General features: G+C 67.0%; 101 protein-coding genes, 2 tRNA genes, 1 pseudogene and 1 riboswitch (1 of these 105 only partly in view). Of the genes and pseudogenes, 55 read left to right on the top strand and 49 right to left on the bottom strand.

Features of this window, described 5'->3' with window-relative positions; genetic code table 11:
• The 5 genes from AVTE2539_RS24400 to AVTE2539_RS24380 form a co-directional block, all read left to right on the top strand.
• Positions 1-939: the 3' portion of a flagellar basal body P-ring protein FlgI gene (locus AVTE2539_RS24400; protein WP_272565446.1), read on the top strand. The gene continues 207 nt to the left of window position 1, outside the view; the window shows 939 of its 1,146 coding nt (coding positions 208-1,146); its start codon lies off the left edge, out of view; its stop codon occupies positions 937-939.
• 66 nt (positions 940-1,005) lie between these two features.
• The gene (gene flgJ, locus AVTE2539_RS24395) at positions 1,006-1,923 is read left to right on the top strand and encodes a flagellar assembly peptidoglycan hydrolase FlgJ (RefSeq protein WP_284414694.1); all 918 of its coding nucleotides are present in this window, start codon (positions 1,006-1,008) and stop codon (positions 1,921-1,923) included.
• 13 nt (positions 1,924-1,936) lie between these two features.
• On the top strand, positions 1,937-3,868 hold the full coding sequence (gene flgK / locus AVTE2539_RS24390; protein WP_284414692.1) for a flagellar hook-associated protein FlgK: 1,932 nt from the start codon (positions 1,937-1,939) through the stop codon (positions 3,866-3,868).
• Between the two features lie 18 nt (positions 3,869-3,886).
• The gene (gene flgL, locus AVTE2539_RS24385) at positions 3,887-5,173 is read left to right on the top strand and encodes a flagellar hook-associated protein FlgL (RefSeq protein WP_272565449.1); all 1,287 of its coding nucleotides are present in this window, start codon (positions 3,887-3,889) and stop codon (positions 5,171-5,173) included.
• A 31-nt stretch (positions 5,174-5,204) separates the two neighbouring features.
• The gene (locus AVTE2539_RS24380) at positions 5,205-6,464 is read left to right on the top strand and encodes an HDOD domain-containing protein (RefSeq protein WP_284414689.1); all 1,260 of its coding nucleotides are present in this window, start codon (positions 5,205-5,207) and stop codon (positions 6,462-6,464) included.
• 328 nt (positions 6,465-6,792) lie between these two features.
• Here AVTE2539_RS24380 and AVTE2539_RS24375 read toward each other — a convergent pair whose 3' ends face one another.
• The 6 genes from AVTE2539_RS24375 to AVTE2539_RS24350 form a co-directional block, all read right to left on the bottom strand.
• Complete coding sequence (locus AVTE2539_RS24375; RefSeq protein WP_284414687.1) at positions 6,793-7,152, bottom strand: hypothetical protein; 360 nt, start codon at positions 7,150-7,152, stop codon at positions 6,793-6,795.
• Between the two features lie 209 nt (positions 7,153-7,361).
• On the bottom strand, positions 7,362-7,694 hold the full coding sequence (gene imm45 / locus AVTE2539_RS24370) for an Imm45 family immunity protein (protein ID WP_284414685.1): 333 nt from the start codon (positions 7,692-7,694) through the stop codon (positions 7,362-7,364).
• A 12-nt stretch (positions 7,695-7,706) separates the two neighbouring features.
• Positions 7,707-12,377 (bottom strand): RHS repeat-associated core domain-containing protein, encoded by a 4,671-nt coding sequence (locus AVTE2539_RS24365; protein ID WP_284414683.1) that lies wholly within the window; start codon positions 12,375-12,377, stop codon positions 7,707-7,709.
• An 82-nt stretch (positions 12,378-12,459) separates the two neighbouring features.
• Positions 12,460-12,891: a DcrB-related protein gene (locus tag AVTE2539_RS24360; protein ID WP_284407227.1), complete on the bottom strand. Its 432-nt coding sequence runs from the start codon at positions 12,889-12,891 to the stop codon at positions 12,460-12,462.
• A 57-nt stretch (positions 12,892-12,948) separates the two neighbouring features.
• Complete coding sequence (gene tssI, locus AVTE2539_RS24355; RefSeq protein ID WP_284414681.1) at positions 12,949-15,528, bottom strand: type VI secretion system tip protein TssI/VgrG; 2,580 nt, start codon at positions 15,526-15,528, stop codon at positions 12,949-12,951.
• Between the two features lie 228 nt (positions 15,529-15,756).
• On the bottom strand, positions 15,757-17,229 hold the full coding sequence (locus AVTE2539_RS24350) for an aminotransferase-like domain-containing protein (protein WP_272566885.1): 1,473 nt from the start codon (positions 17,227-17,229) through the stop codon (positions 15,757-15,759).
• 127 nt (positions 17,230-17,356) lie between these two features.
• On the opposite strand from AVTE2539_RS24350, the gene AVTE2539_RS24345 reads away from it, so the two are divergent.
• The 13 genes and pseudogenes from AVTE2539_RS24345 (at position 17,357) to AVTE2539_RS24285 (ending at position 29,347) form a co-directional block, all read left to right on the top strand.
• The gene (locus AVTE2539_RS24345; protein WP_284407225.1) at positions 17,357-17,956 is read left to right on the top strand and encodes a LysE family translocator; all 600 of its coding nucleotides are present in this window, start codon (positions 17,357-17,359) and stop codon (positions 17,954-17,956) included.
• Positions 17,957-18,005: 49 nt separating this feature from the next.
• Positions 18,006-18,986, top strand: coding sequence for a DMT family transporter (locus AVTE2539_RS24340; protein ID WP_284414678.1), 981 nt, complete (start codon positions 18,006-18,008; stop codon positions 18,984-18,986).
• A gap of 109 nt (positions 18,987-19,095) precedes the next feature.
• On the top strand, positions 19,096-20,286 hold the full coding sequence (locus AVTE2539_RS24335; protein WP_284414676.1) for an aminotransferase-like domain-containing protein: 1,191 nt from the start codon (positions 19,096-19,098) through the stop codon (positions 20,284-20,286).
• Between the two features lie 3 nt (positions 20,287-20,289).
• Complete coding sequence (locus AVTE2539_RS24330; RefSeq protein ID WP_284414674.1) at positions 20,290-20,910, top strand: glutathione S-transferase family protein; 621 nt, start codon at positions 20,290-20,292, stop codon at positions 20,908-20,910.
• A gap of 14 nt (positions 20,911-20,924) precedes the next feature.
• A complete protein-coding gene (locus tag AVTE2539_RS24325; protein ID WP_284414672.1) occupies positions 20,925-21,791 on the top strand; it encodes a PhzF family phenazine biosynthesis protein in 867 nt (288 codons plus the stop codon).
• A 219-nt stretch (positions 21,792-22,010) separates the two neighbouring features.
• Positions 22,011-22,886 (top strand): PhzF family phenazine biosynthesis protein, encoded by an 876-nt coding sequence (locus AVTE2539_RS24320; RefSeq protein ID WP_284403000.1) that lies wholly within the window; start codon positions 22,011-22,013, stop codon positions 22,884-22,886.
• A complete protein-coding gene (locus tag AVTE2539_RS24315) occupies positions 22,883-23,587 on the top strand; it encodes a VOC family protein (RefSeq protein WP_284407221.1) in 705 nt (234 codons plus the stop codon). The genes AVTE2539_RS24320 and AVTE2539_RS24315 overlap by 4 nt, the downstream gene beginning before the upstream one ends.
• Positions 23,587-23,730 (top strand): annotated as a pseudogene (locus AVTE2539_RS24310) (LysE family translocator); the annotation flags it as partial. The gene AVTE2539_RS24315 and the pseudogene AVTE2539_RS24310, both read left to right, overlap by 1 nt.
• Before the next feature lie 107 nt (positions 23,731-23,837).
• On the top strand, positions 23,838-24,794 hold the full coding sequence (locus AVTE2539_RS24305) for a threonine dehydratase (protein ID WP_284414758.1): 957 nt from the start codon (positions 23,838-23,840) through the stop codon (positions 24,792-24,794).
• A 403-nt stretch (positions 24,795-25,197) separates the two neighbouring features.
• Positions 25,198-26,289, top strand: a complete 1,092-nt coding sequence (locus AVTE2539_RS24300) for a hypothetical protein (RefSeq protein ID WP_284414670.1) — start codon at positions 25,198-25,200, stop codon at positions 26,287-26,289.
• Between the two features lie 3 nt (positions 26,290-26,292).
• The gene (locus AVTE2539_RS24295; protein ID WP_284414668.1) at positions 26,293-27,399 is read left to right on the top strand and encodes a hypothetical protein; all 1,107 of its coding nucleotides are present in this window, start codon (positions 26,293-26,295) and stop codon (positions 27,397-27,399) included.
• Between the two features lie 172 nt (positions 27,400-27,571).
• Positions 27,572-28,534 (top strand): hypothetical protein, encoded by a 963-nt coding sequence (locus tag AVTE2539_RS24290; protein WP_284414666.1) that lies wholly within the window; start codon positions 27,572-27,574, stop codon positions 28,532-28,534.
• A 141-nt stretch (positions 28,535-28,675) separates the two neighbouring features.
• Positions 28,676-29,347, top strand: a complete 672-nt coding sequence (locus tag AVTE2539_RS24285; RefSeq protein WP_284414664.1) for a histidine phosphatase family protein — start codon at positions 28,676-28,678, stop codon at positions 29,345-29,347.
• A gap of 43 nt (positions 29,348-29,390) precedes the next feature.
• On the opposite strand, the gene AVTE2539_RS24280 is transcribed toward AVTE2539_RS24285, so the two are convergent.
• Positions 29,391-30,293, bottom strand: a complete 903-nt coding sequence (locus AVTE2539_RS24280; RefSeq protein WP_284414661.1) for a LysR family transcriptional regulator — start codon at positions 30,291-30,293, stop codon at positions 29,391-29,393.
• Positions 30,294-30,431: 138 nt separating this feature from the next.
• Here AVTE2539_RS24280 and AVTE2539_RS24275 point away from each other — a divergent pair, with 138 nt between their 5' ends.
• The gene (locus AVTE2539_RS24275) at positions 30,432-31,310 is read left to right on the top strand and encodes an aldo/keto reductase family oxidoreductase (RefSeq protein ID WP_284414659.1); all 879 of its coding nucleotides are present in this window, start codon (positions 30,432-30,434) and stop codon (positions 31,308-31,310) included.
• 28 nt (positions 31,311-31,338) lie between these two features.
• On the opposite strand, the gene AVTE2539_RS24270 is transcribed toward AVTE2539_RS24275, so the two are convergent.
• Complete coding sequence (locus AVTE2539_RS24270) at positions 31,339-31,860, bottom strand: HD domain-containing protein (protein WP_284414657.1); 522 nt, start codon at positions 31,858-31,860, stop codon at positions 31,339-31,341.
• A 65-nt stretch (positions 31,861-31,925) separates the two neighbouring features.
• Entirely contained in the window at positions 31,926-32,891 is a 966-nt protein-coding gene (locus AVTE2539_RS24265) for a LysR family transcriptional regulator (RefSeq protein WP_284414655.1), read from the bottom strand.
• A gap of 155 nt (positions 32,892-33,046) precedes the next feature.
• Here AVTE2539_RS24265 and AVTE2539_RS24260 point away from each other — a divergent pair, with 155 nt between their 5' ends.
• Positions 33,047-33,439: a carboxymuconolactone decarboxylase family protein gene (locus AVTE2539_RS24260; RefSeq protein ID WP_284414653.1), complete on the top strand. Its 393-nt coding sequence runs from the start codon at positions 33,047-33,049 to the stop codon at positions 33,437-33,439.
• A 14-nt stretch (positions 33,440-33,453) separates the two neighbouring features.
• Here AVTE2539_RS24260 and AVTE2539_RS24255 read toward each other — a convergent pair whose 3' ends face one another.
• Positions 33,454-34,314, bottom strand: a complete 861-nt coding sequence (locus AVTE2539_RS24255; protein WP_284414650.1) for a creatininase family protein — start codon at positions 34,312-34,314, stop codon at positions 33,454-33,456.
• A 7-nt stretch (positions 34,315-34,321) separates the two neighbouring features.
• Positions 34,322-35,650 carry a sulfatase family protein gene (locus tag AVTE2539_RS24250; RefSeq protein ID WP_284414648.1) on the bottom strand — a complete coding sequence of 443 codons (1,329 nt, stop codon included), beginning with the start codon at positions 35,648-35,650 and terminating at the stop codon, positions 34,322-34,324.
• A gap of 235 nt (positions 35,651-35,885) precedes the next feature.
• Here AVTE2539_RS24250 and AVTE2539_RS24245 point away from each other — a divergent pair, with 235 nt between their 5' ends.
• Positions 35,886-37,679, top strand: coding sequence for a methyl-accepting chemotaxis protein (locus AVTE2539_RS24245; protein WP_284414646.1), 1,794 nt, complete (start codon positions 35,886-35,888; stop codon positions 37,677-37,679).
• A gap of 82 nt (positions 37,680-37,761) precedes the next feature.
• Here AVTE2539_RS24245 and AVTE2539_RS24240 read toward each other — a convergent pair whose 3' ends face one another.
• The 3 genes from AVTE2539_RS24240 to AVTE2539_RS24230 form a co-directional block, all read right to left on the bottom strand.
• Entirely contained in the window at positions 37,762-39,831 is a 2,070-nt protein-coding gene (locus AVTE2539_RS24240; protein WP_284414644.1) for a TonB-dependent receptor, read from the bottom strand.
• Positions 39,832-39,975: 144 nt separating this feature from the next.
• Positions 39,976-40,335, bottom strand: a complete 360-nt coding sequence (locus AVTE2539_RS24235) for a DUF2946 domain-containing protein (protein ID WP_284414642.1) — start codon at positions 40,333-40,335, stop codon at positions 39,976-39,978.
• A 71-nt stretch (positions 40,336-40,406) separates the two neighbouring features.
• Positions 40,407-41,360 carry a LysR family transcriptional regulator gene (locus AVTE2539_RS24230; protein ID WP_284414639.1) on the bottom strand — a complete coding sequence of 318 codons (954 nt, stop codon included), beginning with the start codon at positions 41,358-41,360 and terminating at the stop codon, positions 40,407-40,409.
• Positions 41,361-41,460: 100 nt separating this feature from the next.
• Here AVTE2539_RS24230 and AVTE2539_RS24225 point away from each other — a divergent pair, with 100 nt between their 5' ends.
• From AVTE2539_RS24225 to AVTE2539_RS24205, 5 genes are all read left to right on the top strand, one after another.
• Complete coding sequence (locus tag AVTE2539_RS24225; protein WP_284414637.1) at positions 41,461-42,477, top strand: zinc-binding alcohol dehydrogenase family protein; 1,017 nt, start codon at positions 41,461-41,463, stop codon at positions 42,475-42,477.
• Positions 42,478-42,535: 58 nt separating this feature from the next.
• On the top strand, positions 42,536-44,041 hold the full coding sequence (locus AVTE2539_RS24220) for an MATE family efflux transporter (protein ID WP_284414635.1): 1,506 nt from the start codon (positions 42,536-42,538) through the stop codon (positions 44,039-44,041).
• Positions 44,038-44,841: an alanyl-tRNA editing protein gene (locus AVTE2539_RS24215; RefSeq protein WP_284414633.1), complete on the top strand. Its 804-nt coding sequence runs from the start codon at positions 44,038-44,040 to the stop codon at positions 44,839-44,841. Before AVTE2539_RS24220 ends, AVTE2539_RS24215 begins: the two co-directional genes overlap by 4 nt.
• Positions 44,842-44,888: 47 nt before the next feature.
• Entirely contained in the window at positions 44,889-47,105 is a 2,217-nt protein-coding gene (locus tag AVTE2539_RS24210; protein WP_284414631.1) for a protein-disulfide reductase DsbD family protein, read from the top strand.
• Positions 47,106-47,237: 132 nt separating this feature from the next.
• Entirely contained in the window at positions 47,238-47,846 is a 609-nt protein-coding gene (locus AVTE2539_RS24205) for a thioredoxin family protein (RefSeq protein WP_284407203.1), read from the top strand.
• A gap of 88 nt (positions 47,847-47,934) precedes the next feature.
• Here AVTE2539_RS24205 and AVTE2539_RS24200 read toward each other — a convergent pair whose 3' ends face one another.
• Both AVTE2539_RS24200 and AVTE2539_RS24195 read right to left on the bottom strand, forming a co-directional pair.
• A complete protein-coding gene (locus tag AVTE2539_RS24200) occupies positions 47,935-48,093 on the bottom strand; it encodes a hypothetical protein (RefSeq protein WP_272566856.1) in 159 nt (52 codons plus the stop codon).
• 25 nt (positions 48,094-48,118) lie between these two features.
• Entirely contained in the window at positions 48,119-49,102 is a 984-nt protein-coding gene (locus tag AVTE2539_RS24195) for a TerC family protein (RefSeq protein ID WP_284414629.1), read from the bottom strand.
• Positions 49,103-49,331: 229 nt separating this feature from the next.
• Between AVTE2539_RS24195 and AVTE2539_RS24190 the strand changes: the two genes are divergently transcribed.
• From AVTE2539_RS24190 to priA, 3 genes are all read left to right on the top strand, one after another.
• Positions 49,332-50,246: a LysR family transcriptional regulator gene (locus tag AVTE2539_RS24190; protein WP_272566855.1), complete on the top strand. Its 915-nt coding sequence runs from the start codon at positions 49,332-49,334 to the stop codon at positions 50,244-50,246.
• 79 nt (positions 50,247-50,325) lie between these two features.
• A complete protein-coding gene (hemE, locus tag AVTE2539_RS24185; RefSeq protein WP_284414626.1) occupies positions 50,326-51,438 on the top strand; it encodes a uroporphyrinogen decarboxylase in 1,113 nt (370 codons plus the stop codon).
• 639 nt (positions 51,439-52,077) lie between these two features.
• Positions 52,078-54,219 carry a replication restart helicase PriA gene (gene priA, locus AVTE2539_RS24180; protein ID WP_284414624.1) on the top strand — a complete coding sequence of 714 codons (2,142 nt, stop codon included), beginning with the start codon at positions 52,078-52,080 and terminating at the stop codon, positions 54,217-54,219.
• Positions 54,220-54,291: 72 nt separating this feature from the next.
• On the opposite strand, the gene AVTE2539_RS24175 is transcribed toward priA, so the two are convergent.
• The 5 genes from AVTE2539_RS24175 to AVTE2539_RS24155 all read right to left on the bottom strand — a co-directional run bounded on the left by AVTE2539_RS24175 (position 54,292) and on the right by AVTE2539_RS24155 (position 57,477).
• Complete coding sequence (locus AVTE2539_RS24175) at positions 54,292-55,242, bottom strand: AEC family transporter (RefSeq protein ID WP_284407233.1); 951 nt, start codon at positions 55,240-55,242, stop codon at positions 54,292-54,294.
• A gap of 135 nt (positions 55,243-55,377) precedes the next feature.
• Positions 55,378-55,737 (bottom strand): hypothetical protein, encoded by a 360-nt coding sequence (locus AVTE2539_RS24170; protein ID WP_272566851.1) that lies wholly within the window; start codon positions 55,735-55,737, stop codon positions 55,378-55,380.
• A gap of 85 nt (positions 55,738-55,822) precedes the next feature.
• Positions 55,823-56,224, bottom strand: a complete 402-nt coding sequence (locus AVTE2539_RS24165) for a roadblock/LC7 domain-containing protein (RefSeq protein ID WP_284414622.1) — start codon at positions 56,222-56,224, stop codon at positions 55,823-55,825.
• A gap of 6 nt (positions 56,225-56,230) precedes the next feature.
• Positions 56,231-56,773, bottom strand: a complete 543-nt coding sequence (locus tag AVTE2539_RS24160) for a GTP-binding protein (protein ID WP_284402451.1) — start codon at positions 56,771-56,773, stop codon at positions 56,231-56,233.
• Entirely contained in the window at positions 56,770-57,477 is a 708-nt protein-coding gene (locus AVTE2539_RS24155; RefSeq protein ID WP_284407198.1) for a DprA-like winged helix domain-containing protein, read from the bottom strand. Before AVTE2539_RS24155 ends, AVTE2539_RS24160 begins: the two co-directional genes overlap by 4 nt.
• Before the next feature lie 270 nt (positions 57,478-57,747).
• On the opposite strand from AVTE2539_RS24155, the gene AVTE2539_RS24150 reads away from it, so the two are divergent.
• The 4 genes from AVTE2539_RS24150 (at position 57,748) to AVTE2539_RS24135 (ending at position 61,881) form a co-directional block, all read left to right on the top strand.
• Complete coding sequence (locus AVTE2539_RS24150) at positions 57,748-59,811, top strand: ATP-dependent helicase (protein WP_284414620.1); 2,064 nt, start codon at positions 57,748-57,750, stop codon at positions 59,809-59,811.
• Entirely contained in the window at positions 59,808-60,011 is a 204-nt protein-coding gene (locus AVTE2539_RS24145) for a hypothetical protein (protein ID WP_284414618.1), read from the top strand. The genes AVTE2539_RS24150 and AVTE2539_RS24145 overlap by 4 nt, the downstream gene beginning before the upstream one ends.
• Positions 60,012-60,025: 14 nt before the next feature.
• The gene (locus AVTE2539_RS24140; protein WP_502868976.1) at positions 60,026-61,255 is read left to right on the top strand and encodes a phospholipase A; all 1,230 of its coding nucleotides are present in this window, start codon (positions 60,026-60,028) and stop codon (positions 61,253-61,255) included.
• 239 nt (positions 61,256-61,494) lie between these two features.
• Positions 61,495-61,881: a hypothetical protein gene (locus AVTE2539_RS24135; RefSeq protein WP_272566840.1), complete on the top strand. Its 387-nt coding sequence runs from the start codon at positions 61,495-61,497 to the stop codon at positions 61,879-61,881.
• A 16-nt stretch (positions 61,882-61,897) separates the two neighbouring features.
• On the opposite strand, the gene AVTE2539_RS24130 is transcribed toward AVTE2539_RS24135, so the two are convergent.
• Entirely contained in the window at positions 61,898-62,383 is a 486-nt protein-coding gene (locus tag AVTE2539_RS24130) for a universal stress protein (RefSeq protein ID WP_272566839.1), read from the bottom strand.
• A 131-nt stretch (positions 62,384-62,514) separates the two neighbouring features.
• Between AVTE2539_RS24130 and tgt the strand changes: the two genes are divergently transcribed.
• Both tgt and AVTE2539_RS24120 read left to right on the top strand, forming a co-directional pair.
• On the top strand, positions 62,515-63,687 hold the full coding sequence (tgt, locus tag AVTE2539_RS24125; protein ID WP_284414615.1) for a tRNA guanosine(34) transglycosylase Tgt: 1,173 nt from the start codon (positions 62,515-62,517) through the stop codon (positions 63,685-63,687).
• Positions 63,688-63,778: 91 nt separating this feature from the next.
• Entirely contained in the window at positions 63,779-64,468 is a 690-nt protein-coding gene (locus AVTE2539_RS24120) for a glutathione S-transferase family protein (RefSeq protein WP_284414613.1), read from the top strand.
• Positions 64,469-64,512: 44 nt separating this feature from the next.
• Here AVTE2539_RS24120 and AVTE2539_RS24115 read toward each other — a convergent pair whose 3' ends face one another.
• The 4 genes from AVTE2539_RS24115 to AVTE2539_RS24100 all read right to left on the bottom strand — a co-directional run bounded on the left by AVTE2539_RS24115 (position 64,513) and on the right by AVTE2539_RS24100 (position 67,653).
• Positions 64,513-65,646, bottom strand: a complete 1,134-nt coding sequence (locus AVTE2539_RS24115) for a zinc ribbon domain-containing protein (protein ID WP_284414611.1) — start codon at positions 65,644-65,646, stop codon at positions 64,513-64,515.
• 98 nt (positions 65,647-65,744) lie between these two features.
• Positions 65,745-66,548 carry a DUF2145 domain-containing protein gene (locus AVTE2539_RS24110; protein ID WP_284414609.1) on the bottom strand — a complete coding sequence of 268 codons (804 nt, stop codon included), beginning with the start codon at positions 66,546-66,548 and terminating at the stop codon, positions 65,745-65,747.
• A gap of 11 nt (positions 66,549-66,559) precedes the next feature.
• Positions 66,560-67,030: a hypothetical protein gene (locus AVTE2539_RS24105; protein ID WP_284414608.1), complete on the bottom strand. Its 471-nt coding sequence runs from the start codon at positions 67,028-67,030 to the stop codon at positions 66,560-66,562.
• 95 nt (positions 67,031-67,125) lie between these two features.
• Positions 67,126-67,653: a YiaA/YiaB family inner membrane protein gene (locus AVTE2539_RS24100; protein ID WP_284414606.1), complete on the bottom strand. Its 528-nt coding sequence runs from the start codon at positions 67,651-67,653 to the stop codon at positions 67,126-67,128.
• Between the two features lie 217 nt (positions 67,654-67,870).
• On the opposite strand from AVTE2539_RS24100, the gene AVTE2539_RS24095 reads away from it, so the two are divergent.
• Both AVTE2539_RS24095 and AVTE2539_RS24090 read left to right on the top strand, forming a co-directional pair.
• The gene (locus tag AVTE2539_RS24095) at positions 67,871-69,463 is read left to right on the top strand and encodes a surface layer protein NpdA (protein WP_284414604.1); all 1,593 of its coding nucleotides are present in this window, start codon (positions 67,871-67,873) and stop codon (positions 69,461-69,463) included.
• A 287-nt stretch (positions 69,464-69,750) separates the two neighbouring features.
• Complete coding sequence (locus AVTE2539_RS24090) at positions 69,751-71,364, top strand: surface layer protein NpdA (RefSeq protein ID WP_284414602.1); 1,614 nt, start codon at positions 69,751-69,753, stop codon at positions 71,362-71,364.
• Between the two features lie 158 nt (positions 71,365-71,522).
• On the opposite strand, the gene AVTE2539_RS24085 is transcribed toward AVTE2539_RS24090, so the two are convergent.
• Positions 71,523-72,044: an Lrp/AsnC family transcriptional regulator gene (locus AVTE2539_RS24085; RefSeq protein WP_284414600.1), complete on the bottom strand. Its 522-nt coding sequence runs from the start codon at positions 72,042-72,044 to the stop codon at positions 71,523-71,525.
• Positions 72,045-72,262: 218 nt separating this feature from the next.
• On the opposite strand from AVTE2539_RS24085, the gene AVTE2539_RS24080 reads away from it, so the two are divergent.
• Positions 72,263-73,279 (top strand): 1-aminocyclopropane-1-carboxylate deaminase, encoded by a 1,017-nt coding sequence (locus tag AVTE2539_RS24080; protein WP_284414598.1) that lies wholly within the window; start codon positions 72,263-72,265, stop codon positions 73,277-73,279.
• Between the two features lie 23 nt (positions 73,280-73,302).
• Complete coding sequence (gene mdeB, locus AVTE2539_RS24075) at positions 73,303-75,999, top strand: alpha-ketoglutarate dehydrogenase (protein WP_284414596.1); 2,697 nt, start codon at positions 73,303-73,305, stop codon at positions 75,997-75,999.
• 46 nt (positions 76,000-76,045) lie between these two features.
• Here mdeB and AVTE2539_RS24070 read toward each other — a convergent pair whose 3' ends face one another.
• Both AVTE2539_RS24070 and AVTE2539_RS24065 read right to left on the bottom strand, forming a co-directional pair.
• Positions 76,046-77,989 carry an MFS transporter gene (locus tag AVTE2539_RS24070; protein WP_284414594.1) on the bottom strand — a complete coding sequence of 648 codons (1,944 nt, stop codon included), beginning with the start codon at positions 77,987-77,989 and terminating at the stop codon, positions 76,046-76,048.
• Positions 77,990-78,015: 26 nt separating this feature from the next.
• Positions 78,016-78,987: a hypothetical protein gene (locus AVTE2539_RS24065; RefSeq protein WP_284414592.1), complete on the bottom strand. Its 972-nt coding sequence runs from the start codon at positions 78,985-78,987 to the stop codon at positions 78,016-78,018.
• A gap of 142 nt (positions 78,988-79,129) precedes the next feature.
• Between AVTE2539_RS24065 and AVTE2539_RS24060 the strand changes: the two genes are divergently transcribed.
• Positions 79,130-79,861: a helix-turn-helix domain-containing protein gene (locus AVTE2539_RS24060; RefSeq protein WP_284407183.1), complete on the top strand. Its 732-nt coding sequence runs from the start codon at positions 79,130-79,132 to the stop codon at positions 79,859-79,861.
• Between the two features lie 91 nt (positions 79,862-79,952).
• Here the strand turns inward: AVTE2539_RS24060 and AVTE2539_RS24055 are convergent, their stop codons facing one another.
• Entirely contained in the window at positions 79,953-80,705 is a 753-nt protein-coding gene (locus AVTE2539_RS24055; RefSeq protein ID WP_284414589.1) for a hypothetical protein, read from the bottom strand.
• Positions 80,706-81,092: 387 nt separating this feature from the next.
• Here AVTE2539_RS24055 and AVTE2539_RS24050 point away from each other — a divergent pair, with 387 nt between their 5' ends.
• The 11 genes from AVTE2539_RS24050 (at position 81,093) to AVTE2539_RS24000 (ending at position 87,894) form a co-directional block, all read left to right on the top strand.
• Positions 81,093-81,413 carry an FAD-binding monooxygenase gene (locus tag AVTE2539_RS24050; protein WP_284414587.1) on the top strand — a complete coding sequence of 107 codons (321 nt, stop codon included), beginning with the start codon at positions 81,093-81,095 and terminating at the stop codon, positions 81,411-81,413.
• A 122-nt stretch (positions 81,414-81,535) separates the two neighbouring features.
• Positions 81,536-81,853 (top strand): R body protein, encoded by a 318-nt coding sequence (locus AVTE2539_RS24045; RefSeq protein WP_272566815.1) that lies wholly within the window; start codon positions 81,536-81,538, stop codon positions 81,851-81,853.
• Between the two features lie 35 nt (positions 81,854-81,888).
• A complete protein-coding gene (locus tag AVTE2539_RS24040) occupies positions 81,889-82,392 on the top strand; it encodes a hypothetical protein (protein ID WP_272566814.1) in 504 nt (167 codons plus the stop codon).
• Between the two features lie 72 nt (positions 82,393-82,464).
• Positions 82,465-82,842, top strand: coding sequence for a hypothetical protein (locus AVTE2539_RS24035; RefSeq protein WP_284414585.1), 378 nt, complete (start codon positions 82,465-82,467; stop codon positions 82,840-82,842).
• Positions 82,839-83,180, top strand: a complete 342-nt coding sequence (locus tag AVTE2539_RS24030) for a hypothetical protein (protein ID WP_284414583.1) — start codon at positions 82,839-82,841, stop codon at positions 83,178-83,180. The genes AVTE2539_RS24035 and AVTE2539_RS24030 overlap by 4 nt, the downstream gene beginning before the upstream one ends.
• Positions 83,177-83,380, top strand: a complete 204-nt coding sequence (locus AVTE2539_RS24025; protein WP_284407179.1) for a Ras family protein — start codon at positions 83,177-83,179, stop codon at positions 83,378-83,380. The genes AVTE2539_RS24030 and AVTE2539_RS24025 overlap by 4 nt, the downstream gene beginning before the upstream one ends.
• Position 83,381: 1 nt before the next feature.
• A complete protein-coding gene (locus AVTE2539_RS24020) occupies positions 83,382-83,603 on the top strand; it encodes a hypothetical protein (protein WP_284414581.1) in 222 nt (73 codons plus the stop codon).
• A gap of 10 nt (positions 83,604-83,613) precedes the next feature.
• The gene (locus AVTE2539_RS24015; RefSeq protein WP_284414579.1) at positions 83,614-84,309 is read left to right on the top strand and encodes a hypothetical protein; all 696 of its coding nucleotides are present in this window, start codon (positions 83,614-83,616) and stop codon (positions 84,307-84,309) included.
• Positions 84,310-84,642: 333 nt separating this feature from the next.
• Positions 84,643-85,065 (top strand): YXWGXW repeat-containing protein, encoded by a 423-nt coding sequence (locus AVTE2539_RS24010; RefSeq protein ID WP_284402473.1) that lies wholly within the window; start codon positions 84,643-84,645, stop codon positions 85,063-85,065.
• Between the two features lie 149 nt (positions 85,066-85,214).
• The gene (locus AVTE2539_RS24005; RefSeq protein ID WP_284414577.1) at positions 85,215-86,234 is read left to right on the top strand and encodes a Bug family tripartite tricarboxylate transporter substrate binding protein; all 1,020 of its coding nucleotides are present in this window, start codon (positions 85,215-85,217) and stop codon (positions 86,232-86,234) included.
• A gap of 151 nt (positions 86,235-86,385) precedes the next feature.
• Positions 86,386-86,496, top strand: a riboswitch (glycine riboswitch).
• 93 nt (positions 86,497-86,589) lie between these two features.
• A complete protein-coding gene (locus AVTE2539_RS24000; protein ID WP_284414575.1) occupies positions 86,590-87,894 on the top strand; it encodes a D-amino acid dehydrogenase in 1,305 nt (434 codons plus the stop codon).
• A gap of 146 nt (positions 87,895-88,040) precedes the next feature.
• Here AVTE2539_RS24000 and AVTE2539_RS23995 read toward each other — a convergent pair whose 3' ends face one another.
• Positions 88,041-89,357, bottom strand: coding sequence for an FIST signal transduction protein (locus AVTE2539_RS23995; RefSeq protein ID WP_284402476.1), 1,317 nt, complete (start codon positions 89,355-89,357; stop codon positions 88,041-88,043).
• Between the two features lie 73 nt (positions 89,358-89,430).
• Positions 89,431-90,333: a PhaM family polyhydroxyalkanoate granule multifunctional regulatory protein gene (locus AVTE2539_RS23990; protein WP_284414573.1), complete on the bottom strand. Its 903-nt coding sequence runs from the start codon at positions 90,331-90,333 to the stop codon at positions 89,431-89,433.
• Between the two features lie 277 nt (positions 90,334-90,610).
• On the opposite strand from AVTE2539_RS23990, the gene AVTE2539_RS23985 reads away from it, so the two are divergent.
• Positions 90,611-91,105, top strand: coding sequence for an HU family DNA-binding protein (locus AVTE2539_RS23985; RefSeq protein ID WP_284402479.1), 495 nt, complete (start codon positions 90,611-90,613; stop codon positions 91,103-91,105).
• A gap of 97 nt (positions 91,106-91,202) precedes the next feature.
• Here AVTE2539_RS23985 and AVTE2539_RS23980 read toward each other — a convergent pair whose 3' ends face one another.
• Positions 91,203-91,955, bottom strand: coding sequence for a tyrosine-protein phosphatase (locus AVTE2539_RS23980; protein WP_284414571.1), 753 nt, complete (start codon positions 91,953-91,955; stop codon positions 91,203-91,205).
• Between the two features lie 380 nt (positions 91,956-92,335).
• Between AVTE2539_RS23980 and AVTE2539_RS23975 the strand changes: the two genes are divergently transcribed.
• From AVTE2539_RS23975 to AVTE2539_RS23965, 3 genes are all read left to right on the top strand, one after another.
• Complete coding sequence (locus tag AVTE2539_RS23975) at positions 92,336-93,742, top strand: diguanylate cyclase domain-containing protein (RefSeq protein ID WP_284414569.1); 1,407 nt, start codon at positions 92,336-92,338, stop codon at positions 93,740-93,742.
• 190 nt (positions 93,743-93,932) lie between these two features.
• The gene (locus AVTE2539_RS23970) at positions 93,933-94,766 is read left to right on the top strand and encodes an alpha/beta fold hydrolase (RefSeq protein ID WP_284414567.1); all 834 of its coding nucleotides are present in this window, start codon (positions 93,933-93,935) and stop codon (positions 94,764-94,766) included.
• Positions 94,767-94,769: 3 nt separating this feature from the next.
• Positions 94,770-95,075 carry a cupin domain-containing protein gene (locus AVTE2539_RS23965; protein WP_284414565.1) on the top strand — a complete coding sequence of 102 codons (306 nt, stop codon included), beginning with the start codon at positions 94,770-94,772 and terminating at the stop codon, positions 95,073-95,075.
• Positions 95,076-95,253: 178 nt separating this feature from the next.
• On the opposite strand, the gene AVTE2539_RS23960 is transcribed toward AVTE2539_RS23965, so the two are convergent.
• The 16 genes from AVTE2539_RS23960 to AVTE2539_RS23885 form a co-directional block, all read right to left on the bottom strand.
• Positions 95,254-95,329 (bottom strand) — tRNA-Phe (locus AVTE2539_RS23960).
• Between the two features lie 51 nt (positions 95,330-95,380).
• Positions 95,381-96,085, bottom strand: a complete 705-nt coding sequence (locus AVTE2539_RS23955; RefSeq protein ID WP_284414563.1) for a response regulator — start codon at positions 96,083-96,085, stop codon at positions 95,381-95,383.
• Between the two features lie 38 nt (positions 96,086-96,123).
• Positions 96,124-98,400 (bottom strand): sensor histidine kinase, encoded by a 2,277-nt coding sequence (locus tag AVTE2539_RS23950; protein WP_284414561.1) that lies wholly within the window; start codon positions 98,398-98,400, stop codon positions 96,124-96,126.
• Positions 98,397-99,020, bottom strand: a complete 624-nt coding sequence (locus AVTE2539_RS23945) for a DUF4390 domain-containing protein (protein WP_284414558.1) — start codon at positions 99,018-99,020, stop codon at positions 98,397-98,399. Before AVTE2539_RS23945 ends, AVTE2539_RS23950 begins: the two co-directional genes overlap by 4 nt.
• Positions 99,010-100,344, bottom strand: coding sequence for a 16S rRNA (cytosine(967)-C(5))-methyltransferase RsmB (rsmB, locus tag AVTE2539_RS23940; protein ID WP_284414755.1), 1,335 nt, complete (start codon positions 100,342-100,344; stop codon positions 99,010-99,012). The genes AVTE2539_RS23945 and rsmB overlap by 11 nt, the downstream gene beginning before the upstream one ends.
• A 191-nt stretch (positions 100,345-100,535) precedes the next feature.
• The gene (locus AVTE2539_RS23935) at positions 100,536-101,069 is read right to left on the bottom strand and encodes a LemA family protein (RefSeq protein WP_272566791.1); all 534 of its coding nucleotides are present in this window, start codon (positions 101,067-101,069) and stop codon (positions 100,536-100,538) included.
• 120 nt (positions 101,070-101,189) lie between these two features.
• Positions 101,190-105,425: a DNA-directed RNA polymerase subunit beta' gene (gene rpoC / locus AVTE2539_RS23930; RefSeq protein WP_272566789.1), complete on the bottom strand. Its 4,236-nt coding sequence runs from the start codon at positions 105,423-105,425 to the stop codon at positions 101,190-101,192.
• Between the two features lie 17 nt (positions 105,426-105,442).
• Positions 105,443-109,555 (bottom strand): DNA-directed RNA polymerase subunit beta, encoded by a 4,113-nt coding sequence (gene rpoB / locus AVTE2539_RS23925; protein ID WP_284414555.1) that lies wholly within the window; start codon positions 109,553-109,555, stop codon positions 105,443-105,445.
• Between the two features lie 275 nt (positions 109,556-109,830).
• Positions 109,831-110,208, bottom strand: coding sequence for a 50S ribosomal protein L7/L12 (gene rplL, locus AVTE2539_RS23920; RefSeq protein ID WP_284414553.1), 378 nt, complete (start codon positions 110,206-110,208; stop codon positions 109,831-109,833).
• A gap of 39 nt (positions 110,209-110,247) precedes the next feature.
• Complete coding sequence (gene rplJ / locus AVTE2539_RS23915) at positions 110,248-110,772, bottom strand: 50S ribosomal protein L10 (protein ID WP_272566785.1); 525 nt, start codon at positions 110,770-110,772, stop codon at positions 110,248-110,250.
• 236 nt (positions 110,773-111,008) lie between these two features.
• Positions 111,009-111,704 carry a 50S ribosomal protein L1 gene (rplA, locus tag AVTE2539_RS23910; protein ID WP_272566783.1) on the bottom strand — a complete coding sequence of 232 codons (696 nt, stop codon included), beginning with the start codon at positions 111,702-111,704 and terminating at the stop codon, positions 111,009-111,011.
• Position 111,705: 1 nt separating this feature from the next.
• Entirely contained in the window at positions 111,706-112,137 is a 432-nt protein-coding gene (rplK, locus tag AVTE2539_RS23905; protein ID WP_092941599.1) for a 50S ribosomal protein L11, read from the bottom strand.
• A 106-nt stretch (positions 112,138-112,243) separates the two neighbouring features.
• Positions 112,244-112,837, bottom strand: coding sequence for a transcription termination/antitermination protein NusG (gene nusG / locus AVTE2539_RS23900; protein ID WP_284414551.1), 594 nt, complete (start codon positions 112,835-112,837; stop codon positions 112,244-112,246).
• On the bottom strand, positions 112,837-113,220 hold the full coding sequence (gene secE / locus AVTE2539_RS23895; protein WP_284414549.1) for a preprotein translocase subunit SecE: 384 nt from the start codon (positions 113,218-113,220) through the stop codon (positions 112,837-112,839). The genes nusG and secE overlap by 1 nt, the downstream gene beginning before the upstream one ends.
• 89 nt (positions 113,221-113,309) lie before the next feature.
• Positions 113,310-113,385, bottom strand: a tRNA-Trp gene (locus tag AVTE2539_RS23890).
• Between the two features lie 11 nt (positions 113,386-113,396).
• A partial coding sequence (locus tag AVTE2539_RS23885) for an EF-Tu C-terminal domain-related protein (protein ID WP_456057495.1) occupies positions 113,397-113,523 on the bottom strand: 127 nt, incomplete at its 5' end.

Here is a 113,523-nt window from a genome sequence, read left to right as displayed (position 1 = left end):
CCCTTCACCACGCAGGCCATGACGAATTACCTGCAGCAGATGGGCATCAGCCTGCCGCCCGGCACGGCGGCGCCCCAGCTCAAGAACGTGGCGACGGTGATCGTCACCGCCCAACTGCCCGCCTTCGCCCAGCCCGGCCAGACCATCGACGTGAGCGTGTCCTCCATGGGCAACGCCAAGTCGCTCAAGGGCGGCACGCTGATCGCCACGCCGCTGCGCGGCGCCGACGGCGAGATCTATGCCATGGCGCAGGGCAACATGGTCGTGGGCGGTGCCGGGGCGTCTGCCGGCGGCAGCAAGGTGCAGATCAACCACCTGAGCGCCGGCCGCATTCCCGATGGCGCACAAGTGGAACGCTCGGTGCCCACCCCGCTGAACGACAGCGACACCATCACCCTCGGCCTGAACGCCTCGGACTTCCAGACCGCCCGCAAGGTGGCCCAGGCCATCAACGGCAAGCTGGGCAACGGCGCCGGCATCGCTACGGCGCTGGACGGCCGCACGGTGCAGGTGCGCGCCCCCCTGGACCCCGGCGCCCGGGTGAACTTCATCGCCGACCTGGAAGAACTCGCGGTGGCCGACTCCGTCCCCTCCGCCAAGGTCGTCATCAACGCCCGCACCGGCTCCATCGTGCTGAACCAGGCCGTGACGCTGGGCCCCTGCGCCATCGCGCACGGCAACCTGTCGATCACCATCAGCTCCACGCCCGTCATCAGCCAGCCCAACCCGCTGTCGCAAGGGCAGACCGTGGTGGCGCAAAAGAGCGACATCACCGTCAAGCAGGAGCCGGGCAACATCATCCAGATGCCGCCGTCGCCGCAGCTGGCCGACGTGGTGCGTGCGCTCAACACCCTGGGCGCCACGCCGCAGGACCTGCTGGCCATCCTGCAGGCCATCAAGGCCGCAGGCGCCCTGAACGCCGAGCTGGAGGTCATCTGACCATGGCCGCCACCCCTTCGACCCTGCCGCCGATGCGACGGCGCCCGACCTGACGGGAGACCGCACATGGCCATGACCCTGCCCTCAGCCGCGACCACCACCGCCACCAACGCGCTGGCCGTCGATTCGCGCTCGCTCAACGCGCTCAAGTACGAGGCCGGTCAGAACAGCCCGCAGGCCGCCAAGGAAGCGGCCAAGCAGTTCGAATCGCTCTTCATGCGCGAGATGATCAAGAGCATGCGCGAGGCGACGATGAAGTCCGGCCTCATGGAAGGCGGCCAGGCCGACCTGGGCACCGACATGCTCGACCAGCAGCTGTCCATCCAGATGTCGGGCCGCCAGGGCGGGCTCTCGGAGGCCATCCAGCGCCAGCTGACGCGCCAGATCGGCGGCGGCGATGCCGGCGCCGGCGCCGAGCCCACGTTTTCGGTGCCCTCCACCTTGAGCCTGGGCGCCGCCAGCCAGCGCGCCGCCGCCGTGGCGGCCGACCCGTCCGCCCCCGCGCCCAAGGGCCGCGAGAGCTTCGTGCAGCACCACCGCGATGCGGCCGAGCGCGTGGCCAAGGAAAGCGGCATTCCCGCCAGCTTCATGCTGGGCCAGGCCGGCCACGAGACCGGCTGGGGCAAGAGCGAGATCCGAGCCAAGGACGGCGACAACTCCTTCAACCTGTTCGGCATCAAGGCCGGCAAGGGCTGGACGGGCAAGGTCGCCGAGATCACCACCACCGAGTACATCGGCGGCGTGCCGCGCAAGGTGACGGCGAAATTCCGCGCCTACGACTCCTACGAAGACTCCTTCAAGGACTACGCCAAGCTCATCAACGACAACCCGCGCTACGAGAAGGCGCGCGAGAAGACGCATTCCGCCGTGGCCTACGCCACCGAACTGCAGAAGGCGGGCTACGCCACCGACCCCGAATACGCCAGCAAGCTGAGCCGGGCCATCAACAGCACCTTGCGCGTCTCGCCGCGCACGGCGGCGTGACGGAAAGCGCTCCATGAGCCTGCTCAACGTCGGCGCCCGCGCCCTGCTCGCCAACCAGGTGGCCCTGCAGACCGCGGGCCACAACATCGCCAACGTCAACACCGCCGGCTACTCGCGCCAGACGCTGTCGCTGCAGACCGTGCAGGGCCAGTTCACCGGCGGCGGCTACATCGGCCAGGGCGTGGACGTGCAGACCATCCTGCGCAACCACAACGAGCTGCTCACGCGGCAGGCCGCCGCCGCCAACGCCACCCAGGCGGCCGACCAGACGCGCGGCGAGCGCCTGTCGCAGATGCAGGACGTGTTCAGCGGCGGCACGAGCGGCCTGGGCGCCTCGATCACCGACATGCTGAACGCCCTGTCCGACGTGGTGGCGGCCCCGACCGACATCACTGCGCGCACGGTGGTGCTCACGCGCATGGACGAGACCGCCGGGCGCATGCGCTCCGCGGCCGACCGTCTGTCGGAGATCCAGTACACCGTCACCGAACAGCTCAACAGCAACGTCAACGCGATCAACAGCCTGGCCAGCCGCATGGCCGGCGTGAACGAGCAGATCGCGCGCGCCACCGGCAACGGCCAATCGCCCAACGACCTCCTGGACCAGCGCGACCAGATCATCCGCGAGATCAACCAGTATGTGCAGACCACGCAGGTGCAGGCCGACGACGGCACCGTGGGCCTGTTCGTCGCGGGCAGCCAGCCCCTGGTGCTGGGCTCCACCGCCACGCAGCTGTCCGTGGGCGAAGCCACGTCCTTTCCCGGCAGCGGGCAGACCAAGCTGTTCTTCAACCGCCCCGGCGTCGCGCCCGTGGAGTTGGACGAGAACATGCTCGGCGGCGGCGAGGTCTCAGGCCTGCTGCGCTTCAACAACACCGATCTCGCCGAGGGCGTGAACCTGCTCGGCCGCATGGCGCAGTCCATCGGCATGACGATGAACGCCCAGCACAAGCTGGGCCTCACGCTCGACGGGCAGTCCGGCAAGGACCTGTTCTCGGTGCCTACCAGCATGCCCGGCTACACCAAGGGCACGGCCGTGGGCACCGTGTCGTTCAGCGACGCGACGAAGTTCGCCGCGTCCGACTATGAAGTGCGCTTCACCACGCCGCCGGCCGGCCAGGTGGTGCGCATGTCCGACGGCAAGGCCACCGCCTTCACCGACCTGACCGACCTGGCCAGCAAGCAGATCGACGGGCTGAACTTCAACATGACGGCCGCAGGCGCCACCGGCGAGCGCGTGCTGTTCAAGCCCTTCAGCTCCACGGCCGCGAACATCCAGGCCAAGGTGCTGTCGCCCCGCGACCTGGCCGTGGCCAGCCCCGTCAACGCCGCCATGGGCAAGACCAACGGCGGGTCGATGCAGCTCACCAGCGTGCAGGCGACCTCCACGGGCTTCACCGCCCCCCCCATTCCGGCGGGCGTGAGCCTGAGCTTCGCCGCCGGCCCGCCCACCACCTACACGGTGACGGGCTCGACCAGCCCGCCCTCGGGCACCGCGGGCCTGGCCTACACGCCGGGCCAGCCCATCAAGATCGACGGCTGGGAACTGACGCTCAAGGGCACGCCCAACACCGGCGACACCGTCACGGTGGGCAATGCGCTGGATCCTCAATACGGCGACACCTACACCCGCAACGCCGGCAACGCCTCCGCGATGAACGCGCTGCGCGACGTGAAGATGTTCGACGAATCCACCATGAGCGACGGCTACGCCGGCCTCATGGCGCAGGTGGGCACGCGCACGCAGAGCGCGCTGAACTCCGCCCAGCTGTCCACCACCATCGCGGGCAACCTCGAAAAGGACCGCACGGCCGTCTCGGGCGTGAACCTGGACGAAGAGGCCGCCAAGCTGATCCAATACCAGCAGGCCTACCAGGCCTCCGCGAAGGTCCTGCAGATCGCCCAGAGCATTTTCGACAGCCTGATCCAGACGATGGGCCGATAAACCGCGCCGGAGAAAGACATGGCCAACTTCTATCGCACCTCCACCGCCAACATGTACGACAACGCCCTGCGCAACCTGGGCACGCGGCAGACGGCGTTGTCCAACCTGCAGGAAAACCTCACCTCCGGCAAGCGCGTGGTGCGCGCCAGCGACGACCCGGTGGCCGCCGCGCAGGCCGAGCGCGCGATGACCCGACTGGCACGCGTGCAGACCGACCAGCGCGCGCTGGAGAACCAGCGCAACTCCATCGCCCAGGCCGAATCGACCATGGGCGAGGCCGTGGACCTGGTGCAGGAGGCCCGCCAGCTCATCGTGAGCGCCGGCAACGGATCGCTCACGCCCAACGACCGCAAGACCATCGCCAATCAGCTGCAGGGCCTGCGCGAGCAGCTGTCCTCCATGGTCAACCGCAAGGACAGCAACGGCATGCCGCTGCTGGGCGCCCTGGGCAGCGCGCTCACGCCTTTTCTCGGGCCGCAGTCCGGCAGCCCCGACTACACCTTCTCCGGCCTGCCCGGCCAGGGCTCGGGCACAGACAGCTCGCTGCCCCTGTCGCTGGACGGCGAATCGGCCTTCATGTTCGTGCCGCAGCGCGACGGCGCCTACAACGCCGCCGTCACCACCAGCTCGACCGACCACCTGCTGACCACCGACGGCATCAAGCCCACCGACACCAGCCTCATCACGGGCAACAACTACCAGATCGTCTTCAGCGGCGTGGGCCCGGGCGCCACGGCAGGCACCACGACGGCCACGTACACCATCACCAACACCACCACCGGCGTGTCGTCCGCGCCCGTGACGGTGCCCGACTTTCCGTCCGACAAGCCGGTGAGCATCGGCGTGACCGGCATCCCCGGCATGAGCTTCAACATCACCGGCACGCCCGTCAAGAAGGTCGATGGCACCTACAGCCTCTCGCCCGCCAACGGCGACAGCATTTCGCTGCAGCCCAGCGCCAGCATCTTCAGCACGCTGGACAGCGCCATCCGCGACATCGGCAACGCCACCACCAGCGGCGCGGCCTCGCAGGCCGTGGGCCAGGCCCTGAACAACATCGACATCGGCATGGAGCGCATGCACAACATGCGGGGCTACGCGGGCGAGTTGCTCAACCGCGCCGACCGCATCACGGGCGACCAGGACAAGCGCGCCGTGCAGCTCGAAGCCGACCGTTCGCGCGCGGAGGATCTCGATATGATCAAGGGCATTTCCGACTTCCAGAACAACCAGGTCGGGTATGAAGCGGCCCTGAAGTCCTATGCCCAGGTGCAGAAGCTGTCCCTCTTCAACTACATCGGCTGAGCCCGCGCGGTAACGGCCGCCTTCGCATCCCATGGTCCAATCCGTTCTTGGCAGCCTTCTCCTCGGTTACCGCCCACTGTGGAACCAGGCGCGGCGCCTGGCAGCCGTGCAGCTCTATGTGCAAAGCGACGGCGCCGCTGTCGTGGATGCGCCCCACCTGCTGCGCACCTTGCAGGAACTGTGGAGCGCCAGCTCGCCCCCCCTGCTGCTGTCCCCGCAAACGCCGCAGCTGCTCACCGACCTGCTGACCCAGGCGCCGCGCGGCGCCCCCTGGATCGAAGTGCGCAACGAATGGCTGGGCGATCCGGCCTTGCTCGCCCAGGTGCAGGCCGCCCACCAGCGCGGCCTGAAACTCGTCTGGCGCGGCGAACTGCACCACCTGCCCGAGCCCGCTGTGGCCGGCTGCTTCGACAACAGCCTGCTCACCCTCAGCGCCGCCGACGCCATGGCCGCGCTCAAGGCCACCGCCGCCGTGCCCCGCGCCGGAGCGGGCGCCCCCCACCAGGCCGCCGTAGGCCAGCAGCCGCAGCAGCCCAGCCCCGTGCTGGCCGGACAGATGTACGAGAACGTGGCCAGCCGCGCCCTCATGGAACACTGCCTGGACCGGCACAAGGCCCTGGCCCTGGCCGGCTGGCCCGCGGAAGACGTGCTGTACGAACTGCGCCACCAGCCGCCCCAGCCCGGGCACGACACGGTGCTCAAGCTGATGAAGGCCATCGACGCCGAGCAGTCGCTGGAGGCCTTTGAACAGATCCTGGGCGAAGACCCGTTGCTCGCCTACCGCTTCATGGTCTACACCAACTCGGCAGCGCTCGGCCTGCGCACCGGCGTGGATTCGCTGCGGCGCGGCCTGGTGATGATGGGCTACGGCTCGCTCAAGCGCTGGCTGTCGGACCAGCTGCCGCACGCCAGCACCGACCCCAACCTGCAGCCCATCCGCGAATCCATGGTGCTGCGCGCCCGCCTGACCGAGCGCCTGCTGGACGCCGGCGTGGAAAACGACCTGCGGCGCGAAATCTACCTGTGCGGCCTGCTCTCGCAGATGGACGACCTGCTGGGCGAACCCCTGGGCGCCATCCTGCGCCGACTGCCCCTGTCCGAACGCATCTACGACGCCACCGTGCTGCACACCGGGCCGTACGCGGCCAGCCTGGAGATGGCCTGCGCGCTGGAGACGGACAACGGCGCGGCGATCCGCCAGCTGTGCGAGACGCACGAGATGGATCTGGAAGAGGTGAATCGGGGGTTGCTGCGGGTGTTGGCGGATCTGGATGTGAAGCGCGGGGGTTGACGACCCAAGCGTTGGAGATCGAAGTCGGGGCATGGCGTTGGGCCCAGTGATTCGCAGAAGCGGTAGTGGCAAGCGGAGAAACGTCGCAGAGCACCTTCCGATCGCTCCTCTTTGGCTTGAGCTCGTGCGCAGGCACGCGGGTTCTTTTTTCTGACAGCGAGCTGCCCACGGCGGGGGTAGCTCGCACACGCTGCAGACGTTGGTGTCAGTCGATGGTGGGGCTTTGGCCCAACCGGTCGGTGGCGTGCACGCGGTGGCTCAGGCGGTGATTGTCGAAGTTTGATAAGTCTATCCAGGTTGCGTGCATTACTTGTTTGATTTACAGCCTCTAACTTTCAAAGCAATTTTTATAAACAGTACAGCCTTGGAAAATTAAATACCTTACGAGTAGGCACAAGGAGAAATTCGACCCCTCCTGTTTTATAAAAAATCTGCCACCCTCTGGAATCATAGAGATTTTTGCAAAATCAAAATCAATTTGATTTTTCAGAACTATATCTCCATGTGTCTTGCCCAACAGCTCAGCAACAATTACATTGTAATCAACACCCCACACACCCCATTTTTCAACCTCTATTGCAGGTCTATTTTTAACATGCAAGCTGACCGTCACCCGCCCCCCAACATCAAAACCAAGTTGTCCATAAAAAACTTCTCCAAAATCTCCTTCTGGGAAAAGTTTTTTCAAAAAATCATTCCTATCTTTATATTCAATCATAAGTGCAAGGAGATCTTATACAGCCACAAAATTCAAGCAGAACCTCAATTTATGAATTTTCATTGAATTGTCCTTTGTAAAAAATCTTCTCGCCAGCTGCTTTATTGCATGCTACCTACTGACGACACCTGATTGCCGCTTAAGTCCTCAGGCAGCAAGCCCTCCATGAGCAATAATTTTTAATCGACGCTTTTTGGAGGTTTATTTTCAATAACAAAAACCTCATTTAAGGGGCACTCAAAATACCCCCATTTTTGCCAATTAGCCGTCAACCACCCTAAATCAACAGCGTATCCATCATTTCCAGCAGGCAGAGATTCCGGAGGGAGCACAGCATAAGTGATTCCAGCCTTATACCCGGAAGAGACCATTAAAGAATAGTTGCCATCAGCTTTATTAAAACACTCTACGACCATAAAATCCACAAAATCCTCATAAGGACTCTTCCCGGTGCATCTCAAAATTGTGCCGCGGGACAAATTCCCAGAATAGTCAATTAACTTGATAGCCATACAACTCCATTATTAACATCTTAAATTATGCTTTCCAGAGCTATCAGCGGGCTTTGTTTGTTTCCCATCAATATTAAACTCACCCATATGACGACCTTTACTATCCGTATGCTCTATTCGTCCATGCTGGGTGTCCGCAGCCCTTAGATCTCCTGAGGCGGTTCTATATACATCTCTACCATTGTTTTTACTAAGCTTCGAGTCGGGCTCCCACCCGTTTCTGCTTGCTACTTTTTGAATTTTTCCTCTTACTGCCGCAACTCTTTCGGAAGGTGGCATTTTAGAAATTCTTGCTTCAAAATCCGCCGCACTTTCAGGCTTAGCATTCCACCCCCAAGGATCCACCCAAGCAATCGGATTCGGCGCATATTGATGCAGGTTCATTCCACCCGCTAACCCAATCGGGTCTGGCGTCGTGAACGCTCCCACCTCCGGTTCGTAATACCTAAATGTGTTGTAGTGCAACCCTGTCTCGCGATCCAAGTACTGCCCCTGCATCCGAAGGTTCTGTGGTGCAACCGCTTGCCCGCCAGCAACAGCCTGCCCCATCGGGCGTCCGACATCGTCAAAGGCCTGCCAGCTTTCGCTGACGGCACTTCCCCAGGTTTTGTATTGCGCCCGCCAGACCAGACTGCCCCGGTTATCGCTCAACTCCTCTGGCAGTCCGTTGGGCTGGTTGTGGAAGTAGTACACCTGCGCATTGGGCACGGCTGCGTTGCGGCTGAAACTCGGCTCCGGTATCTGGGAGTGAGATTTGCCGCCCTCATTCGCGTCGTTGGCCGCAACCACGTTGAACCGATCCTCCCAATCTGGATTCGTCGTCGGAACAGACTGCGCCTTCCCTTCTTTCGCATTGGCCCCGAACGCATGCTGCGCCGCAGGGTGGGGTTCGATCGCCCCCAGCCCGTCGATCCGTGCCAACGGGCTGTAGCTGTCAGGCTCGTACAGGTACGTGCTGCAGTGTTCGCCCCGGCGCTCCTGCAGCAGCCGCATACCTTCCCACGTGAACAGCGTGGTACCGAAATCATCCGACTTGGCGATCCGCCGACCAAGCGCGTCGTAGTGGTAGCAGAACACTTGCCGCACAGGCTCACCATTGCCTCCTGCTCGCACCACTGCTGCATGCGTCATCCGGTGCTGCGCGTCGTACCGGAAGTGCTGCTCGGTATGTGAACCGATCCGCTTGCGGATCAGCCGGCCGAAACCGTCGTAGTCGTAGCGCTTGTCCTCCAGAACCTTCACCCGGTTGTCGCGCACCCAGCCACGTCCCTGCGTCGCGAGTGCGCCAGCTTCCAGGGCGTTGATCCGGTTGCCTGCCGGGTCGAAATGGAATGATTCGTTGAGTTGCGGATGTCCAGTGTGCTGCGCACTGGTAACGCGGCCACTCGCGTCATAAAGGTAGCGGGTCTGCCCATTGCGGCTGTGGTGAAGGCTTTGCAGTTCGCCGTTGCGGTCGTAGTCGTAGCGCTTGAGCAGGGTGTCATCCAGGCCCGGCTGCTGCAGCCGCGCGTTCCACTCGGCGCTTTGCGGGCTCCACTGGCCAGTGCCATTGCCGACCCGGAGCATGGCCGGGCGTACCCAGGCCGCGCTTCTACGGCCTGCACCGTCATAAGCGAACCGGCTGGCCAACCGCCCCTGCGTGCGCAGCACTTCGCGGTGCAGATCGTCACGCTCAAAATCCGCCACGACGGCGCCGTCCAGGTTGATCTGGTGCAAATGCCCGCTGCCGTAGTGAAGGTGGTTGATGGTGCGTCCATCGGGCAGCACTGTGGCGATGCGATTGCCCAGCGCGTCGTATTGGTAGCGCACGGTGCTGCTGTGCGGAGCGCCGGGCACCACAGGGTGCACCGCCGTTTCTTGCAGCAATTGGCCCGCCTTGTCGTACTGCCATGCATGGCGAGACAGCAACTGACCCTCTGCGGTTTTCTCTTCCGCCTGCACCAGTTCCCCGGTTGGGCTGTAGGTGTATGCGGTTTGCATCTGCAGCTCTGGCTGTTCGGTTTCAGCACTCAGTGATGCCACCGTCTTTTTCACCAGTTGGCCGCCTGCGTCACGCACCAGACGGGTGCGAACCGGTTGTATCGGAGCATGGCCCGGCACTTCGTCACCCCCGCCGGGCATGGGATATTCCGTCACCCCCACCACCTGACCAGCGGCGTCGCGCTCGAGAACCTGCCGCGTGCCGTCGATGCGGGTTTCGCTGACGAGCCGGTCTGCGGCGTCGTAGGCGAACTGGTAAGCCTGTCGGTTTTCGTTGATTAGAACGGCCAACCGGTGGGCTGCGTCGTAGCCCAGTTGGATGTTGCTGTGCTGCGATCCCACGGTGCGGGTGCGACCGATCAACTGGCCGCGTGCGTTGTAGCTGTAGCTCGTGCCATGCCCCATCGCGTCGGTGGCGATGACGCACTGGCCCGCCGCGTTGTATTGGTATTGGTAGGAGCTGCCATCAGGCAGCGTGATGCGCAGCAGACGGCCTTTTGCATCGTGTTCGGTGCGGGTCGATTGCCCCAGCGCATCCGCTTCCGTCAGCGGATGGCCGCGGCGGTCATGGGTGAAGCGGGTGGTCTTGCCCGAGCAATCGGTGTAGGCCGTCAGCAGGCCTCGGGCGTCCCAAGCCAGCCTTTTGCGCCCTCCGTGTGCGTCGGTGATGACCAGCGGCAGGCCGCGCTCATCGTTGGCATAGGTGGTCTGGTGCCCCAGAGGGTCGGTTTCTCCGAGCAGGTTGCCGTAGTCGTCGTAGCGGTATTTCCAGGCGGCGCCTGCAGCATCGATGCTCGACTGCAGCAGGCAAGCCGGGGCCGGGGTCCACCGCATGCGCTGGATACGGCCCAGAGGGTCGGTCTCAGCGGTGACGTTACCGGCGTCGTCATAGGTCCACGTCGTCGTTCGGCCCAATGGATCGGTGTGCTGCAAGAGCTGCTTGGTGTCGCTCCATGCCTGGGTCCAGACACGGCCCAGGGTGTCGGTGTAAGAGACGATCTCGTGATCGGCATTCCAGGTCCAATGCTGGGTTCGGCCCTGAGCATCGGTCACGCCGGTGGTCTGCTTGGCTAGGTCATACGCGAACTGGTATCGCTCGCCATCGTCGGTCCAGTGCTGCACCACTCGAAGGTGCGGGCCCTTGCGCTCGCCCAGCGCCGCATCGAACCGCTCCCACGCGTAGTGGCAGACCAAACCCGTAGGCAGCCTGTGGCTGATCATGTGGCCCTGGTCGTAGGCAAAGCGCCGGACGACTTCCCCGTTACGGTCGATCACCTGCGCGAGTTGGGAATGGCCGGCATCTTGGTGATGCTGGTAACGCACGAGCACCTCCGGTGTCTCGTCTTCCGAGCCGATACGCAGCACGATCTGCCGCAGACGGCGGCTGGCCTCCGCATATTCAAACTCCAGCAGCCGGCCAGTGCTGTCCGCCACATGGGTAAGCCGGTAGTCCGCGTCGTAGCGCAGGGCATGGAAATTGCCGTTTCGGTCCTCGATACGCCGCAACTGCAGCACGCCCTGGCCTCTTGTCCCGCCCGGTACGGCATCTTCAGGTGCACCGAACCACTGGTATTGACCATCGCCGGTCACCGCAAAGTAATCACCACCCTCGCTACGGAAAACGCCGAAACCTTCCGCCACGCTGAAATGGCCCTCGCCGTGCGCCGGAGCGGCAAAAGTGACATCGCGCCCGTCCATATCGAAATAAGTGACCGTCGGCTCTCCCTGCGCATTGATGCCCAGGTGCAGTTGCACACAGTAAGGGGTGCTCCAGCCTTGGCCGAATGGGCCTTGCGTGCGCAGGTCAAGGCTGTTGTAGGTACGCTGCCAGACAATGGGCAGCACGCCTGGCAACACGAAATCCAGGTCATTGCCACCCGACAGCAGCTTGGCCCCGGTCGCGATGTGCACCGGATTGCCCAAAATGGCGGGCAGCGTCATGGCCGCAGAGCCTGCAGCCTGTGCAGCCTTCAGCAGACAGTTGATGTCCTTCAGGACGGCCCTCGGATTCTTGGCCATCCTCCAGAGACACTTGGCGTTCTTATAGAAACGGCGAGCTTCGAGCACGAAAAGTGCCGCACGCAGGGCGAACGACACTTCGTCATCGTAGTCCCGTACGGTTTCCGGCTCGCCGCCGATGAAGACGTTGGCGGACCCTTCATGGATCGACGCTCCGCAAATTACCTTGTCACCTTTGCGCGCGGCCAGCGCGTCGTTGATGATGGTTTGCTTGGGACCCTGGGCCGCTCCTTGTGCAATCAGATTGACGGGTTTGATGGTGTGCTTGCCACATTCGACCTCATCCAGCGGCACCTCATCGGTCGCCCGAGCGGCTCCCTTGCCGTTGATGATCACGTCCTGAGAGGCCGTCAGGATCTTGCCGGTGACCTCCCAACTCTCGGGAACGATCGCATCTGCAATCTTTTCGCCGATGGCTCCACCCACCATGCTGACTGCCACCGAAGCCAGCGCACCGGTGGCCACCACAGCGCCCACCAGAATGGGCGCAGCCAGCCCACCACTGACCACCGTGCCAACAGCGGCAACACCAGCCGCCACACCCGCCGCAATGGTGCCGGCGCAGACAGCACCCAGAATGGCAGCACCTGCAGCGATGCCCACCACTTTCGCCAGCAGTCGAGAATTGGCATTGCTGTGCGCGATCGGATCGTGGAGACGGGCAGCTTGCGGAAATTGGCTCATGGATGGTTTGGCAAAAGGCGATTTGCACGGTGCGCATTGGCACGGGAATGCAAGGCAACGGATGCCCTGCCCAACAGCAGGCTCAATCGCGTGGCTGGAAGCTGGCGCAGATGGTTTTCCAACGCTGCATTTGCGTGTCGGTGATAGGCGCCACCGATGCGGCCGTCAACACCAGCACCCGGACTTTGTCCGGCAGCAGCCACGAGCGCTGGCGCTGATAAACCCATTGGCCGTTTTGCTTGAACTTCTGCGAAACCTCCAGCCCGATGAGTTCATCCTGAGCTGCAGATTTCTGCTCGTGCCTCTCCGTGACTTCGAAATCTTTCACCTGCAAAGTCACGGACTTGATCTGGCGCTCCATGAACGCGCCATAACTCTCGCCAGCATCGAGGCGGTCGCGCGTCACTATCAAGCTCAGGTCCAGCCCGCTCGTGCCCGTCATCAGCATGTTCATGCTGTTGTCCTGAAGGCCTGCGGGCAATTCGAACGTGCCCTCTTGGATATGAAACTGCATTCGGTGCTTTCGGTTTTATGGGGGAAAAAGCGATCGATCGGCGGGCGGCGTTCCGCCTTACTCACCGGATGAGCAATTGAGTTGAATGGGCGCGCCGTGCACGTCCAATAGTTCAGAAAGATCGATCAGACCGTTCTTGCCCTTGATGACGACCACGCCCTGATCGGTCAGCTTGATCGACGCCTGGCCCTCGCCTTCGCCAATGGTCAGGGTGATGCTTTCCCCGGCCTGCAGACGGATGTGCTTGGCGGCCTTGATAAGCACGGAGTCGCTCGTCGCCTGCACGTTGACGTTCTGGTTCCCGATCACGGTAGCCGTGTCGGCTTTGGAGGCCAAGGTGATGTTGTGCTGCGCGGTGAGGTTCATGTTGCCCGTCTGGGCTTCCGACGCCACATCGCCCTGCGCCACGGTGTTGCGCTGGCCGCCTTCGGACACGTGGATCAGCATGCCGCTCTTGGCCAGTTGCGTGAGCTGTGCACCGCTGGACACCGTGATGTGCTCTTTGGCATGCATGGACGCGCTTTGCCCCGAGCTGATGACAATGGGCTTGGGACTGATCATCGAATGCCCTTCAGGGCTCACGATCGACACGATCGGCTTGGTGATGTCCTTTGACAGTTCACGCAGGGCCTGTGCCTGCGGCATTGCCGGGTCGGTGTTGGAAGGCAGTAGCATTTCAGGACCACCACCACCACCACCGCCGCCGTGGCCGTCGCCACCCGATCCGCCGCTGAACGCGGACAGCGCCGCTGAGGCCTTGGACAGCGTGGCGACTGCCGCTTTGCCCCCGGTCATGGCGGCAATGCCTGCGCTCAGTTCCATCATGTGCGAGGTCTTGAGCCCATTGATGGCGCCAATGGCGCTGTTCATTGCGTTGACCGCTTGGCCGGCTTCCTCCATCAACGCCGCAGTCCCCGCCAGCCCATCTCCCAGCTGATCGAACCCATCGGGGTTGTTGCTCGCCACCTTGGAGGTGAAGTCCTGCGGGTACGTGGTGATCAGCAGCCCCTTGTCCGCCCGGATCGACCCCCACAGGTCCGTGCGCAGCTCGAACCCGTACCCGCGCTGCGAGCCGCTGCCCTGGTGCATCAGGTACCCCATGTTCAGGTACGTGTTGCCGTAGGTGTTGGACAGCTCCAGGTGCTCGATGCCCTTCTTGTCCTCAAAGCGCAGCATGCTCGCCCCGCCCCCGCCCTTGCTCCAGTTCGTGAGCGTGCCCGACTGCGTCTTGTTGTCCGGCAGCTTCCACGGCGGCATCTGGATGCCGTTGTACACCCGCCCGGTGATGATGGGGTAGTCCGGATCGCCGTTCAGAAAGTCCACGATGACTTCCTGCCCGATGCGCGGGATGTGGATGCTGCCGTAGTTCAGCCCCGCCCAGGGGTGCGACACCCGCACCCAGCAGCTGGAGTTCTCGTCCATGGCCCCGATGCGGTCCCAGTGGAACTGCACCTTCACCCGCCCGTACTGGTCGGTCCAGATCTCCTCGCCCGGCGGGCCCACCACCACGGCGGTCTGTGGGCCGGTGGTCTTGGGCTTCGGGGTGGTGCGCGCGGGCGTATACGGCAGGCTGGTGGGCTGGGCCTGCAGGGTGAACTTCTGGAACGAGCCCTCCTCCTGCGGCGTGCCCTTGGTGCCCGGCGCCACGGCGCTGACCTGGGGGTTTTCCTTGAAGTGGTACTCCAGCCCGGTCAGCAGGTATTGCTGGTTCTGGTCCTCGCGCGGGTGGTTCTCTAGGGTGAAGGTGTAGCCGGGCGCCAGCGCCCGGTGGCGCGACTCGCCCCGCACGGTGCTGTGCCCGGTCAGGCTCGATTGCAGCCGCGAGCGCGCGTAGTTCTCGCCGTCGCCGAACTCGGTGTACCCGCCCGGCCATTCGTAGATCTCGTGGCTGTCGTGCGCGTGCCCCGGCGGGGTCTGGCGCATGTTGGACAGGTCGGCCTTGGGTTTCTTGAAGTCGTAGTCGTCGTTGTAGTGCCGCCCGGGCTTGATCTCCTGCGCCAGCTGCCAGGCGTGGATGTTCTCCTTGTCGGCGACGGCGGCCTTCTCCGGCGGATAGAACGGGATGACGGCGGCGCCCGCGAGCGGGCTGTGCGAGGCGACGATGTCGTCGGCCAGGGTGAGCACGTGCTGGCCAGCGCTGTGCTCGTGGAAGTAGTAGATGCCCTCGTGCTCCATGAGGCGCGAGACGAAGGCGCAGTCGGTCTCGTTGTACTGCACGCAGTAGTCCCAGGTGCGGTAGCTCTGGGTGAGCTTGCGCTGCAGCGGGTAGCCGTACTTGCCGAGCACCTCCTCGATGATGTCGGGCACGGTCTTGTTCTGAAAGATCTTGAAGTCGCTTTGCCGCGTGGCCAGCCACAGCCAGGGGCTCAGGCGGGCCTTGTAGGTGTAGAAGCGGTGGTCCTGGCCCTGCAGCCCGAAGCGGGTGACGATGCCGTCCAGGTAGCGCGTGCCGCCCCCTTCGGTCTCCACCACGATGGTGGCGCTCTTGCCCAGCAGGGCCTTGGGGTCGATGGATTTGCTCTCGCTCAGCAGGTCCACGTCCAAGGAGAACAGCTCGCTCAGCGCTTCTTTGCCCTGCAGCTGGCGAAACTGCAACTGCTCGCCCAGGGGCGTCTGGATGGTGACTCGGCGTGTCATGGGTGCAGCGGCCGCGAAGGGCCGGTGGGTCGGATTGGAATGGGCCGAATGATAGTGCGCGGCTGAGCGCATCCCACCCCCCGGAAATCCCCCCGCCAGCGGGAAAATGCCTCTAGATGTAACCAATTGCGGCCGTTTCGGCCGCAACGCACACGAAATCACACAGACGGCCGCCCCATCTCCAGGCCCATGGGGCACCGCCCGGCGGCCACCGGGCCTCCCCCGGAGTCACCCCCGCACGCCCCCGGCCAGGGCCGCCGCCTGCTGCTGGAACACGCGCCAGAACGCCGCGTCCTGCGTGGTGGTGAAGTTGATGCGCATGAGCGTGCACGGCTGGCGGCTGGCGTGGAACAGCGCGCCCGGCGCGAGCAGGTAGCCCTCGTCCAGCATGCGCTGGGCCAGCACGTCGGTGTCCACGCCCGTCTCGACCCAGCCGAACATGCCGGCCGGCTCGGCCGCGAAGGTGCAGCCGGCCTCCAGCGCCAACTGCACGCTGCGCGCACGGGCCTGGGCCAGCCGCTGGCGCATGCGGTCGCTGTGTCGGCGCAGCATGCCCTGCTCGATGCACAGGGCCATGGCTTTTTCCAGCAGCGAGGGCGTGGTCAGCGTGGACAGCAGCTTGGTGTCCAGCAGCGGCTCCACCAGGTCGGGCGGCGCGGCCAGGTAGCCGATGCGCCAGTTGGGCGCGAGGATCTTGGCGAAGCCGCTCACGTAGATGGTGCGCGCCAGGCCGTCCAGCACCGTGAGGCGGGTGGCGTGTTCCGGCGCGATGTGGCTGTAGGTGTCGTCTTCGACGATATGAAAGCCGTGCCGCCCGGCCAGCTGCAGCACCTGGTGTGCGCTGCCCGGCGTGAGGCAGTAGCCGGTGGGGTTGTGGAACACGCTCACGCTCACGAAAAGCTTGGGGGCATGCACCTCGCAGTAGCGCTCCATCACGGCGAGGTCGGGGCCCTGGGCGCCGCGCGGCACCGGCAGGATGCGCATGCCCAGCGCGTCGAGCCGCGCGAACTCCACCGACCAGCCGGGTTCTTCCACCATCACGGTGTCGCCCGCCTTCAGCAAAGTGCGGCTCACGATGTCCAGCGCGTGCGTGGCGCCCATGGTGGTGATGACCTGGCTGGCCTGTGCGGGCACGCCGAAGCCCTGCAGGCGCCGGGCCAGCACCTCGCGCAGGGTGGGCTCGCCCATGGGGTCGCCGTACTGCAGCGAGCTGTCCTGCAGCGCCCGGCCGCTGGCAACCTTGCGCACCGCCGCGCCCATGAAGGTGTTCTCCAGCCAGTCGCGGGGGAACACGCCGGCCCCCGGCTGCGGGTGGCTGGAGGCCTGGTGGAACATGCCGCGGATCAGCGCCGTGGCATTGACGCACGAGCCCGAAGGCAGCGGGGAAAGCACGGGGGACGATTTGCGGTCGTTTGCTATTTTTTCTATAGCGCCATGCCCTAGTGGAATATGTCCTTCAGGCATTTTTTGTGCAATATCGCGCACATAGAAGCCCCGCTGGCTGCGGGCCTCCACCAGGCCCTGCGCGAGGAGCTGGTCGTACGCGGCCACCACCGTGTACGCGCTCACGCCCTGCAGCCGAGCGCATTCGCGCACCGAAGGCAGCCGCGCACCGGCGGGCAGCAACCGGGCCCGGATGCGTTCGGCGAAGCGCTCGGCCAGTTGTTCGGTCAGGGATCGTCGGGCGGTGCGGGTCAGCATGGCGGGTGGGCTCCTTCACTGTGCTGATGCAAACACCAATACAGATCATGAAATTGTCGAAATAACTGTATTGCAACTGTAACGGAATCTGCTCCTACATTGGAAGCCACACCCCCTACAACACCCCATGCCCTTCGTCGAATTCACCGCCCTGCTGGCCCTGGCCACCGCCATGAGCTTCAGCCCCGGTCCCAACACCACGCTGGCCACGGCGATCGCCGCCAACCGCGGCCTGCGCCACGCGATGCGCTTCGTCTGGGCGGTGCCCCTGGGCTGGAGCGCCCTGCTGCTGGTGTGCGCGGGCGGTGTCGGCGCGCTGGTGATGGCGGTGCCGGCGGTGCGCCTGGGCATCAAGGTGCTGGGCATCGGCTACCTGCTGTGGCTGGCCTTCAAGCTGAGCCGCAGCGCCCAACTGGGCCAGGCGCAGGCCGGGCGCATGGACGTGGGCTTCTGGCAAGGCGCGGCGATGCAGTTCGTCAACATCAAGGCCTGGCTGCTGGCGCTGACCATCGTGGCCGGCTGGATCGCCGGGCGCGACGATGCCTTGGCGCGGCTGGGCGTGGTGCTGCCGGTGATGGTGGTGTTCGCCTTCTCCAGCAACCTGGTGTATGCCGCCACGGGCGCGCTGCTGCGCCACTGGCTCGCCCAGGGCTCGCGGCTGCTGTGGTTCAACCGCGCCATGGCGCTGGTGCTCGCGCTCACCGCCGCCTGGATGGTGAACGCATGACCGTCCACCACCGCCGCTTGCGCCCCCTTTGTTTCACTGGACCCTGCCCATGACGCACCCCGCCACCTTGCCGAGCGCCCCCGGCGCCCCCACCACCGGCTGGCAGTCGCCCGAAACGCGCGGCCTGCTGTGGGGCCTGCTGGGCGTCACCATCTTTGCCTTCACCCTGCCCATGACGCGGCTGGCCGTGGGCACGCCCGAGGCGCCGCAGATGTCCGGCGTCTTCATGGCCATGGGCCGGGCGGCGATCGCGGGGGTGCTGTCGGCGCTGTTGCTGTGGGCGCGCCGCGCGCCCTGGCCGCGGCCCGAGGACTGGCGGCCACTGGCCTTCACCGCGCTGGGCGTGGTGTTCGGGTTTCCGCTGCTCACCTCGCTGGCCATGCGCCACGTGGGCGCGGTGCATGCCAGCGTGATCATCGGCATGCTGCCGCTGGCCACGGCCGGCGTGGGCGCGCTGCTGCACCGCCAGCGCCCGTCGCCGCGCTTTTGGCTGTGCGCGCTGCTGGGCACGGCGATGGTGGTGGCGTTCGCGGTGCTGCGCTCGGGCAGCGCAGGCCTGTCGCTGCACCCGGCCGACCTGCTGCTGTTCGCGGCCGTGCTGTGCGCCGCCGTGGGTTACGGCTACGGCGCGCGGCTGTCGCAGCGCATGCCCTCGGGCTCGGTGATCTGCTGGGCGCTGGTCATCTCGCTGCCCGCCACGCTGCCGCTGGGGGCCTGGTCGTGGCCCACGGCGCCCATGCCGGCATCGGCGTGGGGCGCACTGGCCTATGTGTCGGTGTTTTCGATGTGGCTGGGGTTTTTCGCGTGGTACCGGGGCCTGGCGCTCGGCGGCACGGTGCGCGTGAGCCAGGTGCAGCTGGTGCAGCCGTTCCTGGGCATGCTGTTTTCGGTGCCGCTGCTGGGCGAATCGCTCAATGCGGTCAGCCTGGGCTTCGGCATCGCGGTGATGGCCACGGTGGTGGTCGGCCGACGCGCCCCGGTGCGACAAGGCCCCGCCAGGAACCCCCAACCCGCCGCGATGCGCGGTTAAGCTCTTTCCCCGGCGGGCCCACCCGCATGCCCGCCACCCGCCGCACAACGGCTTCCTCAACGACGACCCCGGCGCCCCGGAGAACAAGCGCCCCCTGGAGATGCACTCAATGACGAACTGGACCCTGGCCGCACGCGCCGCGAAGATGAACCCCTCGGTGATCCGCGAGATCCTGAAAGTGACCGAGAAGCCCGGCATCATCAGCCTGGCGGGCGGACTGCCCTCCCCCAAGACCTTCCCCATCGACGACTTCGCCAAGGCCTGCAGCGCCGTGCTGTCGCAGGACGGCCAGTCGGCCCTGCAATACGCCGCGAGCGAGGGCTACCAGCCGCTGCGCCAGGCGGTCGCCGACTTCCTGCCGTGGGACGTGAGCGTCGAGCAGGTGCTGATCACCACCGGCTCGCAGCAGGGCCTGGACCTCGTGGCCAAGGTGCTGATCGACGCCGGCAGCCGCATCCTGGTGGAAACGCCCACCTACCTCGGCGCGATCCAGGCCTTCGCGCCCATGGAGCCCGAAGTGGTGAGCGTGGCCAGCGACGACGAAGGCGTGCAGATCGATGACCTGGCCCTGAAGGCCGGCAGCGGTGCCGACAAGGCGCGCTTCTTGTACGTGCTGCCCAATTTCCAGAACCCCACCGGCCGCACCATGAGCGAGGCGCGCCGCGCTGTGCTGGTGGCCAAGGCCGCCGAGCTGAACCTGCCGCTGATCGAGGACAACCCCTACGGTGACCTGTGGTTCGACCAGCCCCCGCCCGCACCGCTGACCGCGCGCAACCCGGAAGGCTGCATCTATCTGGGCTCGTTCTCCAAGGTGCTCGCCCCCGGCCTGCGCCTGGGCTTCATCGTGGCGCCCAAGGCCGTGTTCCCCAAGCTGCTGCAGGCCAAGCAGGCGGCCGACCTGCACAGCCCGGGGTTCAACCAGCGCATGGTGCACGAGGTCATGAAGGACGGCTTCCTGGGCCGCCACGTGCCCACCATCCGCGCGCTGTACAAGCAGCAGCGCGACGCCATGCTGGAGGCGCTCACGCGCGAGATGGCCGGCCTGGACGTGCACTGGAACAAACCCGACGGCGGCATGTTCCTGTGGGTGCGCCTGCCCGAAGGCATGAGCGCCATCGACCTGCTGCCCGAGGCCGTGGACCGCAACGTGGCCTTCGTGCCGGGCGCGGCCTTCTATGCCGACAACGCCGACCAGCGCACCCTGCGCCTGTCGTTCGTGACGGCCAGCGCCGCGCAGATCAACACCGGCGTGGGCGCGCTGGCAGCGGCCATCCGGGCGCGCGTCGCCCAGAAGGCCTGACGCATGCTGCGGCTCTGGGGACGGCTGTCGTCCATCAACGTGCGCAAGGTCGTGTGGACCGTGCAGGAGCTGGGCCTGGAGCTGCAGCGCACCGACGCGGGCGGGCAGTTCGGCATCGTGTGCGAGCCGCAGTTCCTGCGGCTCAACCCGAACGGCATGGTGCCGCTCATCGAGGACGACGGCTTCACGCTGTGGGAGTCGAACGCCATCGTGCGCTACCTGTGCGCCAAGCACGCCAGCGGCACCCTCTACCCCGAGGACCTGCGCACGCGCTTCGTGGCCGAGCAGTGGATGGACTGGCAGCAGACCACGCTCAACCCCGCGGGGCGCGACGCGTTCCTGCAGTGGGTGCGCACGCCCGAGGCGCAGCGCGACCCGGCCGCCATCGCGCGGTCGGTGGCGGCCACCGAGCCGCTCCTGGACCGGCTGGAGGCGCACCTGGCGCAGCAGCCGTGCCTGGCCGGCGAGCGCTTCACCATGGCCGACATCGTGGTGGGCTGCGAGATCCACCGCTGGTGGGGCCTGCCGCAGGAGCGCGTTGCGCGCACCCACCTCGACGCCTGGTACCAGGGCCTGCTGTCGCGCCCCAGCGCACGCGGCGTGATCGACCAGCCGCTCGCCTGACCCCATCGCCCGCCATGCGCCAGCGCCCCTTCAAGCAGATCGACGTGTTCAGCCACCGCCCCGGCGACGGCAACCCGCTGGCCGTGGTGCTGGACGCGCAGGGCCTGGACGACGCCGACATGCGCCGCTTCGCCGCGTGGACCAACCTGTCGGAAACCAGCTTCCTGCTGCCGCCCACCGAGGCGGGCCGTACGGCGGGGGCCGACTACCGCGTGCGCATCTTCACGCCGCGCGGGGCCGAGCTGCCGTTCGCCGGGCACCCCACGCTCGGCACCTGCCACGCCTGGCTGGAGGCCGGCCAGGTGCCGCGCGATGCCGGCCTGGTGGTGCAGGAGTCGGCCGGTGGGCTGGTGCGCATCCAGCGCAGCGGCGACCGGCTGGCGTTCGCCGCGCCGCCGCTGCGCCGCAGCGATGCCAGCCCCGCGCTGGTGCCGCTGATCGCCGGGGCCCTGGGCATCCGGCCGCAGCAGATCGAGGCCGCCCAGCTGCTGGACAACGGCCCGCGCTGGCTGGGCCTGGTGCTCGACAGCGCCGAGACGGTGCACCGCCTGCGGCCCGACCACGCCCGGCTCAAGGACCTGGGCCAGGATGTCGGCGTGATCCACGTCGGCGCCGACGCCCACGATGCCACGCAGCCCGGCGTGGTGGTGCGCGCCTTCGCCGCGCCCATGGGCAACCCCGAAGACCCGGTCACGGGCAGCCTGAACGCGAGCTTCGCGCAGTGGCTCATCGCCGAAGGCCGCGCGCCGCACAGCTACCTCGTGGCCCAGGGCGAGAGCCTGGGCCGGGCCGGCCGTGTGCACATCCGCCAGGACGCGCAGGGCCAGGTCTGGGTCGGCGGCCGCAGCCTCACCTGCATCGAGGGAACCGCCCGCCTATGAGCTGCGCCCCGCCCGCCACCGCACCGCCGCGCCAGATCCCCACCGGCTGACGCGCCGCCCCCTTTTTTGAATGGTCGATGGGTCCCGGCGCCAGCCGCGCCGCGCTGCCGCATGGGCGCGCGGCCCGAAACGCCGGCCTGCCGACCCGCTTCCACCCCGTTTTCCATCGCCCCCGGCCCAGCGGCCGGCCTTTTTCCTCCCCGCAAAGAAGCCCACACCATGCGCCAACGCCCTTTCAAGCAAGTCGATGTGTTCACCCAGCAGCCCTACCTGGGCAACCCGCTGGCCGTGGTGCTCGACGGCTCGGACCTGTCCACCGAGCAGATGCAGCACTTCACCAACTGGACCAACCTGTCCGAGGCCACGTTCCTGCTGCCGCCCACCGAAGCCGGCCGGGCCGCCGGCGCCGACTACCGTGTGCGCATCTTCTGCCCCGGCCGCGAGCTGCCGTTCGCGGGGCACCCCACGCTGGGCAGTTGCCACGCCTGGCTGGAGGCCGGCGGCCAGCCGCGCACCGAGGGCGAGGTGGTGCAGGAATGCGCGCTGGGTCTGATCACGCTGCGCCGCGACGGCGACCGACTGGCCTTCGCCGCGCCGCCGCTGCTCAAGAGCGGGCCGCTGGCCGAAGAGGACGTGGCCCTGATCGCGCGCGGCCTGCGCATCGAGCGCAGCGACATCGTGGCGCATGCCTGGTGCGACAACGGCCCGAACTGGCGCGGCGTGATGCTCGCCAGTGCCGAGCAGGTGCTGGCCCTGCAGCCCGACAGTGCCGTCCTCGGCCAGCTGGACATCGGCGTGGTGGGGCCGCGCGGCAAGGTGGGCGTGGTCGGTGCGCATGCCGACGAGGGCATCGCCTTCGAGGTGCGGGCGTTCTTTCCGGGCAACAACGGCCTGGCCGAAGACCCGGTGACGGGCAGTCTCAACGCCGCCCTGGCGCAGTGGCTCATCGGCGCGCACCTGGCACCGCCCAGCTACGTCGCCAGCCAGGGCACGGCAATGGGCCGCGCCGGGCGCGTGCACGTGCATCAGGACGGCGAGCGCATCTGGATCGGCGGCGGTTCGGTCACCTGCGTGAACGGCGAGGTGCGGCTGTGAACCTGCCCGACGCCTGCATCGACCATCTCGTGGTGATGGCCGACCGCCTGGACAGCGGCGTGGACTGGTGCCGCCGCACCCTGGGCGTGGTGCCGGCCATGGGGGGCGAGCACCCGCTCATGGGCACGCACAACCGCCTGCTCAACCTCAGCGGCCCGGCGCACCCGCGCACCTATCTGGAAATCATCGCCATGAACCCCGGCGCCCCCGGGCCGGCGGCGGGCACACGGCGCTGGTTCGACATGGACGACCCCGCTCTGCAGGCGCGCGTGGCGCGCGACGGCCCGCAGCTCATCCACTGGGTGGCCTCGGTGCGCGACGTGGCCGCCGCCCATGCGGCGCTGGCCGCGCGCGGGCTGGACCGGGGCGAAGTCGCCACCGCCAGCCGCCCCACGCCGCTGGGGCTGCTGCAGTGGCAGATCACCCTGCGGCCGGACGGCCAGCGCCTGCTGGGCGGCTGCCTGCCCACGCTGATCCAGTGGGGCGAGCGCCATCCCTGCTACAGCCTGCCCGCCGCCAGCGGCGTGCAGCTGCAGTCGCTGCGGCTGGAGCACCCCGAGGCGCCCGCGCTGGCCAGCGCCTGCGCCACCCTCGGCCTGGGCACGCAGGTGACTGTGTCGCCCGGGGCCGCGCCGCGCCTGCAGGCCGTGCTGGCCACGCCCCGCGGCCCCGTCACCCTCGCATCGAAGGAGCCCGTCTGATGTTTCTCTTCACCTTCCAGGACATCCTACTGTTCGCGTTCGCCGCGCTGGTGCTCGTGCTCGTGCTCACGCCCGGGCCCAACAGGGTCTATTGCGTGTCCCGCAGCCTCACGCAGGGGCCGCGCGCGGGCCTGCTTGCGCTTCGCATCCTGTCCGAAAAGAAAGCCACCGCATGAACGCCCCCACCACCGCCATCGACGCCTTCGCTCCCGCATCGGCACCCGCCACGGACAGCGCCGGTTTGCACGCCATGGCCGCACTCCCCACGCTCGCCGACATCGAGGCCGCCGCACAGGTGGTCTACGCGGACTTCGCCCCCACGCCCCAGTACCGCTGGGCGCTGCTGAGCGAGCGGCTGGGCACCGAATGCTGGCTCAAGCACGAGAACCACACGCCCGTGGGCGCGTTCAAGATCCGCGGCGGGCTCACGTACTTCGACCAGCTCGCCCGGCGCGGCGCGCTGCCGCGCGAGGTGGTCAGCGCCACGCGCGGCAACCACGGCCAGAGCATGGGCTGGGCCGCGCGCCGCCACTGCGTGGCCTGCACCATCGTCGTGCCGCGCGGCAACTCGGTGGAAAAGAACGCCGCCATGCGCGCCCTGGGCGTCACCTTGATCGAGCATGGCGACGACTTCCAGGAGGCGCGCGAACACGCCATCCAACTGGCGGCCGACCGCGGCGCGCACATGGTCCCCAGCTTCCATGCCGACCTGCTGCGCGGCGTGGCCACGTACTGGTGGGAATTCCTGCGCGCGGTGCCGCAGCTGGCGGTCGCCTACGTGCCCATCGGCCAGGGGTCGGGGGCGTGCTCGGCCATCGCGGCCAAGCGCGCGCTGGGCCACGGCGTGCGCATCGTCGGCGTGGTCAGCGCCCATGCCACCACGTATGCCGACTCCATCGCCGCCGGCCACGTGGTCGAGGCCCCCGTCACCACGCAACTGGCGGACGGCATGGCCTGCCGCGTGGCCGACCCCGCAGCCCTCGCCATCCTGGCGCCGCACCTGGACCACGTGGTGAAGGTGACCGACGCCGAAGTGGCCGCCGCCATGCGCGCCCTGTTCACCGACACGCACAACGTCGCCGAAGGCGCGGGCGCCGCCGCGTTCGCCGCCGCGATGCAGGAACGCGGCTCGCTCGCCGGCCTGCCCGTCGGGCTGGCGCTCACGGGCGGCAACGTGGATGCAGCGATGTTCGCTGGCGTGCTGTGACGCAGCCGATCCCCCAAGTCACCGGACGACACGAAGGGAGGAGGTATGAATCAGGGGGGATGTCGATAGGAAAGAACCTCCAGCACAATAAAGATGCCGGCGTATCGTTATTAAAAAATTAGCGTTTGGTTTTGAATTGCCCTGCGCCATACGGCTGGAAGCGAATGAAAAATCTGTCGTCACCAAAACGCTCAAAACGGTGTCGCAATTTTTCTTTTTCAACGGCAGTGAAGGGGTTTGCAGAAATTGCTGCATGTTCGATTGCCGGCCTGTTGACAGGGCGCCTGCATCTGGTCGCAAAGAAAAGCCCGGAGAATCTGCGCTCGCGGCTACAGCGTTGCAAATAAGCTGCAGGAATCACTTCCAGTCGTGGTAACTTTCGGGACTTTTCCGAAAATTAACATTGAGCAAAATAATCCATCGACGCGCGCTATCTTTGGTGCTGGTGGCAATGGCGGCTCCCACGGTGCAGGCACAGATCACGGTGCAAGGGTGGACGGTTGGGAGTTGGGGATCGGATGGCAGAAGTTGCTACCCCTCCATCCAGGAAGCCTGCACCATTGGCGGGAATGGCCAATTGAGTCCATCACCGACGGCTGGTACGGGATATACCTGCCGGGAAATGGGCACGGAAGGCCCCTACTGGGCGGCCATCAATAAGTGCTACTACCAGCAATTTCCCACCTTGGTCGCTTTGTCGGGACCATCGGAAACGCGCCCCGCCGCCACGGGCGGTTCTGCCGAAATCACCTTGATTGCCAAGGTCACCAACAGCACCGCCGCCAAGTCCGGCGTGGCGCTCGGCTTTTCGGTCGATGTCACCCCCAATTCTGGCGGGCATGAACACCACGACGTGGCCCGGCCCAAGGGCTTGTTGAACGCAACCCAGGGCGTCACGGATGCCAATGGGGAAGTCAAAATCGTCTTCGAAGCCCCCGAAGTGGCGGGGATTCATACGATCCAAGTCGCTTGCGCCGTTTGCTCCAACAGCCCGGTTTCCAAAGAGATACAGGTCAGGGTGCCAGACCTGCTGCCCATTTCTCCGAATCCGCCCCAGAATGCAGATGGGACTTTCGTTTATGCGTTGACCAGTGTGGATAAAACCCACCAAGGCAATGGGCGGTATCACCACAATCAATACTATTTGACACAACAATCGTTGCAGAATCTGCTCGGGTTGATTGGCTCTTTTGCTGCTGAAGGTTGGGGCACTGTGGCATTGAACGATGCGAGCCTATTTTGGGGTGGCCGCTATGACATCACGTCCAACTGGCGCGGACCACATGCGGGGCATCGAGAAGGTCGTGAAATAGACATTTCATTTGCACGTGCTAACAACCCGATTTCAGCATCTAAGCAAAATGACTTTTATGATAAATTTTGCAAAAACAAAAAAGTAAATTTTCCTTTTTCACTTCTTCATCACTACGTGAATGCCCCACACTTTCATGTTTATCTAGAAAAACAAACGGGCTGCTGGAAGTCGGAACATTAAATCATGAATATCATTAAATACACACTCCTTACCTTGCTGACTCTATCATTAGGCACAGGCCAAGCCAACGCTCAAGACAGTGCGGTTTATGATGCATCACTAAATTCGTGGAAGCTCTACTTTCAAGATCCCGAATCCTCTCAATGGGTTAAAAGAACCTACGAAGCACGCACAGCCATTCGCCCGACTATTCAATCAAGCATTACAAAAAATGGCAAACAGCTCACTTACAAATACATCATCCGCAATCAGCGAGGCGCAAAACAAAATATCAGCATCATTAACATCTGGGGGATTCCTATGGTTTATGACGTTCCGAATTTACCCCTAATAACCTCAAGTGCGCAAACAGAGAATGACAAGTGGACCCAACAGTATTGGGATCAATTGACCGCCAAGAGAATTTTTGAACAAACTATTGTCAAAGCGCCAAAGGGCTGGAGTGCCGGACTGCGGGTTGACGAAGAAGCAGGGCAGACCAGCTTTGTCTGGACTTTGGGGTTGAAAGACACGGACTCCTATGGGATAGAGCCAGGACACTTGCAGAGTGGATTTACGGTATCCAGGGTCGAATTACCCGGCATGGCACGGACCTACCTACAGGGACGCATTGCCGAGCCTTGGGGCCTGGATGGACTGCCAGACACTCCGTTCTGGAAAGCGAAGGTCGATGAAATCGAAGAACTGGATTATCTGTTAGTGCCTGTTCTAGCCCCCATCATTCCCATCCCCAATCCGTACAACGCTGGCGAACTTGCGCGGCGCCTCAAAGCGCATGTACAAACTTGGCCAAAATACGGCCATGCGAGTACAGACACGCTGGCACGACTCAACCGCCAGTTTGACGTCTTGATCCCCGCGCTGGAAATGAACAACAAGCCAACAGCGCGTGCAGCTGTGGCAGCACTGCGCAAGGAATGCACCGATCTCCATCGCGATCTCATGGATGCCAAGGCCGGCGAAGACGATGACACGCAAGCCTCGGTCGCGTTGCCAAGCACACCCGCACAACGCAGCGCCACGCCCGCTCCGGCGCTCGATCGCCTAGCGGCCAGGGTACTGATTTTTGATTTGAGCTATTTGATGGATCGGATGGATTCAGGGCGTTGACTGGCTATATTTTTCTTGAAATATAGCAATGGAGACTATTCAATTCGTTCGGGCAATATCGTTGGCTCCACTACTTCACCTTGGTTTGGTTCATGGGCAGGACAGCGCGATCTTTGACACACGACAAAATGCATGGAAGCTCTACTACCAAGACCCAGAAACTTCGCGGTGGGTGAACAAGACCTACATTCAACAGAATGCGATCAAACCAAGCATCAAGTCTGCCGTACGAGATAGCGGATCAGCGTATATATACCGTTATCGACTAAGCAACAGCCGCGAAGCAAAACAGGCAATCGATCTCTTCCGGATTTGGGGGATCCCACTGGTATATGCAATACCAAATTTACCAGCGGTGACGGCAAACGCAAAAACAGAAAATGACAGATGGACACAGCAATACTGGAATCAATTAATTTCCAAAAGAAATTTTGAGACCAAAATAATCAAGGCGCCCACAGGCTGGAGCGGAAACTTGCGCGTTGACGAGAATGTGGGCCAGACCAGTTTCGTCTGGACTACTGGCTTGAAAGATACTGATCCGGATGGCATTTCTCCAGGAAGAACACAAGACGGCTTTGTCGTGACCCGTGTAGAACTGCCCGGCATGGCACGTGCAAAGCTGACAGGGGCCACCGCAGAGCCTTGGGGATTGGATAACCTGCCTGATACACCCTACTGGAATCAGAAAATCGACGAAATCCAAGATTTGGATTACGTCTTGGTCCCTGTTCTGGCGCCAGTGATTCCCGTGCCGACGCCATATAGCGGCGCGGAACTGGCTCGCAGGCTAAAAACACACGTTCAGTCCTGGGTGAAATACGAGCATATCCATGCCGATGTGCTCACACGACTCAACCGCCAGTTCGACGTTTTGATTCCCGCATTGGAAATGAACAACCAGCCCACCGCGCGCGCGGCCGTCGCGGCGATGCGCAAGGAATGCACCGATCACCATCGCGATCTGGTGGATGCCAAGGCCGGCGAAGACGATGACACGCAAGTTTCGGTGGCGTTGCCGCGCACACCCGCACAACGCAGCGCGACGCCCGCTCCGGCGCTCGACCGCTTGGCGGCCAGAGCGCTGATGTTCGATCTGCGCTACCTCCTGGATCGGATGGATACGGTCCGTTGATGCCCCACTGCGGATTCTGCGCAACACCCGCATCGGAACGGCCGCCAGCACAATGAAAACGCCGGCATATAGCTATCAAAAAAATAGCATTCGTCACCCGCGAGACAAAGGCGCACCCAGGCCCCGCCCAGAATCGCCGGCATGGGAACCCTCTACCTCGTGCGCCACGGCCAGGCCTCGTTTGGCGCGGATGACTACGACCAGCTGAGCCCGCGCGGGCGCGAGCAGGCGGTGCGCCTGGGCGAGTACTGGCGGGCCCGCAACGTGCGCTTCGATGCGGTGATCACCGGCACGCTGCGCCGCCACGTGCAGACGCTGGAGGGCATCGCCGAGGGCCTGCAGATCACGCCGCAGCCACTGGCCCTGCCCGCCCTGAACGAGTACGACAGCGCGGCGCTCATCGCCGCCATCCATCCCCACCCGCTGCCCCGGCCCGACACGCCCGAGCTGTACCGGCACCACTTCCGGCTGCTGTGCGATGCGCTGGCGCAGTGGATGGGCGGCACCATCAGCCCAGCGGGCATGCCCAGCTGGGTGGCGTTTTCCAGCGGCATCCGCGCGGCGCTGGAGCACGTGCGCCGCCATCACGTGGGCCACCACGTGCTGCTGGTGTCCAGCGGCGGGCCGATCTCCACCGCCGTGGGCGAGGTGCTGAGCACGCCGCCCGAGGTGACGATCGCGCTCAACATGCGCATCCGCAACAGCGCGGTGACCGAGTTCAGCATCGCCCCCAAGCGGCTCATGATGCAGACGTTCAACACGCTGCCGCACCTGGACACCGAAGAACACGCGAGCTGGGTGACGCACGCCTGACCCGATGCGGGCGGCGCCCGCGCGCAGCGTGCGCTCGGGGCGTTCAGGGCGCGCCCTGAATGAAGTCCACGAAGGCCCGCAGCGGCGCCGGCACCAGCCGGCGGCCGGGGTAGTACAGGAAGGGGCCGGAAAAGCGCAGCCACCAGGGTTCGAGCACCGGCTCCAGCGCGCCGCTGTCCAGGTGGGGCCGCAGCCATTCCTCGAAGAGGTACACCACGCCGGCGCCGGCGATCGCGGCATCCACCGCCAGGTCGGCCGCCCCGCCGAGCCGCACGATCAGCCGCCCGGTCACATCGACGCGCACCACGGCCTCCTCGCCGCGCTGGAACTCCCACAGCGGCATGGCCCCGCTGGCAAAGCGCCCCCGCAGGCAGTGGTGCGCCAGCAGGTCGCGGGGATGCTCGGGCCGGCCATGGCGATCGAGGTAAGCCGGCGCCGCCGCCGCGGCGAAGCGCTGCACGCGGGGCCCGATGGGCACGGCGATCATGTCCTGCTCCAGCCGCTCGTCGTAGCGGATGCCCGCATCGCAGCCGGCCGCCACCAGGTCGACGAAGCCGTCCTCCGAGAGGATCTCCAGGGAAATGTCCGGATAGGCGGCGAGAAAGCGCGGCACGATGGACGGCAGCACGAGGCGCGAGGCGCTGACGGGCACGTTCAACTTGAGCGTGCCGACGGGCCGGTCGCGAAAGCCGTTCACCACGTCGAGCGCCGACTGCACCTCGGCCAGCGCCGGGCTCAGCCGCTCCAGCAGGCGCTGGCCGGCTTCGGTCGGCACCACGCTGCGCGTCGTGCGGTGCAGCAGCCGCACGCCCATCTGCGCCTCCAGCCGGCGCACCGCCTCGCTCAAGGCGGAGGCGCTCGCGCCGCTCAGGCGGGCGCCTTCGCGAAAGCCCTTGGCCCGCGCCACCGCCACGAAAGCATTCAGATCGCCCAGGTCCACGTTCATTGTTCTGCACCCCGCACAGCCTGTGCCGATTATGGTGGCTTATCAAACAGTGGGGGCCTGCCTAGACTGGGCCTGCAGCCAGCGAAACCCACCGGCACCCTGCAGGTTCCGCCCCCATTTCCTCCACGAAAGCCCCTCATGCCCCATCCCACCCCCGCATCCCACACCCTCCTCGGCGACCGCGCCGTCCACCGGCTCGGCTACGGGGCCATGCAACTGGCGGGCCCCGGTGTCTTTGGCCCCCCCAAAGACCGCGCGGCGGCCGTGGCCGTGTTGCGCACAGCGGTGGAAAGCGGTGTGAACCACATCGACACCAGCGACTTCTACGGCCCGCACATCACCAACCAGATCATTCGCGAGGCGCTCGCGCCGTACCCGGACGATCTGGTCATCGTCACCAAGATCGGCGCCGTGCGCGACGGGCAGGGGGCGTGGCTGCCCGCGCTCTCGCCCGATGCGCTGCGGCAGGCGGTGCACGACAACCTGCGCCACCTCGGCCTGGATGTGCTGGAGGTGGTCAACCTGCGCGCCATGTTCAGCACGCACGGCCCGGCCGAAGGATCGATAGAAGCCCCGCTGAGCGCGCTGGCCGAGCTGCAGCGTCAGGGCCTGGTGCGCCACATCGGCCTGAGCAACGTGACGCCGGCCCAGGTCGCCGAGGGACGGCGCCTCTGCGCGATCGCCTGTGTGCAGAACCACTACAACCTTGTGCACCGGGACGACGACGCGCTGATCGACGACCTGGCGCGCGATGGCATTCCCTACGTGCCGTTCTTCCCGCTGGGCGGCTTCTCGCCGCTGCAATCGGCCGCGCTGTCAGAAGTAGCGCAGCGCCTGGGCGCCACCACCATGCAGGTCGCGCTCGCGTGGCTGCTGCGCCGCTCACCCCACCTGCTGCTGATTCCCGGCACGTCGTCGGTCGCGCACCTGCGCGAGAACCTGGCCGCGGCCACGCTGGTGTTGCCCGACGATGCCATGCAGACCCTGGACCGCATGGCCGATCGCGCCGCGGGTTGACCGCCCGGGCCGCCGCCGCCCGACCACCTCAGGCGCCCTGCGGCAGCGCGCCATCGGCCAAGAGCGCGTCCAGTTCGGTCCACAGCGCATCGCAAAGCCCCGCGCGAAATGCGGCGGCCTTGAACACGGCGTGCTCGCCCTGGTAGACCGTCCAGAGCGCGCGGTGGCCGTCCGCCACGCATGCCCGCACGTTGCAGAGCCGGTCCGCTACCTTCACCAACAACGCCAGTTCCAAGGGCCCGGTCACTTCGGCGAGCTTGGCGTAGGTCTTCGATTTGCGCTCTTTTCGGGTCGCCCCCGGCGCGTCCGTGAGCAGCGCGACGCACCCGGCCACCCGTTCGCCGAAGCGGGCCTGCACGTCGGCCACGGTGGCCTGGGTGTCCTCCACCACGTCGTGCAGGTAGCCGATCACCTGGGCTTCCTCGCCGTAGGGCGCGAGGACAGCGGCCACGGCGTCGAGGTGGTGCGAATAGGGGTGCGGCCCGTACATCTGTGCGCCATGCAGGGCGACCGCGTAGGCGCGGGCTTCGGATACGGTGGAAGTGGGCATGCGGGCATTCTGACCCAGGCAAGCCGACCCCCGAGAAACCAGCAGCCAGGTGACGATGGGCGCGATCAACGGCGCCTGGCCGCCGCGCCCGGTCCACCGCGCTGCGCTTTGGCGACAGCCGAGGGCGGCGGGGCAAGCTGGTGCGGCGCAGGGCCCACACCCGCCGCCGCGATCAGCACATCGCGCAGCGGCTGCCGGCCCTCCCGCGTCGCCAGCCCGATGCCGACCGCCAGCGCCTCGCCCTCGGCCAGCGCCCGGTACACCACGCCGGGCCGCCGCAGCGCGGTGAACGACCGGGGCAGCAGCGCCATGCCGCGCCCGCTGGCCACCTCCGCCAGCAGGACATGGTGGTCCGCCGGCTCCCGCAGCTTCGGTGCGGCGAACCCATGGCGCGAAAACACCTGCTGGCAGTGGTCGTAGAACGCGGGCTGGCGCGCGCGCTCGAACCAAAAGAGCGCCTCGCTCGCCAGGTCGGCGAGGCGAACCGACCTGCGCCGGGCCAGCGGGTGGGACGACGGCATCGCTACGACCATGGGCAGGCGATCCAGCTCCTGCACGTCGAGCCCGGGGGCCTGCGTCGGCAGCGCGACGAAGGCGGCATCCAGTTTGCCAGCGCCCAGTTGCCGCACCAGCTTCGGCGAGGCATCGGACACCACCGACACCGTGGTGCCCGGCTGCGCCACCTGCACCCGCTGCGCCAGCCCGCGGAACCAGGCCGGCTCGACCGCGCTGGTCAGGCCCAGGCGCAGCGTGGCCGGCATGCCCTGGGCCGCCACCGCCGCTTGCGCATCGCGCAGCAACTGGCCGACGCGGCGCGCGTAGGGCAGCAGCCGGCGCCCGGCCTCGGTGAGCGCCACGCCCTGGGTGGTGCGGTCGAAGAGCCGCGTTCCCAGCCGCTCCTCCAGCTCGCGGATGGCCCGGCTCAGCGGCGGCTGGGACAGGTGCAGGGTTTCGGCCGCCTGCCGGAAGCTGATGGCGTCCGCCACCGCCAGAAAGAGCGCGAGGGAGCGGGAATCGAGAAGGTTCGACATACCAAAAAGGTATCACGAATCGGGTCATTCCCAGGTTGATCAACCCTCCCTAGAGTGGCGGCTTCCATCCACTTTTCGAGAACCGCCATGACCCGTTATCTCACTGATTTTTTCGCCCGCCAGAACTGCGCGCAGCAGCGCCAGGGCGGCGCCCGATGAGCGCCGGGCGCTACGAACGGGGCCGGCGCATGCTGGCCGCCGTGGACGGCCCTGCCGGCCTGGCGGTGGTCGAGGCGCTGGCCCAGTCGTTTCCGGACTTCGCGCGCTACCTGCTGGAGTTTCCGTTCGGCGACATCTATGCCCGCGAAGGGCTGGGCCTGCGCGAGCGCGAGCTGGCCACGGTGGCGGCGCTGTGCGCCCTCGGCCATGCGCTGCCGCAGTTGAAGGTGCATGTGCACGCCGCGCTGCACGTCGGCTGCCAGCCCCAGGAAATCGTGGAGGTGGTGATGCAAATGGCGGCGTATGCGGGCTTTCCGGCCGCGCTCAACGGGCTGTCCGTCGTGCGCGAGGTGTTCGCGGAATCGGGCATCGCACTGCCGCTGGCGTGATCGCCAGCGCTTCGTCAGTCTCCGCCCCCGGGCCGGTCCACCACGGTATCGAGCGGCAGCGCGTGCAGCTCGCCCAGCAACTGCACCAGCGCGGCTGCCGCGGCCTGCACCACCGCCCGGCCTTTTTCCGCCGTGGCGCCCGCGGCGTTGCCCACCGCGCCGGCCGGGTGGTAGTCCTGCATGGCCCAGCCCATCTTGGCGCTCTTGCCATTGCCCAGGAGGGCGTAGCGCTCCGCGCGGTCCTGCGAGGTGGAGCGCCAGTGCTGCGCCTGCGCCATGTGCACGGTGCCGGGGGCGAGGTGCAGCATCATCGATGTCTCGATCTCGCCGCCGTGGATGCCGAAGCGGTGCTCCTCGGCGCTGAACTGCGCGCTCACGGCCTCGGGCAGCGGCAGGCTGAACCAGCTGGCGCTGTACACCAGCAGGCCGCAGTGCTGGCGCAGCTCGCGCGCCACGATGTCCATCACGCTCACCTGGCCACCGTGGCCGTTGAGCAGCAGCAGCTTCTTCACGCCCGCGCGGGCCACGCATTCGCCCAGTTCGGTCCACAGCGCGATGAGCGTGGCGGGCTTGAGCGTGAGGGTGCCGGCATAGGCCGTGTGCTCGGTGCTCAGGCCCACGTTCTGCGGCGGCAGGAACAGCGCCGGCACCTCGGCCGGCAGTTGCGGCAGCGCGGCATCGATCACGCCCTGCAGCAGCGCGGCGTCCACGCTCAGCGGCAGGTGGGGGCCATGCTGCTCGATGGCCGCCACCGGCAGCACGGCGACGGTTTGCGCCGCCCGGCCCGAGGCTTGCGCCTGCGCGAAATCGCGGGCGGACCATTCGGCCCAGAAGCGGGAAGGCGGGGCCGGGGGAGCGGTGCGGGGTGAGGTCATGGGCGGTTCAGAAGGTGGCCTGCGGCAATTCGTTGCGGGTGAACACGAGCGAAACCTTGGCCTCCGGCGGGATCGCGGGAAGCGCTGCATCCCACGCCTGCCACGCGGCGCGCAACTCGGCCAGGCGCGCGGGCTCGCGATCGCGCAGGTTGGCGCGCTCGCGCGGATCGGCTACCACGTCGAACAGGTATTCCACGCCGTCCACCTGCAGGTACTTGTGGCGGCCGCGCACCAGCGCGCGCTGCTCGCGGTGCTTCATGCGCCAGCACAGGTCGCGCTCCGGATTCCACGCGGGGTCGTCGAACAGCGGCAGCAGGCTGGTGCCGTCCAGCGGGTAGTCGGGGTGGGCGGCCACGCCGGCCGCGTCGAGAAAGGTGGCGGTCCAGTCCATGGTGAGGCTGGGCGTGTCGATCACGCGGCCCGGGGCGATGCGGGCGGGCCAGCGCGCCAGCAGCGGCACGCGGATGCCGCCCTCCAGCAGGTCCATCTTCTGGCCCACGAACGGCCAGTTGTTGGAATAGCGCTCGCCGCCGTTGTCGCTGGTAAAGACGATCAGGGTGTTTTCGGCCAGGCCCTTTTCCTGCAGCGCATCCAGCACCCAGCCGATGCCTTCGTCCATGTGGTGGACCATGCGCTGGTAGGTTTCCAGGCTGCCGCCGTCGATGTGCTTGCCGAAACCGGCGAGCCGCAGCGATTCGGCGCGGTCGTCCCGCGTCAGCCAGGGCCAGTGGGGCGCGCTGTAGTGCAGGCTCAGCAGAAAGGGGCGGTCCGCCGTCTGGTCGCGCACGAAGTCCACCGCCCGGCGGCTGAGCAGGTCGGTGAGGTAGCCGTCTTCGGTGTGCTCGGTTTCGTTGACCCAGAAGTCCGGGCGGCCGCGCGGGTCGCAATGCGCGAAGTAGTCCGAGCCGCCGGCATGGAAGCCATAGAACGTGTCGTAGCCGGACATGCGCGGGCCGAAGTGCGGCGGGTAGCCCAGGTGCCACTTGCCCACCAGGGCGGTGGCGTAGCCCGCGTCGCGCAGCAGCGAAGGCAGCGTGGGGTGGCCGGGTGGCAGGCCCAGCACCTTGTCGCCGTGCACGCTGGCCAGCGGCTCCTCGGCCGCGCCGCGCAGGCGGTATTGCCAGCGCCCCGTGGCCAGTGCGAACCGCGTGGGCGAGCACACGGCCGAATTGGAATAGCCCCGCGTGCATCGCAGGCCTTCGGCCGCCAGCGCGTCCAGGCGCGGTGAGACATCCACGGGCACGCTGTAGGCGTCGCGGGCGCCGGTGCAGCCCAGGTCGGCATAGCCCAGGTCGTCGGCAAGGATGAAGATCAGATTGGGGCGGGAGGACGTCATGGACCGGTCGCAGTAAGGGGATTGGCGCGAAATTGGGGCGGCGCAAACCAGCAAGGGACCGTCGATTGTCGCCGCCTGCCCGGCACCTGAACCCTCGTCCGCTCGCCATCCGCGCACCGGCAGGCTGGTTTGTGTCCTACAGATCGATTACATCAGAGGATTAAAAATTACACATTGACACACACCCATCCCGCCGGCCAAATCGGCATTCGACTCTAGCGAAAAGGCTGCATCCATGAACTTCTTCCAACGCATGAAACTGGGTACCTTGCTGGGCTCGGGCTTTGCTCTCGTGATCGCCATCGGCTTCCTGGTGGCCGCCTTCGGACGGGTACAGCTCGATCACATCGGTGGCAACATCAAGCTGCTGTCGCATGAACGCATCGCCAACCTGCTGGTGCTTCAGGAGATGAAGGACGGCATCAACACGGTGGCCCGGGCCGCACGCAACATCGCGCTGCTGGAAGACCTTCCGCAGATGGCCGATGAAAAACGCCGCATCGACAAGGCCCAGGCACGCAATGCCGAACTGCTCAGCCAACTGAACCAGCGCATGACCAGCCCCGAGGCGAAAGCCCTGGTTGCCCAGATCGGGCAGGCGCGGCCGGCCTATGTGGAGGCCCTGAACAAGGCCGTCGACCTGGGCCTGGCCAACCAGAACGATCAGGCACGCGAGCAGTTGCTCGGCCCGGTGCGCCCTGTGCAAGCCGCTTATTTCAAGGCGCTGGACGACCTGGTCGACTACCAGAAGGCCGCCACCGTGCGCACGGCCGACGAGTCCGAAAAGGACGCGGTCGCAGCAGGCACGCTGATGCTCGCGCTGGCCGCTCTCGCGGCCGCCGCCGGCGCCATGGTGGCCTGGGCCATCACCCGGCAGATCAAAGGACAGCTGGGCGGCGAGCCGGCCTATGCCTCCGAAGTCGCGCAGCAGGTGGCCAACGGCAACCTGGCGGTCGGCGTGCAGTTGCGCCAGGGCGACACCCACAGCGTGCTGGCGGCCATGAATGCCATGCGCACCAGCCTGAGCGGCATCGTGAGCCAGGTGCGCGAAAGCAGCGAATCCATCGCGACCGGCGCCGGGCAGATCGCCACCGGCAACGCCGACCTGAGCCAGCGCACCGAAGAGCAGGCCTCCAACCTGCAGCAGACGGCGGCGTCGATGGAAGAGATGAACTCCACCGTCAAGCAGAACGCCGACACCGTGCGCACGGCCTCGCAACTGGCGAGCTCGGCCAGCGCCACGGCCTCCAAGGGCGGCGAGGTGGTGGGCAATGTGGTGCGCACCATGGAAGACATCACCGCCAGCTCGCGCCGCATCAGCGACATCATCGGCGTGATCGACTCCATCGCCTTCCAGACCAACATCCTCGCGCTGAACGCCGCGGTGGAAGCCGCCCGCGCGGGCGAACAGGGCCGCGGCTTCGCCGTGGTGGCCAGCGAGGTGCGCAGCCTGGCAGGCCGCTCGGCCGATGCCGCCAAGGAGATCAAGGCGCTGATCGGCCAGAGCGTGCAGACGGTGGAGCAAGGCTCGGCGCTGGTGAGCGAAGCCGGCGCCACCATGAACGAGATCGTCGATCAGGCCCGCCGGGTGGCCGACCTGATCGGCGAGATCGGCGCCGCCACGCGCGAGCAGGAGCAAGGCATTTCGCAGGTGAGCGATGCGGTGAACCAGCTCGACCAGGTGACGCAGCAGAACGCCGCGCTGGTGGAGGAATCCGCCGCAGCCGCCGACAGCCTGAACCACCAGGCCACCCGCCTGGTGGAAATCGTGAGCGTCTTCCAGCTCGAAGAGTCGGCCTCCAGCGCCGTCATCCGCCGCGCGCAGGCGCAAAGCCGGACGGCGCCGGTGCCGACGCCCTCGCTGGCCTCTGCGCCTGCCCCGGCCACCAAGGCCCCGCGCGCCATGCCCGCCCCTGCGCGGAAACTGCAGGCCTCGCCCGCCAAGGCCCCGTTGGTGGCCGCGCCCGCCAAAGCCGCCAAACAGCCAACAATGGCGGGCACGGGCGCGGACGACTGGGAAACCTTCTGACGCCACAGCCCCCTGCCCCACCGGACGCCGCCCCACGCCCCACCGGCCGTGGGGCGTTTTTCTGGGGCGTCCCGCGCGGCGCCTAGAACCGCCAGCCGAGCGAGGCCGACACGCTGCGGCCATCCCCCGGCGAGTAGCCCGACGAACCGCTGTCGTACCACGCATAGACGTAGCGGCGGTGGGTGGCGTTCTTCACCTGCACCGACACGTCCATCGCGGGCGTGAGGCGCCAGGTGGCGCCGAGGTTCAGCAGCGCGTAGCGGCCGGCGCGGCCCTGCGTGTTGGTGCGGTCCAGAAAGTAGTCGCCCTGCGCGCTGGCCGAGGCGCTCAGCTCCCATTGCTCGCCGGCGCGGTAGGTGATGCCGGCGGTCGCCAGGTGGTGCGGCACGTTCTCGACCTCGCGGCCTGCCGTGGCGGGCGCGCTCGGGTCGGGCGTGGTGATGCGCGCCACCTGGCGCGAATAGGCCAGCCAGCCGGTCCAGCGGGCGTGCAGTTGCGCGTTGAGCTGCAGGTCGTAGCCCTTGCGCAGCGTGCGGCCCACATTGCCGAGGCCACCGGGATCGGGCAGGCCGTCCACCCCCAGCACGCGCGCCACCTCGCCCGAGGCGCGCTGGCGCCACAGCGCCGCGCGCGCCTCCAGCCAGGGCAGCGGGCGGAACTTGGCACCCACCTCCCAGCCGTCGTTGATCGAGGGATCGAGGTTGCGCGACTGCGTGCGGTAGGCATCGATGCCCGTGCCGATCTGGAAGGTGCGGCCCCAGTTGCCATACACGCTGGTGTCGGGTGTGAGCGCGTAGGCCACGCTGAGCTTGGGCTGGCGAATGGTGCCGTAGTCGTGCACGGGCGCGCTGGTGCCCGCGAGCCCGTCGGAAAAATGCCCGCCGATGCGGTCCACCCGCAGCGCGGGCACGATCTTCAGCGCCGCCACGGGCCGCACCACCGCCTGCAGGTACGCCCCACGCGTGTCCAGGTCGAAGTTCCAGTCGCGAAACGTCGAGGTCCGCAGGCGCTCGATGGTGCGGTAGCGCTGCGCGGCGTTGCTCTGCCACTGGGCATCGACACCGCCTTCGAACGTGAACTCGTGCGCCCAGTCCACCCGTGGGCGCCAAGTGAGCGACGTCAGAGCGCCCCGGTGCGTCTCGTCGTTGTCGCGCTCCTGCTGCACGGCGGCCTGTGAAAAGCGCACCCAGCGCTGGTTCTCGTAATGATTGCCATAGGCCTTGGCGGACCAGGAGAGGCGGTCGGCCAGCTCGCCGTCGATGTGCAGGGCGAGTTGGCCGGTCTCGCGCTCGCTGCGGTCGGCGCTGGCGTAGGCGGGGGACGAGCGCGGCGCGGCCTCGGCCTGCTCGCGCGTGAGGTAGCCCGATTCGAGCGCGCGGTTGCGGTAGTAGCGGGCGGTCAGGCCCGTGCGCCAGCGCCCGTCGTCGCTGGTGTAGAACCATTTGCCCGACAGCGCGCGCTGCGTGCCGTCGGCGTGCGCCCGGTAGCCGTCCGACTCGCGCCAGGCCAGCGTGTAGTTCTGGCTCCAGTTGCCGCTCTCGATGCCCTTGGTCACCTGCACCTCGCGCGTGCCGAAGCTGCCGACCGTGGCGATGGCGCGGCCCTCGTTGCCGCCTGTGCGCGTGACCACGTTGGCATTGCCCGCGATGTTGTTCAGCCCGTAGCGCGGGTCGTTGGTGCCACGCACCACCTCGATGGCCTCGATGTCGATGGGGAAGACCGCATCGAGGTAGGGCATGCCGCCCGCGTTGTCGTTGGAAGGAATGCCGTCGATCAGCAGCTTGACGGCATTCACGCGGCCCTCGCCGTTGAAGCCGCGCATCGAAAAGCGCCCGGCATCGGTACCCTGGCGGAACGGCGTGACCTGCACGCCCGGCGCGCGCGCGAACAACTCCCAGGCGTGGTCCACATGCTGGTCCTGCAGCACGCTGGCGCCCAGGATGTCGACCGAGCTGAACACGTTGCGCACGGGCAGCGGGCCCGCGCTGGCGGCCTGCACCTGCACGGTGCCGAGCGTGAGGGCGGCATCGGCCGTGGGTTCGGTCGCAGTGCCGGGTGCAGGTTGCGCATGGGCCGCGAGGGCCGTGGCGGTGGCGGTGGCCAGCGCAAGGGTGTGGCGCGCAGCGCCCGAGGGAAAGGAAAGTCGTTTCATGGCCATCGTCCGTGGGCCCTCTTCCGCATCGGCCGGTGCGCGGCGATGCGGGGCGAGGGCGAAGAAAACCGAAGGGCTGCGCCCAGGCGCTCGCCCACGCGCCGCCCCGGGCCCAGCCCGGGGTGCGGCGCACGATTCAAGGCATCACGAAACGAACGGCGGCCCGCGTGCGGGCAGCGGCGCGCCCACCAGGGCGGCGATGCGCGCAGCCGCCAAGGGCTGCACGGCATGGGCCAGCGGCTGCGGCGGTGCGGCGTGCCCCCGGAGCGCCGGCGGCGGGGCACCGCCCGGCAGGCACAAAGCGCAGTCGAGCGTGTGCAGGCCCCCGCCATCGGGCGCGGTGCCATCGTCCTGCGCCACGAGCTGGAACACGCCCGCGGCACTGCACACCACCATCAGCGACTGCGGATGCACCAGGGGCGACACCGCGGCCACGCCCAGCGCCAGCGCGAACCACGCCAGGAGCCAGCGGGCGGTGAGGAAGGGCGTGCGCAGCGCATTCATGGGCGGGGGGATTATCGGCGCCGGGGCCGGGCGCGCATGGCGACCCGACCATCAAAGAAAGGCGCGCGGCGTCACGGGAGGGCCACCCAGTCGGGATGACCGGGCACCGCGGCTTCTTCGGCCACCAGTGCCGCGCAGCACTGCGCCACGTGATCGACCAGCGCACGCACGCGCGCCGGCACGAACCGGTTGCTGGGCAGCACGGCGTGCAGGGCATAGCGCTGCCCCCGCCAGTCGGGCAGCAGCGCGACCAGGGCGCCCGAGCGCAGGCTGGCGCGCACGTCGATCGCCGACTTGTAGACGATGCCGCCGCCCGCCAGCGCCCATTCATGCGCAATGGAGCCGTCGTCCACGCTGCGCTCGCCCTCCACGGCCACCGAGACCGCCTCGCCATCGGACGCCCGCTCGAAGTGCCAGCGCACCTCCCGCCGGCCGGCGATGTGCAGGGTGAGGCAGTCGTGCCCCACCAGTTCGGCGGGGTGCCGGGGCACGCCCCGCCGCGCCAGGTAGGCCGGTGCGGCGCAGGCTACGCGCCGGGTGATGCACAGCGGCCGGGCGATCAGTTGCGAATCGGCCAGCGCGCCGTAACGCAAGGCCACGTCCACCGCATCGCGGCGCACGTCCTGCACCCGGTCGCTGACCGACAAGGCCAGGTGCACACCCGGGTGCTGCTGCAGGAAGCCGTCGAACCACTGCAGCAGCAGGCTGCGCGACAGGTCCGACGGTGCGGCCACGCGCACGGTGCCGCGCAACGCGCCGGCCTCCGAGGCCGCCTGGCTCGCGCCCTCCTCCAGCAGCTCGAGCGCCCGCGCCGCATAGTCCAGCAGGGTCTGCCCCTGGTCGGTGAGCCGCATGGCGCGGGTGGAGCGCTCGAACAAGCGCGCGCCCACCTGCGCCTCCAGCCGCTTGAGCATGGCGCTGGCCGCCGCAGGCGTGATTTCCAGCACCCGCGCCGCGGCGGTGAGGCTGCCGCCCCGGGCGGTTTCCACCAGCACGCGCAGGTCAGAGATATTTTCAAATTTCATTTGAAAGAGATAGAGATTCAAGCCGGCTTATCAAATCCATTTTGCCAACCTACAGTGCATCCATCGCTGTTTTCCCATTTCTTTTCAGAGAAAGCCACCCATGAAAGCCATCGGCTACCACGCCCCCCATGCCATCGACCACCCCGAAGCCCTGGTGGACCTGGACCTTCCCGCGCCGATCCCCGGCGAGCACGATCTGCTGGTGCGCGTTCACGCGGTGTCGGTGAACCCGGTGGACACCAAGGTGCGCGCCAGCGCGGCGCCCGAAGGCGGCGCGGCCAAGGTGCTGGGCTGGGACGCCGTGGGCACCGTGCAGGCGCTGGGCAGCGCGGTGCAGGGTTTTGCCGTGGGCGACCGGGTGTACTACGCCGGCGCCATCGACCGCCCCGGTTCCAACGCCGAACTGCACACGGTGGATGCGCGCATCGCCGCCCATGCGCCTGCCACGCTGTCCGATGCGCAGGCGGCCGCCATGCCGCTGACCGCCATCACGGCCTGGGAAATCCTGTTCGACCGGCTGCGCGTGCCCTCGGGCGACGGCGCTGCGGCGGGCCAGTCCCTGCTGGTGGTGGGCGGCGCGGGCGGGGTGGGATCGATCCTGATCCAGCTCGCGCGCCAGTTGACCGGCCTGCGCGTGATCGCCACCGCCTCACGCCCCGAGACGCGCCAGTGGTGCCTGGACCTGGGCGCGCACGACGTGATCGACCACCGCCAGCCGCTCGCCCCGCAACTGGCCGCGCTGGGCGTGCCGCAGGTGGACCATGTGGCGGCCCTCACCCACACGCCGGCCTACATGGCGCAGTACGTGGACTGCGTGCGGCCCCAGGGGCAGATCGCCGTGATCGATGACATGTCCTCGCTGGACGTGATGCCGCTCAAGCGCAAGAGCATTTCGCTACACTGGGAAATGATGTTCACCCGCTCGCTGTTCGGCACGCCCGACCTGCACCGCCAGGGCGAGCTGCTGGCCGAAGTGGCGCGCCTGCTGGACGCCGGACGCCTGCGCAGCACCTTCACCACCGACGGCGGGCGCATCGACGCGGCCCACCTGCGCCAGGCGCATGCGCTGGTGGAAAGCGGCCGCGCCATCGGCAAGGTCGTGCTGCAGGGGTTCTGATGGCGGGTGCCGGCATCGGCCGACAGCCGGGCCACCCGGGCGGCTGGCACCATGCCGCATGCCAAAGCCCCCCACGCGCGACCTGACCCAAGGCCCCATCGGCCGCACGCTGCTGGTGTTCGCACTGCCCATCCTCGCGGGCAACGTGCTGCAGTCCCTCAACGGCTCCATCAACGCCATCTGGGTGGGGCGCTATTTGGGGGAGGCGGCGCTCACGGCCACGGCGAATGCCAACAACATCCTCTTCCTGCTGATCGGTGCCGTGTTCGGCGTGGGCATGGCGGCCACCATCCTCGTGGCGCAGGCCATGGGTGCCAGGAACCTGGCGCAGGCCCAGCGCGTGATGGGCACCAGCGCCACGTTCTTCGGGGGCACCTCGGTGCTCATCGCACTGGTGGGGCTGCCGCTGTCGCGCGAGATCCTCGGCTGGATGGGCACGCCGGCCGACGCGTTGCCGCTGGCCGAGGCGTATCTGCGCACGCTGTTCCTGGCGATTCCGCTGCTGTACCTGTTCGCGTTCGTCTCGGCGGTGCTGCGCGGCGCGGGCGACACGCGCACGCCGTTCCTGTTCCTGCTGCTGGTGGTGGTGCTGGACACGGCGCTGAACCCGCTGCTCATCTTCGGTCTGGGGCCGCTGCCGCGCATGGGCATCGCCGGCTCGGCCATGGCCACCCTGGTGGCCAATGCCCTGAGCTTCGCGGCGCTGCTGGCCTGGCTGCGCTACCGGCGCCATCCGCTGTGGATCGGCCGCTCGCAGTGGCGCCTGTTCGTGCCCGACCCCGCCATCCTGCGGGCGCTGGTGGTCAAGGGCATTCCGATGGGCGTGCAGATGGTGATGATCTCGCTGGCCATGCTCATGGTGATGGGCATGGTCAACGCCCAGGGCGTGGTGACGGCCTCGGCGTATGGCGCGGCGCTGCAGCTGTGGACCTACGTGCAGATGCCGGCCATGGCCATCGGCGCCGCGTGCTCGTCGATGGCGGCGCAGAACGTGGGGGCCGGCCGCTGGGACCGGGTGGACGGCGTGGCGCGCAGCGGCACGCTGTTCAACTTTTTGCTCACGGGCGCGCTGATCGCGCCGCTCATCCTGCTGGACCGCATGGCGCTGTCGCTCTTTTTGCCCGAGGGCAGCGCCTCGCTGGAAGCCGCCCGGCACCTGAACCACATCGCGGTGGGGTCGTTCCTGTTCTTCGGCGTGACCTTCGTGCTGTCGGGCGTGGTGCGGGCCACGGGCGCGGTGGTGCCGCCGCTCGTCATCCTCGGGCTGGCGCTCTGGGGCATCCGGCTGCCCATCGCGTACGGGCTGCAGCCGGTGCTGGGCGCGGACGCGATCTGGTGGAGCTTTCCGGCCAGCGCGCTGTGCGCCATGCTGATGTCCATCGCCTACTACCGGTTCGGCGGCTGGCGCCAGGCGCGCATGCTGCCGCCCGGCGAATCGGTGGCCACGCCCGCCGAGGTGGGCGGCCTTCCGCCCGCGCCGGTGTGTACGCCGGCGCACGCCACGCCCACGGCGCGCCGCACGGAGGGCGCTCCCGCAGGCGCCGCCGTTACCATCGGGCCATGACGACCGACGACCGCTCCGCCCCTGCGACCTCCCCCACCCCCACGCTGGCCACGCAAAACCTCTTCCGCGAAGACGCCTACCTGCGCGAATGCCAGGCCACCGTGGTGGCGGTGCAGCCGGACGGCGGCATCGTGCTGGACCGCACCGTGTTCTACCCGCTCGGGGGCGGCCAGGCCGGCGACAGCGGCGTGCTGCTGCGGGCGGATGGCAGTACCGTCGCCATTGCCGACACGCGCAAGGGCAAGGATGCCGAAGGCCGGCCCACGGCCGCCATCGTGCACGTGCCCGCACCGGGCGAAATCGCGCCCTGGACGGTGGGCGAGGCCGTGACCGCGCGCATCGACTGGGAGCGCCGCCACCGGCTGATGCGCTTTCACACCACCACCCACCTGCTGTGCCACCTGGTGGCGCAGCCCGTGAACGGCTGCTCGATCACCCCCGACTACGCGCGGCTCGATTTCCACATGGACGGCGCGCTGGACAAAAACGCACTGACCGCCGGCATCGCGCGCCTGGTGGCCGAAGGCCATGCCGTCACCCTGGGTACCGTCACCGATGCGGAGCTGGACGCCAACCCCGCCCTGGTCAAGAGCATGAGCGTGCAGCCGCCGCGCGGCACGGGCCAGGTGCGCACCGTGCGCGTGGGCGGCACCGGCGAGGCGGGCGCGCCGCAGATCGACCTGCAGCCCTGCGGCGGCACGCATGTGGCGCATACCGGCGAGATCGGCACCGTGGTCGTGACCAAGATCGAGAAGAAAGGCGCCCTGTCGCGCCGCGTGGTGCTCGGCTTCGCCGCCTGACACCGGCCCAGGAACCAAACCCCGGGCTGCGGCTCCCACCCTGCGACATGTCACACCGCCTGCTACAGCGCTTGCTGCCCGCTCTTTTTTTGATAGCTGCCGGCGCTTTCCACATCGGCGCCGAGGCCCAATTGGGCCCCAAGACCACCGGTGCCAGCAGCGGCAGCAGCACCGTCACCACCCCCCATGTGCAGGCCGAGCTGTTGGCCCACGCCCCCGAGGGTGTGGCGCCGGGCAAGCCGCTCTGGCTGGGCCTGTCGATCACGCACCAGCCCGAGTGGCACACCTACTGGATGAATTCGGGCGATTCGGGCCTGCCCACGCAGCTCGAATGGCAGGTGCCCGCCGGCATCGAGGCCGGCGACATCGCCTGGCCCGTGCCGCGCAAGATCCCCATCGGCAACCTGGCCAACTACGGCTACGAGGGCACAGTACTGCTGCCGGTGCCCATGGCCGTCTCCGATGCGTTCGCGCCCGGCCCGCTGGCGCGCACCGCCACCTTCCACCTGCGCGCCTCGTGGCTGGTGTGCCGCAAGGAATGCATCCCCGAAGAAGGCGACTTCACGCTGCAGCTGCCGATCCGCAGCACCACGGCGCTGAGCGCCGGGGCCTTCGATGCCGCGCAGCAGGCGCACCCCCAGCCGCTGCCGGCCCCCGCCACCGGCGCCCCGGCCAGCAGCGCCCGCGTGGACGGAGGCGCCATCGCCCTCACCGTGGCCGGGCTGCCCGCCGCGCTGCGCGGCAAGGCGCTGGAGTTCTTTCCCGAAACCACCGGCGTGATCGAAACCGCGGCCGACTGGACGCAGGCTTGGCAGGGCGACGTGTGGACGGCGCGCGTGCCGCTCTCGCCGCAGCGCAGCGCCAGCCCCACGCCCATGCCCGTGGTGCTGGCCCATGCCGGCCAGGGCTGGCGGGCCGAGCTGCCCCTCACGGGCGGCTGGCCCCCGCTCGCGGCGATGGCCAGCGTCTCGCCCGCGCTGGAGGCGGCCTTGCGCGCCAACGCGGCCCAGGGCGGGGGTGCGCCGGCCGCGCCCACCGTCACCGCCGCGCCGCTCGGCACCCTGCTGGCGGCGCTGGCGGGCGCGCTGCTGGGCGGGCTCATCCTCAACCTCATGCCCTGCGTGTTCCCGGTGCTGGCGATCAAGGTGGTGGGCTTTGCCCAGCATGCGAACCACCGCCGCGCCCACCGCATCGGCGGGCTGGCGTACACGGCGGGCGTGGTGCTGTCGTTCATGGCGCTGGGCGCGCTCATGCTCGCGCTGCGCGCCGCGGGCGAGGCCGTGGGCTGGGGCTTTCAGCTGCAGTCGCCCGGCGTGGTGGCCCTGCTGGCGGCGCTGTTCACCGTGATCGGGCTGAATCTGGCGGGCGTGTTCGAGTTCGGGCGCTTCCTGCCCAGTTCGGTGGCCAGCCTGCAGGCCCGCCACCCGGCGGTGGATGCCTTCCTGACCGGCGTGCTGGCCGTGGCCGTGGCCTCGCCCTGCACCGCGCCGTTCATGGGCGCCTCGCTCGGCCTCACGGCCACCTTGCCGGCTGCGCAGGCGCTGGCGGTGTTCGGCGCACTCGGCCTGGGGCTGGCGCTGCCGTACCTGGCCGCCAGCTGGGTGCCCGCGGTGGCGCGCGCCCTGCCCCGCCCTGGCGCCTGGATGGACACGCTGCGCCGGTTCATGGCGTTCCCGATGTTCGCCACCGTGGTGTGGCTGGTGTGGGTGCTGGGCCAGCAAAGCGGCATCGACGGCGCGGCGGCCCTGCTGGCGCTGCTGGTCACGCTCAGCATGGCGGTCTGGGCGCTCACGCTGGCCGGGCGCACCCGCTGGGCGATTGCTCCTATTTCGATAGCACTCCTGGCATATTTGACTACGGCATGGGCACCGAAAGTGCTTGAAATCGCGCCCAGCCCGGCGGTGGCGGCGGCCGCTGCCACGGCGGGCGGCTGGCGCCCCTGGCAGCCCGGCCTGCCCGAGGAACTGGTGGCCAAGGGCCAGCCCGTGTTCGTTGACTACACCGCCGCCTGGTGCGTGACCTGCCAGTACAACAAGAAAACCACCCTGGCCCACGAAGACGTGCTGAAGGACTTCGCCGCCAAGAACGTGGCCCTGCTGCGCGCCGACTGGACGCGCCGCGATCCCGCCATCACCGCCGCGCTGGCGCAACTGGGGCGCAGCGGCGTGCCGGTGTATGTGTTGCAGGCGCCGGGCCGCCCGCCCGTGGTGCTGTCGGAAATCCTGGGCGTGCAGGAAGTGCGCGCGGCCATCGCCGGTCTGTAAGCGCTTCGTTCAGCAGGCGACCCATCGCCCTGCCAGCACGGGGGTTTTGGGTGGCGACGCGCTGGAGGCTCGGTGACACTGGGCCGCCTTGGGGGCCCCGGCCCCGCTCGTTCTTTCGACAGGAGAAACGCCATGCTTCGACGGACCCTCTTCGCCTGCCTTTTCCTCGCCGCGGGCGCTGCCCAGGCGGCGGCCACCGTGGGCCAGCCCGCGCCCGACTTCGCACTGAAGGACGCCACCGGCAAGACCGTGCGGCTGTCGGACTTCAAGGGCAAGCACGTGGTGCTGGAGTGGACCAACCCGGGCTGCCCCTTCGTGCGCAAGCATTACGACAGCGGCAACATGCCGGCCACGCAAAAGGGCGCGGTGGACCAGGGGGTGGTGTGGCTGTCGGTGAACTCCACCGAAAAGGCCAGCAGCGACTACCTGGCGCCCGCGCAACTGGCCGCCTGGTTCACCGAGCGCAAGGCGGTACCCACCGCCCTGCTGCTGGACGAGGAAGGCACCGCCGGCCATGCCTATGGCGCGCGCACCACGCCGCACCTGTACATCGTCGATCCCAAGGGCACGCTGGTGTATGCGGGCGGCATCGACAGCATTCCTTCGGCCCGCCCGGCCGACATCCCGAAGGCCACGAACTACGTGAAGGCCGGCCTGGCCGACGCCCTGGCGGGCAAGCCGATCGCGGTGTCCACCACGCAGCCCTACGGCTGCTCGATCAAATACAAATCGCCGGCATAAGCCGGCGACGGGGCCGGCGACGGTTCTGCCATCCGCCGGCAATGGGCATGGCAGCACGGCCCCGGGCGGGCCGCGTGCCGTGGTGCGCTCAGACCACCAGCGCGGTCGCAGCGCCCACGCCGCACAGCGCGGTCAGGCCCGCGAGCAGCCCCACATCGCGGCGCTCGTTGCCCGCGTGCCAGCCGAGGAACGTGGTGATGACCAGGGTCGCCAGCAGGCACAGCAAAATCAATTCGATCATGGACATGGCAGGGCTCTCCTTGGCTGATTGATCAACGGGGGTCGTGGGGCAAGGCGGGCGTTTCGCGGGGCTGGCCGCGCGAGGTCCACAGCGAGGCGGCGACCGAGCCGGCGATCAGGCCCGCAGTGACCAGCAGCGCATAGCCGATCGGGATCTTGTACAGGTCGATCAGCAGCATCTTCGCGCCGATGAACACCAGCACCAGGGCCAGGCCATAGGCCAGCAGGTGGAAGCGGCTCGCTAGGTCGGCCAGCAGGAAGTACAGCGCCCGCAACCCCAGGATGGCGAAGATGTTGGCGGTCAACACGATGAACGGATCGTTCGTGATGGCGAAGATCGCGGGAATGCTGTCCACCGCGAAGATGATGTCGGTCGTGCCGATCAGCACCAGCACCACGAAGAGCGGCGTGTAGTGCTTGACGCCGCCGATCATCGTCGTGAGCTTCTCGCCGTCGAACGTGTCGGAGATGCGCATGCGGCCCCGCAGGAACTTCAGCACCGGGTTGGTGGCGATGTCGGGCTCCTTGCCCGCGGCCAGCCACATCTTCACGCCGGTGATGACGAGGAAGGCGCCGAACACGTACAGCAGCCAGTGGAACGTGGCCAGGAGCCAGGCACCGGCCAGGATCAGCACGGTGCGCAACACGATGGCACCGATGATGCCGACGATCAGCGCACGCTTTTGGTATTCCGCCGGGACGGCGAAGTAGCTGAACAGCATCAGGAACACGAAGATGTTGTCCACCGACAGGCTTTTTTCCACCAGGTAGCCGGTGATGAACTGCATCGACACCGTGTTGGCCACCTCGCGGCCCTGCGAGCCGTTGAGATACCACCACAGAATGCCGACGAACACGAAGGCCAGCGAGAACCAGAGCAGGCTCCAGCCCACGGCCTCCTTGGTGGTCACCTTGTGCGCTCCCTGGCGCTCCATGACCAGCAGGTCGATCCCGATCGCGACGACCACGAAGACGGCAAAACCCGCCCACATCCACCAGGTTCCAATGGTTTCCATGGCTTTAGCCTCCGATCGGTTGAAAGCCGTGCGGTGACGGCGGTTGGGGGAACGCCGAAGGCGGCGCAACTGAAACGGGCTGCAGGTGGTTCATGGCTTGTTGGAAAAGTAATTGGAGGGAGAACGAACCGGACTGTGGGGCCGCCGCAGCCAGAAAAGAAGATGCCTTCCCGGTACCATTGCTTCGGTTTTTCCGAACCATTCCATTTTCCCCACCGCCCGCCCCGCCATGAGCCAGAGCTTCAACTATCGCCACCTGTACTACTTCTGGGTGGTCGCCAAGGAGGGGGGCGTGGCCCGCGCGGCCGAGCGGCTGGACATGGCGGTGCAGACCATCAGCGCCCAGGTCCGGTCGCTGGAAAAGGACCTGGGCGTGGCCCTGCTGCGCAGCGAAGGGCGCAACCTCGTGCTGACCGATGCCGGCGTGGCGGCCCTGCACGAGGCCGACCACATCTTCGCGCTGGGCGAGCAGTTGCCCCTGCGCGTGCGCGAGGCCACCAGCGGGCAGGCGGTGCGGCTGAACCTGGGCATCTCCGACGGCATCGCCAAGCTGGCCGTGCATCGGCTGCTCACCCCCGTGCTGGACGAGCCCCACCTGCGCCTGCTGTGCCACGACGGCGAATTCCAGCCCCTGCTGGCCGAACTGGCGCTGCACAAGCTCGATGCGGTGCTGGCCGACCGCTCCGCCCCGCCCAACCCCGCCCTGCGCACCACCAGCCAGTTGCTGGGCACCAGCGCCATCGGCTGGTATGCGCCGCCGCTGTGGGCCCGCGCCGCCTCGCAGAACTTTCCGCACAGCCTGGCCGTGGTGCCGGTGATCCTGCCCACCGCCCACGCCGCGCTGCGCGCGCGCATCGACCACTGGCTGGAGCGAGAGCGCATTCGCCCCCGGCTGGCCGGGGAGTTCGAAGACAGTGCCCTGCTCAGCACCTTCGCCGCCGCCGGCATGGGCGTGATGCCGGCGCCCCTGCTGCTGGGCGAGCACCTGCAGCGCACCTACGGGCTGGAGCCGGTGGGCACCACGGCGGACGTGCACGAGCACTTTCACCTGATCTACAGTGCGCGCAAGGTGATCCACCCCCTGGTCACCCGGCTGGCCGAGGCCGGCGCGGCAGGGCTGCTGGGGGATGCGGCCACGGATTGAAAGGGCTGGACCGGCCGCCGGGGCCGGGCATGGACCTGGCGCAAAAACCCGGCCTTGCGGCTACGCCACAATCAGGGGCATGAGCTTCGCCCCCCTCCAGAACGACACCTTCCTGCGCGCCTGCCGGCGCCAGGCCACCGACTACACCCCCCTGTGGCTGATGCGCCAGGCCGGCCGCTACCTGCCGGAGTACAAGGCCACGCGGGCCCGGGCGGGCAGCTTCATGGGGCTGGCCACCAACGTGGACTACGCCACCGAGGTCACGCTGCAGCCCCTGGAGCGGTTTCCGCTCGACGCGGCCATTCTGTTCAGCGACATCCTCACCGTGCCCGATGCGATGGGCCTGGGCCTGTCGTTCGCCGAGGGCGAAGGCCCGCGCTTTGCCCACGTGGTGCGCGACGAAGCGGCCGTGGCGGCCCTGGCCGTGCCCGACATGGACAAGCTGCGCTACGTGTTCGATGCGGTCACCAGCATCCGGCACGCGCTCGACGGCCGAGTGCCGCTGATCGGCTTTTCCGGCAGCCCTTGGACGCTGGCCTGCTACATGGTGGAGGGCAAGGGCAGCGACGACTACCGCCTCGTGAAGACGCTGATGTACAGCCGCCCCGACCTGATGCACCGCATCCTGGCCATCAATGCCGACGCCGTGGCCGCCTACCTGAACGCGCAGATCGACGCGGGCGCCCAGGCCGTGATGGTGTTCGACAGCTGGGGCGGCGTGCTGGCCGACGGCGCCTTCCAGGCCTTCAGCCTGGCCTACACCAAGCGCGTGCTGGCCCAGCTCCAGCGCACCGGCGTGGACGGCACCGACGTGCCGCGCATCGTGTTCACCAAGGGCGGTGCGCTCTGGCTGGACGCCATGAAGGACCTGGACTGCGAGGTGCTCGGACTGGACTGGACGGCCAACCTCGCCCGTGCCCGCGCCCTGGTCGGCGGCGCGGTGGGTGGCCCCGGCAAGGCGCTGCAGGGCAACATCGACCCCAACGTGCTGTTCGCCCCGCCCGAGCAGATCGCGCTGCACGCGCGCGCCGTGCTCGACAGCTTCGGCCCCCCCCACACCGACCGGGCCACCACCGGCCCCACGCACATCTTCAACCTGGGCCACGGCATCAGCCAGTTCACGCCCCCGGAGCATGTGGCGGCGCTGGTCGAAACGGTGCACCGCCATTCCCGCGCGTTGCGCCGGGCTTGACAGGCCTTGACAGCAGGAAACGCAGGCGGGCGAGTTATGCACACTGCGCGCACCACGTTGGCGCACGGCCTGCATTCCCGGGAATCTTTTCGATGGGCGTCAAAATAATTGGTCAGCGCCTGTAAGCCATTGATTCATAAGGACTGGGAGAATTTGCCGAATTTCCGGGCAATGTAACAAAACCACGTGTTTTCAAGGCTTGGCGGCCGGTCGGACGTGGATATCAACAAAGTTATCCACAGAAAATCGGTACTTTTCCAAAATCCTCGTCAAATCAAGCACTTGCGTCGCCCATTGAAGAAATTGCCCGACCTTCGCACCCCGCCCTAGCACAGAATCGCCCCTTGACAAGACCAACACGGGTCCACTTATGCACAAGGTGCTTGATGCGGTGCAGCATCTGGCCCAGCATGACAGGCTGCGGGCGGCATTCACCATATTTTTGATAGATCATTGATTCATATGGATTTTTTTGAATTCCCTCAGGCCATGCAGATTGCCGGAGGGACGCCCCGCCGCCTCTGAGCCAGCAGCCAGGCCTGGGATGTCAACAAAGTTATCCACAGAAAAAGCCTGCAGCCCCTCAAATCCCCGATAAATCAATCACTTAACGCCTGCATCGCCATCCCGCGTGAACAAGTGCCCGTAAACGACGCCCCTCCCTCCCCGGCACCCGCCATCCTGCAGATTGCCGTCCAGACCCCTGGGCACAGCAATGTGGGCGACCTGCTGAGCTACGCCAGCGACCGGCCCCTGCCCCCCGGAACGCTGGTGCGCGTGCCGCTGGGCACCCGCGAAGTGCTGGGTGTGGTCTGGGATGCGCCCGAGGGCGGGTTGCCGCCGCTGCCCGCCGGCCTGTCCACCCGCGCCGTTGCCGCGGTGCTGGAGGGCGTGGCGCCGCTGGCGGCGCCCTGGCGCCGGCTGGTGGCCTTCACCGCGCGCTACTACCAGCGCGGGCTGGGCGAGGTGGCCCTGGCCGCCCTGCCCCCCCAGTTGCGCGACCTGGGCCCCGCGCAGCTCGCGCGGCGCCTGCGCCGCCCGGCGGCGTCGTTGCAGGGTGGCGATGCGCTACCGGAGATCGCCCTGAGCGCCGAGCAGGAAAGCGCCCGCGCCGCCATCGCCGCCGAACCCGGGCCCTTCCTGCTCTACGGCAGCACCGGCAGCGGCAAGACCGAGGTCTACCTGCGCTGCGTGCAGGAGGCGCTGGAGGCCGATCCGGCCGCGCAGGCACTGGTGATGGTGCCCGAGATCAACCTCACCCCCCAGTTGGAGGAGCGCTTCACCGCCCGCTTCGCGCCCCGCTACGGCGCGGGCAGCGTGGTCTCGCTGCACAGCGGCATGACCAACCCGCAGCGCCTCAAGAGCTGGCTGGCGGCGCATGCGGGCACGGCGCGCATCGTGCTGGGCACGCGCATGTCGGTGTTCGCCAGCATGCCGGGCCTGGCGCTCATCGTGGTGGACGAGGAACACGACGCCAGCTACAAGCAGCAGGAAGGCGCACGCTACTCGGCGCGGGACCTGGCGATCTGGCGCGGCCGCGACCAGGGCGCCAAGGTGGTGCTGGGCTCGGCCACGCCGTCGCTGGAGAGCTGGCATGCCAGCCGGCCCGCCGAAGCCGGTTTCCCGGCAGGCCGCTACCGGCGGCTGCACATGCCCAGCCGCATCGGCGCCGGCGAACTGCCGCACGTGCGCCTGGTGGACATGGGCCAGCAGCAGCGGGGCGCCGTGTTCTCCGCCCCGCTGCTGGCGGCCATCACCCAGCGCGTGGAGCGCGGCGAGCAGTGCCTGGTGCTGCTCAATCGCCGCGGCTTCGCGCCCGTGCTGCACTGCAGCGACTGCGGCTGGAAAAGCGACTGCCCGCACTGCAGCGCGCACCAGGTCTTCCACAAGATCGACCGCACCCTGCGCTGCCACCACTGCGGCTACACCCAGCGGGTGCCCCATGCCTGCCCGGGCTGCGGCAACCCCGACATCGCCCCCATCGGCCGGGGCACCGAGCAGCTGGAAGAGCAACTGGCCGCCCTGCTGCGCAACGTGATCACGCCCGAGCGGCGGGCGGCACGCGTCGCCCGCATCGATGCCGACACCACCAAGGCCAAGGGCGCGCTCGAATCCCAACTGGCCCAGGTGCATGCGGGCGAGGTGGATGTGCTGGTGGGCACGCAGATGGTGGCCAAGGGCCACGACTTTCGGCGCATCACGCTCGTGGCGGCGGTGCAGCCCGATGGCGCGCTGTTTTCCAGCGACTTCCGGGCGCCCGAACGCCTCTTCGCCCTGCTGCTGCAGGCGGCCGGCCGCGCGGGGCGCGATGCACGCTACGTGGCCGAGCAAGGCAGCCGGTGCGAGATGTGGGTGCAGACCTACCACCCCGACCATGCCGTGTACGCCGCGCTGCGCCGGCACGACTACCCCGCGTTCGCCGACAGCCAGTTGGCCGAGCGGGCCGAAGCCGCCATGCCGCCCTTCGCCTACCAGGCGCTGGTGCGCGCCGACGCGCGCACGCAGGAGGTCGCCCAGGCATTCCTGGCCGCGGCCAGCGCCGCCGCGCAAGCCGATGGGTTGCCGGGGCTGGAGCATGTCACGCTGTTTCCCCCCGTGCCCCTGGCGATCCAGCGGGTGGCCAACGTGGAGCGCGCGCAGATGCTGCTGGAAAGCGGCAGCCGCGCGGCGCTGCAGCGCTTTCTGTCGGCCTGGCAGCCGGTGCTGCACGCCACGCGCGCGGCGCCGGAGCACAAGGGGCTGATCCGCTGGCTGGTGGACGTGGACCCGCTGACGATCTGATCCCCGGCTGGGGCGTGCCTGGCGGGTTGGCGCCATGCGGCATCGCTTGCTACCAAATAAATAGCAGAACGCCTAAGTCAATATTGCGGTGGCGGCCGAAAAGCTCAGGAAGGCCAGCGCGGTGGAGACCAGGATGATCCGCGCGATGCGCCCGTTGTGGGCGCCGAAGCGCTCGGCCAGCAGCGACACGTTGCTGGCGCTCGGCAGCGCCGCCACCAGCACCAGCACCGTGTGTGCGAACGGCGTGAGCGGCACGCCCGCCGCGATCGCGCCATGCCCCGCGCCCCAGACGAGCAGCGGATGCACGAACAGCTTGGCCAGCGCGACCGGCACGTAGTCGCGCGGGGGCACGCGATCGTGCTGGTTCATCTGCGAGCGCGCCAGAACGGCGCCGATCGTGAACAGCGCCACGGGCGACGCCGCGCCGGCCAACATCGCCACCGTCTGGTCGAGCGGGCCGGGTAACTTCCACTGCAGCGCGGACGCCACGGCCCCCAGAGCGATGGCCCAGGGCATGGGGTTGGTCGCCATGCCGCGCAAGGCCCTGCGCACCGCCACCGCCACGCCGTGCGTGCCCACGCCGTCCAGCCGCGACAGGGCGATGCACAGCGAGGTCGTGAGCACCATGTCCACCAGCATCGTCAGGATGGCCGGCCCCGCCGCGGAGGCCCCGAGCAGCGCCACCAGCAGCGGCACGCCCATGAAGCCGGTGTTGGGAAAGGCCGCCACCAGCGCGCCGAAGGCGGCATCGTTCCAGCCCAGGCGCGCCCGGGTGAGCGCCACCGTGGCGCCGACCAGGGCCAGGCCGCACAGGATGTACAGGCCCGCCACCGCCGGGTCCAGCAACTGGCCGATGGGCGTGTTCGCGCCCAGGCGGAACAGCATGCACGGCAGCGCGAAAAACAGCACGAACGCATTCAGCCCGGGAATGGCCGCCTGCGGCAGCGCGCCCGCGCGCGCGGCCAGGTAGCCGCAGAGCACGAGCGCGAAGAAGGGAAAGGTGATGGACAGAACGGACAGCACGGCCCATTGTCGGCGCAAGGCAGCGTGCAGAGTGCCGCACGTCACCGCGAAAAAAAGCCCGCACAGGGCGGGCAGCGGGACCGGGGCCGATTCCAGGCCCCGATGGCGTGGCGCAGCGCGCCGCAGCCTGTCCGGTCAGATCTGCACGCCCTGCTCCACTTCCTGCACCTTGCGGCGTGCCAGGGCGAGGTTGGAGCGCTCCTTGTCCAGTACCAGGTAGATGAACAGGCCTTCGTGCGCGGCCAGCGGGCGGATCACGTGGTACTGCTTGCCCAGCGTGATGAGGATGTCGTCGATCTTGTCGGCCAGGCCCAGCGAGCGCATGGTCTTGTTCTTGGCACGGACCACTTCGGTGTTGCCGGCAGCCGCCAGTTCCATGTCCACGCCGCTGCCGACGCTGCCCAGCAGCATGCCGCTGCCGCTGTCCACCACGGCCGCGCACAGGGCGCCGTCGATGGAATGGAGTTGGTTCAGAGATTCTTGAAGGGAGGCCATGGGTTCGATTCCTTAAACAGAAAGAGACGAAAGGGGAAGCAAGCACACATGCGCGCCGCCGGCCGACCCGGCAACGCGCGGGGGATCATTCGGGGCGGCTCAGTTGCTGCGCGACCTCGCCGGCGGTCCACAGGGCCCGCCCGAGCACGGCCTGCTTTTCCAGCACCAGGCACAGGATGCAGGGGAAGGCCCCGCCGATGGCCTGGAAGATCGCCAGGCCCGCCTCGGTCTCGAAGGTGAGGCGGCGGCAACCGGGGTAATCGATCTCGCGGCCCACGGCACGGGCCATGGCCATGAGCGAGCCCGCCATGGCCGCCAGCCGGCGCACCTCCAGGCCGCCGCCCACCGACATCGAGGCCACCTCGAAGCCGTCGAGGGTGGTCACCAGCGCCATGCGCACGTCGCCCGCGGGGGCCACCACGCGGTCCAGCACCTCCCGGGCCGCCTGCGCGCGCTCGGGGGGGACGATGTTCGCCTTGTTCATCATGGGATTTCAGTCCATTTCGTTCTGCAGGGACAGCATGGAAGCCAGCACGCCCACGGCCTCCAGCAGTTGGCCGCGGTCGCGCGGATCGGCTTCCAGGATGGGCACCACGCCGTGCGGCGAGGCCGAGAGCGCGAGGCCGAACGCCTCGATCTGCGCGGGCGTGGCGGGACGGGCGCTGAGCACCAGGGCCAGCGGCGGATCGGGTTGCACGGCCATTTCGGCGAGCAGGTCGAGCGTCTCGGCCACGGCCGAGGGCCGGGCCACGTCGGCCATGATGAAGACGCCCATCGACACCGAGAGAATCCATTGCCGCACGAAGTCGAAGCGGTCCTGCCCGGGACAGCCGCACACCTGCACGTGCTCGCCATCGCCCAGGTCGATCTCGCCGAACTCCGCGCCCACGGTGGTGAACGCCTTGGAATGCGCCGCCCGGTCGAGGTTGGGCACGTCGGAAGACGCCATCACGTCGCCGCACAGCGAGCGCAGCGCGGTGGTCTTGCCGATGCCCATGGGCCCCACGAGCGCGATGCGCGGCAGTGCCCCGTTCATGCCTGGCCTCCACCGCGCACCCAGCGCGTGAGCCGCTGAACCAGCCCGCCGTGCCCGGAGGGCTTCGGGCGGTCGGCGCGCAAGGCGGGTGCCGGTGCCGCCGTTTCGGTGCGCAGCACGTTGCGGCGGGACAACTCGGCCAGCAGCGCCTGCGCAGTGGCGGGCTCCAGGCCGCTGTGCTCGCACAACTGCGCCAGGCTGACCGGCGCGCGGGTGAGCAATGCGAGCGCCCGCACGTGGCCGCCCGAACGGAACGGCGCCCCCAGGGACACCCAGGTACTCAGCCGGAACCGTTGCTGGGGGTCGCCGAACGCGGCGCGCGCTGCGGCGGGAGACTCCCACGCCGTGTCGGCGGAGGCGGCCGTCATCGTCTGGCGCGCCCTCCAGTCCATCAGGAACACGGCGGCACGGTCCAGCACGTCGATCAGGTCCGCCAGCGTATAGCCGGTCTGCAGGCGCGCGGTCCACTGCGCCTGGGGCGCCTTGTCGGGAAACGAGCCCCCCACGCAGACCAGGCACGGCGCGCGGGAGCCGGGCTGCGCCGCGCTGGCGTCGTCCAGCAGCAGCACCTGGGCCTCGGCGGCCGGCACTTCATGCCAGCGGAGCAACGATTTGCGCGACGCCACGCTGAACAGCTTGTGGAACCGCTCGTAAAAGTGGGGAGTGAGCATCTCTGCGGCCACCCCCGCTGAAGCATCGCGCATGGCGGTGACCCCGGTGGAAAAATCAAATTGGAGGGGCCAGTATAAAGATGCACATTGATACATTGTCAAGAATTTGCTAAAAATGAGAAAAATGATTTCTTCTTGACGAATTCCAGATCCCGGTACGCCGTTCGCGCCGAAACCTTGTAAAAAGGGCCGGTTCGATTCCGGCCCATCCCGGTATCATTGCGCGCTCTGGCCCCCTTCTCCCTGGGAAGCGGTGCTCCACCCGTGCCTCGCCGGCGCCTGTCCACCCCCTTTTTTCTGCGCATGTCCGCCGGTCTCAATCTCGCCCAGCTCCAGGCGGTCCACTACACCGAGGGGCCATGCCTCGTGCTGGCGGGCGCAGGTTCGGGCAAGACGCGGGTGATCACCCACAAGATCGCCCGGCTGATCGAAACGGGGCTGGAGGCGCGCCGCATCGCCGCCATCACCTTCACCAACAAGGCCGCCGCCGAGATGCGCGAGCGCGCACAGGGCCTCATCGGCCGGGCGGCCAAGGACGTGCTGGTGTGCACCTTCCACGCGCTGGGCGTGCGCATGGTGCGCGAAGACGGGCATGTGCTCGGGCTCAAGCCCCAGTTCAGCATCCTCGATGCGGACGACGTGACCGGCATCCTCAAGGACGCGGCCGGCGGCACGACCGACATGGCCACCGCCCGCCAGTGGCAGTGGACCATCAGCAAGTGGAAGAACATGGGCCTGAACGCCCAGGAATCGCTGGCGCAGGCCGCGGACGACAACGAGCGCAGCATTGCCGTCCTGATGGCGCGCTACGAAGAACGCCTCACCGCCTACCAGAGCGTCGATTTCGACGACCTCATCGGCATGCCGCTGCGCCTGCTGCGCGACCACCCCGAGGTGCGCAGCAAATGGCAGCGGGTGCTGGGCCACGTGCTCGTGGACGAGTATCAGGACACCAACGCCACGCAGTACGAGTTGCTCAAGCTGCTCGTGGGCGAGCGCGCGCGCTTCACCGCCGTGGGCGACGACGACCAGTCCATCTACGGCTGGCGCGGCGCCACGCTGGACAACCTGAAAAAGCTGCCGGTCGACTTTCCGCAGCTCAAGGTGATCAAGCTGGAGCAGAACTACCGCTCCACCAGCGCCATCCTGCGCGCGGCCAACAACGTGATCCAGCCCAACCCCAAGCTGTTTCCCAAGACGCTGTTCTCCGAACTGGGCGAGGGCGAGCCGGTGCGCGTGGTGGACGCCGACAGCGAAGAGCACGAGGCCGAACGCGCCGTGGCCCGCATCCAGAGCCTGCGTGCCGCGGCCAACCCGCCGCCGGCCTGGAAGAGCTTTGCCCTCCTCTACCGCGCCAACCACCAGGCCAAGCCGTTCGAGAAGGCGCTGCGCAAGGCCAACATCCCCTACAAGGTCTCGGGCGGCACGAGCTTCTTCGACCGCGCGGAAATCAAGGACCTGTGCGCCTGGTTCCGCCTGTGGATCAACAACGACGACGACCCGGCGTTCCTACGCTCCATCACCAGCCCCAAGCGCGGCATCGGGCACACCACGCTGGGCGCACTGGGCGAATTCGCCACCAAGCACAAGCTGAGCATGTTCGGCGCGCTGTTCAACGGCATGCTGCCGGCGGCCATCCCCAAGCGCGCGCTCGACGGGCTGATGGAGTTCGGGCGCTACGTCAACGACCTCGAATACCGCGCCCGGCACACGCACGGCGCCGAGGATTCGCGCGCCTTCCTGGCCGACTGGCTCAAGGAAATCGACTACGAAAAGCACCTGTACGACGGCGAGGACAGCGAGAAGGTCGCTGCCGCGCGCTGGAGCAACGTGCTGGAGTTCTGCGACTGGATGTCGCAGCGCGCCGGCGGCCAGATCGACGACACCTCGGGCAGCGTCGTCACCAAGGAGACCAAGAGCCTGCTGGAGGTCTCGCAGACCATCGCGCTGCTGTCCACCATCAGCGAGCGCGAGAAGGACCAGGACATGGTCACGCTGTCCACGCTGCACGCCTCCAAGGGCCTGGAGTGGCCGCATGTGGTGCTGGTGGGCGTGACCGAAGGAATGCTGCCCTTCAAGCTCGACGACGACGAGGGCCGGCAACTCAAGGTGAGCGACGACACGCTGCAGCGCCTGCAGGAAGAGCGCCGCCTGATGTACGTGGGCATCACCCGCGCCCAGCGCAGCCTGGCCGTCAGCTGGACCAAAAAGCGCAAGAAGGGCCGCGAGATGGTGAACGCGCAGCCCAGCCGCTTCATCGCCGAGATGGCGCTGGACAAGAATACCGCCCGCGAAGACCCGCGCGAAAAGCTCAAGGCGCTGCGCGCCGAATTCGCCGCGCGCAAGGCCCAGAACGCCACGCCATGACCGGCCGTGCCATGATCCGCCGCCACGTTGCCGCCGGGCGGGCCGCAGCGTGCGCCGGAATGCGCCGGCCGCTGGCACAGAGCGTGCGTGTCGCCGGTCCGCGCCACCGCACCTGGGCGCGGGCATCGTGCGAGGCGGACGGCAACAAGAACATCAGCGCCACCTGGATCGGCCAGGTGGAACAAGGCAGTTGCGGCTAGGAGATACGAGGAACATGGAACAACGCACCACATCACACCACCGCCCCGTCCGTGCTGCGCAAGCAGTCCGGGCGGCCATGACACCGCGGCGCCTGGGCACCCTGGCCCTGGCCCTGTGTGCCCCCGCAGGCGCTGCGCTGGCGCAGACGCCCGCCCAGACGGAGGCCGCCGGCGACGCCTGGCGCCGTTGCACCGCCATGGCCGGCGACAGCACCGCGCGCCTGGCCTGCTTCGACCAGTGGGCGGGCCAACAGGCCTGGAAAGCGCCTGCGGCATCGGCCAGCGCGTCCACCGGCAACACCACGGCCAGCACCGCACCGCCCACCCCCGTGGACACGACGCTGCCGGCCACCCGCCTCATCGACGTGGCCCAGGTGGAAGGCTGCCGCGACGAGCAGTACAGCACGCTGTCGCGCTTTTGGGAATTGGAGTCGGGCAGCGATTGCGGCACCTTCCGCTTCCGTGGCTACCGGCCGATCAGCATCTCGGTGGTCAAGGGCAGCAACGTCAACCGCCAGCCGACCTCGCCCGTACCGGACCACAACGCCACCTCGGCCGTGGACTACCGGACCACCGAGAACCGCATCCAGCTGTCGGTGCGCACCAAGATCGCCCAGGGCCTGCTCACGCAGGGCCATCCCACGCTGAAGGACTCGGTGTGGGTGGGCTACACGCAGCAGTCGTACTGGCAGCTGTTCAGCCCCGACATCTCGCGCCCCTTCCGCGCCACCGACCACGAGCCGGAAGTGATGTACGTGTACCCCACCGACGCCAAGCTGCCCTTCGGCTGGCGCTGGCGCTACAGCGGCATCGGGCTGGTGCACCAGTCCAACGGCCAGAGCCTGCCGCTGTCGCGCAGCTGGAACCGCGTGTACCTGATGACCGGCATGGAGCTGGACAACCGCTGGAGCGTGAACGCGCGCCTGTGGAAGCGCCTGAGCGAAAGCGCCGACAGCGACGACAACCCGGGCATCAGCGACTACATCGGCCGGGGCGAGCTGCAGGTGAACTGGAACTACGACCGCGACAACACCGTGGGCGTGACCGTCCGCCATTCGCTGGCCTCCACGCCGCGCGGCTCGGCACGCATCGAATGGCTGCAGAACCTGGGCAAGGGCCTGGGCGGCAGCAAGAGCAACCTGCGCCTGCACACCGCCCTGTTCAGCGGCTATGGCGACAGCATGATCGACTACAACCGCAAGCGCACGGTGTTCAGCGTCGGCCTGAGCCTGGTCGATTTCTGAGCGCCTGAACGCACGGCCGGCCCCCGCCTGCGCGGCAAGGGGCCGGCCGCATCACATCCCGTTACCCTTTGACAGGGCTGCTGCCTTGAATCGGCGCACACGCGCCGACACAATGGCACGCACATCGCAGTCCGGCAGGCCCCGCGCACCACTCCCTGGAAAAAGAGGCGTTTTCATGCCGCTTTCTCCACCATTGCTGGTCCAAGCCCCCGGGACAATGCCCCTCGGAGGACGAAACCATGGACATGCAATATCAGCTCAAGGCTGGAAGTTACTACCTGTACGACATGCGCGAGGCGCCCAGTGCCGTCACGGGCGAGCGCCGTTTCAAGCTGAAGACCGATACCGTCGCCATTGCCTTCGATGCGCACACGGGCGAAGTCCACCAGCACGGCACGCCGTCGCGCATCCAGTCCTGGGCCAGCAACACGCGCCGCCGCCTGCGGGCGGCCGGTGCGCTGGATGTGGCCAACGACATCGTCGTCGTCTCCGGCCCGCTGCCGGTGGACGAGCTCAACAAGTGCCTGTGGATCAACGGCTACTGCCGGCGCATGTTCAAGCGCCTGGCGAGCCTGCCTCACGGCAAGCTGCAGCGCCCGAGCGAGCCTTTCCGCAAGGCCGCCTGAGAGCTTCTGAAAAGGATCAGGCCAGGGTTTCCTGCCCGCCCTCGGCATTCACATCCACGGTTTCCAGCACGTCCGCGTGCTTGACGATGGTCACGGGCACATGGCTCGCATGCACGAGCGCCTGCGACACCGACCCCAGCAACGCGCTGCTGATCGCGCCCTGCCCGCGGGCGCCGATCACCAGCATGCCGCAGCCGTGGCGCTCGGCGATGTCCACCAGCGTGTTCGCCACGTCGCCCACGCCCACATCGGTTTCGTGCTCCACGCCTGCGGCCTCGAAGATCGCACGGGCCGGGGCCATCAGATGCAGGCCGGCTTCCAGGCTGGCCGCCGCGATGAGGTCCGGGTCGCGCGACACCACCATTTCGTAGAGCGTGGCGGGCTCCTGCACATGGGCCAGCACGACGCTGGCGCGCAGCCCCTGCCGCAGCAGGGCCAGGGTGTGGTGCACCGCATCCAGGGAGAGGTCCGAGCCATCGACGGCGATGAGGATCTTGAGCATGTCCGTGTCCTTTCCGGGAGTCTGAGGGGCCTGCCGGCGATGCGCTCCGCTCGCCCGGCAGGCAGTGCGGTCCAGTGTACCGGCGCCCCGCCGCGCCCCCGACCCTGTGGGCGTCTGGGACAATGCGCGCCATGCTGCAGTTCGACCTCCTGACCACCGACCCCGAAAGCCACGCGCGACGCGGCACCCTCACCCTGAACCACGGCGTGGTGCAGACCCCCATCTTCATGCCCGTGGGCACCTATGGCACCGTCAAGGGCGTGATGCCGCAGAGCCTGCACGACATGGGCGCGCAGATCATCCTGGGCAACACGTTCCACCTGTGGATGCGCCCGGGGCTGGACGTGATGCAAGGCTTCGGCGGCCTGCACGCGTTCGAGAAGTGGGACAAGCCCATCCTCACCGACTCCGGCGGCTTCCAGGTGTGGAGCCTGGGCGCGATGCGCAAGATCACCGAGGAGGGCGTGCACTTCGCCTCGCCCGTGAACGGCGACAAGCTCTTCATGTCGCCCGAGGTGAGCATGCAGATCCAGACCACGCTCAATTCCGACATCGTGATGCAGCTGGACGAGTGCACCCCGTACGAAACCAAGGGCCACCTGACCACCGAGCGCGAGGCGCGCACCTCGATGGAAATGAGCCTGCGCTGGGCTCAGCGGAGCAAAGACGAATTCCACCGTCTGAACAACCCCAACGCACTGTTCGGCATCGTGCAGGGCGGCATGTTCGAGAACCTGCGGGCCGAATCGCTCGACCGGCTGGTGGAGATGGATTTCCCCGGCTACGCCGTGGGCGGCGTTTCGGTGGGCGAGCCCAAGGACGAGATGCTGCGCATCATGGCGCACACGCCGCACCGCCTGCCGGCGCACAAGCCGCGCTACCTCATGGGCGTGGGCACGCCCGAAGACCTGGTGGAAGGCGTGGCGCAGGGCGTGGACATGTTCGACTGCGTGATGCCCACGCGCAATGCGCGCAACGGCACGATCTTCACGCGTTATGGCGACCTGAAGCTGCGCAATGCGCGCCACAAGGCCGACCACCAGCCGCTCGACACCACCTGCACCTGCCATGCCTGTGCGGGCGCCGAGGGCGTGGCCTGGGACCAGGGCGGCCGCGGCGGCTTCAGCCGTGCGTACCTGCACCACCTGGACCGCTGCGGCGAGATGCTGGGCCCGATGCTCACCACCATCCACAACCTGCACTACTACCTGAACCTGATGCGCGAGGTGCGCGAATCGCTGGATGCGGGCCGCTTCGGCGAATTCCGCCGCCAGTTCGCGGTCGATCGCGCGCGCGGCGTGTAGCCCCGAAGCCCCGGCGCCCCAGGCCCCCGGCGATGTCCGCTGCGGGACGGCGGTGGTATCCGGCCCGGCGCGCGCCCGCTACGATGGCGCCATGCTGACCGTCCACCACCTCGAAACCTCGCGCTCGCAGCGCGTCCTGTGGCTCCTGGAAGAACTGGGCGTGCCCTACGAACTCCGGACCTACCAGCGCGACCCGCGCACCCGCCTGGCGCCGCCGGAGCTGCGCAAGATCCATCCGCTCGGCAAATCGCCAGTTATCACCGAAGGCGACGAGGTCATCGCCGAATCGGGCGCCATCATCGAAACCCTGGTGGACCGCTACGGCGCGCAGGCGCAGGGCGAGCTCGCGCACCTGGAGCCCGCGCGCGGCACGCCCGAACGCCGCCAGTGCCGCTTCTGGATGCACTACGCCGAAGGCTCGCTGATGAACTGGCTGGTGATGAAGCTGGTCTTTCAGACGCTGCCCAGGCAGCCCATGCCGTTCTTCGTGCGGCCCATCGCGCGGGCCGTGTGCGGCAAGGCGGAGCAAAAGCTGGTGGACCCCAACCTGGCCACGGCCCTGGCCTTCATCGACGACCACCTGTCGCGCAACGTCTGGTTTGCCGGAGCCGACCTCACCATGGCCGATTTCCAGATGAGCTTTCCGGTCGAGGCGGCCATGAGCCGCGTGCAGAACGCCGACCGACACACGCACCTGAAGGCCTACCAGGCCCGCATGCGGGCCCGCCCGGCCTACCAGCGGGCGCTGGCCAAGGGCGGCCCGGTGGTGATGGGCGGCTGAGGCGCCACGCCCCCTGCATACCAGCGCCCTTTCAAGCCGATCCCCTAGAGCGGTCCCGCCGGGGCCGGGCCACCGGCCAATGGCCCGGCGGCGTGCGGCACCGTCGCCGCACTGGCGTCCGAGTCGCTGCCGGGCAGCAGCCCCCGGCCCGCGCCTGCGCCGCAAGCATGGCAGAACCGGGCGAATGCGCTCTTGCGGGTGTTGCAAGCGCCGCAGTGGTCGAACAGCCCGATGCCGCAGTGGGGGCAGAAGTCGATGGTGGGATCCTTCAGGTCCACCGGCCGCTCGCACCCCGGGCACACGCCCTTGGCGAGGCGCGCCAGGGCGACGTCGTAGCTCAGCTCCTTGCGGCGCTCCTGATCGGGCAGCGCCTCGGCCCGCTTCTGGCGCTCCAGGTAGCGGTTGAGCGCCACGATGGCGTAGCGCCCGACCAGCGCGGTCACGACGATGCCGACCACGTAGCGCACATAGCCGCCGTAGCTGGGCAGGTAGGGCACCAGCTCCACGAAGAACGCGAACAGCGCGAAGAAGATGAAGCCCCACACGAACGGCCAGTAGGTGCCCTTGCGCTTCTTCACGAAGAGCCAGCCGGCCACCACCAGCAGCGGCAGCGTGAGCGCCAGCCGGTACAGGAACACGCGCAGCTGCACCTTGCGCTGCTGCACGGCCATGCGCTCGTAGCCCTCCTTTTCCAGCGCAGCCAGGCGTTGCTGCGCGGCCGTGGCCGCCTGGCGCGCATCGAGCGCGGCCTGCTGCTGCGCTTCGACCGCCTGCTGGGTCTGGCGCTCGCGCAGTTGGAGCCGGTCCAGCGCCTGCGTGCGCTGCACCACCTCGGGGTTGTGCTCGGACTGCTGCGTGGCGCTGCGCGTGGCCAGCCAGTTGTTGAAGGTCTCGCGCTCCGCAGCGGTCTCGCTGCGCGACTTGGCGCGCTGCAGGCGGGCCTGGTCGAGCGCCGTCTCCGCGCTCTCCTCGGCCTGCTGCGCGTTGCGCACCTGGGCGCGCAGCGTCTCCGCGGCAGGGCGGTCCAGGAAATCGTCGAGCTGCAGCGTGGCCTCGACCTTGGGCAGGTCGTCCACGACGGTACCGCCCAGTCCGATCAGGAAGCTGGCGAACACCAGCGACACCAGCCACAGGCCTCGGCGGAACCATTTTTCCGACAGGCGAAGGGATTTGCTCATGACCAGCTCCTCGGCATTGAAATACTATTAATTTGATAGCAACACAGACAATCAATATCCCGGCATCAGCGGCTTTTGACTATAAACCCGCGTTGGTGTCACGGCGGCGGCAGCGCCACCGGGGCCGCTGCCAGTTGCGCGCGCTGCAGCCACGCCAGGGCGGAGTCCACGGTCACCGTGGCGATGCGGTTGGCAAAACGCTCGCTGTCCGGGTGGTCGTCGAACGCTACGTTCGCCGCCGTCACCCGCCCGCCCAGCCGCGTGAGCGCGCCCACCTTGAGCACGGTCGGCTCATACCCCTTGTAGCGCAGCCAGGCCTGCGCCTGATCGCGCCGGAGCACGGTGCCGGGCTCCATGGCCGCGGCCAGCGTCTCCAGCGCCCACTGGTTCGACTGCTGGTACTTCGTGCCCCAGGCGTAGCTCACCATGCTGTAGGGCCGCTGGTGCATGGCCGTGGCGCGCGTGCGGTCGGCGAGCACCGCCATCATCCGCTGCTGCACCTCGGGCGTGGGCACGGCCCACACGGCCTCGTAGCGCCACAGGTCGTCGAGAAAGAACTCGCCCAGCCCCTGCCGGTACACCACGCCCACCGCGGTGCCGCACTCGTTGAGCTTGTGCACCACGCGCCACGGCCCCTGCGGCGTGCGGTAGGCCCAGCCCAGGTGCGAGTAGCGCAGCCCGTACCGGGACAGGTCCTGCCCCGCACGCGCCAGGACCACCACCTGGGTGCCCGAGCGGGCGTGCTCCGCGTCCAGGGCCCGGGCAGTGCGGGCGGCCAGATCCATGCCGCGCTCGATGAGCTGCGGGGTCGGCTTGCGCGCCTCGCAAGATCGGCCCGCGTGCGCGGCACCGGTTCCGGCGAGAGCAACCGCCGCCAGGGCGGCCAGGGCCCGTCTGCGCATGGTCCGCCCCCTCACAGCCGCTCGTTGTAGAGCAGTGCACGGCCCAGGGCATTGGGCACGAAGGCCAGCGCCTCGCCCGCCACCGACAGGACGACGCCGGTGCCGATCACGCTGCAGGCCACCGCCGACCCCACGGCATGGACCGTGCCGGAGGCCGCGCGGCCGGCCACCTCCACGCTCACCTGCGCGCCATCGGACGCCCGCTCCAGCACATACACGGTGCCGTTGGCCGACGCCTCCACGGCCTTCACGGTGAGGATCGCGCCCCCCACCGACAACGCGACGGGAACGGCCGCCACCGCCCCGGCGGCCGTGGACGCCACCGAAGCGGTGCCCACCACGGAGGCCACGGGCAGCAGCGACAGGCCGACGGACACCTCGCTCTGCGCATGCACGGCGCCTGCCGCCAGCGCAAAGGCCAGGCCGAAGCCCACGGCCCGGCGGGTCCAGGAAAAACGGGGAATCAGAGTCTCGATGCGCATGGTCTTTCTCCAGAAAAAGGGCGCGACAGCGGGGCCGCCGTGCGCGCAAGGGACGGCCGGGAAAGCGGGCACCGCGCACGCTCCGGCCCCCGGGGTCACTCCGCCGTCGCCTTGCCCGCCTTGTCCGGGGCGGCGGCCGGTGCGGAAGGGGTGCCGCCGGCTGCCAGGGAGGCCTCGCGGCGGCCCTGCCAGCGGGCGTCCGCCAGGTCCGCCTCGTGGCGGTCGCGCAGCATCTTGGCCAGCGTGAAGGCAGTGGTGATCAGGTAGAGCCAGCTCACGCCCAGGAAGGCCTGGTAGGTGGGGTTGATGTCCATGCTCCACAGGCCCCAGCCCGTGAGGCCCACGGCCACCGCGAACGCGCCCCAGACGACCAGCTTGAACATCGGCGTGTCCGCACCGTGGCGCGTCTGGTTGTCCCGCACGAACTTCGCCAGCATGAACACGGCCGAGAGGCAAAAGACGTAACCCATCACCATGAAGGCCCGCTCCATGGCCACCCCTGGCAGCCACGCCAGCCCCACCGCGCAGCAGAACACGGCGATGCCGAACGAGACCCAGACCTGCAGGCGCCAGGCGGGTGTATCACGCTGGATCAGGGGCGAAGGAGCAAAGGGGTGTGACATGGAGAGAAGGGCTTGCGGCCCGTGGTGGAACATGGGGCGGATCATGCGCAGGCCGCCCACCCCGGCCCGCCCTGGAATGCACGGGTGGCGGGCTTTCGGCTGCCTGGTATCGCGTGGCGATACTTTCCCTGCTTCCCCAGTCCCTCGGCGAGTGCCACAGCCGCGCGGATTGCGGTAATCTGCCGCCATCATTGGCTCTCCCTCCGAAGGACTCCGCATGCCTATCCAGAAGATCGCGGCCGCGTGCGCCCTGCTGTGCAGCGCCGGCTTCGCCTCCAGCGCCCTGGCCGGCGTCATCGCCGGCACGGGGGGCACGCCCTCCAGCAGCGTGATGGGCACCACCGATGCCACCACCTATGCCATCGCCGAAAGCGGCCCCGGCCACAGCCTCGTGGTGCCTTACTTCACGGCGCAGAACGGGCAGATGACGGTGCTGCACCTGGTCAACACCGACTTGAACAACGGCAAGGCCGTGAAGCTGCGTTTTCGCGGCGCCAACAACGGCGATGGCCTGCTGCACATGACCGTGCTGCTGGCCCCCGGCGACGTCTGGACCGGCGCGGTGACGGCCGGTGCCAACGGCATCGCGCAACTCACCACCGCCGATGCGACCTGCACCTCGCCCCGGCTCGCGCCCGGCGTGGCGCAAGCCTTCGTGACCGAACGGCTCAACCCCCTGTGGACTGCCAACGTGCAGGCCAACCACACCCGCGAAGGCGCCATCGAGGCGATCGTGGCGGCCGACATTCCCGCCGCCGCCGTGTACGGCACGGGCCAGCAGGAGCGCTCCGCCCTCTTCACGGCCATCCGCCCGGTGAACGGCACGGCCCCCTGCACCGATGCGGCGCTGAACGCGGCGCTGCTGGAGGACACCAGCGCCGAGGCCACGGCCGCTTCCCGGGGCCTGGCCACGCCCACGGGCGGCGTGGCGGGCACCTGGTACATCATCGACGTGCCCAACTCCACCACCTTCTCGGGGGCTGCCACCGCGATCCGCGCCGTCAACAACGCGGGCCGCAATGCACGGGGCAACTACGTGCTGTTTCCGCCCACCGCGCAGGCCGTCACCGCGCCCGAGCGCTACACCGCCGACCCGCTGCTGGTCTCGGCCGGCTTCGCCACCCGCGTGAAGAACATCGACGGCGAAACCAGCGAGCCCACCAATGCGGCCGTCATCCAGGCGCGCTACTACGACCTGCCCGATCTGTCCACGCCCTACTACCTGCCGGCCGGCGAACGCAACGCGCGCAGGACGGCGGGGGACCTGTCGGCGCAACTGGCGGCCACCGAAGTGATGAACCAGTACGCCACCGACCCCTCCATTTCCGCCCGAACGGATTGGGTGCTGTCCATGCCCACCAAGCGCTACAGCGTGGCCTACGACTACAGCCAGCCCCCGGCGGTCGCCCGCGTGTATTCGGTGGTGCCGCCCTCGGACCTCGGCAGCCAGTATTTCTCGGGCGACGACACCCAGGTCAAGACCAGCCCCGAGAGCGTGTGCAGCCAGTGGAACCTGACCTATTTCGACCGCCAGACCAGCACCAAGCTTGCCCTCAGCCCCGTGGTGGCCTGCGGCACGGTGGCCACGCTGGGCTTCCAGGAGGCGGGCCGCTCCGGCGTCTCGGCCTCGATCACCGCGCAGCCCCGATCGGACGCCTTCGTGTCCGGCTGGGCCAGCATCGCCACCAATGCGTCGGATGGCCGACCCATCATCGGCGCCGCACTGCTCAAGCTCACCAACCCCAATGCCACACCTGGCGTCGCGGGCAATTACGGCCTGACCATGCCGCACATGTATAAAGCGCCCTGAGCGCACGCAGGGCGGCGGCCGATTGAGGCCGCCATGGGCCCGGCGCTCGGAACGGGTTCACGATCCTTGCCGGAGCCGCCGGGCACCATCGCACGGCATGGCTCCCATCCTCAGCGCGGTGGTTTCGATTTGCGGGTGGCCTGCTGCATGCAGCGGCCGCCCAGGGCGGGCCTTTGGCCCCGCCCCACCACCACCGTGCCGACCCCATCGCGTGACAGGCTGCCTTTGCGCGGCCTATGGGCGATGCGGAGACGTTCCCACCTGCCATCCCAATCACAGGAGAAACCGTGAAAGTCAAAACCATTTCCGGGGCGGTCAGCGCCCTGCTCGGCACGCTGGCCATGGCCGGCGCAGCACACGCAGGCGTGATCGCCGGCACCGGCGCCACGCCTTCCAGCACGCAGTTGGGCGGGACCGATGCCATCAGCTTCAAGGTGGCCGAAGGCCAGGCAGGCCATGCGCTGCTGGTGCCCTACTTCACGGCGCAGAACGGCCAGATGAGCGTGCTGCACCTGGTGAACACCGACCTCGACAACGGCAAGGTGGTGAAGGTGCGCTTTCGCGGCGCCAACAACGGCGACAGCCTGCTGAGCGTGCACGTGCTGCTGTCGCCCGGCGATGTGTGGACCGGCGCGGTGACGGCCGGTGCCGACGGCCTGGCGCAGCTGACCACCACCGACCGCAGCTGCACGCTGCCGCACCTCGCGCAGGGTGTGGCGCAACCGTTCTCCACGGGCCGACTGGACCCCGCATGGACCCCCGAGGTGATGGCGGCCAACACCCGCGAGGGCGCCATCGAGGCCATCGTGATGGCCGACGTGCCGCAGGCGGCCATCTATGGCCCCAACGGCGCAAGCCAGTCGGCGCTGTCCGTCGCCATTCAGCAGGTGAAGGAGGTCGCGCCCTGCTCCGAATCCGTGCTCAATGCCGCGCTGATGCAGGACACGAGCAGCGAAGCCGTCGCCGCCAGCCGCGGCCTCGCGGCCCCCAGCGGCCAGCTCAGCGCCACCTGGTACGTCATCGACGTGCCCGGCTCCACCACGTTCTCCGGCGCGGCCACGGCCATCCAGGCCATCAACAACACGGGCCTGCCGGCGCGCGGCAACTACATGCTGTTCCCTCCCACGGACACGGCGGTCTCGCAGCCGGAGCGCTACACCGCCGACCCCCTGCTGGTGTCCGCAGGCCTTGCCACGCGCAACAAGGACGCGCAGGGCAACACCGCCTTCCCGACGACCGCGGCAGTCGTGCTGGCCCGCTACAACGACCTGCCCGACCTCTCCACGCCGGTCTACCTGCCTGCCACAGCAGACAGCGCCCGGGCCACCGCCGGCGATCTCTCCCGGCTGCTGGCCGTGCGCGAGTTCAAGAACCAGTACGTTCTCGACGACTCCATCTCCGCCCGCACCGACTGGGTCGTGGCGACCCCCACCAAGCGGTACAGCGTGGCCAAGGACTACAGCCAGTCGGACCCATCGAACCAGCGCGTCTATTCCCTCGTGCCGCCCACCGGCGGCGGCGAGCAGTACTTCCATTCGCTCAACACCCAGGTCCGCGACGGCGTGTGCAGCCGGGGCGGCAGCTGGAGCTTCCGCATGGGCTCGCGCGATGGCAGCCTCACCCCGGAAAGCGTGATTTCAGACGCGGCATCGCAACCCGAAAGCTGCGGCGCACTGTCCGTGCTTTCGTTCTCGGACACCCGGTCGGCCGTTTCTTCTTCCGTGGCCCGCAAGACCCTGCAAGGAACGTTTTCCAATGGCTGGGCCATCTTCCGGATGCCCGACGCGAGAGGCATTCCCCTCATCGGCACTGCGTTCACCAAGCTGAGCAACCCCAGCGCCACGCCCGGCGTGGCGGCCAACTATGGGCTGACCTTTCCGCATGTCGTGAAGGCGCCCTGACCCCCTGAGGCAGCCTCCCGTGACCTCCGCCCCGGCGGTGGTCACGCCCCAGGCATTCCAATGGCGGCTGCGTGGTGGATGAGCCGCGCCGCTCGCCGTGAAGCCATCCGGGCCGATCTTCCCGCCTTGCCGCGCGCCGCCGGCCTTCCGGCCCCGCGTCAGATCGCCATGGGCAGTTCGGTCGTCGAGAGCACGTTGCGGATCACCATGAACGAGCGCACCTGCCGCACGCCTGGCAGGTAAAGCAGCTGCTCCGCATGCAGGCGGTTGAAGCTCTCGCTGTCCCTGGTGCGCACCAGTAGAAAATAGTCGAACTCGCCCGTCACCACGTGGCATTCCATGCAGCCCGAGATCCTGGCGGCGGCCTTCTCGAACTCGGCGAACGACTCGGGCGTGGAGCGGTCCAGCACCACGCCGATCATCACCAGCATGCCCGCGCCCACGGCGCGCGGATTGAGCAGCGCCACCACCCCGTCGATCAGCCCCAGGCGCTTGAGGCGCTCCACGCGCCGCAGGCAGGCAGGCGCGCTCAGGTGGACCTTGGCCGCCAGCGCCACGTTGGAGACCGAAGCATCGCGCTGCAGGGCCCGCAGGATGGCCTTGTCGGTGCGGTCCAGTTCGCCGGTGAGATCGGCGGCGGGTGCCGGCATCGCAGGCTTTCTTAATTTTGTTGCGCACATGAATGATTTCCCGCAATGAATTCGAAATAAACAGGCTTCACAGCCTTTTTCAGGCCGATTTTCAATCCATTTTTGCAACCCTGTTGCGCCCGCATTTTCCTACCATTCCAGGCAACGGACTGCCCTTGTCGGTTGCCCCTGCCACTGCGCGGCAGCGGCAATCCACCGCGGCGCCGGAGCCCCGCCCCCATGCCCTTCCCTTTGCCAGGATGCTTCCCATGAACTTGCAGAAATTCCCCCGCCATTCGCTGACCTTCGGCCCCACGCCCATCCAGCCGCTGCCGCGCCTGTCCGCCCACCTGGGCGGCAAGGTCGATCTGTACGCCAAGCGCGAGGACTGCAACTCGGGCCTGGCCTTCGGCGGCAACAAGACGCGCAAGCTCGAATACCTCATTCCCGAGGCGATCGAAGGCGGCTACGACACGCTGGTCTCCATCGGCGGCATCCAGTCCAACCAGACGCGCCAGGTGGCCGCCGTGGCCGCGCACCTGGGCATGAAGTGCGTGCTGGTGCAGGAGAACTGGGTGAACTACTCCGACGCGGTGTACGACCGCGTGGGCAACATCGAGATGAGCCGCATCATGGGCGCCGACGTGCGGCTGGACGCCGCGGGCTTCGACATCGGCATCCGCCCGAGCTGGGAGCAGGCCATGGAGGACGTGCGCAAGGCCGGCGGCAAGCCGTTTCCCATTCCCGCGGGCTGCTCCGAGCACCCCAAGGGTGGACTGGGCTTCGTCGGCTTCGCCGAAGAAGTGCGCCAGCAGGAAAAGGAACTGGGTTTTCAGTTCGACTACATCGTCGTGTGCTCGGTCACGGGGAGCACGCAGGCCGGTATGGTGGTGGGCTTCGCGGCCGATGGCCGGGCGGACAAGGTGATCGGTATCGATGCATCGGCCAAGCCGGAGCAGACCCGCGCGCAGATCCTGCGCATCGCGCAGAACACCGCCCAACTGGTGGAACTGGGCCGTGACATCACCGAAGCCGACATCGTGCTGGACACGCGTTACGGCGGCCCCGAATACGGCCTGCCCAGCGAGGGCACGCTGGAGGCGATCCGCCTGTGCGCGCGCCAGGAGGCCATGCTGACCGACCCAGTCTATGAAGGCAAGTCGATGCACGGCATGATCGAGATGGTGCGCAACGGCGAATTTCCGGCAGGCTCCAAGGTGCTGTATGCCCACCTGGGCGGCGTGCCCGCCCTGAACGCCTACAGTTTCCTTTTCCGCAACGGTTGATCCCCCCAGGAGAACGCAGCACCATGACACGACTCGGCTGGCCCGGCGCCACCCCCTTGCCCGATACGCTCGACCCCGGGGAAGTCCAGGAATGGTGCGATGCGCTCGACGGCCTGCTGGCCGCCTGGGAGCCCCGCCAGGGGCGCGAGCGGGCCGCGGCGCTGCTCGACGCGTTACTGGCCCATGCGCGCCAGCGCGGGCTGCAATGGAGCCCGGCCGGCATCACCTCGTACCTCAACACCGTGCGGGTGGAGGAACAGCCGCCCTACCCGGGCGACCCTCAGATCGAGCAGCGGCTGTCGGCCATCGTGCGGTGGAACGCGCTGGCCATGGTGGTGCGGGCCAATGCCGCGCAGGGCGAGCTGGGCGGCCACATCGCCAGCTACGCCTCGGCGGCGGACCTGTTCGAGGTGGGCTTCCACCATTTCTTCCATGCGCGCACCGAGCAGCACGGCGGCGACCTGGTGTATTTTCAGCCGCACTCCGCGCCCGGCGTGTATGCGCGCGCCTACCTGGAAGGCCGGCTGAGCGAAGACTCCCTGCGCCACTACCGTCAGGAACTGGCTGCCGAGGCCAAGGGCATCCAGGGCCTGACCTCCTACCCCCACCCCTACCTGATGCCGGATTTCTGGCAGTTTCCCACCGGCTCGATGGGCATCGGCCCGATCAAGGCGATCTACCAGGCGCGCTTCATGCGCTACCTGGCCGATCGGGGCCTGTGCGACACGGCGGGCCGCAAGGTCTGGGGCTTCTTCGGCGACGGCGAGATGGACGAGCCCGAATCCATCGCCGCGCTCACCCTCGCCGCGCGCGAGGGGCTGGACAACTGCATCTTCGTCATCAACTGCAACCTGCAGCGCCTGGACGGCCCGGTGCGCGGCAACGGCCGCATCGTGGACGAGCTGGAATCGCTTTTCACCGGCGCCGGCTGGAACGTCGTGAAATGCCTGTGGGGTTCCGAATGGGACGCACTGCTGGCGCGCGACCATGGCCACGCGCTGGCCCGGGCCTTTGCGCAGACGGTGGACGGCGAGTTCCAGACCCTGAGCGCGAACGACGGCGCCTTCAACCGCCGCCACTTCTTCGGCAAGAGCCCCGAGCTGCAAGCCCTGGTGGCCCACCTGTCGGACGACGACATCGACCGCCTGCGCCGCGGCGGTCACGACCCGGCCAAGGTGCATGCCGCCTTCGCGCGCGCGGCCGGCCACACCGGCCAGCCCACCGTGGTGCTGGCCAAGACCATGAAGGGCTACGGCATGGGCAGCGTGGGCCAGGGCCGCATGACCTCGCACCAGCACAAGAAGCTGGGCGCCGACGAACTGCTGGCCTACCGCGACCGCTTCCACCTGCCACTGACCGACGAAGAGGCCCGCACCGCCGCCTTCTGCAAGCCCGCCGACGACAGCGCCGAGATGCGCTACCTGCACGACCGCCGCCAGGCGCTGGGCGGCTACCTGCCCGCACGCCGCGCCCGGGCGCCCGAAGTGGCCGTGCCGCCGCTGCCGGTCACCGGTGGCTTTGCGCTGGAGGCCGACGGCAAGGCCATGAGCACCACCATGGCCTTCGTGCGCCTGATGGGCAACCTGCTGAAAGACGAGGCGCTGGGGCCGCGCGTGGTGCCCATCGTGGCCGACGAGGCCCGCACCTTCGGCATGGCGGGGCTGTTCCGCCAGGTCGGCATCTATGCGCCGTTCGGCCAGCTCTACCAGCCCGAGGACAACGCCTCGATGCTGGTGTACCGGGAAGAAAAATCCGGCCAGATCCTGGAAGAAGGCATCACAGAGGCCGGCGCGCTGGCCTCGTGGACGGCGGCGGCCACCAGCTATTCGACGCACGGGCTGTCGATGCTGCCGTTCTACATTTTCTACAGCATGTTCGGCTTTCAGCGCGTGGGCGACATGATCTGGGCCGCGGCCGACCAGCGGGCACGCGGCTTTCTCATCGGCGCCACCTCGGGCCGCACCACGCTGGGTGGCGAGGGGCTGCAGCACCAGGACGGCAGCAGCCACCTGATGGCCTCCACCATTCCGAACTGCCGTGCCTACGACCCGGCCTTCGCGGGCGAGCTGGCCGTGATCGTGGACCACGGCATGCGCCGCATGGTCGAGGCGCAGATCGACGAATTCTTCTACATCACCGTCACCAACGAGAACGTGACCAACCCCAGCCTGCCCGCCGACGCGCGCGACGGCGTGGTGCGCGGCATGTACCGGCTGCGGCAGGGCGCGCCGGCACTGGCGCACCGCGTGCAGCTCTTCGGCAGCGGCGCCATCCTGGGCGAGGTGCTCAAGGCCGCCGACCGGCTGGAGCAGCAGCACGGCGTGGCGGCCGATGTGTGGAGCGTGACGAGCTACGTGGAACTGGCGCGCGAGGGGCAGGCCTGCGAGCGCGGCTGGCGCCAGGGCGAGCGCGATGCGGTGGGAAGCTGGTTCGAGCAGCAACTGGCGACCACGTCCGGGCCCATCGTCGCCGCGAGCGACTACGTGGTGGCATTGCCCGAGATGGTGCGCGCCTTCGTGCCGCCGGGCCGGCGCTATGTGACGCTGGGCACCGACGGCTTCGGCCGCAGCGACTCGCGCGCCGCCCTGCGGGCGCATTTCGCGGTGGATGCCGATGCCATCGTGCAGGCCAGCCTGCGCGCCCGCGAGGAGGACGACACCGACGAGGCGTCGGCCGAGCAGCAGCGGCTGCAGGGCCTGGCCTCGCTCGCCGTCACCTGAGGTGGCGCGCCCCGCCTTCGCGGCGGGGGCTCCGCAATGACAGCCTTCAGTCGGCCAGCAGGCCCGCCACCCGTTCGCGCAGCAGATCGGGCTGCACCAGCGTGGCCGGCACGGCCGGCCCGACGTTCAGGCCCACCCGGTTGAACAGGCCGCGCCGGAAGGGCCGCGCCATCGCGGTGCCGCGCTCGATGCGGCTGAAATACGAGCCCCACAGGTTGGTCAGCGCCATCGGGATCACCGGGGGCGCCACGCCTTCTTCGCGGGCGCGTTCGAGGATCTTCATGATGCCGCCCTTGAACGGCTGCAGTTGCCCGTCGCGCGTGATGCCCCCCTCGGGAAAGATCGCCAGCAAATCCCCTTCCCGCAGCACCTGCGCGGCGCGCTCGAACGCCGCGGCATAGACCGCGGGATCTTCCTTTTGCGGGGCGATGGGAATGGCCTTGGCCAAGCGGAACAGCCAGCCGAGCACCGGCACGCGGAAGATGCGGTGGTCCATCACGAAGTAGATCGGGCGCGGGCTCGCCGCCATGAGCAACACCGCGTCCACGAAGCTCACGTGGTTGCACACCAGAATGGCCGCGCCCTGGGTGGGCAGGTGCTCGTCGCCCCGGATCCTGAAGCGGTAGACGAAGCGCGAGGCCACCCACGCCACGAAGCGCAGCAGGTACTCGGGCACCAGCAGGAAGATGTAGAACGCCACGATGGCGTTGGCGATGCCCGTGAATAGGAAGATCTGCGGCACCGAGAAGCCCGCGCCCAGCAGCGCGCCGGCGATGAGCGAGCTGCCGATCATGAACAGCGCGTTCAGGATGTTGTTGGCCGCGATGATGCGCGCCCGGTGCGTGGGCTGGCTGCGCATCTGGATCAGGGCATACATGGGCACGCTGTACAGGCCGGCGAACAGGCTCAGCAGCGCCAGGTCGGCCATCACGCGCCAGTGCGCGGCCTGCGCCACGAAGGCGCCCAGCCCCATCTCGGGCGCGGGTGGCAGGGAGCGGGAGGCGAAGTACAGGTCGATGGCGAACACGCTCATGCCGATGGCGCCCAGCGGCACCAGGCCGATCTCCACGTGCCGGCGGCTCAGCACCTCGCACAGCAGCGAGCCCACGCCGATGCCCACCGAGAACACCACGAGCAGCAGCGAGGCCACGTGCGCATCGCCGTGCAGCACCTCCTTCGCGAAGCTCGGAAACTGCGAGAGGAACACCGCGCCGAAGAACCACATCCAGCTGATGCCCAGCAGCGAGCGGAACACCACGGGGCTCGCGTGCGCGAGCTTCAGGTTGCGCCAGGTCTCGGTCACCGGGTTCCAGTTGATCGACAGGCCCGGGTCGGTGGCCGGCACGCTCGGGATGAACTGCGCCACCGCGCGCCCGGCCAAGGCCAGCAGCACGCAGGCCGCCGCCACCCAGGCATGGCCGATGTCCGGCACAGCCACCAGCAACCCGCCCGCCACCTGGCCCAGCAGGATGGCGACGAAGGTGCCCATCTCCACCATGCCGTTGCCACCCGTCAGCTCGCGCTCGTTCAGCACCTGGGGCATGTACGCGAACTTGACCGGCCCGAACAGCGTGGAATGCAGCCCCATGAGGAAGGTGCAGGCCAGCAGCACGGCGGCGCTGGAGGCGAGGAACCCCCAGGCCGCCACCAGCATGATGGCGATCTCCAGGTTCTTCACGAAGCGGATCATGCGGGTCTTGTCGAACTTGTCCGTCAGCTGCCCCGACGTGGCCGAAAACAGCAGGAAGGGCAGGATGAACAGCGCGCCGATCACCAGCCCGGCCATGGACGGCGGCATCCACGACACGCTGAGCTGGTAGGTCACCATCACCGTGAAGGCGAACTTGAACAGGTTGTCGTTCGCCGCGCCGGCGAACTGCGTCCAGAAGAAGGGTGCGAAGCGGCGCTGGCGCAGCAGGGCGAACTGGTTGGGGTGCGACGGCTCGGCCGCGTGGGGGTGGTCGGCCATGCGGGCCTGTTCTTGGCTCATGCCGTGCTCCTGTGTGGAATGGTTCTTCAGACGCGTTGCGCCGCGGCGCCAGGCTGGGCCCCCTCGTCCGCGCTGGCGGCGATTGTGCCCCGGCGCAGGCCCGTTGCGGCCGCCGCCGGGCGGCGCCAGGGCACCGCCCGCACGCACTGGGCCCAGTAGGCGCCCGGCAGTGCGGCGCGGTGCGGTGCCAGCGCTGCGATCACCGGCCATGCGGCCAGAGCCGCCGCCACGTGCTTGAGGCTGTGGCCAGACACCCAGCCGCCCGTCCAGCCGAACACCGCGTGGTCGCCCAGCTCCAACAGCTTGGCCAGGGCATACCAGCCGATCACGGCCACCAGCGACAGGGGCGGCCGGCTGGACCGCGCCGGCACCATCGCCAGCGCCGCGACCAGCAGCATGCCCCCGCCCTGCAGCAAGCCCCAGGGCAGCACCTGCCCCGCCATGCCCCAGGCCCGCAGCGACAACGCGCCCGCCAGCGGCAGCACACAGGCCAGCACCCAGGCGGGCCGCGCACCCATGCGCCCATCGACCGCCAGGCCCAGCAGCCCGGTGAAGGCCACCAGCATGCCCATGCGGTCCCACAGCAGCGTGATGTCGTGCGGCACCGCGTGGTACAGCGCCGAGGCGCCGGCCGTGAGCAGCAAACCCGAGAAGAAGATCGCCGCCATCACCGCCGTAGTGGTGCGGCCGGTGCCGCCCGCTTGCGCCACCCCCTCGCCGCACCCGCCAGCCTTGCCGCTGCGCACCCACTGCACCAGGCGCCGCACGCCCAGCAACCCCATGAGGGCGAACGGCAGGTTGGTGAGAACGTCCACGGCATGCGCGATGCCCCACAGCGTGCGCTGGTCGGCAAAGGCATGCTGGTGCGGGTCCGCCGCCACCTGCGGGCCCCAGGCGCCCACGGCGGCCAGCACCGCCAGGGCGCCATACAAGGCCCACTCGGCCGGTGCCGGACGCGAGAGGAAGGCGCGGGAAAAAGAACGGGTGGACGACGGCATGAACGAAACTCCGGAAGGCAGCGGGATGGAACGGGGGACGGATGGGGAATGGAACGCAGTCTCTACGCCCTCGCCATGCCAGGGCGCACGAAACGCGCCCAGACCCATCGCCAGCCACGCCGGGTATCCATAATCGATACCCATGAGCACCACCGCCGACCTCGTTACCGCCCTCAAGAAGGAACTCAAATCCGCGCAGATGACCTATGCGGACCTGGCCCAGGCGCTGGGGATGGCCGAATCCAGCGTCAAGCGCATGCTGGCCAAGGGCGACATGCCGCTGTCGCGCATCGATGCGATCTGCCGGGCGCTGGCGCTCGATTTCGCCGATCTGGCGCGGCGCGTGGCCGACAGCCAGCCGTTGCTCAAGGAGCTGAGCCAGGCGCAGGAAACGGCCGTGGTGGCCGACAAGAAGCTGATGCTCATGGCGATCTGCGTGCTGAGCCAGTGGACGCTGGAGCAGATCGTGACCACCTACCGCCTGAGCGAGGCCGAGGGGGTGAAGTACCTCGCGCAGCTCGACCGGATCGGCATCATCGAATTGCGCCCCCTGAACCGCTACCGCCTCAAGCTCGCCAAGACCTTTCGCTGGCGCCCCCACGGCCCGGTGATGCACTACTTTCGCGACCATGCGCTGCTCGACTACTTCGCCGGCAGCTTCGACGGCCCGGGCGAAGGCGTGCTGCTGGTGCACGGCGCGATCAGCCGCAGCCTGGCGCCGGCCTTCTGGGAGCGCATGCAGCGCGTGGCGCACGATTTCGCGCAACAGCACCTGGCCGACCAGCGCATGCCCGAGCGCGAACGCGAGGGCTACACCGTCCTGCTGGCGCTGCGCAGCTGGGAGTTCGACGTGTTCACCAGCATGCGAAGGTAAATCGCATTCCGTGCCCTGCCACGTGGTCCGAGAGCGGCCATTTCGAGCTCTCTCGAAGCTTGGCGGCCAAGACAGGCAGTGATGCCGCGGGTCACTTCAAGGATGAAACAACGGGCTTGAGAGCGCTGCAAATGGACGTCGCGAGTTCCTCCTGCTGTTGAATCCCGAAGTGGACCGAGCAGTCGAAGTGCCGAGCCCAGGTGATCCGTTTGAGAGAAGAATCCACCAGCCGTATGGACGCACGGATGCGCTCGGTGTCGATGCGCAGGCTGCTTTCGACGCAATGGTGCGACCTGCCGCGCTGGCTGGTCCCTCCAGGGTCACCGGCATTCGGCCCGGCCGATGACGCGGGCGCCACCAACACGTCTCCAAAAGCACGAAAGAGCTGGTTCACCAGTTCCTCATAGAGCCCGCGGGCGAAAGCATGCCCGTCAACACGCTCCGCAATGCATTGGACCGGCTGCACCATGAGACGGTTGGGATGCACCGGGTCTTCGAGAGGGGATGCAGGGCGGTGGATCACCGGCATGTAGCTACCCACCGGAATGCGGATCTCGATTCCTCCCTGCGGCCTGTGGGCCGCGTAGTAGGCGTCCAGCCTTTGGCGCAGTCGCCCGATCTGAACCCTGACGATCGGGTCTTCACCCGGCATGTAGGCAGAAGCTTCGCGGTCGAAAACCTCGATCCCGATGGTGTGCTCGTTGGTATTGCGATTTTCTCCGGCGACCGCCTGCTCCACGAGAAAACGGAAAAGCCGCTTCATCCGATGCGCCTTTGCAAACGCATCGCTCTCCAATATTGCGTCGCACGCCTCCCTGATTTGATTTTCTTCGATCTCATTCATCTTACGCCTCACTGAGTACCTCATCGGTTAATGGTGCATCCACGCGTGGCCCTCCCAAAAGCCCCAAAAAACGCTGGCACTTCAATCAGGCGACCGGCGCGACTCCAATAACTTGAAAACCATTGGTTGCCGCCATCGCCGGCTTTTCAATACCCGTTTAATGCGCTGCCACGCGCGGCCGACATATTCACCCCGCAATGTGTTTTTCGGGCTAAGCCGTTCTGAATAGATCTGAAAAAAACTGCGCGTCCTCAAAGAGGAATACTGTTACGGTAACAGCCGACAGGAGTTACCGTATCGATACTTCACTTTTTCTTTGCCGGAATTAATATAGCGCCACACCAACCAAATTTGGCAAACGGAACCCCGCCAGCTATGGAGAGATAAATGGCCGACTCACTCCCCGCCGATGTCATTCAGGCAATCGCCATATCCAATGCAAAGTCCATTGGCGAGCAGCCTGCCATTTTGGCGAATCTCGCGCTAGCACAGCAAATATTCAACCAAAATATGCAGCAGCAAATCGCCTTGAGCCAGCAGCAGGCCATGAATCAAGTGCAGATGGCAGCCGCCGCAAAATGCGTCACCATGATCGAGAAAAGCGATGGCAAACAAGGCGAGCCTTCCATGGAAAGAATACTCAAAGACATTCAGGAATTCATGAAGGTCATTCAAGAAAAAGCCGCCGGCAAAGCATCGGGCCAATAATTCATTCACGAATGCCATTCATTGCATTTCTTGCAAATGCAATGAACCATCCTCCCAATTCCGGGGTGCGGTAGGTAACCCGCTTTTTTATCAACCTGCAATCCATCTCAAGGAGAAACACCATGGCAACTCTGCCCGAAGAAGTAGTGAGCGCTGTCGCGATCGGCAACCTGAAAGCCATCTCGGAACAGCCCGCGATGCTGTCCAACCTGGCCTATTCCAATACCGTGGCCAATACCAATCTGTCCCAGCAGAACGCGGTGGCCAACCAGCAGGCCATGAACGAACTGGGCATCTCCATCGTTGCCAAGGCATCCAACACGGTGAGCAACATCGGCCCGCTGGAGGCCCGCTCGGCCGTCGATGTCCTGACCAACGACGAACTGGCGCAGACCATCGCCGACATGAAGGCCACGCTGCAGGCTTTCAGCGGTCGTTGATCCCGGCCTCTCAGCGCTGACACGGAGGACAAAACATGATTGATGCACAAGTCACGAGTGCGGTCGCCGTCGGCAATCTGAAAGCCATTTCAGAGCAGCCGGCGATGCTGTCCAACCTCGCGTACGCGAATGTGGTCACGACCAACAACCTGGGACAGCAGAACGCCGTGGCAAACCAGCAGGCGATCGGCGAACTGGGTATTCCGCTGGTGGCGAAGGCCACGAACACCATCAGCACCATCGGACCCATGGAGGCCCGGTCTGCGGTGGATGTTCTGACCAACAACGAGTTGGCGCAATCGATCGCCGATCTGAAGGCGGCGGTGAACGCCTTCGCGGCGCCTTCGGGCGGAAGCGGTGCGGCTGGCCGAGCAACGCTCCGGGCGCTGATGGACAGGGGCCTTCGCGTGGACCCGGCCGGGCAGTTGGTCGTTCCACCGGGTATCACCATCCTTGTCCCCGGAAAAGTGGCCAAGGAGGAGATCCTCATCGATCTCCAGCCCAACTACTTCACCGTGAAGGTCAAGGCGAACGGCTGAATGCGTCGACAAGCTCGATGACAAAGGTGGGGCTGCCTGCGGGCCGCTCCACCCCTTTCAAACGGAGGGAATATGGGAACCATCGAAATCAAGAGCGTGGGCGACGACACGCCTCGGCACCCCGCCGTGTCGGCTGTCGCTCTGTCGGGATGGGTGACCGCGCAGCAGCCTTCGGCACTGTCGAACCTGGCGTACGCCAACCAGGTCGGCAATGGCGACCTGAGCGCCAAAGCCCAGGTGGCGCGCCAGGATGCCATGAACCGCCTTCGCCACACGATCGTGGCCTCGGCCGTGGCACGCATCCAGGCGCCGGGGCCTTGCACCGCCCGGTCGGTGGTGACGGTACTCACCAACAACGAATTGGCGCAGACCCTTGCCGGCCTGAAGAGCGCCCTCGGCGCCTTCTCGATGCGGCAGACCACCGCCCCTGTGCGAACGGCCATCCCATGAACCAGGCCACGCGAGAGCCGACGCCGATGGAGCTGCACAACACCATGCTCATGGAGCAAATCCAGAGCCGGCTGAAAAGCGGATTCGATGCGGCATTGCAGGGCGGCAACTACTACGTGGTCCGAAGCAGCCTGACAGGCGTGCTGTCCGTTCTGGCATCGACCACCATCACCGACGACCACGATGTGGCTTTCGGCCCTCAGCCGTTTTCGCAATGCATCGGCTATGTCAACTCCACCGTCGTCATGCGAACGGCTGAAAAAAACGATTGGGAATCGGACCCCGCCCTCACGCCGGTCCTTCCGAAGAAACACAAAGACAAAGGCACTGAGCAATGAACCAACCCCAATCGCTGGCACAACTGGGCCAGGTCGTCGAAAGCATCGCCGACTCCATGACGAAGGTGGCCACCAACATCGCGATGCTGGGGGTCGAGGGCAACGCCGATGAACAGATGCGGGTCATCACCGAGGAGAACAACAAGGTGCTGGACTACATTCGCCAACTGTACAAACTGCCGCCAGCGCCGGAGCAGTGACATGGCAGCCAGCGGCGCCATCGTGGACGCTCCCCTGTCGGCCGTGGCGGCGCTCAATGCCGTCGCGCTGCCCAGCGCCGAAGCCTCTTACGCCCTGATGGTCGAGGTGCTGGAAAGCGATCCCTCCCCACTCATCTTCGAATCGTTGGCCCTGAGCGCCGGCGCCATCATCCGGGGACTGAACGCCTACGAAGCCACCACGGTGGCGGGCAGCCCTGAATAGGGTCACCCGCATGCCACGTCGCGAAACCCCATGGCGGCCTTTGCCGGCACAGGTGGTGGTGGTGGCATTTCCCCAGGCATATCGCCAATATCCCTCCGGCATGGGACTGGACGGCTATTCAGGCGATTTCATTCTGGTTCAAGCCGACCCAGGCGACATCCAATTGCCTGACAGCGCAGGCGACTGGTTGAACCTTTCGCCGCCCGTGGCACTGTCCCCCGGACTGAGCCGTGTGAATTACGAGGCCACGGACAACACCTTGTCCATGCGCCGTCTGGCGCTTCCAGTCGGTGTCCGTGGAAAGACCTATGCGGTGGAGTTCATGCAGCAGCCCGGTGAACTGGTGCAGACGCAAATGGTGAGGGTGCTGAATTCACCGCTGACCCTCGATTGCCTGATCGCCGTTTCGTTCATCGCCAGCCTCATCAAGAAGATCCCGATCCCTCCGATCAAAGCGATCGTGGCGGTGATCGCGGTTCTGGCCTTGCTCGCTTTGGGAATGGCCGTGTCGTTGTTGCGGCGCAGTTTCATCCTGGTGCCAGAACCCTTGCCGCTGTCCACCGACACCCACGGCGTGCCCATCACCATCGTTCCCGGCGTGTCGGTATCGAATGTCCTGCCACTCAAGAACGTGTTGGCAGAAAACCAGACCATCGCATTGCAGACGATCAAGGCGGTTTATTGGTTGATAAAGGAGGTGCAATGATGTCTGCGACCAGGAGAACCACGGCATGCGTTGGGTCAGGAAAATCCATGGATGACTACACGGGTTTCGGCACCGCGAAGTTTCCGGGGATGGAGTCCCTCGCAAGACCCGAGCCGCCCGGCCCCACGGAACGCAAAGGCGCAAGCCGATATGGATAGCGCAACGGTCTGCCAGCCGCTGAGTTTTTGACCTTCAGGGCACAGCCCACCGCCCCTGCCCGGCCGGAAACACCCGGTCACAACACTTCGCGCCGCGGCGACACCGGCTTGACGTTGGCGGATCACGATGGAGGTGCTGAAAAAAACACACAGCGCTTTTCCAAAGGAGATCGTCATGACCCGCAAGACCATTGCCCTCACCGCCGCCACGCTGGCCCTCGCCGCGATGGGCTCCGTCACCACCGTGGCACGGGCAGCCACCAGCGCCACCGTGATCGTGCAGTCTGGCGGACCGGTGTACCGGCAGCCCGGGCCCGTGATGGTGCAGTACCAGGCACCGCCCCCGCCCCGCCGTGAGGCCGTGCCGCCCCCGCGCCGCGGCATGGTGTGGGAGACGGGCCATTGGGAATGGCGTGGCCATCGCCATGTCTGGGTGGCCGGCCACTGGGTCCGCGCCCGCCCCGGCTATGTCTATCGCCAGCCGGCCTGGGTGCAGCACGACGGCCGCTGGGAGATGCGCCGCGGCGGCTGGGACCGCGACGGCGACGGCGTGCCCAACCGCCAGGACCGTCGCCCGGACAACCCGAACCGGTACTGAGCCACGCGGGGCCCGCGCGGCCCTGCGCCCGCCGCATTCAGCCCATGGCGGCGGCGCGCCCCCGGCCCATATGCATATGGCGCGCGGCGCATGAACGCTTGCCCACAATGGCGCATCGGTTCTCACCCCGCGTTCAGCGCCCCTCTGCCATGCCGCTCCTCTTTCCCATCACCCACCGCGCCACCCGCCGCATCGCCGCCGCCCTGGCCTGCGCCGCGGCCACCACCTTCAGCTTCGCCGCCCACGCCGACGCGGCCGGCTGGCCCCGGCAACCCATCACCCTGATCCTGGGCTTTCCGGCGGGCTCGGGCATCGACGTCGTCGCCCGCGCGGTGCAGGAGCCCCTGAGCCAGAAGCTCGGGCAGCCCATCGTCATCGACTACAAATCGGGCGCGGCCGGCAACATCGCCAGCGAGTTCGTGGCACGCGCCCGGCCCGACGGCTACACGCTGGCCTTCGGCACCGCCGCCACGCACGGCAGCAATGCCGCGCTGTACCCCAAGCTGCCCTTCGACGTGGAGAACGACTTCGTTCCGGTGGGCCCGCTGATCGACGTATCGAACGTGCTCACCATCAACCCCGACGTCATCGACGCGAAGACGCTCCAGGAGTTCGTCGCGCTGGTGAAGGCCCACCCCGGCAAGTACAACTACGCCTCCACCGGCAACGGCGCCGGCACGCACATGGCCTTTGCCGAATTCAATGCGCGCCTGGGCCTGGACATGGTCCACGTGCCCTACAAGGGCGGCCCCGAAGCCATCACGTCGGTGGTGCGCGGCGAGACCTGCTGCATCATGAACCAGGTGCAGACCGTGCTGCCGCACTACAAGGCCGGCAAGGTGCGCCTGCTGGGCGTGACCACCGCCAAGCCCGTGGCCGCCGTCAAGGAGGTGCCCACCATCGCCTCCAGCGGCCTGCCGGGCACGCAGGGCTTCGACAGCTCGATCTGGTTCGGCCTCTTCGCGCCCAAGGGAACGGACGCCGCCGTGGTGCAGAAACTCAACACCGCCCTGCGCCAGGTGCTCGAGCAGCCCGAGGTCCGCGAGCGCTTCGAATCGCAGGGCAACGCCGTGCGCATCGAGACGCCCGCGCAGTTCCGCCAGACCGTCCACACCGACCGCGCCAAGTGGGCCCAGGTGGTGAAGGACGCCCGGATCCGCATCGACTGACCGCACGGCCCGGCCCCCTCCGCCGCGCACGGGGTTTGCGCGGCGCGGCTTCGCTGCTACGATGCACCCCGCAGGAGAGCGAGCGGCCCCCGGGCCGCTCCACCGAAGGCGCAAACTCCCATACACGCTCAGGTCCCGTACTGCACCACCATCAAAGCCGTCTGGAGAGCCGCCATGCATGCCATGGCGCACCGAAGGAGCAAGCCCCTCGCCGTGTTGGCGCAGGGCGAATCTCTCAGGTACCAAGGACAGGGGGAGCGGCAGCACGGCAGATCGCCGTCGGCTGCACGCTATCGATTCTATAGCACCACGCCGGCGATCTGCTTGCGCAAACCTTCCAAAAGGCTTGTGAATCATGCGCGTGATCGTTCTCGGTGCCGGCCTGCTCGGCACCACCTCCGCCTATTTCCTGCAACAACTCGGCCACGAAGTGACCGTCATCGACCGCCAGGGCGTGCCCGGTGCGGAAACCAGCTTCGCCAACGGCGGGCAGATCTCGGTGAGCCATGCCGAGCCCTGGGCCAACCCCGGCGCGCCGCTCAAGGTGCTGAAATGGCTGGGCCGCGAAGACGCCCCCCTGCTCTTTCGCCTGCGCGCCGACATGCGCCAGTGGCTGTGGGGCCTGCAGTTCCTGCGCGAATGCACGCCGGCCCGCACGCGGCACAACATCGAGCAGATCGTGCGCCTGGGCACCTACAGCCGCGACACGCTGCAGCAGCTGCGCCGCGATACGGGCATCCAGTACGACCAGCGCACGCAGGGCATCCTGCACTTCTACACGAGCGCCCGGGAGTTCGATGCCGCGCTCGCTCCCGCCGAGCAGATGCGCGCCCTGGGCTGCGAGCGCCGCGTGGTCAGCGCCGACGAGGCCGTGCGGCTGGAGCCCGCGCTCGCCCACATCCGCCCGCAACTGGCCGGCGCCACCTACACGGCCGAGGACGAATCGGGCGACGCCAACACTTTCACGCGCGAGCTGGCCCGGCTGGCGCAGGCGGCGGGCGTGCAATTCCGTACCGGCTGCCACATCACGGCGCTGCGCACGGCGGGCGGCGCCATCGACCATGCCGAGATCACCAACGCGGAAGGTCGCTTCGAACGCGTGCGGGGCGATGCCTACGTGCTGGCCATGGGCTCGTTCAGCCCGCTGCTGGCCGAGCCGCTGGGCCTGCGCCTGTCCATCTACCCAGCCAAGGGCTATTCGGTCACGATGCCCGTGCGCGATGCTTCGGCGGCCTACGAGGTGAGCCTGACGGACGATGAATTCAAGCTCGTCTTCTCGCGATACACCAGCGAGCGCGGCGACCGCCTGCGCATCGCCGGCACGGCGGAACTCAACGGCTACCAGCGCGACTTGAACCCCGTGCGCTGCGAAGCCATCGTGCGCCGCGTGGAAGAACTCTTTCCCGGCGCGGGCGACACGCGCCAAGCCCAGTTCTGGACCGGGCTGCGCCCTGCCACGCCCAGCAACGTGCCGCTGATCGGCAAGACGAAGATCGGCAACCTGTTCCTCAACACAGGGCACGGCACGCTGGGCTGGACGCACGCCTGCGGATCGGGCCGCTCCATCGCCCGCATCGTGAGCGGGCTGGCGCCGGAAGTGGACTTCGCATTCACCGGCATGCCGCGCACGGCCGCGCCCGCGCTCCTGCCGGTGACCTGAAGTCCATTGCTATTATTTTTATAGCTGCCGCCACATGATTTTCTAGGGCGTGAAGCCAAAAAGGCCCAAAACCCCTTTGGGCCGCCCCGGGAAGGGGCGCACGGCCTGCGGGCATGCCGGCGCGGGGCCTCCCGCGGTCGCCGGGCTCAGGCCGGCGCGTGCTCGCTGGTGAACACCGTGAGCACGCCGGTGTAGCCGTACAGCCGGTGGTGGGCGATCTCGCCGCCGGCGAAGAACCCCACCAGCGGTACGTCGCCCAGCGCATGGCGCACGATCTGCAGCTCCGCGCTCGGCCCGCCGAAATGCGGGCCGCCGCGCCCGGAGCAACTCACGTAGATCGCGCCCACGATGTGCCGCTGCACCGGCGCGCGCGCGGCCCCGTCGGCACCGCCGCCCAGGGCCTGCGCCAGCGCGCGGCGCTCGCTGTCGGCCGACGGTGCGGGCAGGGTCTCGGCTTCCTCGGGCGTGAGCTCCTCGCGGATCTCGGCGCAGATGCGCATCAGGTCGGCTCGGGCCGCCGCCACGTTGCGCTGGCAGAACGCCAGGCGCATGCCCTCTTCCACTTGGTCGGCCAGGGCCACGCCCCGGCGCGTGGCGTCGAGCCCCACGATGTGGCGCACCCGGGTGTCCGTGCCGAAATGCCCGGCCCGGCCGAGCGGCTGCACGCCGGCATCCACCAGGCCGGCGAGCGTGGCCCGCACTTCGCGCAGCGCGGGCTGCGGGTCGCCGTCCAGCGAGATGTGCAGCGTGTCCAGCAGCGCATCCAGCGCCGGCTGGCCGTCGAGCGCCAGCACCACGTTGTCCTGCGCCTCGGTGATGGTGCACAGCGGCCCCACGGGCTGGCAACCCTGCGTGACGCGCGACAGCAGGCTCACGCCCTCGCTGAAGGCCACGCCCGACAGTCCGCCGTCGAACACGCCACGCGCGCCGCCCTGCCCCGCGATGTTGCCGTTGCCGCCCACGGCGAACTGCACGCTCGCGTTACGGCTGGCCGACAAGCCGCCGAACAGGTAGCCGGTGGCCGTGCGGTCGGCCATTTCATCGATCAGCTCGGCCAGGTCGGGCGTGCGGCCGTCCGCGTGCACGAGCGCCGTGTGCGCGACGAACCCGCTGGCCGCATTGCGCGCCAGCGGCGCCACGCCGGAGAACACGCGGTACTGGTCGGACCGCAGGTCCAGCAGCATGACGGACAGGGCCGGCTCGTCGAAGTATTCGGCGTTGTTGGCCGCCACGCCCACGCCCACGGTGCCGCTCCAGTCGGTCACCTCGGGCAGTTCGGCCGACACGAAGTCGAGCAGGGCCTGCGCCTCGTCCGCATAGTGGTCGGTGATGTAGAGCACCCCCAGGGTGGGCGCGCTGGCGTACTGCGGCAGCGCCATCTGCGCACGCAGTTGCGCCAGCACCAGCGCGGCCGCCATGCGCCACTGGGGATGGGTGGCGTGGCCGTTGGGAAAGAGTTTCATGGTCGGAGGCAAAGGTCGCGGCGGCCCGCTGCGCGGGCGGCCATGTCGGAAAAGAAAGTGCAGGGGGATGCAGTCACGGGCCCGTCCGCTTGCGCGGTGCGGCGGACTTGGCCGCGGCCGGCGCGGCACCGCGCCGCGCCGCAGAAGGGGGAGCCCCCACGGGCTTCCTGGCAGCGGCCTTTTTCGGCGCAGCGGCCGGCCGGGTGCGTGGGGCTGCGGTGCGGGCTGCGGCAGGGGCCGCGGCCGGCTTGCGGCTGCGGGCGGTGGGCGCCTTGGCATCCTGCGGCGCCTGGGCCATGCGCGTGGCTTCCTGCACGCCCTGCAGCCCCTGGGCGGCCAGTTGCGTGGCCATGTCGGTGGCGGTCTTGAAGGCCTCGGCCGCCGCACCGCGCGTGGCCTCCACCGCGGCCTGGTGCGACGCATCGCCCATCGCCTGGGCCGCGATCTGCTGGAACTGGCTGGTCAGCGCGCCCCACCACTGCATCGGGTCCACGACGCCGGGCAGCGCGGTGGACGCGGCTCCCGTGGCCGCGGGGTCGCTGGCGGCGTCTTCTTCGGCCGCGGGCTCGGAAGCGGGCGGCTCGGCCGGTGGCTCGCGCTGGGGCTCGCGGTAGGGGGCGGGGCTGGCACGTGCGGGCTCGGGGGCGGGCGCCGAAGGCGATGGTTTGGGCGCGAAGGCACCGGCCAGGTCGCCCATCGCCACGTTCATGCCCTTGAGCGTGGCGAGGGTCATCTTCTGCACCTCCAGCGCCTGCACCGTGGCGCTCAAGGCGCGCGAGTTCTGCTCCAGCCAGAACTGCACGGCCTTCAATTCATCGATGCGTTTTTCCAGTTCTTCCACGCTGATCGTCGGGGCCACCCAACTGGACAGGCTCGGCATCTGCGGCACGCCGCCCGGCGCGCCTTTGGCCAGGTTCTGGAGGAAGTCGAAGCCCGGCACGAACCTGCCGAAACCGAAGGGGGATGTGTCGCTCATGGCCATTCCTTTGCGATGCGCTGCATGGCGCCGGTGGGGGATGGGACAGCTTAACGCGATTGCCCCGCGGGGCCAACGCCGCGGGCATCGCCCGGCATCGCCAGGGCACCTCGCCGGCACCGCTTTCTGCGCGCGCCTCGGGGCCTTCGAACCCAGCATCCATGCCGCTTGCAGCGTGCAATCCGCGTGCGGCCCGCGCCCGCCGATGCAAACCCCCTAGAATCCGGCGACCAGCATGCTGGAATGTTCACCACTTTTTCCGAGAAATACCAACACCATGGCAACTGCAAAGAAAACCACCGCGCCTGCAAAGAAGGCCGCTCCCGCAGCCAAGAAGGCTGCAGCCCCCGTGGCCAAGAAGGTCGCAGCACCGGCCAAGAAGGCCGCTCCCGTGAAGAAGGTCGCAGCCCCCAAGGCCAAGGCCCCCGTCGCCGCCAAGGCCGCTCCTGCCGCGCTCAAGCCGCTGAAGGAAGTGTTCACGAAGACCTCGCTGATCGCCCACCTGGCACAGCAGGCCGGCGTCGAGCCCAAGGCCGCCAAGGCCGTGCTCGCAGCACTGGAATCGGCCATCCTGGCTTCGGTGCACAAGAAGGGCTCCGGCGAATTCACGCTGCCCGGCCTGATGAAGATCGGCCTGCAGCAAGTGCCCGCCAAGAAGAAGCGCTTCGGCAAGGACCCGTTCACGGGTGCCGAGCGCTGGTTCCCCGCCAAGCCCGCATCGGTCAAGATCAAGACCCGCGCGCTGAAGAAGCTCAAGGACGCCACGGTCTGATCGACCGGTGCGCTCCGCGGTGCCTTGGCGGCACCGCCAGCCCAACGAAAAAAGCCGGCACCTGTGCCGGCTTTTTTTCATGCGCACCGCGTTCCCATCAGGGCTCCAGATACCACTGCGCCAGGCGCTTGCGCTCGCCAGGGCCCACGCCCAGCCGCTGCTCCAGGTAGCGCAGCACGCCGCCATGGTCCGTCTCCACGGCCTGCAGCGCCGCTTCGAGAAAGTCCTGCTGCACGCGCCACAGCACGTTCAGCACCGCCTCCGGCGCGGCCCCGTTCACCTGCGCGGGCCGCCGGTACAACCCGTTGGTGAGCAGGTAGTCCTGCATCACCACCTCGCGCGATACGCCCAGCGCCAGCAGGATGAGCGCCGCCGCGAAGCCCGTGCGGTCCTTGCCCGCGGTGCAGTGAAAGACCAGCGGCGTGTCGTTGTCCAGCAGGTGCTCGAACAGCGTGGCGAACTCGCGCGTGTTGTGCGCGACGAAAGCGCGGTAGGTGTCGCGCATCAGATCCATCGCGATCTCGGGCGTGAGCGTGTGGCCCGACAGCGCCATCTCCTTGGCACGCTGCACCACCGTCGGCTCGATGGACAGCGGGTAATAGGCCACATCGGGCAGCACGTAGGCCAGCGTGGCCCGTTCATGCTCCCCCCGGAAATCTACGGCGCGCGCCAGCCCCAGCGCCGACAGCGCCTGCGCGTCTTCGGGCGTCAGCGCGGCCAGGTGGTCGGAGCGAAACAGGCGGCGCCAGCGCACGGGCCGCCCCTGCTCGCCTGGGTAGCCGCCCAGATCGCGGAAATTGGTGGCGCCCAGCAGGTTCAGCGAACGGGAGTAGGAAGGTGAGTCGCTCATGCAGCCACTTTATGCGAAAGGCGCGCGGGCCGGAGGGGTGGCCAGGGCATGGCCCATGGCGCCGATCCCTGGACAACCCCTGCCCCAATCGCGGGGCGCCACCCTATACTGGCTACGGATCACCCGGCCCCGCTGAAAGCCATGGCGGCGGCACGGATGCAAGTGCGCAGAAAGAGGCACGGAGAAAGGACGCAAGGGCGAATGCCTGCCCCCGCCCAACAGGGCCCCGGTGCAGGGGGCCAGGCTCAGCGTGGAGAGGCGCACGAGAAGAATCAAAGGCCAGTGACCGCCCACGGTCCGGCCTTCCATTCCATAATTTCAGGAGGGGGCTTGCATCCATGAAGAAGACGCTGGCGAACGCTTCCACCAGAAAGCTCCTGATGCTGCTGGTTCCGGCGCTGATCATCGTCCAGGTGGTGGCGTTCGTCTTCCTGCACTTCGCCAACCGCAACATCGCACTGGAAAGCGTGGATTCCGCGCTGGAAGGCGGGGCGCAGACCTTCCTGTACACGGCCGCCACGCGCAAGGACAACCGGCAGCAGACCTCGCTGCTGGTCACGAAAGACTACGGGCTGCAGCACACCATCGCCAACGGCAACCGCGCGACCATCGAGTCGGCGCTGGCCAGCCAGCTGGCCCGCACGGGGGCCGAGCTGATCGTCCTCACGGACCTCAACCACAAGATCGTGGCCCGTGCCTCCGTGACCCAGCTTCTGAACGAGCGCGACCTGGATCTGGACGCGACGCTGGAGGCCCTGGTGACCGAGGTCAGCGAAACCGGCCGCAGCATTGGCCCGCTGGCCGCGGGCGAGCACACGCCCGTGCTCTACAACTGGGTCAAGGCCACCATCAGCGCCCCCATGCCCATCATGAACATCTTCCTGGGCTATCGCGTCAACACCATGGCGGTGGAGCAGTTCACCAAGATGACGCAGCTGAAGATGGCGTTCCTGTCGCAGGAAAGCGAAGGCGATTTCGTCATCCACACCTCCACCCTGCCCGGCATAGTGCTCAACCGGAGCATCCACGAACACACGCAGTCGTCCGAGAACTTTTCGGCGGAAGGCACTGATGGTGCGCAGTACCGGGCCAAGGTCATCAACCTGGGCGGTCTGCAGGGCTCCAACGTCATCGCGGTGGTGGCCAAACCGTTCGCGCCGGTCTTCTCGCCTTTCCTGCGGCTGGAGGGGCTGTTCGCCGCCAGCATCCTGTTCAGTTCGTTCCTCTCCATCCTGGCCGCGAACCTCATCACCAACCGGGTGGTCGTGCCGCTCGAGAACGTGGCGCACCGCGATGCGCTGACCCATCTGGCCAACCGGCGGCTTTTCGAGATCAACCTGGACAACGCCGAGCAGAACCAGCAGGCCCTGAACACCGGATACGCGATCTTGCTGATGGATCTCGACAAGTTCAAGGCCATCAACGACAACTACGGCCACGAAGCGGGGGACGCCGTCTTGAAGGAAGTGGCGCTGCGAACCAAGAAGCACGTGCGCTCGTCGGACACGCTGGCGCGCCTGGGCGGAGACGAATTCGCCATCCTGATGCGCTCGCAGGACCTGCAGCGCGTGCAGGAGGCCGCCGCCGCCATCGTCAACGCCATCCGGCAGCCCATCCAGGTGCGGCCGGACCAGTGGGTGAACGTCGGGGCCAGCATCGGCATCGCGCGCTCGCCCGAGAATTCGACCGTGGCCGCCCAGGTGCTGCATTGCGCCGACCTCGCCATGTACAGCGCCAAGCAGCAGGCCAGCGGGCTGCAGGTGTACGAGGGCACACCGCCAGCGTAATGCCGCGCCGCCACCGCAGGCACCGCGCTCGCGAAGGTGATTGCGTTGCAGCCCACCCTGCGAGCAGGGCCGAACGCGCCAGCGGCTGAGTAGGACAGGTCTGATTGACGTGATTTGAAATTCTGGACCCAATGGAATTCCTTCACCCATCCCCCGTTCACATCCACCCACTGCCGAGGTCCGCACCCCCATGCCCAAGCTCCAAACCGAATCCAGCGCCCGCCATCCCGTCGAGATCCACTACGAAGATTACGGGCAGGGCGCCCCCGTCGTGCTCATCCATGGCTGGCCCCTGAGCGGGCGCTCGTGGGAAGCCCAGATCTCCGCCCTCGTCGAAGCGGGCTACCGCGTGATCGCCTATGACCGCCGCGGCTTCGGCGCATCGTCGCAACCCTGGGAGGGCTACGACTACGACACCTTCGCGAAAGACCTCGATGCGCTGATGACCGGGCTCGATCTCACGGGCGCCACGCTGGTCGGCTTCTCGATGGGCGGCGGCGAACTCGCGCGGTACATCGCGAAATACGGCAGCCAGCGCGTGGCCAAGCTGGTCTTCGCGGGCGCCGTTCCGCCCTACCTCTACAAGAGCGCCGACAACCCGGAGGGCGGACTGGACGACGCGACGATTGCGCAATTCCAGGAAGGCGTCAAACAAGACCGGATGGCGTTCCTGGAAAACTTCACGCACAACTTCTTCAGCGTGGACGGCAAGCTCAAAGTCAGCGAGGAACAGCGCCAGTACGCCCGCGACATCGCCGCCATGGCATCGCCCAAGGGCACGCTCGACTGCATCGAGGCCTTCGGCAAAACCGACTTCCGCGAAGACCTGAAAAGCGTGAAGGTTCCGACGCTGGTCCTCCACGGCGATGCCGACGCCATCGTGCCGCTGGAAGTGAGCGGCGCACGCACGCACAAGGCGATTCCTGGCAGCGTACTCAAGGTCATCGCCGGGGCACCGCATGGCTTCAACCTGTCGCACGCGCAGGAATTCAATGCCGCCTTGATCGCATTCCTGAAAAGCTGAGCCATGGTCGAGCCACACGCCCCCATTCCCGCGACCTTCGAGGACTTCGAGCGCCAAGCACTGGCGAAAGGCTACGAGCAGGCACTCGTTCGCACCTGGGCCCCGCAGCAAATCGTGCAGCAGCATCGGCATGATTTTCATGCGAGTGCATTGGTGGTGGCGGGCGAGATGTGGCTGACGCAGTCGGGCACCACGCGCCACCTGGTGCCTGGCGACACGTTCGAACTGGATCGGTCGGAACCGCACGAGGAGCGCTACGGCCCGGATGGGGCCACGTACTGGGTTGCGCGGAGAACGAGCGCGGCGTGAATCGCCGGATCATCGACAGGAAATGCCGCGTTGGCAGGAATGGTTCGAGTTTTAGTGGTTGGAGCGAGCGCACGCCACCGAACCGCTTCGCCGCTCCACACACGACCGCATCAGGGTGAGGAAAACCATCCGCAAAACAAAAAGCCCCTGGTTCGCAAGAACCAAGGGCTTTGATGACTGGTGGCCTGGGGCGGAATCGAACCACCGACACAAGGATTTTCAATCCTCTGCTCTACCGACTGAGCTACCGGGCCTAAGCCTCAAATTATAACCAGAAAAAAGAGGCGTTCTGAAACTCTGACGACTTAATTGCGTTTGCCGCGGCCCAGGTCCACGCCGAGCTGGCGCAGCTTGCGGTAAAGGTGGGTGCGCTCCAGGCCCGTTTTTTCGGCCACGCGCGTCATGGAGCCGCCTTCGCGCGCCAAGTGGAATTCGAAGTACGCCTTCTCGAACCCGTCGCGGGCTTCACGCAGCGGCCGGTCCAGATCGAAGCCCTGGTGCGCATGCGGGCCGGGGTCTTTGGTCACCACGGGCAAGGCCGCCACCGGAGCGCCCTGGGTATCGGGGGCGGCAGGGGTCGCGGCAGCAGCGGGTGGGGGCGTGGCGGCTGCCGCGGTGGCGGCCGACGATGCCGCCGGCTGGGCGGCGCTGCGCGCCAGGCCCTGTTCGACCGCCTTGAGCAGCTTCTGCATCGTGATGGGCTTTTCCAGGAAGGAAAAGGCGCCGATGCGGGTGGCTTCGACCGCGGTGTCGATGGTGGCGTGGCCGCTCATCATGATGACGGGCATGGTCAGCGTGCCGGCCATGGCCCACTCCTTGAGGAGCGAGACGCCATCGGTATCGGGCATCCAGATATCGAGGAGCACGAGGTCGTACGCATTGGCGGCACGGGCGGCGCGGGCCTGCGTGGCGTTCTCTGCGAGGTCCACGCTGTGCCCTTCATCGTTCAGAATTTCCGACAACAGGTCACGGATGCCCAGTTCGTCGTCGACCACCAGAATGTTTGCCATGGGTTTTGATCAGCCTCGCGATACGTTTCCAAGTGTTGTTAATGTGCCACCACGTGGCCAGGGGCGAATGATAGCGACACTTGCGCGCCGAGCACCACCCCTTCTTCCACCCGATTGACAAGATCGACACGGGCACCATGCTCGTCGGCGATCTTTTTCACCACAGCAAGTCCCAGGCCAGTGCCCCGCGGCTTGGTGGTTACATACGGTTCGAAGGCGCGCTGAAGGATGTGGTTGGGAAATCCCGTTCCGCTGTCGGTCACCGTCAGCCGCACGCGCCGCGACGACTGGCTCCAGCGCGTGGTGATGCGCACGGGCGCGCCGGCGGCCCCGCCCTGCTCTCGGGTGGACTCGCTGGCGTCCTGCGCGTTTTGCAGCAGGTTGTGGATGACCTGGCGCAGTTGCTGGGCATCGCCCGCGATCTCGGGGCATCGGGGATCGAGTTCGGCCTCCACGGGCACGGTCGCGTTCTCGGCGCCGTAGAGCTGCAGCACGTCGGTGACGAGGGCGTTCAGGTCGAGCGCATGCAGCTCCGCTGCGGGCAGGCGGGCATAGTCGCGAAACTCGTTGACCAGCCGCTTCATCGCATCCACCTGATCGACGATGGTGCGCACGGATTTGGTCAGCACGGCTTGCTCGGCATCCTGCAGCTTGCCGGAGAGCTTCATCTCCAGGCGCTCGGCGGACAGCTGGATCGGCGTGAGGGGGTTCTTGATTTCATGGGCCAGGCGCCGGGCGACTTCGCCCCAGGCCTGTGCACGCTGGGCCGAGACGATTTCGGAGATGTCGTCGAACACCAGGAGGCGCAACGCGTTGGGCAGTTCCGCCCCCCGGGCCACCAGGCTGGTGCCATTGGCGGCCACGCCCGAGGCGGGCGAGCCGTAAAGATCGAAGGAATGCTGCCAGTGGTCCAGCCCATGCTGCTCGCGGTCGCCCAGGAAGGCCTCGAAGTGGCCCTGCACGGCACTGGCGAATTCGGCCAGCCCGGGCACGTCGGCCAGCGGCCGGCCTTCGAAGGCGGCCATCGGGGCCCTCAGGATACGGGTGGCGCCGGGGTTGGTGGAGCGGATGCGCCCCTCGGCGTCCAGCACGATCACGCCCGCGGTGAGGTTGTCCAGAATGGTCTGCAAGTGGGCCCGCGCCGCATCGACCTCGCCCATGCTGTGCTCGACGGCGGTGCGGGCATCGGACAACTGCTGGGTCATGACGGCGAAGGACCGGGTCAGCCCGCCCAATTCGTCGTTGCCCTGCAGCACGGCCTTGGGGCTCAGGTTGCCCGATGCGACCTCGCGCACGCCCTCGGCCAGCACCAGCAGGGGGCGTGCCAGTTGACGGCCCAGCAGCACGGCGAGCAGCACGGCCCCGAAGACGGCCAGGAACAGGCTCAGGGTGAGCGTGCCGATGTACATGCGCCGCAGCCCCTCGCGGGCCAGGGCGCGCTCTTGGTACTCCCGGTTGGCCTCCTGCACGGCGATGGCGTTGGACACCAGCACCTGCGGTAGCCGCAGCGTGGCCTGCAGGTAGCGTGGCTCCACCAGGAGCCCCACGCTGGCGTTGCCGACGGCCACGAGGGTCTTGACCCGGGCGTTCTGCACGGCAGCGGGGTCGGCGATGTCGTCCAGCCCCTCGATCTGGAAGGTGGCGCGCTGCTGGCGCGCGTTGCGCAGCAACTGGGCGCTGGGCCGTTCGGGGCTCAGATCAAACCGGGATTGCCCGGCACTGGCGACCGGCTGGCCCGCCGTGCTGAACAGCACCACGTCGCTGGCCCCCAGCTGGTCGCGGATGCGTTCGAGCACCACGCCGGCCGCCGCGTCGGGCACCTGCGCCAGTTGGCTGCTGGCGGTGCGTGTTTGCATGGCCATGTCGCTGGCGATCGTGTCCAGCGTGACCCGGGCCAGGCTGACGCCGGCGGACAGGGCGCCCTCCACCTTCACGTCGAACCAGCTTTCGATGGAGCGCGACACGAACTGGTAGGACACCACATAGATCAGCAGTCCTGGCAGCAGCCCCACGACCGCAAAGATGCCCGCCAGCTTGACCAGCAGGCGGCTGCCGAAGCGCCCCCGCCGCAGCCGCACCGCCAGGCGCACCACGACCCACACCAGCACGGCGAGCAGCAGCACGGCCACCAGGACGTTCAGGCCGAACAGCCAGGCGTAGTTGCGCTCGTACAGCGCGCGGTTGTTGGTGGCGACGGTGAGCAGGAAAAGGAGCACCAGCCCGATCGCGCACATGATCGCCACGCCCACGCCCAGGGCCCAGCGGGAGGCACGGGCCTGCTGGGGCGTGCGGGGAACGCTGTGGTCGTCGGTCATGGCGCGCGCTCGGCCACGGCGCGCACGCTGCGCGACAGCATCAGGTCCCAGCCCGAGCGCCCCACCGCGCCGATCTGGAACGGGCGGGGCAACTGGGACATGTCGAGGCGGAACTGGAAATGCACGGTATAGGGCCCGCCGGAGACCTCGTCCGCGTCGGCGATCTTCCAGCGGCTGATGCGCTGCATGGCGGAAAGCGCATCGCCCAGTTCGTCGAAGTTCTGGCCCAGCGCCACCCCCAGCCCGGTGTTGGCGAACGGCGTGGCGGACTGATTGAGGCGCCACCGGCGCGTGAGCGGCTGGTAGCTCAGGCGCAGGTAGCGCACCGAGTGGGCCACCGCCTTGTCATACCAGTACCAGCGCTCGCGGACCACATCGGCCTCGGCCACGAAGTACATCGAGATGCCCTTGTAGAGGGCGTCTTCCGCCAGCTCGGGCAGGTCGAAGTGCAGCGTGGTCGACAGGTACAGGCCCTCGTCGTTGCCTTCGACGCGCAGGTCGCCCGCGTCGGGCTGCGCCAGCACCGCCGGGGACCACAGCGCCAGGCAAATGCACAGCAGCGCGGCCACGGCCACCGAAAGCCACGCGGCGGGGCGCGAAGCGGGCTGTTCAAGCCGCATGTTTTTGCAACAGGGCGTAAAAGAATCCGTCATGGTCACCCGGACGATTCTCCGAGACGCCGCCGCTTTCGTCCGGTTTGCCGGGTATTAAATGGCCGGGAGACGGCAGCAAACGGGCGTCGGTGTTGCGCGCAAGAAACGTTTGCACCTGTGCTTCGCCCTCGGCACGAAACACGGAGCAGGTGCAGTAGAGCAGCCGCCCGCCGGGCTGCAGTAGCGGCCAGAGCGTGGCAAGCAGGCGGGCCTGCTGCTGAGCCAGTTGCTCGATGTCGGACTCGCGCCGCAGCCAGCGCACGTCGGGGTGGCGGCGGACGATGCCCGAGGCCGTGCACGGCGCATCCAGCAAGATGGCATCGAACCCTCCGCCCCCACTGGCGTCCAGCCACCCGTCCTGCGGCCGTGCCGCATCGGCCACGAGGACCTGGGCCCGAACCCCCACCCGGTCCAGCGTTTCGTGGATGCGGGTGGCGCGGTCGGCGTCGATTTCCAGCGCCACGACCTGCATCGGCGAGGCGGCACCCGCATATTCGAGCAAGTGCGCGGTCTTGCCGCCGGGCGCGGCGCACGCGTCCAGCACGCGCAGCGGCTGCGACAGGTCCAGCCCCTCCAGCAGCAGCGGCGCCGCCATCTGGGCCGCGGTGTCCTGCACCGAGACGTGGCCGTCTGCAAAGGCCGGCAGTTGCTGCACGGCCACCGGGCGGTCCAGGACGATGCCGAACGGCCCCGCAGGAAATGCTTCCAAATTGATAGCAGATAGCCCTAGTAAATATTGTGCTGGAGTCGTTTTTTTCACATTGACCCGGAGCGCCATCGGTGCATGGGCATTGTTGGCCTGCAGGATCTGCTGCCAGTGCTGCGGGTGGTCCTTGCGCAGCCGGGCGATCCACCAGGCCGGGTGGTTCCACTGGGCGACCGGATCGCCGTGGGTGGCGGCCACCAGCGCATCGCGTTCGCGCAGGAAGCGGCGCAGGCAGGCGTTCAGGAACGGCGCCTGCGCTTGCGATGCCGGGTTGCGCTTGGCCGCTTCCACCGCCTGGTTGACGAGAGTGAACGCCTCGTAAGGCGCCTCGTCGGGCGACCAGGCCAGCGCCAGGGCCGTGCACAGCAGGGCGTCGGCCCGCGGCGGTGGGTTGCGGGGCGCCAGTTGCTTGCGCAGCGCCTGCGCCCGGCCCAGGTTGCGCAGCACCTGGAACAACAGCGCCTGCACCCCGGGCCGCAAGCCCGGCTCGACAGCGGCCAGGGCCGCCGTGCCCGACTGCCCGCCGCGCACGGCCTGCAGCGCGGTCACCACCGCATCCAGCTGGCGCCACAGCGCGGGCTCCATGCGGCGTTCGCCCTCCGCCGGGGGCGGAAAGAAACGGGAGGGCGGGCGCGGCTGCGGATCGGTCATGTTCTGTCTGAGCCTGTCTTGAATAGGAAAAAACCGGTTGCGGTTGCGGACGCCGTCGCGGCCACGCCTTGAATCAATGTCAAACCACCCACGCCCCTCCCGGGATGCGGGGATGGGCACGCAGCCTACAGCGTTCTGGCCGCCTTGAACCCGAACAGCCACGCCAGCAGGCGCGCCGGGAACTGGCCGATGGCCTGGTTGTACTGCAGCGCCGCATCGTTGAACTGCCGCGTGGCCAGTGCATTCTGGGCCACCAGTTCCTGCCACCGCTGGGCCCACAGGGGCAGCGCCGCGCCTTCGCCGGGCGCTGGCGGAACCTCCGCGACGCGCACCATGGCCAGCCAGGCGGCCTCGAGCACTTCGCGCCCCGTCAGCAGCGCGGCCGCGGCGCCGGCGTCCAGCGGGCGGGCCCGTGCGACGGCCAGCGACGCACCGAACTGGGTGGTGGCGGCCCACAGCGCCGCCCGCGCATCGGCATGTGCCGCGGGCGCGGGACCCTGCGCAGCCTCGTATTCACCCAGCATGGCCATCATGCGCATGAGGTGTGCGTCCAGGCCCCCGAAGGCCTGGATGGCGGCCGAGCGCAATCGCACGATCCGGTTGTAGGCACCCACGGCCCAGAACAGCAGCAGGGCAAGAAAAATCCAGGAGGACAGCATTGCGTCTGCCGAGCCCGCAGGGGTCCGCGGGCTCGGCGCAAAAAAAGAGAAAACGGATAAGAAAACGCTCCCGGTCTGCCAAAGCGCAGAGCGGGAGCGTTTCAGGGAGCGTACCGTGGCTTATTGGGCCGTGGCGTCGCCCAGGCTGGTGGTGCTTTCGACGTCGGACGAGTCTTCGGTCGTGGCAGCCATTTCAGCGGCTTCGGCATCGGCGATGGCGCGGCGCTCGGCGTCGTCCATGGCTTCCTTGGCCTTGCGCGCCTGGTGGTAGGCCAGGCCGGTACCGGCAGGGATCAGGCGACCCACGATGACGTTTTCCTTCAAGCCACGCAGCTCGTCGCGCTTGCCCATGATGGCAGCCTCGGTGAGCACGCGGGTCGTTTCCTGGAAGGAAGCGGCCGAGATGAAGGAATCGGTCGACAGCGAAGCCTTGGTGATCCCCAGCAGCACGTTGCTGTACGTCGAAGGGATCTTGCCTGCGGCCTGCAGCGCCTCGTTCGTGTTCAGGATCTCCGAACGCTCGACCTGCTCGCCGGCGATGTAGTTGGACTCGCCCGGGGCCTCGACCACGACGCGGCGCAGCATCTGGCGAACGATCACCTCGATGTGCTTGTCGTTGATCTTCACGCCCTGCAAGCGGTACACGTCCTGCACTTCATCGACGATGTAGCGCGACAGCTCTTCGATGCCCAGGAGGCGCAGGATGTCCTGCGGATCGGCCGGACCGTCCACCACGGACTCGCCCTTGTTCACGACCTGGCCTTCGTGCACCAGGATGTTCTTTTCCTTGGGGATCAGTTCATCCCAGACCTTGCCGTCCGGATCGGTGATCTGCAGGCGCACCTTGCCCTTGGTTTCCTTGCCGAAGGACACCGTGCCGGTGATCTCGGCCAGCATGCCCTTGTCCTTGGGCGAGCGCGCTTCGAACAGTTCGGCCACGCGGGGCAGACCGCCGGTGATGTCGCGGGTCTTCTGGCCTTCGACCGGAATCCGCGCCAGCACTTCGCCGGGGCCCACGTCCTGGCCATCGCGCACCTGGATCAGCGAGCCGATCTGGAAGCCGATGGTCACCGAGTGGTCGGTGCCGGGGATCTTCACTTCCTGGCCTTGCGCGTCGATCAGCTTGACCTGCGGGCGCACCACCTTGGCGGAGCCGCGGCGCTTCGGATCGATCACGACCAGAGTGGACAGCCCCGTCACATCGTCCACCTGCTTGGCGACCGTGAGGCCTTCCTCGACGTTCTCGAACTTCACCTGACCGGCGAACTCCGTGATGATCGGGCGGGTCAGCGGGTCCCAGTTGGCGAGGATGGTGCCGGCCTTGACCGTCTGGTCGGCCTTGACCGCCAGCGTCGCACCGTACGGCACCTTGTGGCGCTCGCGCTCGCGGCCGTGTTCGTCATGGATGACGATCTCGCCGGAACGGGCGATCACCACCAGCTCGCCCTTGGTGTTGCTCACGTAGCGCATCGTGGCGTTGAAGCCGATCACGCCGTTGGACTTGGCCTCCACGCTCGATGCGATGGCAGCGCGCGAAGCGGCGCCACCGATGTGGAACGTGCGCATGGTCAGCTGCGTGCCGGGTTCGCCGATGGACTGGGCAGCGATCACCCCCACGGCTTCGCCGAGGTTGATCAGGCCGCCGCGGCCCAGATCGCGTCCGTAGCACTTGGCGCACAGGCCGTAGCGGGTTTCGCAGGTCAGCGCCGTGCGCACCTTCACCTCGTCCACGCCGGCGACTTCGAGTTCCTCGATGAGGTCTTCGTCGAGCATCTGGCCGGCAGGGGCCAGCACCGCGCGCGTTTCGGGATGCAGCACTTCGTCGGCCGTGGTGCGGCCCAGGATACGGTCGCGCAGCGATTCGATGACTTCACCGCCCTCGACGATGGCGCGCATCAGCGAGCCATTGGAGGTGCCGCAGTCTTCTTCGGTCACCACGAGATCCTGCGTCACGTCCACCAGACGGCGGGTGAGGTAGCCCGAGTTGGCCGTCTTCAGCGCCGTATCCGCCAGGCCCTTACGGGCACCGTGGGTGGAGATGAAGTACTGCAACACGTTCAGGCCTTCACGGAAGTTGGCCGTGATGGGGGTCTCGATGATGGAGCCGTCCGGCTTGGCCATCAGGCCGCGCATGCCGGCCAGCTGGCGAATCTGCGCTGCGGAACCGCGGGCGCCGGAGTCGGCCATCATGTAGATGGAGTTGAACGACTCCTGGTCCACCTCGTTGCCGTGGCGGTCGGTGGTCTTTTGCTTGGCCAGCTGGGCCATCATGACCTTCGACACTTCGTCGCCGGCCTTGCCCCAGATGTCCACCACCTTGTTGTAGCGTTCGCCAGCCGTCACCAAACCGGACACGTACTGCTGTTCGATCTCCTTCACTTCCTTCTCGGAACGCTCGATGATCCCGGCCTTTTGCGGCGGCACCAGCATGTCGTCCACGCAGATGGAAATACCGGCGCGCGTGGCGAGGCGGAAACCGTTCTGCAGCAGCTTGTCGGCGAAGACCACCGTCTCCTTCAGGCCGCACTTGCGGAAGCTCACGTTGATGAGCTTGGAGATTTCCTTCTTCTTCAGCGCCTTGTTGATGTTGCTGAAGGGCAGGCCCTTGGGCAGGATCTCGGACAGCAGCGCACGGCCGGCCGTCGTTTCCACCAGCGACGTGGAAGGCACGAATTCACGCGTTTCCTTGTCCTTGGTCCACTCGGTCAGACGCACCGTGATGCGCGCGGCCAGTTCGACCTCGTTGGCATCGAGCGCGCGCTGCACTTCGCCGGTGTCGGCGAACACCAGGCCTTCGCCCTTGCCGTTGATGCGATCGCGGGTGGCGTAGTACAGGCCCAGCACCACGTCTTGCGACGGGACGATGGAGGGCTCGCCCGAGGCCGGGAACAGCACGTTGTTGGAGGCCAGCATCAGCGTGCGGGCTTCCATCTGCGCTTCCACGGACAGCGGCACGTGAACGGCCATCTGGTCACCGTCGAAGTCGGCGTTGAAGGCCGCGCAAACGAGCGGGTGCAGCTGGATGGCCTTGCCTTCGATCAGGATGGGCTCGAACGCCTGGATGCCCAAACGGTGCAGCGTGGGCGCACGGTTCAGCATGACCGGGTGTTCCTTGATGACCTCTTCCAGGATGTCCCACACCACCGGCGTGCCGGATTCGACTTCCTTCTTGGCGGCCTTGATCGTCGTCGCGATGCCCATGGCTTCCAGGCGCGAGAAGATGAAAGGCTTGAACAGCTCCAGCGCCATCAGCTTGGGCAGACCGCACTGGTGCAGCTTGAGCGTCGGGCCCACGGTGATCACGGAACGACCGGAGTAGTCCACGCGCTTGCCCAGCAAGTTCTGGCGGAAGCGACCGCTCTTGCCCTTGATCATGTCGGCCAGCGACTTGAGGGCGCGCTTGTTCGCGCCCGTCATGGCCTTGCCACGGCGGCCGTTGTCCAGCAGCGAATCGACGGCTTCCTGCAGCATGCGCTTTTCGTTGCGCGCGATGATTTCCGGGGCCTTCAGCTCCAGCAGGCGGCGCAGGCGCGAGTTGCGGTTGATGACGCGGCGATACAGGTCGTTCAGGTCGGAGGTCGCGAAGCGGCCGCCGTCCAGCGGCACCAGCGGACGCAGGTCCGGCGGCAGCACGGGAAGCACGTCCAGCACCATCCACTCGGGCTTGATGCCGGACTTCTTGAAGGCTTCCAGCACCTTCAGGCGCTTGGCGTTCTTCTTGACCTTGACTTCGGAGCCGGTCAGATCGCCGCGCAGCTTTTCGATTTCGAGGTCGATATCGATGGCTTCGAGCAGGTCCTTGATGCCTTCCGCGCCCATCTTGGCGATGAACTCGTCACCGTATTCCTTGCGCTTGGCGTCGTAGTCGTCCTCGGACATGATGCTGAACTTCTTCAGCGGGGTCATGCCGGGGTCGGTCACCACATACGCTTCGAAGTACAGCACGCGCTCGATGTCGCGCAGCGTCATGTCCAGCACCAGGCCCAGGCGCGATGGCAGCGACTTCAGGAACCAGATGTGGGCGCAAGGCGCGGCCAGATCGATGTGGCCCATGCGCTCGCGGCGCACCTTGGTCTGCGTGACTTCAACGCCGCACTTCTCGCAGATCACACCGCGGTGCTTGAGGCGCTTGTACTTGCCGCACAGGCATTCGTAGTCCTTGATGGGACCAAAAATCTTGGCGCAGAACAGACCGTCGCGCTCGGGCTTGAACGTGCGGTAGTTGATGGTCTCGGGCTTCTTCACTTCGCCGAAAGACCACGAACGGATCTTCTCGGGCGACGCCATGCCGATGCGGATGGCATCGAAATGCTCGTCCGGGGTGAATTGCTTGAACAGGTCGAGTAGTGACTTCATAAACCTAGTCCCTTCGATTAAGAACGTTCGAGTTCGATGTCCAGGCCCAGGGAACGGATTTCCTTGACCAGCACATTGAACGATTCCGGCATGCCGGCCTCGATGGCGTGTTCGCCCTTGACGATGCTCTCGTACACCTTGGTACGGCCCTGCACGTCGTCGGACTTCACGGTCAGCATTTCCTGCAGCACGTAAGCGGCGCCATAAGCTTCCAGCGCCCACACTTCCATTTCCCCGAAACGCTGGCCACCGAACTGGGCCTTGCCGCCCAGAGGCTGCTGCGTCACGAGCGAGTAAGGACCCGTGGAGCGGGCATGCATCTTGTCGTCCACCAAATGGTGCAGCTTCAGGTAGTGCATGTAGCCAATGGTGGTCGGGCGCTCGAAGCGCTCGCCGGTGCGGCCATCGAACAGGTACGCCTGCGTGCGTGCGGAGGTCAGGCCCTTGCGCTCGGCGATGTCGTCCGGATAGGCGATCTTGAGCATGTCCTTGATCTCTTCTTCCGAAGCGCCGTCAAACACCGGGGTGGCATACGGCACGCCGTTGGTGAGGTGACCGGCCATGGCCATCAGCTCATCGTCGTTGAACTGCGACAGGTCTTCCTTGCGTCCGCGCGAGTTGTACACCTCTTCGAGGAACTTGCGCATGTCGGCCGCCTTGGCCTGCTCCTGCAGCATGTTGCCGATGCGCTGGCCGATGCCCTTGCCGGCCCAGCCCAAGTGCACTTCGAGCACCTGTCCGATGTTCATGCGCGATGGCACGCCCAGCGGGTTCAGCACGATGTCGGCAGGGGTGCCGTCGGCCATGTAGGGCATGTCTTCGACCGGAACGATCTTGGACACCACACCCTTGTTGCCGTGGCGGCCGGCCATCTTGTCGCCGGGCTGCAGGCGGCGCTTGACGGCCAGATACACCTTGACCATCTTCAGCACGCCCGCGGGCAGCTCGTCGCCTTGCGTGAGCTTCTTGCGCTTTTCCTCGAAAGCCAGATCGAAGCTGTGGCGCGTCTGCTCCAGCGAGTTCTTGATCGACTCGAGCTGCGTGGCCACTTCGTCTTCCGCCGGGCGGATGTCGAACCAGTGGAACTTCTCGACGGAGGCCAGGTAGGCCTTGTCGATCTTCGTGCCCTTGGCCAGCTTCTGCGGACCGCCGTTGGCCACGCGGCCGTTCAGCAGCTTTTCGATCCGGTCGAACGCGTCGGCTTCCACGATGCGCAGCTGGTCGTTCAGGTCCAGGCGGAAGCGCTTGAGTTCGTCGTCAATGATCTGCTGGGCGCGCTTATCGCGCTGGATGCCTTCGCGGGTGAACACCTGCACGTCGATCACAGTGCCTTGCGAGCCCTGGTCCACGCGCAGCGAGGTGTCCTTCACGTCGGAGGCCTTCTCGCCGAAGATGGCGCGCAGCAGCTTCTCTTCTGGCGTCAGCGTGGTCTCGCCCTTCGGCGTGACCTTGCCCACCAGCGTATCGCCGGGCTGCACTTCGGCACCCACGTAGATGATGCCGGACTCGTCCAGGCGGTTCAGCTGCTGTTCCGACAGGTTCGGAATGTCGCGCGTGATTTCTTCGGCGCCCAGCTTCGTGTCGCGCGCCATGACCACCAGTTCCTCGATGTGGATCGAGGTGTAGCGGTCTTCTGCCACGACGCGTTCGGAGATCAGGATCGAATCTTCGAAGTTGTAGCCGTTCCAGGGCATGAACGCGATCAGCATGTTCTGGCCGATGGCGATTTCGCCGAAGTCCGTCGATGCGCCGTCGGCGATCACATCCCCCTTGGCCAGCACATCGCCCTTCTGGACGATGGGGCGCTGGTGGATGTTGGTATTCTGGTTGGAACGCTGGTACTTGATGAGGTTGTAGATGTCCACACCCACTTCACCGGCCACCGCTTCCGCGTCGTTCACGCGAACCACGATGCGGGTCGCATCCACATAGTCCACCACACCACCGCGGTTGGCGGTCACCACGGTGCCCGAGTCCACGGCGGCCACGCGCTCGATACCGGTGCCCACCATGGGCTTTTCCGGACGCAGCACAGGCACGGCCTGGCGGGACATGTTGGCGCCCATCAGTGCGCGGTTCGCGTCGTCGTGCTCGAGGAACGGCACGAGCGAGGCGGCCACCGACACGATCTGTGCAGGCGACACGTCCATGTACTGCACGCGCTCGGCGCTCAGCAAGGTCGACTCGCCCTTTTCACGTGCCGACACCAGGTCGCCCGTGAGGCGGCCTTCCTTGTCGAGCGTGGCATTCGCCTGGGCGATCACGTACTTGCCTTCTTCGATGGCGGAGAGGTAATCGATCTGGTCGGTCACCTTGCCATCCACCACGCGGCGGTAAGGGGTTTCGATGAAACCGTACTCGTTCAGGCGGGCGTACAGGGCCAGCGAGTTGATCAGCCCGATGTTCGGGCCTTCCGGCGTTTCAATCGGGCACACGCGGCCATAGTGGGTCACGTGCACGTCGCGCACTTCGAAACCGGCACGCTCACGGGTCAGACCACCCGGCCCCAGGGCCGATACGCGGCGCTTGTGGGTGATTTCGGCCAGCGGGTTGGTCTGGTCCATGAACTGCGACAGCTGGGACGCACCGAAGAACTCCTTGAGCGCCGCGGAAATCGGCTTGGAGTTGATCAGGTCGTGCGGCATCAGCGGCTCTTGTTCGGCTTGGCCCAGACGCTCCTTCACGGCCTTCTCGATACGCGCCAGACCGGTGCGGTACTGGTTCTCGGCCAGCTCGCCCACGCAACGCACGCGGCGGTTGCCCAGGTGATCGATGTCATCGACTTCGCCGTTGCCGTTGCGCAGGTCCACGAGGATCTTGACCACAGCCAGGATGTCTTCGTTGGAGAGCACCATCGGGCCGGTGGATTCGTCGCGGCCGATCTTGGCGTTGAACTTCATGCGCCCCACGCGCGACAGGTCGTACGTGTCGGGGTTGTAGAAGAGGCGCTGGAACAATGCCTGCACCGCGTCTTCCGTCGGCGGCTCGCCGGGGCGCATCATGCGGTAGATCGCCACGCGCGCAGCGAATTCGTCCACCGTTTCGTCGATGCGCAGCGTCTGCGAGATGTAGGCGCCCTGGTCGAGTTCGTTCGTGTAGATGACTTGCAAGTCCTGCACGCCGGCGGAGCGCAGCTTCTTGAGCAGCGCTTCGGTCAGCTCTTCGTTGGCCTTGGCAATGATTTCGCCGGTGTCGCCGTCGACGATGTTGCGCGCCACCACGCGGCCGATCAGGAAGTCTTCGGGCACGCTGATGTGCGTGGTGCCGGACTGCTCCAGTTCGCGGGTGTGGCGGGCGGTGACGCGCTTGTCCTTGGCCACGACCACTTTGCCCGACTTGTCGGTGATGTCGAAACGCGCCACTTCGCCACGCAGGCGGTCGGAGACGAACTCCATCTGCGCGCCGCTGTCCATCAGGCGGAAGTTGTCGTTGACGAAGAAGTTCGCCAGGATCGATTCGGGGTTCAGGCCGATGGCCTTCAGCAGGATCGTGACCGGCATCTTGCGGCGGCGGTCCACGCGGAAATACAGGATGTCCTTCGGATCGAACTCGAAGTCCAACCACGAACCGCGGTAGGGAATGATGCGCGCAGAGAACAGCAGCTTGCCCGAGCTGTGGGTCTTGCCCTTGTCGTGCTCGAAAAACACACCGGGCGAGCGGTGCAGCTGCGAAACGATCACACGTTCCGTGCCGTTGATGATGAACGAGCCCTTGTCGGTCATCAAAGGCACCTCGCCCATGTAGACCTCTTGCTCCTTCACTTCCTTGACGACCTTGGACTGCGACGTGGAGGACTCGCGGTCATAGATGATCAACTGCACCTTGGCCCGCACGGCCGAGGCAAAAGTCAAACCACGGGTCTGGCATTCACGCACATCGAATGCCGGCTTGGCGAGGTTGTACTCGATGAACTTCATCTCGACAAACCCATTGTGCGAGACGATCGGGAAAGCAGCGTCGAACGCGGCCTGCAAGCCTTCTACGGTTCTTTTCTGGGGGGCTTTGTCAGCTTGCAGGAACGCGGTGTATGCGTCCTTCTGCATCTGCAGCAGGTAAGGGACTTCCAGCACGCTGTCGCGGCTGCCGAAACTTTTGCGAATCCGCTTGCGTTCGGTATAGGAATAGGCCATGAGATCTCCGGGCAAAGACATGAGTCCTGGGTCTTCGACGACTGACCTGCAAGGGCGCTTCCTTGCAGGCTTGGCGGTTGGCCACTACCAACCATGGCGGACGGCGATGCGTTGCACATCACCCGAACCAAGGTATCTTCTGCTGTCGGGATGGTCAGAAGACACTAGAAAGCAGTGGCGTGGGCACTGCTTTCTGGTGCGCTCTGGGCGTGAACCCCATAAGCACCAAAGGCTGGGAGCCCTTGCGGAGCCCCCAGCCCTGGAATCCAGGCGAATTACTTGAGTTCAGCCTTGGCGCCAGCTTCCACCAGCTTCTTGACGGCAGCTTCGGCGTCGGCCTTGGCAATGCCTTCCTTGACGTTCTTCGGAGCGCCGTCCACCAGGTCCTTGGCTTCCTTGAGGCCCAGGCCGGTGATTTCGCGCACGGCCTTGATCACGGACACCTTGTTGGCACCGGCTTCGGTCAGCACAACGTTGAATTCCGTTTGCTCTTCTGCAGCTGCAGCAGCACCGCCGCCACCGCCAGCAGCAGGAGCGGCCATAGCGGCTGCGCTCACGCCAAACTTTTCTTCAATGGCCTTCACCAGGTCATTGAGTTCCAGAACCGTCATGCTGTCCAGCGCGGTCAAAAATGCGTCTTTATCGAATGCCATTTTTATTTCCTAACAATTGGTTGGTTGTCTGCCGGGCAATCAAGCCGCGACAGGTTCGGCGGCCGTTTCGGCAGCGCCTTCGCCTTTTTTGGCCGCCAACGCGCCCAGCACAACGGCCGTACGCGAAATGGGGGACATAAGCAAGCCGCAAATCTGAGCCAACAGAACTTCCTTGGGAGGAATGTTAGCCAGTTGCTTAACGCCGTTGATATCCAGGGCTTTGCCACCGAAAGCGCCACCGCGAATCACCAACTTGTCGTTGGTCTTCGCGAAATCGGCCACCACCTTAGCGGCGGCCACAGCGTCTTCGGAGAAGCCATAGATCAGCGGACCGGTCATCTGGTCTGCCACCACGTCAAACGCGCTGCCAGCCACAGCACGGCGAGCCAGGGTGTTCTTCAGAACACTCAGGGTCACGCCCTTGCTGCGAGCATCAACACGCAGTTTGGTCATGTCGGCGACCGTGATGCCACGGTACTCCGCGATCACAAGCGTTTGAGCTTTAGCGGCGAGGCTGGTCACTTCACTGATGACCGCTTCTTTCTCACTGCGATTAAGACTCAAGGTCTACTCCTTAAAATGCGCACTCGGCACAGGCCTCGTACACGCTCTTGTTGCAGCGACCAACTGTTCAGGAAAATTTTCCATCTGCAGCGGGATCGCCATCTGCGTTGGCATCACTGTGGATTTAAGCGCGACCGGTTCGCGCACCAACGGTCTTGGATGGCCTGCGGCGACCGAAGCAGCCGCAGCCCACCACATCGAACCCATCCAAGGACGAATTCGAAGATTTCTTGCAATTACGCTGCGATGGATTGCGTATCCACGCGGACACCCAGGCCCATCGTGGAAGACACCGCCACCTTGCGCAGGTACACGCCCTTGCTGGTTGCAGGCTTGGCCTTGGTCAGCGCTTCGATCAACGCAGCCAAGTTGCCTTGCAGCTTGTCGTTGTCGAACGAGCGGCGACCAATCGTGCTGTGCACGATACCAGCCTTGTCGACGCGGAATTGCACTTGACCTGCCTTGGCGTTCTTCACGGCCGTGGCGACGTCAGGCGTCACGGTGCCCACCTTGGGGTTGGGCATCAGACCGCGTGGACCGAGGATTTGACCCAGCGTACCGACAACGCGCATGGCGTCTGGGGCGGCGATCACCACGTCGAAAGGCATGTCACCGGCCTTGACCATCGCGGCTAGGTCGTCCATGCCAACGATGTCAGCGCCAGCAGCCTTGGCTTCTTCAGCCTTGGCGCCTTGGGCAAACACCGCCACACGGGTCGTCTTGCCAGTACCGTTTGGCAGTACCACGGCGCCGCGAACCACTTGGTCAGACTTCTTGGCATCAATGCCAAGCTGGACGGCCACATCGATGGACTCGTCGAACTTGGCCGTAGCAGCTTCCTTCACGATCACGACGGCGTCAGCGAACGCGTACAGCTTGTTGCTGTCGACTTTGCCTTGCAGGGCTTTTTGCTTCTTGGTCAGCTTGGCCATTTTATAAACCCTCCACCGTCACGCCCATCGAGCGAGCGGAACCAGCCAGCGTGCGCACAGCGGCGTCGACATTGGCAGCGTTCATGTCCTTCATCTTGGTCTTGGCGATCTCTTCAAGCTGCGCGCGCGTGATCTTGCCGACCTTGGTGCTCAATGCGTTGGCAGAGCCCTTTTCAAGCTTGATGGCCTTCTTGATCAAGGTCGTCGCAGGCGGCGTCTTGATGATGAAGGTAAAGCTCTTGTCTGCAAATGCCGTGATGACCACGGGCAGGGGCAGACCTGGCTCGACGCCTTGAGTCTGCGCGTTGAACGCCTTGCAGAACTCCATGATGTTAAGGCCACGTTGACCCAGAGCAGGACCGATTGGTGGGGATGGATTGGCCTTACCAGCTGGAACTTGCAGCTTGATAAAACCGACGATTTTTTTCGCCATGGTTTACTCCTTGCGGGTATTAGCGCTTAGGCCACGGCCTCAGCTCCCCGGGGTTTACGACTCATCAAACAATTCGCACCGAGTCGAAAAATGCGAATCCAAACAATCAGGTTTTTTCGACCTGACCAAATTCCAACTCTACGGGGGTAGAACGGCCGAAGATCATCACGGACACGCGCACCCGGCTTTTTTCGTAATTGACTTCTTCGACAGAGCCATTGAAATCAGTGAACGGCCCCTCTTTAACTCGAACCAGTTCACCCACCATGAATTCAATCTTGTGCCGAGGCTTGTCTGTGCCTTCCTGCATTTGGCTGACGATCTTCTGAACTTCTTCTTCAGAAATAGGAGCCGGGCGATTCTTGGCACCACCAACAAAGCCCGTTACCTTGTTCGTGTGCTTGACCAAGTGCCAGGTGTCATCGTCCATGACCATTTCCACGAACACATAGCCGGGAAAGAGTCGACGTTCAGTGGTCTTGCGCTGACCATTCTTCATTTCAACGACCTCTTCGGTCGGAACGAGAATGCGGCCGAACTTATGCTGCATGCCAGCGCGACCGATGCGCTCCACGATGTTGCGCTCAACCGCCTTTTCCATGCCGGAATAAGCGTGAACGATGTACCACCGCAAATCAGGATTCACAGGAGTGGCCGGGCTGGCAGCGTCAGCGCCGCTGACTTCGATAGCGTCCGTCATTACTTTCTCCACCCCAGAATCAAATCGTACAAAACCCATTCCAAGGTCTTGTCGGTGAACCAGAGAAAGAGCGCCATGATGACGACAAACGCAAAAACGTATGCCGTCATTTGAAGTGTCTCTTTCCGCGTGGGCCAGACAACCTTCTTGACTTCACGCCAAGCATCCTGCGCGAAGCCCACGAATTGGCGGCCAAGCTCGGACACCAAGAACACAGCCACCGCAATTGCAAGCCCGACAAGCAGCGCAGCCCACTGAACGATCGGCCCCTGCTTTCCAAGCAAATAGAATCCAGCAATCGCTGCAAGAACAATTACCACCACCGCAGCGAGCTTGGCTTTATCAGCGCCCGTACTAACAGTTTCAACTTGAGACGTGGCCATACTTAACTGGTTTCTTACTTTATGTTTCGGCATCCACAAGACACCGAAGCCCGCCAGGGCCTGGCGGGCTTGTAATTGCCACGATCAAGTGGCAGGGGCAGTAGGAATCGAACCTACAACCTTCGGTTTTGGAGACCGACGCTCTGCCAATTGAGCTATACCCCTACATTCACGCTTTAAGCAATGATCTTGGCCACGACGCCGGCGCCGACGGTGCGACCGCCTTCACGGATGGCGAAGCGCAGGCCTTCTTCCATGGCGATGGGGTTGATCAGCTTGACGGTGATCGACACGTTGTCGCCG

It is taken from the genome of Acidovorax sp. SUPP2539 (assembly GCF_030158975.1).
Lineage (GTDB): Bacteria > Pseudomonadota > Gammaproteobacteria > Burkholderiales > Burkholderiaceae_C > Paracidovorax.
Note: the sequence above shows the minus strand (reverse complement) of the source record. Positions and strands in the feature narration are given on the sequence as shown.

Excerpts from the sequence above, each read along its gene's own strand:
- AVTE2539_RS24120 (WP_284414613.1), top strand. The coding sequence starts at position 63,779 with ATGCTGACCGTCCACCACCTCGAAACCTCGCGCTCGCAGCGCGTCCTG.
- rsmB (WP_284414755.1), bottom strand. The coding sequence starts at position 100,344 with ATGGAGCCCGCGCTGTGGCGCCAGCTGGATGCGGTGGTGACCGCGCTG.
- AVTE2539_RS24105 (WP_284414608.1), bottom strand. The coding sequence starts at position 67,030 with ATGCGCATCGAGACTCTGATTCCCCGTTTTTCCTGGACCCGCCGGGCC.
- AVTE2539_RS24225 (WP_284414637.1), top strand. The coding sequence starts at position 41,461 with ATGAAAGCCATCGGCTACCACGCCCCCCATGCCATCGACCACCCCGAA.
- tssI (WP_284414681.1), bottom strand. The coding sequence starts at position 15,528 with ATGACACGCCGAGTCACCATCCAGACGCCCCTGGGCGAGCAGTTGCAG.
- AVTE2539_RS24135 (WP_272566840.1), top strand. The coding sequence starts at position 61,495 with ATGGACATGCAATATCAGCTCAAGGCTGGAAGTTACTACCTGTACGAC.
- flgL (WP_272565449.1), top strand. The coding sequence starts at position 3,887 with ATGGCCAACTTCTATCGCACCTCCACCGCCAACATGTACGACAACGCC.
- rplL (WP_284414553.1), bottom strand. The coding sequence starts at position 110,208 with ATGGCATTCGATAAAGACGCATTTTTGACCGCGCTGGACAGCATGACG.
- AVTE2539_RS24335 (WP_284414676.1), top strand. The coding sequence starts at position 19,096 with ATGACGAACTGGACCCTGGCCGCACGCGCCGCGAAGATGAACCCCTCG.
- AVTE2539_RS24110 (WP_284414609.1), bottom strand. The coding sequence starts at position 66,548 with ATGCGCAGACGGGCCCTGGCCGCCCTGGCGGCGGTTGCTCTCGCCGGA.
- AVTE2539_RS24320 (WP_284403000.1), top strand. The coding sequence starts at position 22,011 with ATGCGCCAACGCCCTTTCAAGCAAGTCGATGTGTTCACCCAGCAGCCC.
- AVTE2539_RS24150 (WP_284414620.1), top strand. The coding sequence starts at position 57,748 with ATGTCCGCCGGTCTCAATCTCGCCCAGCTCCAGGCGGTCCACTACACC.
- AVTE2539_RS23980 (WP_284414571.1), bottom strand. The coding sequence starts at position 91,955 with ATGAGCGACTCACCTTCCTACTCCCGTTCGCTGAACCTGCTGGGCGCC.
- AVTE2539_RS24325 (WP_284414672.1), top strand. The coding sequence starts at position 20,925 with ATGCGCCAGCGCCCCTTCAAGCAGATCGACGTGTTCAGCCACCGCCCC.
- AVTE2539_RS24340 (WP_284414678.1), top strand. The coding sequence starts at position 18,006 with ATGACGCACCCCGCCACCTTGCCGAGCGCCCCCGGCGCCCCCACCACC.
- rplK (WP_092941599.1), bottom strand. The coding sequence starts at position 112,137 with ATGGCGAAAAAAATCGTCGGTTTTATCAAGCTGCAAGTTCCAGCTGGT.
- AVTE2539_RS24080 (WP_284414598.1), top strand. The coding sequence starts at position 72,263 with ATGAACTTGCAGAAATTCCCCCGCCATTCGCTGACCTTCGGCCCCACG.
- AVTE2539_RS24170 (WP_272566851.1), bottom strand. The coding sequence starts at position 55,737 with ATGGCCTCCCTTCAAGAATCTCTGAACCAACTCCATTCCATCGACGGC.
- AVTE2539_RS24275 (WP_284414659.1), top strand. The coding sequence starts at position 30,432 with ATGCCCCATCCCACCCCCGCATCCCACACCCTCCTCGGCGACCGCGCC.
- rplA (WP_272566783.1), bottom strand. The coding sequence starts at position 111,704 with ATGGCCAAGCTGACCAAGAAGCAAAAAGCCCTGCAAGGCAAAGTCGAC.
- flgJ (WP_284414694.1), top strand. The coding sequence starts at position 1,006 with ATGGCCATGACCCTGCCCTCAGCCGCGACCACCACCGCCACCAACGCG.
- AVTE2539_RS24365 (WP_284414683.1), bottom strand. The coding sequence starts at position 12,377 with ATGAGCCAATTTCCGCAAGCTGCCCGTCTCCACGATCCGATCGCGCAC.
- AVTE2539_RS23945 (WP_284414558.1), bottom strand. The coding sequence starts at position 99,020 with ATGCGGCTTGAACAGCCCGCTTCGCGCCCCGCCGCGTGGCTTTCGGTG.
- AVTE2539_RS23965 (WP_284414565.1), top strand. The coding sequence starts at position 94,770 with ATGGTCGAGCCACACGCCCCCATTCCCGCGACCTTCGAGGACTTCGAG.
- AVTE2539_RS24305 (WP_284414758.1), top strand. The coding sequence starts at position 23,838 with ATGGCCGCACTCCCCACGCTCGCCGACATCGAGGCCGCCGCACAGGTG.
- AVTE2539_RS24195 (WP_284414629.1), bottom strand. The coding sequence starts at position 49,102 with ATGGAAACCATTGGAACCTGGTGGATGTGGGCGGGTTTTGCCGTCTTC.
- AVTE2539_RS23990 (WP_284414573.1), bottom strand. The coding sequence starts at position 90,333 with ATGAGCGACACATCCCCCTTCGGTTTCGGCAGGTTCGTGCCGGGCTTC.
- rpoB (WP_284414555.1), bottom strand. The coding sequence starts at position 109,555 with ATGGCCTATTCCTATACCGAACGCAAGCGGATTCGCAAAAGTTTCGGC.
- AVTE2539_RS24205 (WP_284407203.1), top strand. The coding sequence starts at position 47,238 with ATGCTTCGACGGACCCTCTTCGCCTGCCTTTTCCTCGCCGCGGGCGCT.
- AVTE2539_RS23970 (WP_284414567.1), top strand. The coding sequence starts at position 93,933 with ATGCCCAAGCTCCAAACCGAATCCAGCGCCCGCCATCCCGTCGAGATC.
- AVTE2539_RS24255 (WP_284414650.1), bottom strand. The coding sequence starts at position 34,314 with ATGACCTCACCCCGCACCGCTCCCCCGGCCCCGCCTTCCCGCTTCTGG.
- AVTE2539_RS24380 (WP_284414689.1), top strand. The coding sequence starts at position 5,205 with ATGGTCCAATCCGTTCTTGGCAGCCTTCTCCTCGGTTACCGCCCACTG.
- AVTE2539_RS24130 (WP_272566839.1), bottom strand. The coding sequence starts at position 62,383 with ATGCTCAAGATCCTCATCGCCGTCGATGGCTCGGACCTCTCCCTGGAT.
- AVTE2539_RS24060 (WP_284407183.1), top strand. The coding sequence starts at position 79,130 with ATGAGCACCACCGCCGACCTCGTTACCGCCCTCAAGAAGGAACTCAAA.
- AVTE2539_RS24350 (WP_272566885.1), bottom strand. The coding sequence starts at position 17,229 with ATGCTGACCCGCACCGCCCGACGATCCCTGACCGAACAACTGGCCGAG.
- AVTE2539_RS24070 (WP_284414594.1), bottom strand. The coding sequence starts at position 77,989 with ATGAGCCAAGAACAGGCCCGCATGGCCGACCACCCCCACGCGGCCGAG.
- AVTE2539_RS24235 (WP_284414642.1), bottom strand. The coding sequence starts at position 40,335 with ATGAATGCGCTGCGCACGCCCTTCCTCACCGCCCGCTGGCTCCTGGCG.
- AVTE2539_RS24035 (WP_284414585.1), top strand. The coding sequence starts at position 82,465 with ATGGGAACCATCGAAATCAAGAGCGTGGGCGACGACACGCCTCGGCAC.
- AVTE2539_RS24155 (WP_284407198.1), bottom strand. The coding sequence starts at position 57,477 with ATGCGCGATGCTTCAGCGGGGGTGGCCGCAGAGATGCTCACTCCCCAC.
- AVTE2539_RS24095 (WP_284414604.1), top strand. The coding sequence starts at position 67,871 with ATGCCTATCCAGAAGATCGCGGCCGCGTGCGCCCTGCTGTGCAGCGCC.
- AVTE2539_RS24030 (WP_284414583.1), top strand. The coding sequence starts at position 82,839 with ATGAACCAGGCCACGCGAGAGCCGACGCCGATGGAGCTGCACAACACC.
- AVTE2539_RS24270 (WP_284414657.1), bottom strand. The coding sequence starts at position 31,860 with ATGCCCACTTCCACCGTATCCGAAGCCCGCGCCTACGCGGTCGCCCTG.
- AVTE2539_RS24050 (WP_284414587.1), top strand. The coding sequence starts at position 81,093 with ATGGCCGACTCACTCCCCGCCGATGTCATTCAGGCAATCGCCATATCC.
- AVTE2539_RS24085 (WP_284414600.1), bottom strand. The coding sequence starts at position 72,044 with ATGTGCGCAACAAAATTAAGAAAGCCTGCGATGCCGGCACCCGCCGCC.
- AVTE2539_RS24250 (WP_284414648.1), bottom strand. The coding sequence starts at position 35,650 with ATGACGTCCTCCCGCCCCAATCTGATCTTCATCCTTGCCGACGACCTG.
- AVTE2539_RS24160 (WP_284402451.1), bottom strand. The coding sequence starts at position 56,773 with ATGAACGGGGCACTGCCGCGCATCGCGCTCGTGGGGCCCATGGGCATC.
- AVTE2539_RS24140 (WP_502868976.1), top strand. The coding sequence starts at position 60,026 with ATGGAACAACGCACCACATCACACCACCGCCCCGTCCGTGCTGCGCAA.
- AVTE2539_RS24165 (WP_284414622.1), bottom strand. The coding sequence starts at position 56,224 with ATGATGAACAAGGCGAACATCGTCCCCCCCGAGCGCGCGCAGGCGGCC.
- AVTE2539_RS24230 (WP_284414639.1), bottom strand. The coding sequence starts at position 41,360 with ATGAAATTTGAAAATATCTCTGACCTGCGCGTGCTGGTGGAAACCGCC.
- AVTE2539_RS24065 (WP_284414592.1), bottom strand. The coding sequence starts at position 78,987 with ATGCCGTCGTCCACCCGTTCTTTTTCCCGCGCCTTCCTCTCGCGTCCG.
- AVTE2539_RS24015 (WP_284414579.1), top strand. The coding sequence starts at position 83,614 with ATGCCACGTCGCGAAACCCCATGGCGGCCTTTGCCGGCACAGGTGGTG.
- AVTE2539_RS24100 (WP_284414606.1), bottom strand. The coding sequence starts at position 67,653 with ATGTCACACCCCTTTGCTCCTTCGCCCCTGATCCAGCGTGATACACCC.
- tgt (WP_284414615.1), top strand. The coding sequence starts at position 62,515 with ATGCTGCAGTTCGACCTCCTGACCACCGACCCCGAAAGCCACGCGCGA.
- AVTE2539_RS24240 (WP_284414644.1), bottom strand. The coding sequence starts at position 39,831 with ATGAAACGACTTTCCTTTCCCTCGGGCGCTGCGCGCCACACCCTTGCG.
- AVTE2539_RS23950 (WP_284414561.1), bottom strand. The coding sequence starts at position 98,400 with ATGACCGACGACCACAGCGTTCCCCGCACGCCCCAGCAGGCCCGTGCC.
- AVTE2539_RS23935 (WP_272566791.1), bottom strand. The coding sequence starts at position 101,069 with ATGCTGTCCTCCTGGATTTTTCTTGCCCTGCTGCTGTTCTGGGCCGTG.
- AVTE2539_RS23995 (WP_284402476.1), bottom strand. The coding sequence starts at position 89,357 with ATGAAACTCTTTCCCAACGGCCACGCCACCCATCCCCAGTGGCGCATG.
- AVTE2539_RS24025 (WP_284407179.1), top strand. The coding sequence starts at position 83,177 with ATGAACCAACCCCAATCGCTGGCACAACTGGGCCAGGTCGTCGAAAGC.
- imm45 (WP_284414685.1), bottom strand. The coding sequence starts at position 7,694 with ATGGCTATCAAGTTAATTGACTATTCTGGGAATTTGTCCCGCGGCACA.
- AVTE2539_RS24010 (WP_284402473.1), top strand. The coding sequence starts at position 84,643 with ATGACCCGCAAGACCATTGCCCTCACCGCCGCCACGCTGGCCCTCGCC.
- AVTE2539_RS24055 (WP_284414589.1), bottom strand. The coding sequence starts at position 80,705 with ATGAATGAGATCGAAGAAAATCAAATCAGGGAGGCGTGCGACGCAATA.
- nusG (WP_284414551.1), bottom strand. The coding sequence starts at position 112,837 with ATGACGGACGCTATCGAAGTCAGCGGCGCTGACGCTGCCAGCCCGGCC.
- AVTE2539_RS24345 (WP_284407225.1), top strand. The coding sequence starts at position 17,357 with ATGCCCTTCGTCGAATTCACCGCCCTGCTGGCCCTGGCCACCGCCATG.
- AVTE2539_RS24215 (WP_284414633.1), top strand. The coding sequence starts at position 44,038 with ATGACGACCGACGACCGCTCCGCCCCTGCGACCTCCCCCACCCCCACG.
- AVTE2539_RS24360 (WP_284407227.1), bottom strand. The coding sequence starts at position 12,891 with ATGCAGTTTCATATCCAAGAGGGCACGTTCGAATTGCCCGCAGGCCTT.
- AVTE2539_RS24190 (WP_272566855.1), top strand. The coding sequence starts at position 49,332 with ATGAGCCAGAGCTTCAACTATCGCCACCTGTACTACTTCTGGGTGGTC.
- AVTE2539_RS24200 (WP_272566856.1), bottom strand. The coding sequence starts at position 48,093 with ATGTCCATGATCGAATTGATTTTGCTGTGCCTGCTGGCGACCCTGGTC.
- AVTE2539_RS24040 (WP_272566814.1), top strand. The coding sequence starts at position 81,889 with ATGATTGATGCACAAGTCACGAGTGCGGTCGCCGTCGGCAATCTGAAA.
- AVTE2539_RS23955 (WP_284414563.1), bottom strand. The coding sequence starts at position 96,085 with ATGGCAAACATTCTGGTGGTCGACGACGAACTGGGCATCCGTGACCTG.
- AVTE2539_RS24245 (WP_284414646.1), top strand. The coding sequence starts at position 35,886 with ATGAACTTCTTCCAACGCATGAAACTGGGTACCTTGCTGGGCTCGGGC.
- AVTE2539_RS24045 (WP_272566815.1), top strand. The coding sequence starts at position 81,536 with ATGGCAACTCTGCCCGAAGAAGTAGTGAGCGCTGTCGCGATCGGCAAC.
- AVTE2539_RS23985 (WP_284402479.1), top strand. The coding sequence starts at position 90,611 with ATGGCAACTGCAAAGAAAACCACCGCGCCTGCAAAGAAGGCCGCTCCC.
- AVTE2539_RS24220 (WP_284414635.1), top strand. The coding sequence starts at position 42,536 with ATGCCAAAGCCCCCCACGCGCGACCTGACCCAAGGCCCCATCGGCCGC.
- AVTE2539_RS24260 (WP_284414653.1), top strand. The coding sequence starts at position 33,047 with ATGAGCGCCGGGCGCTACGAACGGGGCCGGCGCATGCTGGCCGCCGTG.
- rpoC (WP_272566789.1), bottom strand. The coding sequence starts at position 105,425 with ATGAAGTCACTACTCGACCTGTTCAAGCAATTCACCCCGGACGAGCAT.
- AVTE2539_RS24000 (WP_284414575.1), top strand. The coding sequence starts at position 86,590 with ATGCGCGTGATCGTTCTCGGTGCCGGCCTGCTCGGCACCACCTCCGCC.
- AVTE2539_RS24330 (WP_284414674.1), top strand. The coding sequence starts at position 20,290 with ATGCTGCGGCTCTGGGGACGGCTGTCGTCCATCAACGTGCGCAAGGTC.
- AVTE2539_RS24005 (WP_284414577.1), top strand. The coding sequence starts at position 85,215 with ATGCCGCTCCTCTTTCCCATCACCCACCGCGCCACCCGCCGCATCGCC.
- hemE (WP_284414626.1), top strand. The coding sequence starts at position 50,326 with ATGAGCTTCGCCCCCCTCCAGAACGACACCTTCCTGCGCGCCTGCCGG.
- AVTE2539_RS24210 (WP_284414631.1), top strand. The coding sequence starts at position 44,889 with ATGTCACACCGCCTGCTACAGCGCTTGCTGCCCGCTCTTTTTTTGATA.
- AVTE2539_RS24020 (WP_284414581.1), top strand. The coding sequence starts at position 83,382 with ATGGCAGCCAGCGGCGCCATCGTGGACGCTCCCCTGTCGGCCGTGGCG.
- mdeB (WP_284414596.1), top strand. The coding sequence starts at position 73,303 with ATGACACGACTCGGCTGGCCCGGCGCCACCCCCTTGCCCGATACGCTC.
- AVTE2539_RS24265 (WP_284414655.1), bottom strand. The coding sequence starts at position 32,891 with ATGTCGAACCTTCTCGATTCCCGCTCCCTCGCGCTCTTTCTGGCGGTG.
- AVTE2539_RS24115 (WP_284414611.1), bottom strand. The coding sequence starts at position 65,646 with ATGAGCAAATCCCTTCGCCTGTCGGAAAAATGGTTCCGCCGAGGCCTG.
- AVTE2539_RS24280 (WP_284414661.1), bottom strand. The coding sequence starts at position 30,293 with ATGAACGTGGACCTGGGCGATCTGAATGCTTTCGTGGCGGTGGCGCGG.
- secE (WP_284414549.1), bottom strand. The coding sequence starts at position 113,220 with ATGGCCACGTCTCAAGTTGAAACTGTTAGTACGGGCGCTGATAAAGCC.
- AVTE2539_RS24295 (WP_284414668.1), top strand. The coding sequence starts at position 26,293 with ATGAATATCATTAAATACACACTCCTTACCTTGCTGACTCTATCATTA.
- AVTE2539_RS23975 (WP_284414569.1), top strand. The coding sequence starts at position 92,336 with ATGCTGCTGGTTCCGGCGCTGATCATCGTCCAGGTGGTGGCGTTCGTC.
- AVTE2539_RS24145 (WP_284414618.1), top strand. The coding sequence starts at position 59,808 with ATGACCGGCCGTGCCATGATCCGCCGCCACGTTGCCGCCGGGCGGGCC.
- flgK (WP_284414692.1), top strand. The coding sequence starts at position 1,937 with ATGAGCCTGCTCAACGTCGGCGCCCGCGCCCTGCTCGCCAACCAGGTG.
- AVTE2539_RS24285 (WP_284414664.1), top strand. The coding sequence starts at position 28,676 with ATGGGAACCCTCTACCTCGTGCGCCACGGCCAGGCCTCGTTTGGCGCG.